Below are 80,954 nucleotides of genomic sequence, written 5' to 3' on the forward strand. Positions count from 1 at the left end.
CACGAGCGTGCCGCCGTAGAGCCAGCCGGCCTGGGTGGCGAGCGCGGTGACCAGCGCCACCAGGCGCCCGCTGAGCCCTCCGGAGCCGTCGACCACGGTCAGCAGTCCGACGGCGAAGGCGATCGGCACGACGATCGGCGCGATCACCAGGTCCCCGCCCCGCACCCACAGTGCGGTCAGCATGCACACCGGCAGGAACAGCACGCCGTAGACCGTGAGGGACGAGTCGAACAGCACCTGGTCCAGGCATCCGATCGTCAGCATCACGGCCGCGCAGAACAGCCCGCCGCCGAGGCCGGTGAGCCGGGGACCGGGCAGCTGCCGTGCGGCCTGGGCGACGGGAGGTGTGTTGCGTCGTGCGGCCGAGGGAGACCGCTGGGGCCCGCCGTTGCCCCGGCCGGCTGGGCCCCGTCTGCCCTGCGGGGGAAGGGGTGCGCTGCGTCGCGGTCCGTGCTGCGGGGGTCGCGTCCTGTGTTGCTCCACTGGACCAACTTAGGTCGGTTTATGTGCGGAATGACCCCTCAGACACGCCGTTGTCACGAGCTTGGCCAAGCGTTCGATACGTCGCCGGGGTGGGGTCCGTCACGCCGTAGACTGGTGGATCGGCCCGCACACGCTCCTGACGGACCCGGGCCCCCACCGCCCAGTCCAGTCCAGTTCCACTCTCACGTACGGGAAGTCGCAACGTGTCGCTCACGATCGGAATCGTCGGTCTGCCCAATGTCGGCAAGTCGACCCTGTTCAACGCCCTGACCAAGAACGACGTGCTGGCGGCCAACTACCCGTTCGCCACGATCGAGCCGAACGTCGGTGTCGTGGGCGTCCCGGACGCCCGTCTCACCAAGCTGGCCGAGATCTTCAAGTCGGAGCGTGTCCTGCCCGCCACCGTGGACTTCGTCGACATCGCGGGCATCGTGCGCGGGGCGAGCGAGGGTGAGGGCCTCGGCAACAAGTTCCTGGCGAACATCCGCGAGTCGGACGCGATCTGCCAGGTCATCCGTGCCTTCAGGGACGAGAACGTCGTGCACGTGGACGGCAAGGTCTCGCCGAAGGACGACATCGAGACGATCAACACCGAGCTGATCCTCGCGGACCTGCAGACCATCGAGAAGGTCCTGCCGCGTCTGCAGAAGGAGTCGCGGATCAAGAAGGACGTCGCCCCGAAGGTGAAGGCCGTCGAGGAGGCGAAGGAGATCCTGGAGAAGGGCGACACGCTCTTCGCGCACGGCATCGTCCAGGGCAGCGAGCGCGCGGAGCTGCTGCACGATCTGCACCTCCTCACCACCAAGCCCTTCCTCTACGTCTTCAACGTCGACGAGGACGAGCTGATGGACGACGCCTTCAAGAACGACCAGCGCGCGCTTGTCGCCCCCGCCGAGGCGATCTTCCTGAACGCCAAGCTGGAGGCGGACCTCGCGGAGCTGGACGAGGAGGAGGCCCTCGAACTCCTCGAGTCGGTCGGCCAGCACGAGCCGGGCCTCGCCACCCTGGCGCGCGTCGGTTTCGACACCCTCGGTCTGCAGACGTACCTGACCGCGGGCCCGAAGGAGTCCCGCGCCTGGACGATCAAGAAGGGCGCCACGGCCCCCGAGGCGGCCGGTGTCATCCACACCGACTTCCAGAAGGGCTTCATCAAGGCGGAGGTCATCTCCTTCGACGACCTGGTCGCCACGGGCTCGGTCACCGACGCCCGCGCCGCGGGCAAGGCCCGCATGGAGGGCAAGGAGTACGTGATGCAGGACGGGGACGTGGTGGAGTTCCGCTTCAACGTTTAGTCGGCGACTGGTCCCCGGCCTCGTCCTCGATGCACCAGTAGGTCTCCATGAGGGCGAGAGTGAGCGTGGTGACGAGGTGGCCGCGCCGCCACCTCTGCGGCGACATCATGAGATCGTCGCGCGGTGCGACCGCCCGGCCGGTGCGCGGGCGTGCCGTACGCGACTTGTGGCGGAGGCGTGCGCCGGGCCGCACAGATGTGCCGACCTCGCGACGATCAGCCGCCGCCCGTGACACTTGATCATCAGGGCGCGCTGAAAGTAGTGACCCCGGGCGGGGTCAGGCCGCCTGCTCTCCGGGGGGAGGTACGCGGGCGGCTCGTACAGGGGCGGGTCCGTTCATTCCCCGTGGCGGGCCTGCCCCTGATCAGTCTTCGCGCCGGGCACTCGGGGACAACGCAACGATCCCCACCCGCATCAGCGAGTGGGGATCGTGTTCGAGCGCCGGGCAGGCCTTGCACCTGCATTTCCCCGCAGGAAGCGGGGCGTCTTTCCTTGGACCACCAACGCGCGGCCGGTTTCCCGGAGTTCCGGTGACCGGCGCAAGATCGACTATAGCGCATGCGTGCGATCGGTGTCACGCCAAGATCGTGGGCCGCGTGCGCTCGTGGGCTCCGGCGCCGCATCCGTCGGCGGTGTGACGTAGGTCACTCAACAAAGACGCGCCGGCTTGGGCAACTCTTGGTCGGATTCGGCAGTCCTCTTTGCGAAAACAACAGCCACTTCTGTCCTCGAGGTTCGCATGAGACTTCGCCGTTCCCTGGCCCTCGCGGCCGCGAGCGCCGCACTCGCCCCGGCCGTCCTGCTCGTGGCCCCCGTCGCCCACGCGTCCGACGGCAGCCCGTCGCCGACGGCCGGGGAGACGGAGACCACCACGACGGACGGGACGACGACGCCCGACCCCACGGACACCACCCCCGCGGCCGCCGACACGACCCCGGCCGGGGTGGACGAGTCCACCCCGGCGGCCGCCGACACGACCCCGGCGGCATCGGCCCCGGCCTCTTCGTCCGCGTCGGCGTCGGCCTCCGCGTCGGCCTCCACCTCCGCCTCCGCGTCGCCGTCGCCCTCGGGGCCGGTGGAGTGCGACGACGAGAACCCCAAGTTCGACGAGAACCTGCAGACCAGCCTCTCCGGCCTGCCGTCGAAGATCGTCGCGGGCAGCGGCTTCCACGGGTTCAAGCTGAATGTGAAGAACTCCGGCAGCCACGCCTACCAGCGCGTCGACCTCGGTGTGTTCGCCGCCCAGGTCGACGAGGACGACTTCTTCGTCGACACCAGCCACCTCACCCTGCAGTACAAGGACCCGGACACCGGCAAGTGGACCGGCATCTCCCTGGACGGCGAGGACGAGGGCGCGGGCTACCTCGGCTACACCGACATCAAGGCCAAGGAGTCCTTCTCCATCGACCTGCGCCTCGCCGTGGACGCGAAGGCCCCGGCCGGTCTCGGGTTCGCCATCAGCATCGGCATGTACGCCGACGACGAGGGCAACTGCGTCGCCTCGGGTGACGACAGCTACTACGAGTTCGAGATCCTGCAGGCCGGTTCCGTCCCCGGCGACGTCGACGACTCCAAGCCGCAGGGCGGCAGCAAGCCGCTGCCTGCCAAGCCGGCCGGCGACAAGCAGATCGACCCCACGGGCCGGCTCGCGTCGACCGGTTCCAGCTCGGCGCTCCCGACCATCGCCCTGGTGGGCGGTGCCGCGGTCGCCGTCGGCGCCGGAGCCGTGTTCGTGGTGCGCCGCCGCCGGACCGCCGGCCCGGATGCCACCGTCTGACTGATCCGGTGATCCCGTCGTAGGGGGTCGCGGCGCCGAGCGCGCCGTGGCCCCCTGCGCGTGTGCGCGGCAGCCCGGGCTCACTGCCCAGGGGGCAGGATCTGCTCGGCCCAGATGGTCTTGCCGGTGGGTGTGTAGCGCGTCCCCCAGCGATGGGTCATCTGGGCGATGATGAACAGGCCCCGGCCCCCTTCGTCGTCGCTGGCGGCGTGGTGCAGGTTGGGGGCGCTGTGCCCGGTGTCGGAGACCTCGCAGATCAGGGCCTGGTCTCGGATCAGCCGTACCTGGATGGGCCCTCCGACGTAGCGGATGGCGTTGGTGACCAGCTCGCTGAGGACCAGCTCGGTCGTGAAGACCAGGTCCTCCAGCCCCCACTCGTCGAGCTGCTTGCCGACGGTGGTGCGGATGGCGCCGACCGCCGCCGGGTCCGCGGGCAGCTCCCACTGGGCCAACTGCTTCGGGTCGAGCATCCGGGTGCGCGCCAGCAGCAGGGTGGCGTCCTCGTCCACCGGACCCGGCAGCAGCGTGGCCACCACCTGGTCGCTCAGCTCGCGCAGGGGCCGCCGGTGGTCGCCGAGGATCCGGGCGAGCTGGGCGAGCCCCGCCTCGGTGCTGTCCGCCGCCTGGAGGAGGCCGCCCGAGAACAGGGCGAGGAGACTGCCCGGCCGCAGCTGGAGTTCGGTGCTCTCGTACGGCGGTCCGGCCACCCCCAGCGGGGGGCCGGGCGGCAGCCGGGGGCAGTCGGCGACCCCGGTGTGCGGTTCGACGACCATCAGCAGCGACTCGCCCGCGTGCGCCAGGCGGCACCGGCCCGAGACCGGGTCGTACACCGCGTACAGACAGGTCACCCCCCTGGCCGCGTCGGTCTGCGCCTTGGTACTGCCCCTCTCGTGGGCCGTCACCGGTTCGTTCGCGGTCTGCTCGACCAGGTCGTCGAGACGTGCGAGCAGCTCGTCCGGGGCCAGGTCCAGCCGGGCCAGGACCTGGACGCCCGTGCGCAGCCGCCCCATCGTGGCGGCGGCCCGCAGACCGCCCCCGAGCACATCCCCGACGACCAGGGCGACCCGGGTCCCGGACAGGGGGATGACGTCGAACCAGTCGCCGCCCACACCGGACCCGCTGTCCGCGGGCAGATAGCGGCTCTGTGCCTCAAGCCCGGTCATCGGGGGCAGGGCGCGCGGGAGCAGGCTGCGCTGGAGTTTCAGGGTCGCGGAGTGGTCCCGGGTGACCACCAGCATCAGCAGGAAGCCGAGCAGCAGGGCCCCGAGACCCACCACCGTGGCCCCGCCCGTGCGTCCGATCAGCGGCAGCTCGATGACGGTCGCGTCGTACCGGGGGCTGGCGTAGACGTCGAAGGCGGCGTAGAGGAACAGGAGGAGCATGATCAGCCCGCCGAGTCCCGGCAGCACGCCCTTGAAGACGAGGTCACGGGCGCTGCGGTCGAGGATCCTGCGGTGGTACCAGACGCAGGCGAAGCCGGTCAGCCCGTAGTAGAACGTGATCGCGAGGCCGACCGCGTCGATCGAGTCGGCCAGGATGTTCCGGCTGAACGAGGTCAGCAGTACCAGGACGGCGATCGAGAGCGCGCCCATGGCGACGGTCGCCCAGCTCGGCGTGAGGAACCTGCGGTGGACCCGGGCCAGCTGGGAGGGGACGGCCTTGTGGGCCGCCATGGAGAAGACGGTACGGGCCAGGGGCAGGATGCTGGTCTGGGTGCAGGCCACCGCCGAGGTCAGCACCATGAGGATCAGCACTCTCGACAGAAACGGTCCCGCGCCGGCGCCGCCGAACACGGCGTTGCCCAGGCCGGACAGCACATCGCCCGCGTTGTCGCGGTTGCCCAGCCCGATGCCCGAGGTCCCGACCCCGGCGAACGCCTGCGCCGAGGTGGACACCAGCCCGTAGGTGACGAGGAGCAGCGTGATGGAGACGATCACGGCGCGCCCGGGAGTGCGCGCGCTGTCGACGGTCTCCTCGTTGACGGAGGCGGCGGTGTCCCAGCCCCAGTAGAGGAAGACCGCGGCGAGGAGGCCCGAGGTCAGTGCCCTCGGCGAGGGCACCTCGAAGGGGTTGAACCAGGAGGCGGAGACGTGCATGGCCGTCGGGGCACCGCTGGTGTAGGCCCTGACCAGCGCGGTGACCGCGAAGAGGATGAGCACCACGACCTCCAGGCACAGCAGCCAGCGCTGCACGGCGGCCGAGAGCTCGATGCCGATGTAGCAGATCGCGGTCATCACGGCGATCCAGACGACGCCCGCCAGGGTCGTCCACATCCGGTCGTGCGCCAGCGACTCGAAGCCGAGCAGCCGGAAGCCGTAGATCCCGGCGATCTCGGCGACGTTGGTCATGAAGAGGATGTCGGCGACGATGATCCCCCAGCCGCCCATCCAGCCGACGCGTGGCCCGAAGGCGCGGGTCGCCCAGGTGAAGGCGGTGCCGCAGTCGGCGTTGCTGGCGTTCAGTTCCCGGTAGGCGTACGCGATCAGCAGCATCGGCACGAACGCCATGATGGTGATGATCGGGGCCTGGAGCCCTACCCCCGCCACGATGAGGCCCAGGGTGGCCGCGAGGCTGTAGGCGGGTCCGGCGGAGGACAGGCCCATCACGACCGAGGAGAACATGCCCAGCGCGCCGCTCTTCAGCCCCTTCCGGCCCACCCCGGAGCCGGGAGCGGGGCGGCTGGCGGACGCGGCACCACCGGGGGGCCTCACGCCCGGTGCCCGCTTCGGAGCCGGGGCGGGCGGCGCGGGCCGGCCGCCGGGAGCAGCCGGAGGACGGGGCCGCCCGCCGTTCGCCCGACGGTCCGGGTGGTACGCACGGTGTCGTACGGGATCCGGCCACCTGTTCGTGCGTGGGGCATGATCCCTCCAGGCGCGACTATCACCTGTGTCGGACAAGGTCGACTGTGCGGCACTGTCACCCACCCTGCCCCTCCTGTTCGGGATTAACAACAGAAGTGGCTTTCGCCCGTCCATGGGGTCCGGGCGGCGATCGCTCTCCCGTGCGAGCCCGGGTGAGACGCACGCCTCCCCGCGAAGTCGCCCTGTCGGTGCCCCGTGGAAGGATGTGCGCGCATCGGGGCGGGAGTGCACACGAGGGGCGACATGGGGGCTGTCGGGACGGCCGGGGGCGGCGGCGCGGTGCCGGTGGGGCGCAGGGCGCGGGAGCTGTCGGCCGAGGCGGCGCGGCTGCACGACGCCGCGCGTTCCCTGCTCGACGACCACGCCCGTGCGGTGGAGGCGGTGCGGACGGCCCTCGCGCCGCTGCGCGCCGAAGTCGTCGCCGGAGAGCTGGAGGGCATCCCGGTCGCCCGGCTGAAGGACGCCACCGAGGGGCGGCTGCGGATCGCGGCGATCGAGGCCGCCGGGTTCGCGACCGTACGCTCCGTGTACGAGGCCCGCCGCCATGAGCTGCGCCGGCTGCCCGGCGTGGGGCAGCAGACCGCCGACCGCGCGCTCGCCGCCGCCGGGCAGATCGCGGCGGCCGTCGAGGAGACGGTCACGGTCCGCCTGGATGTGGACGACCCCGGCCCCCGCACCGTCGCCCTCCTCGGTGCCCTGTACCCGCTGGTCGAGGCCGGGCCCGAGCTGCACCGGGCCGTGGACGCCGCCACGCGGCTCGACCGGCGGCTCGGCACCCTGCTGCCCGCGGCCCGGACCGCCGGCGTACGCCTGCGCCTCGCGCTCCTCGGACGGCGCAGACGTCGGGAGGTGCTCGACGCGGTCGCCGGGATCGGGGACCTGCTGGCCGACGCCGCCGCCCGTGGCGTGCCGCTGCTGCTCGCGCAGGCAGGCGCCGACCTGCTGCGCGGCCCCGTCTCCGATCTGGAGGCCCTGGTCGACTTCGAGGTGCGGTCCGCGGAGTACTACGGGCTGCTCGCCGAGGTCTGCGCCCGGGGACCCGCCACGGCGGCGGGCGAGGGCTCGCTGCCGGCCGAGGTGGCCGAGCGGGTGCGCGCCCAGCCGCTCGACGACACCCACCGCCGGGTCTCCCTGCGCGGCTACCAGTCCTTCGGCGCCCGGTTCGCCCTCGCCCAGCGCCGGGTCGTGCTCGGCGACGAGATGGGGCTCGGCAAGACCGTCCAGGCCATCGCCGCACTCGCCCATCTCGCGGCCGAGGGGCACCGCCACTTCCTCGTGGTCTGCCCGGCGGGCGTACTGATCAACTGGACCCGGGAGATCGGCGCCCGCAGCACCCTGCGCGCGCTGCTGGTGCACGGGCCGGACCGCGTGGAGGCCTACGAGGAGTGGCGCGAGCGCGGCGGAGTCGCCGTCACCACCTACGACACGCTGCACACCCTGCCCGCGCCCGACGGCGCACCTCCCGGGATGCTCGTCGTGGACGAGGCGCACTACGTGAAGAACCCCGGCACCCGGCGTGCCCGGGCCGTCACGGTGTGGACCGAGGCCTGCGACCGTGTCCTGTTCCTGACCGGCACGCCCATGGAGAACCGGGTGCACGAGTTCCGCGCCCTGGTCCGCCGGCTCCGCCCCGATCTGCTGCCCGAGGACCACCAGGGCGGCGGTACCGGCGGGCCGGGGGCCTTCCGCGCGGCGGTCGCCCCCGTCTATCTGCGTCGCAACCAGCAGGACGTGCTCACCGAGCTGCCCGCGCTGGTGCAGGTCGACGCCTGGGAGGAGCCGAGCGCCGGGGACCGGGAGGCCTACCGCAAGGCGGTCTCCGAGGGGAACTTCATGGCGATGCGCCGGGCGGCGTACGCCGACGCCGAGCACTCCGCCAAGCTGCGCCGGCTGCGCGATCTGGTACGGGAGGCCGCGGAGAACGGGCTGAAGGTGGTGGTGTTCTCCTACTTCCGCGAGGTGCTCGCCACGGTGCGCGGCGTTCTCGGGGACGGGGTCGTCGGCTCCGTCTCGGGGGACGTGCCCGCCGCCCGCCGGCAGCGGCTGGTGGACGAATTCGCGGCGGCCGACGGGCACGCGGTGCTGCTCGCTCAGATCGAGGCGGGCGGCACCGGCCTCAACCTCCAGGCGGCCTCCGTGGTGATCCTCTGCGAGCCGCAGCTCAAGCCGACGCTGGAGCACCAGGCCGTGGCCCGTGCCCATCGCATGGGCCAGGTCCGCACGGTCCAGGTGCACCGTCTGCTGGCGACGGGCACGGTGGACGACCGGCTGCTGCGGATTCTGCGGAACAAGGACCGCCTCTTCGACGTCTACGCCCGGCGCAGCGAGGTCGCGGAGGCCACCCCGGACGCCGTCGACGTCTCGGATGCGGCCCTGGCCCGCCGCATCGTCGAGGAGGAGCAGCTCAGGCTGGCCGCCGAACCGGTCTGACCCGCGCCCCGTACCCCGCCGGTCAGGTCCGGGCCGGTCCCGTCTTCAGTCCGGCTCCGCACAGCGGCACCACCACCGGGGCGATCCCCCCGTTCGAGCGCAGCCGGGACGGCGGGATCGACTCGAGCAGTCCCTCCCGTGCCGCCGCCCAGCCGGCCGCCGCCGTCGGCTCGACGTACAGGCCCTGGGACGCCAGATCCAGCTGGGCATGCCGGATCTGATCCTCCGTCACGGTCAGGAAGCGGCCGCCCGAGTCGCGTACCGCGCGCAGGATCTGGCGGGCCCGCGGAGGGCGGGGGATCGCGATGCCCTCGGCGAACGTGGGGGCCACGGGGGTGGGGCCCGTCAGGTCGTCGGCGCCCTCCTCCCAGGCGTGCGCCAGCGGCGCGACCGTCGCCGCCTGCACCGCGTACAGCGCCGGGCGGCGGTCGATCAGGCCCGCCCCGAACAGCTCGGCGACGGCCAGGGCCGCGCCGAGCAGCAGGGTGCCGTTGCCGACGGGCAGTACGAGCACGTCCGGCAGCCGGCCCCCGAAGTCCTCCCAGAGCTCGTGCACACAGGTCTTGGTGCCGTGCAGGAAGTACGGGTTGTAGGCGTGCGAGGCGTAGAACACCCCCGGCTCGTCCGCCGCCTGACGGGCGGCCTGCGCCGCCGCCTCCCGGTCGCCGTCGACGAGGTGCACACGGGCCCCGTGCGCGCGGATGTGCTCCCGCTTCTCGGCGGAGGTGCCCTCCGGCACGTACACCGTGCACGGCAGTCCGGCCCGGGCGCAGTACGCGGCGATCGAGGTGCCCGCGTTGCCGCTGCTGTCGGAGACCACCTGCCGCGGACCCAGCCGCTGCGCCAGTCCGATGAGCAGGACCGCGCCGCGGTCCTTGAAGGACAGGGTCGGCATCAGGAAGTCGAGCTTGGCGCAGATGCCCTCCCTCAGCTCCACGAGCGGCGTACGGCCCTCGCCGAGGCTGATGGAGGGGGCGGCCAGCGGAAGGGTCTCCGCGTACCGCCACAGGGAGTTCACCCGTCCCTTGAGGGACTTCAGCGGTGCGGGGGTCGGCGCGAAGTCCAGGTCGAGCGGCCCTCGGCAGACGGGACAGCACCAGGCGAGCGACTCCGCGGTCACGCGGGTGCCGTCCGCCGGGCAGAAACAGTCCGGCAACAGTGTCATGCGGCCAGGGTAGTTGTCCGGTTTGTAACGGTATGTCATGATCGCCGCCTGGTGCCCGTGTTGGGCGCGCATGCGTCGCGCCCGCACCGTCGCTCGCCTCGCGCACCCGTACCACCGACCGAGGCGTCATCAGCGTTCCACCGATGAGGAGGACTCTCGGATGCCAGTGATGCGGCATGCTCGGCGGCGACTGGCCGGGATCGGCACGGCGGCCCTGCTCGTCGGACTCGTCTCCGCCGCTCCCACGCACGCCACGCCCGCTGTCCAGGGCGCGGTCCGGTACCAGGGCGCGGTGAACACCGTCCCGGGCAGCTACATCGTCCTTCTCAAGGACGGCGTACGGGCCGACTCCGACGACGGCAGGGCCCTTGCCCGGAAGTACGCCTGCACCATCGGGCACACCTACGTCAAGGCGATCAACGGCTACGCGATCCACGCCACCGCGTCGGCGGCGAGGCGGTTCGCCGCCGACCCGGCCGTCGCCTCCGTCGTCCAGAGCCATGTCTTCCACACCGCGTCGACGCAGAACAATCCGCCCTCCTGGGGGCTGGACCGCATCGACCAGAAGACCCTGCCCCTCGACGGCAGATACACCTATCCCGACTCGGCGGGCCAGGGGGTGACGGCGTACATCATCGACACCGGTGTCCGCGTCACCCACAACGACTTCGGCGGGCGCGCCGCCAACGGCTACGACGCCGTCGACAACGACAACGTCGCCCAGGACGGCAACGGCCACGGCACCCATGTCGCGGGCACGGTCGCCGGCGGGGCGTACGGCGTCGCCAAGAAGGCGAAGGTCGTCGCGGTCCGCGTCCTGGACAACTCCGGCTCGGGCACCACCGACGAGGTCGTCGCGGGCCTCGACTGGGTGGCCCAGCACCACAGCGGTCCGTCCGTGGCCAACATGTCCCTCGGCGGCCCCGCCGACAGCGTGCTCGACACCGCCGTCCGCAACACCATCGCCTCGGGCGTCACCTTCGCGGTCGCCGCGGGCAACAGCGACGACGACGCCTCCGGCTACTCGCCCGCCCGGGTGGCCGAGGCGATCACCGTCGGAGCCATCGAGCAGGGCGACGGGCGCGCCGGTTACTCCAACTACGGTTCGATGCTGGACCTGTTCGCGCCGGGCTCCTCGGTCAGGTCCCTCTGGAACTCCAGCGACACGGCCACCAACACGCTGTCCGGTACGTCGATGGCGACGCCGCATGTGACGGGGGCGGCGGCCCTCTATCTGGGGGACCATCCGACGGCCACGCCCGCGCAGGTCGCCGTCGCGCTGACGGCCGCCGCGACCGCCGGTGTCGTCGCCGCCCCGGGAACCGGCTCGCCCAACCGGCTGCTCGACGTCGCCGGCGGCACCGGCACGCCCGTTCCGCCGCCCCCGACCCGGCCACGTTTCGTGAACACCGCAGACTACCCGATCCGCGACTTCTCCACCGTCGACTCGCCGATCACGGTCACCGGAGTCCCCGGGAAGGCCCCCGCGAACCTCGCCGTCGAGGTGCACATCCAGCACACCTACATCGGTGACCTGCAGATCCAGCTGATCGCGCCGGACGGCATCGCGTATCTGCTCAAGCCCCTGGGAGCCGGCGGCAGTACGCACGACATCAACACCACGTACACCGTGAACGCCTCGTCCCGGACGGCGAACGGCACCTGGCGGCTGAGGGTCGGCGACTACGGGATGTTCGACACCGGGAAGATCGACTCCTGGGCGCTGCAGTTCTGATCCCCGGCCCGGGGGATCCCGCTGCCCGCACCTACCATGCGCGTCGTACATCTGTTCTGCGCGTATGTCGGACGAGGAGCGGTACCCGTGGCCATACCCCCGCCCCCTGGGCCCCGGCAGCCCGGGGGTCCGTACCCGCAGGGTCCCTACCGGCAGCCGTACGGACCCGGGCTGCCGTACCGGCCCTGGGGGCAGGGGTACTCCCCGTACAACCGGCCGGCGCCCGTCAACGGGCTCGCGATCGCCGCGCTCGTCCTCGGCATCCTCTGCTTCCTGCCGGCCCTCGGGCTGGTCCTCGGACTCATCGCGCTCGTGCAGATCCGGCGGCGCGGCGAACGCGGCCGGGGGCTCGCGATCGGCGGCATCGTGATGTCCTCGATCGGGCTCGCCCTGTTCGTGGCCGCCTTCACGACCGGTGGCGCGCACGACGTCTGGGAGGGCGTCAGGGACGGGGCGCACGGTGACGGCGCGACGTTCTCCGTACGGAAGGGCGAGTGCTTCGACGCGCCGGGCGGCTCGCTCGAGGGCGAGGTGCCCGACGTGGACAAGGTGCCCTGCTCCGGACGGCACCAGGCCGAGGTCTTCGCGAACTTCGCGCTCCCGGGCGGCGGTTTCCCGGGCGACGACGCGATCACCGAGAAGGCCGGCGACCGGTGCTACGCGCTTCGCGGTACGTACGCCATGGACTCCTGGGCGATCGCCGACGATGTCGACGTCTACTACTTCACCCCCACCCGGGACGGTTGGGGCCACGGCGACCGCCAGGTGACCTGCATGTTCGGCAACACCGACGAGCGGGGCACCCTCACCGGCACGCTGCGCCGCGACGCCACCACCCTCACCGGCGACCAACTCGCCTATCTGCGCGCGGACGCGGTCCTGTACACGGCCCTGGACACCGCTCCCGACGCCGCGTACCTCGAGGACGACCTGCCGGGCCATCGCAGATGGGCGGCGCGGGTCGCCACGGCGCTCGCCGACCAGTCCCGGCGGCTGCGGGCCCACGACTGGCCGGACGGCGCCCGGGAGCCGGTCGCCGGGCGGACGGCGGTCCTGGACCGGGCCCGCGAGGAGTGGGGCAGGGCGGCCGCCGCCACGGACGCCGACACCTTCTACGTCCACTACGGCCGGGGCAGCACGCTTCTGGAGGGCCGGACGGCGGTCACCGCGCGCAAGGCTCTGGGCCTGGCCACGACTCCTCCGGCGCGCGACAGGCAGGGCGGCTCGGGCTCCGGAGGGGCCCCGGGTGACGGAAAGCAGGTGTGACGGCCGCCAGACCGGGCAGAAAATGCCTGCGTAAAGCCATCGGAAGAAGTGGGTCATCACTTCGAGTGATTCTCTGGCCACTACTTGCGCGGCACAACCCACGGTTGCCAGGCTGTTGCTGTCTGTACAAGCTGATGGGAGCGGCCAGTGACTTTCGGTGAGCAGCCGGCGTATCTGCGTGTCGCGGGTGATCTCCGTAAGAAGATCGTGGACGGGCTGCTGCCGCCCCATACACGCCTTCCCTCCCAGGCCCGCATCCGCGAGGAGTACGGAGTCTCGGACACGGTCGCCCTGGAGGCGCGCAAGGTCCTGATGGCCGAGGGGCTCGTCGAGGGCCGCTCCGGGTCCGGCACCTATGTCCGGGAGCGGCCGGTGCCGCGCCGGGTGGCCCGCTCGGGGTTCCGGCCGGAGAGTGGTGCCACCCCCTTCCGCCAGGAGCAGACGGACGCCTCCGTGCGCGGCACATGGGAGTCGCGCAGCGAGCAGCGGGAGGCGAGCGGCGCCATCGCCGAGCGGCTGGGCATCCAGCCGGGCGACCGCGTGATGCGCACGAAGTACGTCTTCCGGGAGGCGGGTGAGGCGATGATGCTCTCCACATCCTGGGAGCCCCTCGCGCTCACCGGCCGCACCCCCGTGATGCTCCCCGAGGAGGGGCCGCTCGGCGGCATGGGGGTCGTCGAGCGCATGGCGGCCATCGACGTGGTCGTGGACAACGTCACGGAGGAGGTCGGCGCCCGTCCCGGCCTCGCGGAGGAACTGCTCGCGCTGGGCGGCGTCCCCGGCCATGTCGTGCTGGTCGTCCAGCGGACCTACTACGCCTCGGGCCGTCCGGTGGAGACGGCGGACGTGGTGGTGCCGGCGGACCGGTACCGGGTGTCGTACCACCTGCCGGTGAAGTAGCGGCGTAGCGCCTGCCGGTGAAGTAGGGGGCGCGCGAGGGTCCGGGTGCGCCCTCCGGCCGGCATGCGAGTCCCCTCCGTTCGGGGCTCGGATCGTTTCCGTCCGGTGCTCGGCCCGCTCTCCCTCGGCGCCGCACGCCCCCGGCCCGCGCCCTCGCCGCTCGCCCGCGGTGCGGGCGGACGGGAGCGTGGTCGTTCAAGTTGCTTGATTTCCCGGGAAGTTGAGCCGCGTCGTCGAAATGACCGCCCCGGCTCCCGGCGCGGTCGCAATCCGGTCGTTTCCTCGCGTCCGCCGCCCCGTGATCCGCCGGTGTTCCGGACTGTTCTGCATGCGCGCGGGGCGCATGTGACGGCGCAAACGACGGCGTGCGCCCCCTGTGACATGGCTGGTTGCGTACCTCTTCGTGAAAAGACGTATTCGCTGCGTAAAGGTTAGGCGTAGGCTCGGGCATATGCGCAGTGCGGTTTCCTTGGTGGGTGGGGCACGGCGGGAGCCGGGGACGGGAAGTGGAGGGGCTCGATGAGCGACGGCACGGTCACTCTTCCCTGGCTCGTCATACGGCAGGACGACAACGGCAATCGCTACAGCGTGGGCAGGTACGCCACCCGCGCCGAGGCCCAGAAGATCGTGGACAGCCTCGACGACCGCGGGCACAAGCAGCTCTACTGGGTCGAGCGCATCGGCCAGGGCGGCGCCCGGCGGGGGGAGCGGTCCGGCATGTGATCCGCCGCGCGCTCCCGTAGGCTCCGGCGCATGACGCAACCGATCGTGGTGGTCGGCGCCGCCCTGCTGGACGGCGATCGCCTGCTGGCCGCGCGCCGTAGTGCGCCCCCGGAGCTCGCAGGTCGCTGGGAGCTGCCCGGCGGCAAGGTCGAACCGGGTGAGACCCCCGAGCACGCCCTGGCGCGCGAGCTGCGGGAGGAGCTCGGGGTGACCGCGGAGCCGGTCGGGCGTGTGCCGGGGGAGTGGCCGCTGAAGCCGGGCTACATCCTGCGGGTGTGGACCGCGCGTCTGCTCGCCGGCCGCCCCGAGCCCCTCCAGGACCACGACGAGCTGCGCTGGTTGACCCCCGATGAGATCTGGGACGTGGACTGGCTCGACCAGGACGTGGCGGCGGTCAAGGCCGTGCTGACCGTGTGGAATCGCTAGTGCCGCGCCCGGGAAGGCTCACCGGCTGGCCGCGGCACTAGAGGGTGCCAGACGTCGCGTGCCCGGCGGGAATTGTCAGACCCCCCTGGGCGTGTTTCGAAAGCCCCGTCTGACAGGAGGCTGCCGAGGCGCATGGTGCGCCAGGGGCCGACGTCCCGTACGCCGTCCGTGCCACAGTGCGCCCGGGCGCGCGGTAAGGCGCTCCTGATACCGGGTATGGGCCAATTAATCCCCCGAAACCGGACATGATGAGTATCTGGCCCGGGAAGTGATCGGCGTGCTCGACACCGAAGGCACCAGCGCCGAGTGGACGTTCCACGCAGACCCCGGTGCGGTTCGGACCGCTCGTGCCGTTGTCCGGGGCCAGCTGCGCGCCTGGGGACTCGACGAGATCAGCGACGTCGCCGCGCTGCTGGTCAGCGAGCTGGTGACCAATGCGCTGCGGCACGCCCCCGGCCCCATCGGGCTCCGTCTCGTGCGCTCCGGCGGCGCCTCCCCCGGCCTGCGCGTCGAGGTCTCCGACACCCTTCCCGACCCGCCTCGCGAGCGCTCCGCCGACGCCGAGTCCGAGGACGGCCGCGGCCTCCAGCTCGTCGCCCACTCCTCGCGGCGCTGGGGGACCCGCCCGGCGGACACCGGAAAGACGGTCTGGTTCGAGCTGGCGGTTCCCGGCCGGCCGTAGGCCGTGCCAGGGGGTTCGACCGGGCTTCACCTGGTTAGAAGACTGGGAGTATGGCCCGGCCGGTCCAAAAAGCATCGGGACCGTGCTGTGATCGTGAACACCGTGTTGTGCGGCACCGTAGTGCTGGATACTGCGGGCAGCCGCCCCCGGTGACCGGTGCCGGATGCGGTGAGCTGGAGGGGACGGTTCGCGTGAGCGAGATACCAGCGAAGGCCACGGAGTCCGAGGACCCGTCGGGCGGCGCGAGGGACGGGGCCGCGGTGGATTCCGCCGTGGCCGTCGAACTGCGCGACGCGACGAGCGGTCTTCTGTGGCAGAGCAACCCGCCCGGCTCCATCTACGACTACATCAAGGTCGCCTCGTTCTCCATCGGCCCCGACGGACACGTCGACCAGTGGAGCCTGCGGGCCGAGCAGCTCTTCGGCATCCCCCGCGAACGGGCCGTCGGCATGGACCCCATCGAGGCGTTCGTCGCCCCCGAGCTGCGCGAGCGCGGCCAGCGCAAGATGGCCGAGATCCTCGACGGCCGGGAGTGGACCGGCGTCATCCCCTTCCGGGCGCCCGACGCGCGCCGGACCGAGGGGCTCGCCGAGGTCTATGTGATGCCCACCGTCACGGAGGACGGCGACCGGGCCGCCGTGTGCATCATCGTCGACGTCCGCACGCTCCGAAGCATCGAGACCGATCTCGCCGCCTCGCAGGCGATTTTCGGCCAATCTCCTTTCGGCTTCCTGCTGATCGACCCGGATCTGCGGGTACGGCGCGCCAACGAGCGGTTCGCCTCGACCTTCGGCGGCACCCCGGACCACCACCGCGGCCACAGCGTCCATGACTATCTGCAGTCCCCGGAGGCGGAGCGCGTCGCGGCCACCCTGCGCCGCGTCCTGGAGACCGGCGACTCGATCACGGACATGCATGTCACGGGATTCATCCCGGGCTCCGAGGAGCGCAAGCACTGGTCCGTGAACCTCTACCGCGTACACAGCGGCAGCGGGCGCCCCATCGGCATCGCCTGGCTCGGCATCGACGTCACCGCCCGCCGCGCCGCCGCCCGCGAGGCCGCCGCCGCCCGCCGCAACCTCGCCCTCCTGAACGAGGCGGGCGCCCGCATAGGCAACTCCCTCGACCTGGAGACCACCGCCCGGGAACTCCTCGACGTGGTCGTGCCCGGCTTCTGCGACCTCGCCACCGTCGACCTCTACCAGGGCCTCCTGGCCGGCGACGAGACCCCGCCGGGCCTGGCCGACGGCAGCGCCGAGATGCGCCGCGTCGCGTTCTCCAGCGCCGTCGCGGACCTGCCCTTCGCCGGCGGGACCGAGCCCGTCGCCGTCGGTGCCGTCCACCACTACGCCTTCAACTCCCCTTACGCGGACGCCCTGCGGGCCGCCCGGCCCCGGCACATCCCCGCCGAGGACGGTGGCCTGATCCAGTCCACGCTCGCCGTTCCGATGGTCGCGCACGACACCGTGGTCGGCCTCGCCAAGTTCTCCCGCACCAAGGGCAGCGAGCCGTTCGGCGAACGCGACCACGCGCTCGCCGTCGAACTGGCCGCGCGCGCCGCGGTCTGTATCGACAACGCGCGCCTGTACCGCCGTGAGCACGAACGCGCGCTGATACTGCAGCGCTCCCTGCTGCCGCCCGGCGACCCGGAGGCCTCCGGCCTGGACATCGCCTGCCGCTATCTGCCCGGCAACGCGGCCACCGGCCGGCCGAGCGAGGTCGGCGGCGACTGGTTCGACGTCATCGAACTGCCCGGCCATCGCACGGCCCTGGTCGTCGGCGACGTCATGGGGCGCGGCCTGCGCGCCGCCGTCGCCATGGGCGAACTGCGCACGGCCGTCCGCACGTTGGCGCAGCTCGACATCGAACCGGCCGAAGTCCTCGCCCAGCTCGACGAGATCGCCCGCAACCTCGGCGCCCCCGGAGGCGTCCAGCAGGCCACCCGCGCCGCCCGCCGGCCGCGCGAGGCCGACCTGTCCGAGGTGTACCTCGCGACCTGTGTCTACGCGGTCTACGACTCGGTCACGCGCCGTTGCACCTTCGCCAACGCGGGCCATCTCCCGCCGGTGGTCGTGGAACCGGGCCAGCCCGCGCTGATGCTGGACGTGCCGCCCGGGATGCCGCTCGGCGTGGGCGGCGAGCCCTTCGAGGAGGTGGAGGTCGAACTGCCCGAGGGCGCCCTGCTCGCGCTCTACACGGACGGCCTCGTCGAGTCCCGGGACCATCCGTTGGACGAGGGCCTCCAGGCGTTCGTGGGCGCGCTCACGGACCCCTCCCAGCCCCTGGAGGACGTCTGCGACCACGTCCTCAACACCCTGGACTCGCATCACGGCGAGGACGACATCGCGTTGCTGATGGCTCGTGTCCAGGGACTGCCGGCCGAGTCCGTCGGGGACTGGACGCTCCCGCGGGAGCCGCGCAGCGTGGGCCGGGCCCGGGAGTACACGCGCGGCCAGCTGCTCGCCTGGGACCTGGAGCCCCTGGTGGACACCACGGAGCTGCTGGTCAGCGAGTTGGTGACGAACGCCCTGCGATACGGCGAGGGCGAGATCAGACTACGGCTGCTGCTCGACCGGACGCTGGTGTGCGAGGTGTGGGACGCGGGCCTGGTCCAGCCCCGCCGCCGGCGCGCCCGGGACACCGACGAGGGAGGCCGCGGTCTGCAACTGGTCGGGCTGCTCTCCGCGGCCTGGGGCTCGCGCCGTACACCGCGCGGCAAGACGGTCTGGTTCGAACTCCCGCTCCCGGACGGCGAGAACGGGATCGTGGACCCGGCGGAGGCCCTGCTGAGCCTTTTCTAGTGCCCCGGCAGGCAACGTTTGCCCGTCAAGGAGCGGCGTCCGGCAAGCCCTCTCGGCCTGTCGGCCGGAAGGTCTCGTACTGGACGTACTTGGGCTTTCGGGTGCGGCGAGAGCACGCGCCGGGCGTCGCGACGCGGCGAACGTTGTTGGGGCACTAGATCCGGTCGTCTGCTTTCCGCCGGCGCCGGAACAGGTCCCCGCCGCCCCTGCGCGCCCGCGTGCCCGGTCCGCCGTAGCTCGCGGGCCCGCCGCCGCCCGGGGCGCCCGGGCGGTGTGGAGCGTCGAGCAGGATCCCGCCGAGCACGGCGCCACCCGTCCACAGACCTTCGCCGTACGGCGTCCCGTACGTCCGTACGTCCCGCTCCGCGAGCTGCCGGGCCCGGCGGCCGAACGCGTCCGCCTCCCGGGCGTCGCTGAGGGCCACGGCGGACACGGGAGTGCCCGCGCGCTCCGCCGCGTGCAGCCGTCGCTCCGCCTCCGCGAGCCAGGTGCGGGCCTCACAGCCGACCGCTCCGCGGTGCGTGGTCACGTAGTCCGACGCGGCACCGACGCTGCCACGGGCGACGAGCAGGGCACGGTCCAGCCGGTCGAGGGCCGACGCCCCCTCCGGCCGCCGCTGTGACGCCCGGTCCAGCCCGGCGGTCACGTCCTCGATCCGCCGCAGCGCCCCGACCGGATCGAGCGCTCCCCGGTCCGCCGTCCCCGGACCCTCCGCCTCCCGCTCCCCGGCCGCCGTCTCGTCACCGGAGGCGTTCTCCGCCTCCCGCTCCCCGGCCGCCGTCTCGTCACCGGAGGAGCTTTCCGCCTCCCGCTCCCCGGCCGCCGTCTCTTCACCGGAGGCGTTCTTGCCGTCGGCGACGCCCTCCCCACCCGGCTCCCGCCGCAGTTCGGCCACCAGCACCCTGCCCTGGGCGGTCCGGGTCCGCAGATCCGCGCGGGCGGGTTCCGCGGCGGCCTGCGCGATGTCGTTCTCCATCGCCGTCAGGGCGCCGGGCAGCGCGTCCGCCGCCGCCGTCAGCGCCGATGCCAGCCGTGCGACGCCCGCCGCCAGCAGGTCCGCCTGGCCGACGGCGGCCTCGGCCGCGCGCAGCAGAACCGTCGCGTCCCCCGTCTCCCCCCGCTCCGCGGCCCGGCGGCCCCGGTGAAGGCAGGACGCGGCGAAGGACAGCCGGTCCTCGGCGACGTCCTGATGGCCCGCCACCGGCAGACACGCGGACAGCGCGTACCGCTCGCGCAACCCGGTGAGCGTGTCGTCCGTCTTCGCGACCCGCGCCACCGACTCCCGGGACCGTGCCTCGGCACGCTCCAGCGCCTCCCGCGCGGTCCGCTCCAGCGCCCGCGCCCCGTCGAACCCGGCCGCCTGGGCGTCCAGCCTCCGCCCGGCCGCTTCGCACCGCGCCACGATCTCCTCCAGCAGCGCCCGCGCCCCGCCCTCCCCCTCGTCGAGCCGCTGCCGCATCCCGAAGGCCGCCGCCAGTTCGGACGCGGCGTCCTCCAGCGCCTGGGCGTACTCCCGTGTCGCCTCGTCCCCGAGCTGCGCGGCGGCCCACCGCAGCTCCTCCCGGCTGGTGCGCACACAGTCGTCGGTCTCGACGAGCAACCGCCGTGCCCGCCGGTCGAGTTCGTCCAGCGGTACGACGGTGGGCACCCGTCCTCCGGGCGTCGTGCGCGTCCTGGTACGCCGTCTGCGCCGCACCGACGTGTAGACCGCCACCGCCACGGCGGCGACCGCGGCGATCAGCGGCAGCGCCAGATCACCGGTCGCGGCCCGGTCGCGTCCGGCCCCGGCCACCGCCCCCAGCGCGACCGCCACCAGCATCGCCCCGAACGCGACAGGGGCCCGTCGCACGGCTCGGAACGCGGCGGCCCGGCACGACCGGCGCCGACGGGTGGGCGGCGTCACATTCCGGAGCGTAGGACCGATGACGCGGCGCCGCGAGCGGAGTGTGCCGGTGCGGGGGGCGGATCTGGGCATCCGCAGGCGGTGGTGCCATGATCAGGCCACCACACACCGGGGGGCCCGATGTTTCACGTCATATCGCTGATCGCCTTTGCGCTGGTCGTCGTTCTCTACGGCGTCGTCGGCGTCACTGCCCTCACCACCGGCCGGGTGATCGTGCCGTCGTGGCAGCGCGGATATGTGCTGCGGCCCCGGCTGTGGGGCTCCGGGGCGCTGCTCTTCGTCGCGGGGATGGCGCTGTTCAGATTCGTCGTCCCCAGCGGCGGCACGACCACCCTCGACATCGTGGCCCCCTGCGGGTTCGTTCTGATGGTGGCCGGCGTGGTGTTGCAGATCCTCGGGCGGCGCCCCGGTCGCGTGCGCGTCTGACGGGCCTCGTACGGCCGCGATCAGGCGCTCACCCGGCCGCCGGACGCTTCCTGATCTTCGACCCGAGCCACACCAGCGGGTCGTACTTGCGGTCGACCGCGCGCTCCTTCATCGGGATCAGCGCATTGTCCGTGATCTTGATGCCCTCGGGGCACACCTCCGTGCAGCACTTGGTGATGTTGCAGTAGCCGAGGCCGTGCTCGTCCTGGGCCGTGCGCCTGCGGTCCAGGCCCGTCTCCGAGGCCGCGTCCAGAGGGTGCATGTCCAGCTCCGCCACCCGCATCAGAAAGCGCGGACCGGCGAACACCTGCTTGTTCTCCTCGTGGTCGCGGACAACATGACAGGTGTCCTGGCACAGGAAGCACTCGATGCACTTGCGGAACTCCTGCGACCGGTCCACGTCCTCCTGCATCATGCGGTACTCGCCGGGGGCGACTCCCGGGGGCGGCACGAAGGACGGGATCTCGCGCGCCTTGCGGTAGTTGAAGCCCACGTCCGTCACGAGGTCGCGGATCACCGGGAAACCGCGCAGCGGGGTCACCGTGATCGTCTCGTCCCGCTCGAACACCGACATCCGCGTCATGCACATCAGCCGGGGCTGCCCGTTGATCTCCGCCGAGCACGAACCGCACTTGCCCGCCTTGCAGTTCCAGCGCACCGCGAGGTCGGGCGCCTGGGTGGCCTGGAGGCGGTGGACGATGTCCAGCACTACTTCGCCCTCGTGGACCTCGACCGTGAAGTCCTTCAGGCCGCCGCCCTCCGTGTCGCCCCGCCACACCTTGAATCGGGCCTCGTAGCCGCTCATTCGTACAGCTCCTCTTCGGCCAGGTACTTGACCAGCTCCTCCTTCTCGAAGAGGGCGAGCAGGTCGGTGCGGATGGGTTCGGTGGTCTCGCGGGCCAGGGTGATCTGGCCGCGGGCCGGGTCCGTCGCCGCCAGACCGCCGGTGGGGTCGGCCAGCCGGCACAGCAGATTGACGCGGCGCCAGGCGCGATCCATCGCCGGGAAGTCCTCCCGGGTGTGCCCGCCGCGCGACTCCGTCCGCTCCAGGGCGGCCCGGGCCACGCACTCGCTGACCAGCAGCATGTTCCGCAGATCCAGGGCGAGGTGCCAGCCCGGGTTGAACTGGCGGTGTCCCTCGACACCCGCCCGGCGCGCCCGCGCCCGCAGCTCTCCCAGCTTCTGCAGCGCCTGCCGCATCTCCGCGTCCCGGCGGATGATCCCGACCAGGTCGTTCATGGTCTGCTGGAGTTCCTGGTGCAGGGTGTACGGGTTCTCCGGCGGGTGTCCGGTCTCCTCGCCGGGTGCCGGCCCCTCCGCCGAGAACGGGCGCAGGGCCTCCGCCGCGGCGGTGTCCACCTGGGCGTCGTCGACCGTGGGGCGTTCGGCGGCCGCGGTCGCGTACTGTGCCGCGTGCAGCCCCGCCCGCCTCCCGAAGACCAGCAGGTCGGAGAGCGAGTTGCCGCCCAGCCGGTTGGAGCCGTGCATCCCGCCGGCCACCTCCCCGGCCGCGTACAGCCCCGGGACCCCGCGGGCCGCCGCCGTGTCCGAGGCGACCGCGATACCGCCCATCACGTAGTGGCAGGTCGGCCCGACCTCCATCGCCTCGGCGGTGATGTCGACGTCCGCCAGCTCCTTGAACTGGTGGTACATGGACGGCAGCCGGCGCCGGATGACCTCGGCGGGCATCCGGGTGGAGACATCGAGGAACACACCGCCGTGCGGGGAGCCGCGGCCCGCCTTCACCTCGGCGTTGATGGCGCGCGCGACCTCGTCACGGGGGAGCAGGTCCGGTGGGCGCCGGTTGTTGTCCGGGTCCTCGTACCAGCGGTCGGCCTCGTCCTCGGTCTGCGCGTACTTCTCCTTGAAGACATCCGGGATGTAGTCGAACATGAACCGTTTGCCGTCGGAGTTCCTGAGCACCCCGCCGTCGCCGCGCACCGACTCGGTGACGAGGATGCCCTTCACCGACGGCGGCCAGACCATGCCCGTCGGGTGGAACTGCACGAACTCCATGTTCAGCAGCGGCGCCCCGGCGAGCAGGGCCAGCGCGTGTCCGTCGCCCGTGTACTCCCACGAGTTCGACGTAACCTTGAAGGACTTGCCGATGCCGCCCGTCGCGATCACCACGGCGGGCGCCTCCAGCACGAAGAACCGGCCGGACTCCCGTTCGTAGGCGAAGACCCCGGACACCCGGTCCCCGGACTTGAGGATCCGGGTGACCGTGCACTCCTGGAAGACCTTCAGCCGGGACTCGTAGTCCCCGGTCTCCTTCTTGTCCGCCTGCTGGAGCGCGACGATCTTCTGCTGCAGCGTGCGGATCAGCTCCAGGCCCGTACGGTCGCCGACATGCGCGAGGCGCGCGTACTCATGACCGCCGAAGTTGCGCTGGGAGATGCGGCCGTCCTTCGTGCGGTCGAACAGGGCGCCCCAGGTCTCCAGTTCCCAGACCCGCTCGGGGGCCTCGCGCGCGTGCAGCTCGGCCATCCGCCACTGGTTGAGGAACTTCCCGCCGCGCAGGGTGTCGCGGAAGTGCACCTGCCAGTTGTCGTGCGGGTTGGCGTTGCCCATCGCCGCCGCGATGCCGCCCTCCGCCATCACGGTGTGCGCCTTGCCGAACAGCGACTTGCAGATCACGGCCGTACGGGCGCCGCGTTCTCGGGCCTCGATGGCGGCCCGGAGGCCGGCCCCGCCGGCCCCGACCACGACGACGTCCCACTCCTGCCGGTCGACCACGGACATCACAAGGCCCCACTCACTAGAAGAAGCGCGGATCGTCGAAGGCGCCGGACGCCACCAGGTACACGTAGAAGTCGGCGAGCGCCACGCTGACCAGCGACGCCCAGGCCAGCAGCATGTGACGGGCGTTCAGCCTGCTGACGAAGCCCCACATCCGGTAGCGCACGGGGTGCCGGGAGAAGTGTTTGAGCCTGCCGCCGACGATGTGCCGGCAGGAGTGGCAGGAGAGGGTGTACGCCCAGATCAGCACGATGTTCACCAGGAACACCACGGTGCCGAGCCCCATGTGTCCCCAGCGGTAGTGGCTGTCGCGGAAGGCGAGCACCGTGTCGTAGGTGAGGACGCCCGCCACCAGCAGGGCCGCGTAGAAGAAATACCGGTGGAGGTTCTGCAGGATCAGCGGGAAGCGGGTCTCGCCCGTGTACGTGCGGTGCGGTTCCGCCACCGCGCAGGCCGGCGGCGACAGCCAGAAGCCGCGGTAGTAGGCCTTGCGGTAGTAGTAGCAGGTCAGACGGAAGCCGAGCGGGAAGATCAGGATGATGATCGCCGGGGAGATCGCCCACCAGCTGCCGAAGAGATCGGCGTTGGGGCCCGCGTGCATGGTCCGGCAGCGCTCGGCGAGACAGGGGGAGTAGAACGGCGAGACGTACGGCGCCGCGTAGTAGTCCGCGTCGGCGAAGGCCCGCCAGGTCGAGTACACGACGAACGCCAGCAGCCCGGCGGCGGTGGCCGCGGGCGCGAGCCACCAGCGGTCGGTGCGCAGGTGCGGGACGGCGATCGCGGCGCGGGTGCCGGTGCGCACTCCGTCGCCGGGCGGCCGGGGTTCGGTGTCGGGGGGTTCCGTGCCAGTGGTCCCAGTGCTCAAGGAAAGCGCACCTCTCTCGTGGGTCGGTCGCCTCCGGGGCGCGCCGGGGGTCAGGGTGCGTGCCGGTTTCGGGCGCCGAGTCCCTCGTCGTCCGAGTCGGTCCACAGAGTGCTGTCGTACGGGGCGTCGGAGATCGTCACCAGCTCGACACGCGGGGCCGCGCGGGAGGCGTCGGCCGCCTCGCGCAGCAGGGCCACGCTCTCGCGCAGATGGTCGGCGTCGGTGCGGACCCGGCGTATCTCGAGCCCACCGCCGCCCAGCTGCTGTTCCAGGCGTCCCACCGACCGGTACAGGTCGTCGAGGCACCGCTGGACCGACGTCAGTTCGTCGTGCACGGACATGACGTGACCTCACTTCCAGGGCACGAGTGGCCCGAGGTGGTGACGTTCATGCGCCTGCGAGTGTTGCGCGTCACACCTGCCGATGTGAAGGGACGTGCAGTGATTGGCCGACGCACAGGGGGGCGTGCGGACCGGATTCGAGCCTCCCGCCCCCTCATCGTCCCAAATGTGGGGCTCCGGCGCCGGGGGGCGGGGGGATCTTTGCGCCGATCGGGTGGGGTTTCCGGCCCGTGTCGCCGTGTCGCCGCGTTCCACTGAACCCTTTGCACTTCAGTGGGCCCATACATCTGATCAGCTCTAAATACCAACAAAGCTGGTCATAACGCCCGCTCATCTGTGAAGTGGCTCCCGGAGGTAGACGTGATGTCCCACGACGGCGTCGGACGGAGCGCGGTGCTGCGCTCGGTCACATTCCTCACTGCGGGAGCCCTCGCGGTGACCGCGCTCGCCGCCTGCAGCTCCGACGAGAAGAAGGCGAGCACACCGGCCGCCGGGCAGGACATCGCCCCGGCCGGCCGCAACCTCGTCAGCGACGGCGGCACCCTGCGCTGGGCGGTCGACGACGTGCCCGGGACCCTGAACGCCTTCCAGGCCGACGCCGACGCCGCGACCAGCCGGATCGCGGGGGCCGTGCTGCCCTCGATGTTCCGGCTCGACGTGAACGGACGGCCGCAGGTGAACTCCGCCTATCTGGAGTCCGCCAAGGTCGTGTCGACCGAGCCCAAGCAGGTCGTCGTCTACCGCCTGAACCAGCAGGCCGTCTGGAGCGACGGCCGGGAGATCGGCGCCGACGACTTCGCCGCCCAGTGGCGCGCCCTGTCCGGCAAGGACCACAAGTACTGGACCGCCCGCAACGCCGGCTACGACCGGATCCAGAAGATCGAGCGCGGCGCGAACAACCTCGAGGTCAAGGTCACCTTCGCCAAGCCGTACGCCGACTGGAGGTCGCTGTTCTCGCCGCTGTACCCGAAGGACGTCATGGGTACTCCGGGGAGCTTCAACGACGGGGCGCGAGGCGGCCTGAAGGTCACCTCCGGCCCGTTCGGCATCCAGTCGGTCGACCGCGACCACGGCACCGTCACCCTCAGCCGTAACCCGCGCTGGTGGGGCCGGCCGGCCAAGCTCTCCGAGATCGACCTCGTGGCCGTCCCACGCGACCAGCGGGCCGCCGCGCTCGCCGACGGGAAGCTCGACATGGCGGAGGTCGACCCGGAGGAGGCCGACCGGATCACGCTCGCCGCGCGCGACAAGGGCGGCACCCCCCGGCAGGGCTCCTCGCCGGGCACGGAGCCGAGCGGGAGCGCCTCGCCGGGCACAGAGTCGAGCGGGAGCGCCTCGCCGGGCACGGAGTCGAGCGGGAGCGCCTCGCCGGGCACGGAGCCGAGCGGGAGCGCCTCGCCGGGCGCGGCGGGCCCCTACAACCAGCAGACGCTGAACGGCTTTGTGCTCCGCAGATCCCTGGAGCCCGCCTACGCCCAGCTCGCCCTGAACGGCGGCCGGGGCCCGCTCTCCGACGAGCGGGTGCGCCGGGCCGTGGCCCGCTCCCTGGACCGCACCCAGCTGGCCGGACTCGTGCTCAAGCCGCTCGGGCTGCCCGCGGTCCCGGTCGGCAGCCATCTCGCGCTCGCGGGGCAGGACGCGTACGCCGACGGCAGCGGTGCCATCGGCAACCAGGACACAAAGGAGGCACAGAAGCTGCTGGCCGAGGCGGGCTGGGTGAACGGCTCGGTCAAGGCGAAGGCGGCCGGCTCCGAGGGCGACAAGAACTCGGGGGACGCGGGCAGGACGCGGGGTGCCGGGAGCACGGCGGGCACGGACCGGCGCGGCGACTCGGGCGAGGACGACAAGCCCCGTCACCTCGTCCGGGAGCCCGCCCAGCAGGGTGGACCCCCGCCGGGGGCCTACGCGCCCAAGGGCACCGCCGCTCCGGCCGGCGCCGCGGCCGGGGTGCTCGCCAAGAACGGCAAGCCGCTGCAGCTGAAGTTCGTGCTGCCGTCCGGGCCCGGCTCGCGGTCCCTGCAGACCGTGGGGGACCGTATTGCCCGCATGCTGGACAAGATCGGGATCCGTACGGAGATCACCAAGGTCCCCGACGACGCCTTCTTCAAGGACCACGTCGCGTCCGGCGACTACGACCTGGCGCTGTACTCCTGGCCGGCGACCGCGTTCCCGGCGACCGACGACCGGCCGATCTACGCCAAGCCGGTGCCGGCGGCGGACGGCTCGCTGAGCGTGGAGCAGAACTACACCCGGGTCGGCACCGACCAGGTCGACCAGCTCTTCGACCAGGCCATCGCCACGCTGGACGAGGGCGAGGAGCGGGACCTGGTGCGCAAGGCCGACGCCCACATCTGGGCCGCCGCGGGCTCGATCCCCCTCTACCAGCGCCCCCAGCTCACGGTGACCCGTGCCGACCTCGCCAACGCGGGCGCCTTCGGCTTCCAGACCCCGGTCTACGAGGACATGGGCTTCCTGAAGAAGGGCGGGAAGCCGTCCGCCAGCCCGTCCCCGTCGCACTAGGGCAGCTCCGACAGGTACCAAACCCGAGGCCCGGCCGCCCCTGGCGGCCGGGCCTCGGGGAGATCCGGCGGGGTGCTTCCGCGATCAGCTGTGCTTGGCGCGGCTCGCGGAGCGGGCCCGCTCACGCTGGTCGAGGACGACCTTGCGGATGCGGACGGCCTCCGGCGTCACCTCGACGCACTCGTCGTCGCGGCAGAACTCCAGGGACTGCTCCAGCGACAGCTTGCGCGGCGGCACGATCGACTCGGCGATGTCCGACGTGGCCGACCGGATGTTGGTGAGCTTCTTCTCCTTGGTGATGTTGACGTCCATGTCGTCGGCGCGGGAGTTCTCGCCGACGATCATGCCCTCGTACACCTCGGTGCCCGGCTCGATGAAGAGCGTGCCGCGCTCCTGGAGGTTCGTCATCGCGAACGCGGTGACGCTGCCGGAGCGGTCGGCGACCAGGGAGCCGTTGTTACGGGTCTGCAGGGGGCCGAACCAGGGCTCGTGGCCCTCGTGGATGGAGTGGGCGATACCCGTGCCGCGGGTGCCGGTCAGGAACTCCGTACGGAAGCCGATCAGACCGCGCGACGGCACGACGAACTCCATGCGGACCCAGCCGGAGCCATGGTTGGACATGTTGTCCATCCGGCCCTTGCGGACACCCATGAGCTGCGTGACGGCGCCCATGTGCTCCTCGGGCACGTCGATCGTCATGCGCTCGACCGGCTCGTGGACCTTGCCGTCGACGTCCTTGGTGACGACCTGCGGCTTGCCGACCGTCAGCTCGTAGCCCTCACGGCGCATGGTCTCCACCAGGATGGCCAGCGCCAGCTCACCGCGGCCCTGCACCTCCCAGGCGTCGGGCCGGTCGGTGTCGAGGACCCGCAGCGAGACGTTGCCGATCAGCTCGCGGTCGAGGCGGTCCTTGACCTGGCGGGCGGTGACCTTGCGGTCCTTGACGGTGGCCTTCGCGTTGGCGCCCTTGCCGGTGCCGCCCCTGCCGACCAGCGGCGAGGTGTTGGTACCGATCACCATGGAGATCGCGGGCTCGTCCACCGTGATCAGCGGCAGCGCGACCGGATTCTCCGTGTCGGCCAGGGTCTCGCCGATCATGATCTCGGGGATACCGGCGACGGCGCAGATGTCACCCGGGCCGGCCTTCTCGGCGGGCTTACGGGTGAGGGCCTCGGTCATCATCAGCTCGCTGATGCGCACGTTGCTGGTCGTGCCGTCGCGCTTGATCCAGGTGACGGTCTGGCCCTTGCGCAGCTCGCCCTGCTCGACGCGGAGCAGCGCGATACGGCCGAGGAAGTTGTCGGCGTCCAGGTTGGTGACGTGCGCCTGGAGCGGGGCGTCCTCGTCGTAGGTCGGGGCCGGGATGTGCTCCAGGATGGTGGAGAAGAACGGCTCCAGGCTGTCGGAGTCGGCCGGGACCGTGCCGTCGTCCGGCTTGGTCAGGGAGGCGATGCCGTCACGGCCGCAGGCGTAGACGATCGGGAACTCGATCTGGTCCTCGTCGGCGTCGACGTCGAGGAAGAGGTCGTACGTCTCGTTGACGACCTCGTCGATGCGGGCGTCCGGGCGGTCCGTCTTGTTGATGCACAGGATGACGGGCAGCTTGGCCTGGAGCGCCTTGCGCAGCACGAACCGGGTCTGCGGCAGCGGGCCCTCGGACGCGTCGACGAGCAGCACGACACCGTCGACCATCGACAGACCGCGCTCGACCTCGCCGCCGAAGTCGGCGTGGCCGGGGGTGTCGATGATGTTGATCGTGATGGGCTCCCCGCCGTCCTTGGGGTGATACTTCACCGCCGTGTTCTTGGCGAGGATCGTGATGCCCTTCTCACGCTCCAGGTCGTTGGAGTCCATGACCCGGTCGTCGACCTGGTCGAGCTGGTGGGCGGCGAAGGCACCGGCCTGCTTCAGCATGCCGTCGACGATGGTCGTCTTCCCGTGGTCGACGTGGGCGACGATGGCGACGTTGCGGATGTCGTGGCGCGTGGCCATATTGCGCAGTACTCCCGAGTGGTGAGGACGGCCTGCGCGTACATCTGTGTTACGCGGGCCCTGCCGGGCTGAACATGCCACGGCCTCACCCCATGGTACGGGTGCCCGGACGGAGGCGCCTCGGCACGTCGCGCGGACGGGACGGACCGCGGTCGGGGACACCGCAGCCGCGCATTCCGTCACGCTCTGTGACCGGCGGAACCACGTCGCCGTATGGCGCCGTGCGACCCGGCGCGGTCACCGAGTACAGGGTTTTCCCTATGGTCCGCATCGAGGGGTCGGTTCGCCCCTGTCTCTGACCCTTCGGCGCTAGGGTCACCGAATTGCGCGGTTGCCGCGCAGCGGTTTGTTGCGGTTCGTCTCACCTTCGGCGTCGAGTGCACTTCCCCTCCGTCGAGCGCAACTGCTTTACCGCACCTTGTCCGCTATACGGACACTCCGCATCGATAGTTGTGTAACAAGTCCGTTTCGCAGGGATCTTTCGGCAAACCGTTTGTCCGGATTTTGGAAGAAGTAGCCGTCAGGTGTGATCGAACCGAGACCTTGGAGGTGTGGTTCAGCCATAGCCGATTGGCAGATAGTTAGGCGCGTAGAGCTCGGGTCAATGGGTCATGCGCCGAAGGAGGCGCCCGACTCACGAGCGTGCGGATGTACCCGATCTTCCCCGTTCTTACTGTCCGTGGGATGTCGTGTGCTCCGTCTTGCGGTGAACAACAGGACTCATGAGGAGGAACCCATGCGTGGTGCCAGCAGCGCCAAGTGGGTCGCCGGGACGGTACTCGTCGCTCTCGCTGCGACCGCCTGCGGTGGCGGCAGCGACAACAGCGGCAAGGGCAGCAACAGTGGCTCCGGCAAGGACGGCGGCACCTTCCGGCTGGGTATCACCGAGCCCGTAGCCATCGACCCGTACAACGCGCAGGAGTCCGAGGGCACCCTTGTCACGGACAACCTCTTCACGGGTCTGTACGACCCGACTCCGGACGGCCAGGTCGTTCCGGCGCTCGCCACCTCGAAGAAGGTCAGCGCCGACGGCAAGACCTGGACCTTCAGCATCAAGAAGGGCACCAAGTTCACCAACGGTGAGCCCGTGGACGCCGCTGCGTTCATCCGTGGCTGGAACCGTGTCGCGGTGAAGGCGGCCGCGTCCGACGTGGCCTACCACATGGCGGGCATCCAGGGCTTCGCCGACGTGCAGGCGGGCAAGGCCCAGACGATGAGCGGCCTGACCGCGCCGGACCCGTACACGCTTCAGGTGAAGCTGTCCGCGGCGGACTTCGAGTTCTACATCAAGACCACGCACACGGTCTTCAGCCCGGTTCCGAAGGTCGCCGGCGACGCCCACAACAAGACGTACAACGAGTCGCCGATCGGCAACGGCCCCTTCAAGATGCAGGGTTCGTGGCAGCACAACAAGTCGATCACGCTGGTCCGCAACGACTCGTACGGCCTGACGAAGGCTCACCTGGACAAGGTCCAGATCGACATCCTGAACCCGAACAACAGCAGCACGCTGGAGCTCCAGGGCTTCCAGTCGGGTCAGTACGACTGGGCGCGTATGCCCACCCCGCAGCTGACGTCGGCCAAGGCCACGTACAGCCCGCAGGGTGAGTGGATCCAGCAGGACACCAACGGCATGAACTACCTGCTGCCGATCATGGACAACGGCCCGCTGAAGGACGTCAAGGCCCGCGAGGCCGTGTCGTACGCCATCGACCGGGACGCCATCATCAAGGGTGTCTTCCAGGGCATGATGACGAAGTCGGCGACGATCCTGCCGCCGGTCTTCAAGGACGTGTACCAGAAGGACCTGTGCACCTCCTGCATCGGCCAGGACAAGGCCAAGGCCAAGGAGCTCGCCAAGGAAGGCGGCCTGAAGCCGGGCGACACCATCGAGCTGGCCTACAACACCGGTGCCGGTCACGAGGAGTGGATCCAGGCCGTCCAGGCGCAGCTGCAGGACGTCCTCGGCCTGAAGGTGAAGACCGTCGGCAAGCCGTTCGCCGAGCTCCTCGCCGACCAGCAGAAGCCGGGCGCCTCGGGCCTGTACCGCTTCGCCTGGGGTGCGGACTACCCGACGCCGGACAACTACCTCTTCCCGCTGCTGGACTCCGCGTCCATCAACAAGGACGCGTCCGGCAAGGTCACCGGTGACAACCGCGAGCGCTACAGCAACAAGGCCTTCGACGACCTGGTCGCCAAGGCCCGTGCCACCGCGGACCAGGCGGGCCGCAACGCGCTGTACAAGCAGGCGGAGAAGAAGGCCCTGGACGACATGGCGCTCATCCCCCTGTGGAACCGCACCCAGGAGCGTCTCGCGAACACCAAGAAGTTCGGGAACATCCAGATGGACTTCCACGAGGACCCGAACCTGCCGGAGATCAGCCTGAAGTAGTCAGGCGCCGCTGACAGCGGTGTCCGGTGAATTGGGGGTCGTGGTGCCGAGCTGTGGCTCGGACACTGCGGCCCCCGACGACCGTCGGGAGGGTGTGACCGCCCTCCCGCCCCCACCCCCACACCCCCCGTCCGGGGCTGGGAAGCCGCTGGGAAGCGGCAGCGAGGCGCAGAGAGGCATGTCATGGGAAGGTACGTGGTCCGCAGGCTGGGCCAGTTGATCGTCGTCACGCTCGGCGCGACGCTGATCCTGTTCGCCTGCTTGTTCGTGTTGCCAGGTGACCCGGTCGGGCAGATCGCGGGCAGCGACAAGGCACGTGACCCGGCGGTGATCGCGGAGCTGCACAAGCAGTACGGGCTCGACAAGCCGCTCGTCGTGCAGTACGGCAACTACGTCGGCAAGCTGGTCACCGGTGATCTCGGCACGGACTACACGCAGGGCCGGCCGGTGACGGAGATCCTCAAGCCGAAGCTGGCCAACACGGCGAAGCTGGCGGTGTTCGCCATCGCGATCGACATCGTGATCGGTCTGGCCGTGGGCATCGTCTCGGCCATTCGCAGATACTCGATCTGGGACGTGTCGGCCACCTTCGTCACCACCTTGGCCATCGGTATCCCCTCCATCGTGCTCGGCATGATCATGCAGCGTGTCTTCGTGGTGGAGCTGGGCTGGTTCCCGCTCATCGCGGACGGCGGCTTCAAGTCGATGGTGCTGCCCGCGGTGACCCTCGCGATCATCGACGCGGCGCTCGTCGCGCAGCTGGCCCGGAGCTCCATGCTCGAAGTCCTGCGCGCCGACTACGTCAAGACCGCGGTGGCGAAGGGGCTGTCGGGTCGGACCGTCCTCTTCCGCCATGTCCTGCGGAACTCGGTCATCCCTGTCATCACGTACCTGGGCATCTCGTTCGGGTCTCTGCTCGGCGGCGCGATCATCACGGAGACGATCTTCAACTGGAACGGCATCGGCCTTGCGCTGGTCCAGGCGATCCAGCAGAACAACAACCCCGTCATCGTGGGTGTGGTGACGATCAGCGTGGCGATCTTCGTCGTGCTCAACCTGGTCGTCGACCTGCTGTACGCCGCCCTCGACCCGCGCATCCGGCTCGCCTGACCGGCTGGGTCGCCCTCATCTAGGAGTCACACCATGACCGAACTCGTCACGGGCACGGGAGGGCCGACGCAGGCCGAACCCGCCGCGGCACAGCCGGGCGCGGAACCCAGCGTCGCCCGGGTCAGCCAGTGGGCCGACATCCGGCACCGCTTCTTCGCCAACAAGCTGGCCGTGGTCGGACTGGCCATCATCGGCGTGCTGGTCCTCGTCGCCGTGCTGGCCCCGGTGATCGCGCCGTACGACCCGCTGAAGCAGGACCTGAACGCGACGCTGCAGTCCCCGGGCGGCAGCCATCTGCTCGGTACCGACGCCCTCGGCCGGGACCAGCTGTCCCGCCTCATCTACGGCAGCCAGATCGCGGTGATCGTCGGCCTCGCCTCGATCCTGCTCGCACTCGTCATCGGTGTCACCCTGGGCGCCCTCGCCGGTTACTACGGCCGCTGGGTGGACACCGTGATCATGCGCATGGCGGACATATTCTTCGCCTTTCCGCTGCTCGTCGGCGCCATCGTGATCATCCTGCTGATGGGCCGCGGTGTGCTGCCCGTCGTGATCTCCCTCGGTGTCTTCACCTGGGCCACGTTCGCCCGCCTGCTGCGCAGCCAGATCCTCTCCGTGCGCGAGATGGACTATGTGCACGCGGCGAAGGCGCTGGGCGCCGGCCAGGGCCGGATCATCCGCAAGCACATCCTGCCCAACTCCATCACCTCGGTGCTGGTGTACGGCACGAGCAACGTCGGCATCTCGATCGTCGCCGAGGCGTCGCTGTCGTACCTGGGTGTGGGTGTGGACCCGCAGGTGGCCGAGTGGGGGAACATGATCTCGGCCGGTCGCAACTTCATGGGTGTCAAGGACTTCATGTGGACCTACCCCAGCCTTGCGATCGTCATCACCGCGCTGGGCTTCATCCTGCTCGGCAACGGCCTGCGCGACGCCCTCGACCCGAAGCTCCGGTGAGGCACCGCCGTGAGTCGACCCCTTTTGAAGCAAGACGAAGGTGATGGCATGACCAGCCTCGACATGGCCCCGGCGAACACCGGGCCGGACGGGACCGCCCCGCTGCTCGAAGTCCGGGACCTGCATGTGGAGTTCAAGGTCCGGGACGCGGTGACCAAGGCGGTCAACGGCGTCAACTACAGCGTCAACGCCGGCGAGACGCTCGCCGTTCTCGGTGAGTCGGGTTCGGGCAAGTCCGTCACCGCCCAGGCGATCATGGGCATCCTGGACAGCCCGCCCGGACGGATCAGCCAGGGACAGATCTTCTTCCAGGGACAGGACATCCTGGCCCTGTCGGAGAACGAGCGGCGCAAGCTGCGCGGCGCCAAGATGGCGATGATCTTCCAGGACGCCCTGTCCTCGCTCAACCCCGTGCTGTCGGTGGGCTTCCAGCTCGGCGAGATGTTCCGGGCGCACAAGGGCATGTCCCGCAAGGACGCCAAGGCCAAGGCCATCGAGCTGATGGACCGGGTGCGTATCCCGGCCGCCGCCCAGCGGGTGGGCGACTACCCGCACCAGTTCTCCGGCGGTATGCGCCAGCGCATCATGATCGCCATGGCCCTGGCCCTGGAGCCGGACCTGATCATCGCCGACGAGCCCACGACGGCCCTCGACGTGACCGTTCAGGCCCAGGTGATGGACCTGCTCGCGGATCTCCAGCGCGAGTACAACATGGGTCTGATCCTGATCACCCACGACCTCGGTGTGGTCGCCGACGTCGCGGACAAGATCGCCGTCATGTACGCGGGCCGGATCGTCGAGACCGCCCCGGTGCACGAGCTGTACAAGCGGCCCGCCCACCCCTACACCCGAGGTCTGCTGGACTCGATCCCGCGCCTCGACCAGAAGGGGCACGAGCTGTTCGCGATCAAGGGTCTGCCTCCGAACCTGCAGCAGATCCCGTCCGGTTGCGCCTTCAACCCCCGCTGCGTCAGGGCGCAGGACATCTGCCGTACCGACGCCCCGGCACTGGTCCAGGTGACCGAGCAGGACGGTACGGAACTGGTGGGCCGCGCCTCCGCGTGCCACTTCTGGAAGGAGACGATCCATGGCTGAGCTCCGTAAGAAGGAGGACGTCACGGACGCCACGCCCAACGTCTCCGACGTCGAGGTGGTGGACGCGCGCACCGAGGACGAGGCGGTCGCGGCCGTCGAGGCACCGGTCGAGCGCGGCGAGCCGATTCTTCAGGTGCGCAACCTGGTCAAGCACTTCCCGCTGACCCAGGGCATCCTGTTCAAGAGGCAGATCGGCGCGGTCAAGGCCGTCGACGGCGTGTCCTTCGACCTGTACCAGGGCGAGACCCTGGGCATCGTGGGCGAGTCCGGCTGCGGCAAGTCGACGGTGGCCAAGCTCCTGATGAACCTGGAGCGGGCCACGGCCGGCGAGATCTTCTACAAGGGCCAGGACATCACCAAGCTGTCCGGACGCGCCCTGAAGGCCGTGCGCCGCAACATCCAGATGGTCTTCCAGGACCCGTACACCTCGCTCAACCCGCGTATGACGGTGGGCGACATCATCGGTGAGCCCTTCGACATCCACCCCGAGGTGGCCCCGAAGGGCGACCGGCGGCGCAAGGTCCAGGAGCTGCTGGACGTCGTCGGCCTCAACCCCGAGTACATCAACCGCTATCCGCACCAGTTCTCGGGCGGTCAGCGCCAGCGCATCGGCATCGCCCGCGGTCTCGCGCTCAACCCCGAGATCATCATCTGCGACGAGCCGGTCTCCGCGCTGGACGTGTCCGTCCAGGCGCAGGTCATCAACCTGATGGAGCGACTGCAGGACGAGTTCAACCTCTCCTACCTCTTCATCGCGCACGACCTGTCGATCGTCCGGCACATCTCGGACCGCGTGGGCGTGATGTACCTCGGCCGTGTCGTCGAGGTCGGCTCGGACGAGCAGATCTACGAGCACCCGACGCACCCCTACACCCAGGCGCTGCTGTCGGCGGTCCCCGTTCCGGACCCGGACGCCCGCGAGCACCGCGAGCGGATCATCCTCTCCGGCGACGTGCCCTCCCCGGCCAACCCGCCCTCGGGCTGCCGGTTCCGCACCCGCTGCTGGAAGGCCCAGGAGAAGTGCTCGGTGGAGACGCCGATCCTGGCGATCCCCGAGCGATTCAAGGACGTGGACTCCCCGGTGGCCCACGAGTCGGCCTGCCACTTCGCCGAGGAGAAGGACGTCGTGAACGCGGCCTGACGGCTTCCCGGCTCCGCACGGTTCCCGGTACCTCGCGCGAGGTACCGGGAACCGGCATTTCCGGGCCTGTACGACCCCGTGCACCGAGGAAGGGCGAGATGCTCCATCACATCGAGCTGTGGGTACCGGACCTGCCGCGCGCGGTCGGGGAATGGGGCTGGCTGCTCGGCCGGCTCGGTTATCTGCCCTACCAGGAGTGGCAGCACGGCCGTAGCTGGCGCCAGGGGCCGTCGTATCTCGTCGTGGAGCAGTCGCCCGCGATGAACGGCACCGGTCACGACCGGATGCGTCCGGGGCTGAACCACCTCGCGTTCCACGCCGGAAGCCGCGAGGACGTCGACGCCCTGGCCGGCGAGGCGCCCCGGCACGGCTGGCAGCCGCTCTTCGCGGAGCGGTATCCCCATGCCGGGGGACCGGAGCACTACGCGGCCTATCTCGTGAACACCGACGGATTCGAGGCCGAGCTGGTCGCCGACGACCGGCCCGCGCCACAGGTCAGCTGACCACCTGAGCCCCGGCCCAGTGGCACGCCACCTGTTCCCCGCTGCCGCCGGCGAGTATCTCCAGGTCCTGGCCCCGGCACGCCCCCGCGACACCCGCCTGCTCCGCCTCGCCGCTCGCCAGGACCTGGCAGCGGACGTGGAAGCGGCAGCCGGCGGGGATGCGTGAGGGGTCCGGGGGCTCCCCGGTCAGCACCACGGGTTCGCCCGGCGTCTCCGGCAGGACGGAGAGCAGGGCCCGGGTGTACGGATGCCGGGGCGCGGTCAGCACCTGCTCGACCGGGCCCGTCTCCACGATCCGGCCCAGGTACATCACCGCGACCCGGTCGGCGATGTTCCACGCCAGGCCCAGATCATGGGTCACCACCAGGGCGGCGAGGCCGAACTCGGTCCGCAGCCGCAGGAGCAGCGCGAGGATCTCGCCGCGCACGGACGCGTCGAGCGAGGCCACCGGCTCGTCGGCGACGATGAGTTCGGGTTCCAGGACGAGAGCTCCCGCGATCACCACGCGCTGCCGCTGGCCTCCCGACAACTCGTGCGGATAGCGCAGGAAGAACCGTTCGGGCGGCCGGAGTCCCGCCTTGGCCAGGGCCTCGGCGACCGCCGCCCGTTCGTCCCCCGCGTACCCGTGGATCCGCAGTCCTTCGGCCACCGCGTCGTAGACCGTGTGCCGCGGGTTGAGCGATCCGCTCGGGTCCTGGAGCACCAGTTGGACGCGTCTGCGGTAGGCCTTCAGGAAGCGCGAGGTGTACTCCAGCGGTTTCCCGCCGAAGCCGATGTGCCCCGCGGTCGGCCGCACCAGGCCGAGCAGCGTCCGGGCCAGGGTCGTCTTGCCGCAGCCCGACTCGCCGACGAGCGCCACGATCTCCCCGGCCCGGATGTCGAGTTCGACGCCGTCCACGGCGCGGCTCGGCGCACCGCCGTGCCGCCCGGGAAAGGCCACGTGCAGTCCCTGTGCGCTGAGCAGGGGCGGTGGTGTCGTCATGCCGTGCTCCTCGTGTCCTCGGCCGCGGCTGCCGTGCCGGAGTCCGCGTCCGCCACGTGCACACAGGCCGCGCGCCGCCCCTGTCCCAGGTCCCGCAGCGCCTGGGCCTCGGTGGAGCACAGCTCCAGTGCCACCGGACAGCGCGGGTGGAAGGCGCAGCCGGAGGGCAGGGCGGACGGGTCCGGGGGGTCCCCGGCCAGTCCACGCGGGGCGAACCGGGAGGCCGGGTCGCCGATGCGCGGGAACGCGGCCGACAGTGCCTTGGCGTAGGGGTGGCGGGCGTTCTCGTAGACCGCCCTGGCGGCCCCCTCCTCCACCACGCGGCCCGCGTACATCACCGCGAGCCGGTCGCAGATGTCGGCGAGCACGGCCAGATCGTGACTGATCATGATCAGTCCCAGGTCCTGCTCGGTGACGAGGTCACCGATCAGCCGCAGGATCTGTGCCTGGACCATCACGTCCAGGGCGGTGGTGGGTTCATCGGCGATGACCAGGCGGGGATCACAGGCCAACGCCATGGCGATCATGACCCGTTGGCGCTGTCCGCCCGACAGTTCGTGTGGATACGCCGCTGCCCGCGCGGCCGGCAGGCCCACCTGCTCCAGCAGTTCCCCGGCCCGCCTTCTGGCCGCGGCCGCGGTGGTCTTTCGGTGCAGCAGGATCGGCTCGGCGATCTGGTCGCCGATCCGGTGCACGGCGTTGAGGGAGTGCATCGCGCCCTGGAAGACGATCGAGGCGCCCGCCCAGCGGACCGCCCGCACCCGTCCCCAGCGCATGGTGAGCACGTCCTCGCCGTCCAGCAGGACTTCCCCGGTGATCCGGGTGCCGGCCGGTAGCAGCCGGAGCAGTGCGAGCGCCAGCGAGGACTTGCCGCAGCCCGACTCGCCCGCGATGCCGAGCTTCCGGCCCGCGTCCAGCGACAGGTCCACGCCCCGCACCGCGGCCGCGCCGCCCGGGTAGGTCACTTCGAGGTTCCGTACCTCCAGCAGGGTCAACGTGCCACCCCCAGCCTGGGGTTGAGAACGGACTCCACAGCGCGGCCGCACAGTGTGAAGGCCAGGGCGACCACGGCGATGGCGATGCCGGGCGGCACCAGGTACCACCAGTCCCCGGAGCTGACCGCGCCCGCCTCGCGGGCGTCCTGGAGCAGTCCGCCCCAGGACACGACCGTGGGGTCGCCGAGACCGAGGAAGGCGAGCGTGGCCTCGGCGAGGATCGACGAGGAGATCATCAGGGTCGTCTGGGCCAGCACCAGCGGCATGACGTTGGGCAGCACATGGCGGACCATGATGTGCCCGTGCCCGCCACCGAGCGCCCGGGCCCGTTCGATGTACGGCCGGGACTCCACCGCCAGTGTCTGCGCCCGCACCAGCCGGGCCGTGGTCGGCCAGGTGGTCACCCCGATCGCCAGGATCACGGTGCCGAGGGAGCGGGACATGACGGTGGCGAGCGCGATGGCGAGGACCAGGGTCGGCATCACCAGGAACCAGTCCGTGACGCGCATCATCACGGTGGCGTAGGCGCCGCGGAAGTGCCCGGCCGTGACCCCGACCAGGGTGCCGATGGCCACGGACAGCACCGCCGCCAGCAGCCCGACCAGCAGCGACACCCGCGCCCCCCACACCAGCAGGCCCAGCAGATCGCGTCCGAACCGGTCGGCGCCGAGAAGGAGATGGCCGCTCGGTCCCTCCAGGGGCCGGCCCGGCGCGGCGGTCACGCTCGACACGTCCGAGCCGACCGTCAGCGGCGCGGTCACCGCGACCAGGGCGAAGAGGACGAGGGTGGCCAGGCCGAGGACACCGGCGCGATGGGTGCGGTACTGCTGCCAGAACCGGACGGCGGAGTGCCGGCGACGCTGCCGGGCGAGCGCCCGGGGGCCGGGCCGAGCCGTCGGGGGAGTGGTCTCGGTCGTCATCGGCCCACCCGGGGGTCGAGCAGGGGATAGAGGAGGTCGGCCATTGTGTTCATCACGATCACCGCCGCGGCGAAGACGAAGAACAGCCCCTGCACCAGGGGCAGATCGGGCACGCTCAGGGCCTGGTAGAAGAGTCCGCCGAGGCCGGGCCAGGAGAACACGGTCTCGACGAGGATCACCCCGGCGACGGTCCGGCCGAGGTTGACGAAGATCAGCGTCACGGTCGGCAGCAGCGCGTTGGGTACGGCGTGCCTGCGTCGGACCAGGTCGTCCCGGAGTCCCTTGGCGCGCGCGGTGGTGAGGTAGTCGCTGCCCATCTCGTCGAGCAGCGCCGAGCGGGTGACGAGCAGTGTCTCCCCGTACTGCACCGCGATCAGTGTGAGTACCGGCAGTACGAGGTGGTGCGCGACGTCGGCGGCGTGGGCGAGTCCCTCCTCGCCGCCCGATTCCATGCCTCCCGTGGGGAAGAGGCCGGGGACCGGCCCCGCGCCCACCGCGAACACGATGATGAGCAGCAGACCCAGCCAGAACGACGGGACGGAGTAGAGGGTGAGCGCCAGTCCGGTGTTCAGCCGGTCGCCGATGCTCCCGTGGCGCCATGCCGACCGGGTGCCGAGGACGATGCCCAGGGCGCTGTACAGGACGAACGCGGTGCCGGTGAGCAGCAGGGTGTTCGGGAGCGCTTCGGTGATCTTGTCGATGACGGGTTCCCGGAACTGGTACGAGGTGCCGAGGTCCCCGGTGAGCGCCTTGCCGCAGTAGTCCGTGAACTGCTCCCACATCGGCAGATCGAGGCCGAACTCCCTGCGAAAGGCAGCCAGTTGCCCGGCGGATACCGGCCGGCCGCCGGTCATGAACTTGACCGGGTCGCCGGGGATCAGCCGGAACAGGAAGAAGCCGGTGACGAGGACGGCCAGCAGGGAGACGACGGCGCCGGCCGCCTTCCCCGCCGCGTAGCGCAGATAGGCGGTTCCGCCGTGCGCCCGCGGGCCGCGGTCCGGCGGCGCGCCCGGGGGCGGGGCGTCCGGCCCGGTGGTGGGCGCGGACGCCGCTTCGGCGGTCATGAGGTTCCTGCCGGGCGGGGGGCCGGTGCGACGGTTCTGTTCATGGGTTACTCGCGGTCGTCCACGGAGGCTCGGCGGCGCGTCGTGAGGAGGACCCCGCCGCCGCCGAGGAGCACGACACCCGCACAGATCCAGAGCACCATGCCGGTCGAGCTGTTGTCGGGTGTGCCACCGTGGCCGGCCGGAACCGCCGACCACCAACTCCAGTAGCCGTCCTGGCCGTAGATGTTGCCGCTCTTCTCCGGCATGGTGGTGATCGACTCGATCTGGTCCGTGCGGTAGGCCTCCATCGCGTTCGGATACGCCATGACGTTCATGTACCCGAGGTCGTACAGCCTCGACTCCATCTGCTTGACGAGGGCCGTTCGTTTGACGGGCTCGTACTCCGCGAGCTGCTGTGCGTACAGCTCGTCGTACTTCTTGTCGCAGATGAAGTTGTCGGTCGCGCCGGTGTCCTTGGGGGTCGCGGGGAGTGCGGCGCAGGTGTGGATGGAGAGGACGAAGTCCGGGTCGGGGTTGACGGACCAGCCGTCGATGGCGAGGTCGTACTTGCCCGCGAGCCAGGGGTCGGTCACGTTGTCCAGGCAGTCGAGCGTCATCCCGATGCCCAGCTTGCCCCACCACTCCTTGAGGTACTGGCCGACCGCCTTGTCGTTCGGGTCGGTGGCGTGGCACAGCACGCGGTAGGTGAGCGGTTTACCGTTCTTGCCCGTGCGCTTGCCGTCACCGTTCGTCCGGTAGCCCGCCTCGTCGAGGAGCTGGGCGGCCTTGGCCGGGTCGTAGGAGAGCTCCTGGGCCGCCGACGGCTTCCAGAAGTACGTGGAGAAGCGAGGCGGTATGTACCCCTCGCCCTCGACCGCGTGGCCCTGGAAGACCTTGTCGAGGAGGGTGCTGCGGTCGACCGCCATGAACAGGGCGTGCCGTACGCGCTCGTCCAGCAGGGAGGGGTCTCCGTCGCCGAACTTCTGGCCGTTCCTGGCCTGCGCGCCGGGGTTGGTGGCCAGGGCGTAGAAGCGGCGGCCCGGCGCCTCGTTCACCTTGATGTCCGACTGCCCGCGGAGCGCGGTGGTCTGCGCGGGCGTCAGACCGCTGACGAAGGACACCTCGCCCTTCTGCAGGGCCGCGACCGCCGCGTCACCGTCCTTGTAGTACTTGAAGACCAGCTCGTCGAACTTCGGAGCCCCGCGCCAGAAGGTCTTGTCGGGTTCGAGGCGCACATAGCTGTCGGGCTTGTAGCCGGTGAGCACGAACGGCCCGTCGCCGACGACGGGAAAGGTCTTGTCGTCGGTGAACTTCGAGATGTCCTTGACCTTCTCCCAGATGTGCTTGGGGACGATCGGCACATCCAGCGCGGTCATCGTGGCCTGGGGCTTCTTCAGTTCGATGACCAGCTTGGTGGGGCTCGGCGCGGTGACCTTCGAGAAGTTCCCGACGAAGCTGCCGTTGGCGGTGGCGGCACCCTCGTCGGTCATCATCTTCTGGAACGTCCAGGCCGCGTCCTCGGCGGTGACCTGCCGGCCGTCCGACCACTTGGCATTGGAGCGGATGGTGTACGTCCAGGTCAGCTTGTCCGGCGACGGCTTCCACGCGGTGGCCAGACCCGGGACGGCATGGGCGTCCCCGGGGTCGTAGTCGGTCAGGTACTCGTACATCAGCCGGTGGATGCTCGTACTGACCAGACGTGTCGCGAGGAACGGGTTCAGCGAGTCGACGCTCTGGGCGACCGCCACGGTGAGGACCCTCTTCTCCTGCGCCTCGGCCCGCTGGGGTGCGGGAGCGAGGGAGGTCGCGAGGGCCGTCGCGAGTGTCAGGCCGACGGCCAGGACCCGGGGGACGCGAAGCCGTGGTCCGGCCGGCCGAGGGTGTTTGCTGTCGTGCAGTTCTTGCGTGCTCATGGATCGGCCTCGCCTCATCGCTCGGACAGGACGGCTTGCTGTACCGCTTGATCGGAATCGGTCGGCCTGGCGGGTGAAGGTGTGTCTATCAGCGGCCGTCTGCGTGCGTCAACGGCGCCTGCACCCCTTCTGGCCTGCGAAAAAGCTGAGTTGACGCACGCATGTGCGGTCATTGGTCCATACCGGTGAAGTCTCGCTGGTGGAGGCGTGGCGCCGGACGTCTCCCCGAGTCGTCGGCCCCCGGGCAGCACAACGCCCCGCCGGCGAAGCCCGGCGGGGCGGAGCGGGAACCGATGTCCTCCGTGCACAGCGGTTCCCTCATGGGAAGGATCCGGCGGACGTCATGCCCGTCGGGTCACCTGTCATCCGTACTGGATGCCCCACAGGTTGTTGTTGCGCTTGGCCGGCGCGATGATGCCCGTCTTCTTCCAGATCTTGTGCTTGACGCACTGCTGGCGGCCGTTGGGCTCCAGGTGGTACTTGGTGACGCTGAAGCCCTTGGCCTCGTGGTACATCATGAGGCGGCCCTTGGTCTTGCCCCTCTTGTTCTCGACCTTGGCCGAGTAGGTCCAGGTGTCGGACTTGGACCAGGTCTTGCCGACCGAGACGCTGAACGAGGTGGAGGCCTTGGCGAAGATGACGCCGGCCTCGGTGCCGAGCTGCACGGTGCCCGTGGCCGACCAGCTGCCCGTCTTGTTCTTGGCGTAGCTGATGGTCACGCCGGGTCTGGCCCAGTCGCTGTGGACGTTGGTCGGCTCCCACACCGTCTTCTTGTCACCGATGGTGTAGATGGGGTTGTCGTCGCACCTGACGCCCGCGGACGCCGTCGGAGCGGACATCGCCACGGCACCGGCACTGAGCAGCGCGGTCGACAGGACCGCACTCATGGCACGCTTCATGATCACCTTTCGGTGGAGGGAGGGGTGACGCGGCGTTCCGCCCGGCCCCTTGTTCGATACACGACAGATCTTTCCAGCCAACTCGACCATTTTGAAAGCTATTTGAGTGACGTTTGAGCTTCGTGCCGTGATCGGCGGGTGGGTGAGGGTGCCCTCCGGACCGGGCGCCGGAGGCGGCGCCGCGCACGGGTGCCGCCAGACGGGGGACGGTCGCTCCGGACGGGTCGGGTGGCTGCGTGCCTCGTCCGTTATGGGCAGGTAGTGGCCGATAGTGGATCAGTGCTCCGACGTCAGCGGCACGGCGCCGGTCGGAAGCGGTCACGAGGAGGCACCCCATGCGTGGAGCCCGGCACGCCGGATGGGCGGTGGCGGCGGCCCTCTCGGCGGCGGCTTGCGGCGGGGGCGAGGTGGAGGGCGGCCCCGGGGTGCTCAGCGCTTCCTGGAGCGACCCGCCGAACCCGCTGGAACCGGCCAACACCAACGAGGTGCAGGGCGGCAAGGTCCTCGACATGCTCTTCCGCGGGCTCAAGCGCTACAACCCGAGAACCGGCGCGGCCGAGAACATGCTCGCCGAGAAGATCGAGACCTCCGACTCGCAGAACTTCGCCGTCACCGTCAGGAACGGCTGGACGTTCAGCGACGGCGAGCCCGTCACCGCCAGGTCCTTCGTCGACGCCTGGAACTACGGCGCCGGCCTGAAGAACAACCAGAAGAACGCGTACTTCTTCGGATACATCGACGGCTACGACAAGGTGCACCCCGAGAACGGCACCCAGAGCGCAGACACCCTCTCCGGACTCAGGGTGACCGGCCCCCGCACCTTCACCATCAGGCTCAGCCAGAAGTTCTCGACGTTCCCGGACACCCTCGGCTATTCGGCCTTCGCCCCGCTGCCCCGGGCGTTCTTCGACCACCACGCGGACTGGCTGAAGAAGCCCGTCGGCAACGGCCCGTACCTGGTCAAGTCCTACGCCAGGGGCTTCATGATGTCCCTGCGGAAGTGGGACCGCTATCCCGGCCCGGATCCGGCGCGGAACAACGGGGTGGACCTGAAGGTCTACACGGACGGCAACACCGCCTACACCGATCTGCTGTCCGGCAACCTCGACCTCGTCGACGACGTGCCCGCCGCCCAGCTCAAGAACGTCAGGGCGGACCTTCAGGGCCGGTACATCAACACCCCGGCCGGCATCATCCAGACCCTGGCCTTCCCTTACTACGACCCGCAGTGGAACAAGCCCGGCACGGAGAAGGTCCGCGCGGGCCTGTCCATGGCCATCAACCGCGACCAGATCACCCGCACGATCTTCCACGACACCCGCACCCCGGCCTCCGACTGGACCTCCCCGGTGCTCGGCGTCGAGGGCGGCTTCCAGGCGGGGTTGTGCGGCAGCGCCTGCACCTACGACCCCGCCCGGGCCAAGAAGCTGGTCCAGGAGGGCGGCGGGCTGCCCGGCGGCCAGGTCAGGATCGCGTACAACGCGGACGCCGGCTCCCACGGGGAGTGGGTGGACGCCGTGTGCCACTCCATCGACAACGCCCTCGGCGACGACAAGGCGTGCGTCGGCAACCCGATCGGCACCTTCGCCGACTTCCGCAACCAGATCGGGCAGCACAAGATGCCGGGCCCGTTCCGGGCCGGCTGGCAGATGGACTACCCGCTCATCCAGAACTTCCTTCAGCCGCTCTACTACACGGGCGCTTCCTCCAACGACGGCAAGTGGTCCGACAAGCGCTTCGACAAGCTCGTCGACCAGGCGAACGCGGAGGCGGACCGGGCCCGGGCCGTGAAGCTGTTCCAGTCGGCCGAGGGGGTCGTACGGGACAACATGGCCGCCATCCCGCTCTGGTACCAGAACGGCAGCGCCGGCTATGCGCAGCGGCTGTCCCATGTGGCGCTCAACCCGTTCAGCGTCCCCGTCTACAACGAGATCAAGGTCGGCTGAGCCCCACGGCCACGCCCTACCCCGGAGGCCCCATGGGACGGTATGTCATCCGGCGTCTGCTGCAGATGATCCCGGTCTTCCTCGGCGCCACCCTGCTGATCTTCCTGATGGTGAACGTGATGGGCGACCCCGTCGCGGGCCTGTGCGGCGAGCGGCAGTGCGACCCCGCCACAGCGGCCCAGCTGCGCCGGGAGTTCGGCCTCGACAAGCCCGTGTGGCAGCAATACGCGACCTACATGGGCAATGTCTTCACCGGCGACTTCGGCACCGCCTTCAACGGACAGCCCGTCACCGAGCTGATGGGGACGGCCTTCCCGGTCACCATCCGGCTGACCGTGGTCGCGATCGTCCTCGAGGTCCTGATCGGGATCGCGCTCGGCGTGGTCACCGGTATGCGCCGCGGGCGGCCCGCCGACACCTCGGTGCTGCTGCTCACGCTCGTCGTGATCTCGGTGCCGACCTTCGTCACCGGTCTGCTGCTCCAACTGCTGCTCGGGGTCAAGTGGGGCTGGGTCAGACCGTCGGTGTCCCCCCTGGCACCCGTCGACGAGCTGATCGTGCCCGGCCTCGTCCTGGCCTCCGTCTCGCTCGCCTACGTCACCCGGCTGACCCGGACCTCCATCGCCGAGAACCGGCGGTCCGACTACGTCCGTACGGCCGTCGCCAAGGGACTGCCGCGCCGGCGGGTGATCACCCGGCATCTGTTGCGCAACTCGCTCATCCCCGTGGTCACCTTCATCGGCACCGACATCGGCGCCCTGATGGGCGGCGCCATCGTCACCGAGCGGATCTTCAACATCCACGGCGTCGGCTACCAGCTCTACCAGGGGATCCTTCGGCACAACACCCAGACCGTCGTGGGCTTCGTGACCGTGCTGGTGCTGGTCTTCCTGGCCGCCAACCTGCTCGTCGACCTCCTGTACGCCGTACTCGACCCGAGGATCCGCTATGCCTGAGCAGCAGCCCTACGAGCCCGAGGGCGCCATCGCGGGAACCGGGATGGGCGGCGCCATGGACCTCGCCGCGAGCGAGGCGACCACGCTGGAGCGGCCCCCCGGCGCCCCGAAGGGCGCGGGCCCGGCCGGCAGGCCGCGCAGCCTGTGGTCCGACGCCTGGCGCGATCTGCGCCGCAATCCCGTCTTCCTGGCCTCCGCGCTGGTGATCCTCTTTCTCGTACTGATCTCGCTCTGGCCGTCCCTGATCGCCCCCGGCAACCCCCTCCAGTGCGATCTGTCCAAGGCCCAGGAGGGCTCCCAGTCCGGGCACCCGTTCGGGTTCGACGGGCAGGGCTGCGACGTGTACACCCGGACCGTCCACGGCGCCCGTACGTCGGTCACGGTCGGTGTCTGCGCCACTCTCGGCGTCGCGCTCCTCGGCTCGGTCCTCGGCGGGCTCGCCGGGTTCTTCGGCGGGGGCTGGGACGCGATCCTCTCCCGCACCACCGACATCTTCTTCGCGATCCCGGTCGTGCTCGGCGGCCTGGTCCTGCTCTCGGTCGTGACCAGCAACACCGTCTGGCCGGTCGTCGGGTTCATGGTGCTGCTCGGCTGGCCACAGATCTCCCGTATCGCCCGCGGCTCGGTCATCACCGCCCGGCAGAACGACTACGTTCAGGCCGCCCGCGCGCTCGGCGCCTCCCCCGCCCGGATCCTGCTGCGGCACATCGCGCCCAACGCCGTCGCCCCGGTGATCGTCGTCGCGACCATCGCGCTCGGCACCTACATCGCGCTGGAGGCGACCCTGTCGTACCTCGGGGTGGGGCTGAGGCCGCCCAGTGTGTCCTGGGGGATCGACATCTCCGCCGCCTCCCCCTACGTCCGCAACGCCCCGCACGCGCTGCTGTGGCCCTCCGGTGCCCTCGCGATCACCGTGCTCGCGTTCATCATGCTCGGCGACGCGGTGCGCGACGCCCTCGACCCCAAGCTGAGGTGAGCGTCGTCATGCTGCTCGAAGTGCGGGATCTGCACGTGGAGTTCCGGACCCGGGACGGCATCGCCCGGGCCGTGAACGGCGTCAGCTACCACGTCGACGCGGGGGAGACCCTCGCGGTGCTCGGCGAGTCCGGCTCCGGGAAGTCCGTCACCGCGCAGGCCGTGATGGGGATCCTCGACGTGCCGCCCGGCCGGATCACCGGCGGCCAGGTCCTCTTCCGGGGACAGGACCTGCTCACCCTGAGGGAGGAGGAGCGCAGAAGGATCCGCGGCGCGGCCATGGCCATGATCTTCCAGGACGCGCTGTCCGCGCTCAATCCCGTGCTCACCGTCGGCGACCAGCTCGGCGAGATGTTCGTGGTGCACCGCGGGATGTCGCGGAGGGACGCCCGGGCCCGGGCCGTCGAACTGATGGAGAGGGTACGGATCCCGGCCGCCGCCCAGCGGGTGCGCGACTATCCGCACCAGTTCTCCGGCGGGATGCGCCAGCGCATCATGATCGCCATGGCGCTGGCGCTCGAACCGGCCCTGATCATCGCCGACGAGCCCACCACCGCCCTGGACGTCACCGTCCAGGCCCAGGTCATGGATCTGCTCGCGGAGCTGCGACGCGAGTACCGCATGGGCCTCGTCCTCATCACCCACGACCTCGGCGTGGTCGCGGACGTCGCCGACCGTATCGCCGTCATGTACGCGGGCCGGATCGTCGAGACCGCGCCCGTCCACGACCTCTACAAGGCGCCCGCCCATCCCTACACCCGGGGCCTGATCGACTCCATCCCGCGGCTGGACCGCAAGGGCCGGGAGCTGTACGCGATCAAGGGGCTGCCGCCGAACCTGATGGACATCCCGCCGGGCTGCGCCTTCCACCCCCGTTGCCCGCTGGCCCGGGACGTTTGTCTCACCGACGTGCCGCCGCTCCACGAGGTCTCCGCGGACCGCAGAAGCGCCTGCCACTTCTGGAGGGAGTGCCTGGATGGCCGGTCCTGAACCCATCCTGGAGGTGGCCGGGCTCGTCAAGCACTATCCGCTCACCCGGGGGATCCTCTTCAAGAAGCAGATCGGCGCGGTCCGCGCGGTCGACGGCGTCGACTTCACCCTGGGCCCCGGCGAGACCCTCGGCATCGTCGGAGAGTCGGGCTGCGGCAAGTCGACGCTCGCCAGGATGCTGGTCACCCTGGAGCGGCCGACCTCCGGCGCGATCCGCTACCGGGGCGAGGACATCACCCGGCTGTCCGGGCGCGCCCTGAAGGCGGTGCGGCGCAACATCCAGATGGTCTTCCAGGACCCGTACACCTCCCTCAACCCCCGGATGACCGTGGGCGACATCATCGGGGAGCCGTACGAGATCCATCCCGAGGCCGCGCCCGGAGGGGACCGGCGCCGGCGGGTGCAGGAGCTGCTGGACGTGGTGGGGCTCAACCCCGAGTACATCAACCGCTATCCCCACCAGTTCTCCGGCGGCCAGCGCCAGCGCATCGGCATCGCTCGGGCGCTGGCGCTGCGCCCGGAGATCGTCGTCGCCGACGAGCCGGTCTCCGCGCTCGACGTGTCCGTCCAGGCACAGGTCATCAACCTGCTGGAGCGGCTCCAGGGCGAGTTCGGGCTGTCGTACGTGTTCATCGCCCATGATCTGTCGGTGGTCCGGCACATCTCCGACCGGGTCGCGGTGATGTACCTCGGACGGATCGTGGAGACCGGGCGGGACACGGAGATCTACGAGCATCCCACGCACCCCTACACCCAGGCCCTGCTGTCCGCCGTGCCGGTGCCCGACCCGGAGGCACGGGAGCGCCGGGAGCGGATCATCCTCAGCGGCGATGTGCCCTCCCCTGCGGACATCCCCTCCGGCTGCCGCTTCCGCACCCGCTGCTGGAAGGCCCAGGAGCGGTGCGCCCTGGAGGTGCCGCCGCTCGCGGTCCCCGACCGGTTCCGGGCGGCGGGCGGACCGGCCGCGCACGACTCGGCCTGCCATTTCGCGGAGGAGAAGCGGGTGGTGCCGCCCGAGGAGACGGCCCGAAACCGGCCGCCCGCACGGCCCCCGGCACCGGGGGACCAGCCGCACGAGGAATCCGCATAAGCATATGAATGCGGAGGAAGTTCGTTAACACGCAGGCAACTTGACCGAAGCGGTTCCGATATACGGACGCAGGAGAGTGAACAGCGTACGGCCGTGCGGGTGCCGTAGACGGGCCGGGATCCGCCATGTGATCCCGGCCCGTCGCCGTTCCCGGCTCAGCCCAGGCCGAGGGCCTTGCGGAGGAAGTCCCGCTGGAGCAGCAGCAGGTTCTCCGCGACCGCCTCCTGCGGGGTCATGTGCGTCACCCCGGACAGCGGCAGCACCTCGTGCGGGCGGCCCGCGGCCAGCAGGGCGGAGGACAGCCGCAGGGAGTGGGCGACCACCACGTTGTCGTCCGCCAGACCGTGGATGATCATCATCGGGCGGGCCGGGTCGGCGGCGTCGACCAGACCCGCGTCGTCGATCAGGGAGTTGCGGCGGTAGACCTCGGGCTGCTCGTCCGGGTGTCCCAGATAGCGTTCCTGGTAGTGGGTGTCGTACAGCCGCAGATCGGTCACCGGGGCGCCGACCACCGCCGCGTGGAACACATCCGGGCGGCGCAGCACCCCGAGGGCCGCCAGATAGCCGCCGAAGGACCAGCCGCGGATGGCGACCCGGGAGAGGTCGAGCGGGAAGTCGGCGGCCAGGGCGTGGAGCGCGTCGACCTGGTCCTGGAGCACGACGTCCGCGAGATCGTCCCGGACCGCCTTCTCCCAGCCGGGGGAGCGGCCCGGGGTGCCCCGGCCGTCCGCGACGATCACCGCGAAGCCCTGGTCGGCGAACCACTGTGAGGTCAGATGCGGGTTGTGCGCGGCCACCACCCGCTGTCCGTGCGGGCCGCCGTAGGGGTCCAGTAGGACGGGCAGGGAGGTGTCACCGGAGTAGTCCCTAGGCATAAGCACGGCGCACGGAATCCGCCGTGCGCCCCCCTGAACGAGTGTCACACGCGGGGACATACCGGGAGGTTCGGCATGAGAGGCCACGGTCGCGACGCGCTTGCCGTCGCGCAGCACCTGCACCTGGGCGCCCGGCTGCCCCGGAACCGAGGAGACGAGCACGGTCACGCCCCCGGCGCGTACCGCCGAGTGCACACCGGGCTCCTGCGACACACGCTCCACACCGAGTTCATTCACCCGGTACACATGAATCTCGCCGATCTCCGGATCGTCGGCCTCCTCGCCGGCCGAGGCCGACACGAGTACATCGTCGTCCGACACATCCAGCACGGCCCGTAGCTGCAACTGCGCCCCGGTCAGGGGTCGTTCGCCCACCGCGAGCACCCGCGCGCCGCCCTCGTCGGCGATCCTCACCAGTCGGCCGGAGGGGCTCCAGCACGGCACCCCAGCGAAAAGTTCCAGCCAAAATGGATCTTCCTCTGCGTGCACCATCCGCGTTGCCCCGGAGTCCGGGTCGACGGCCAGATACAGCTGGCCGCGCTGGTCGCGGGACTGTACGAGGATCAGCGGCGCACCCGCCGCTGACCAGTGCACTCGCGCCAGATACGGGTAGTTCGCCCGGTCCCAGGAGACCTCGGTGCGCACCCCGTCGAGGCCGATGACGAACAGCCGGACGTCCGCGTTGTCGGTGCCCGCCGCCGGGTACGCCACCCGCTGCGGCTCCCGCTCGGGGTGCGCCGGATCGGAGATCCACCAGCGGCGCACCGGCGTGTCGTCCACGCGCGCCACCAGCAGCCGATCGGACTCCGGCGCCCACCAGAAGCCCCGTGTACGGCTCATCTCCTCGGCCGCGACGAACTCGGCGAGCCCGTAGGACACCCCCTCCGACTCAGGCTCGGCGAGCGCCCGGTCGTGCTCGCCCTCGGCCCCGACGACGCGCAGGGCGCCCTGGGCCACATAGGCGATGTGCCGTCCGTCGGGGGCCGGGCGGGGGTCGATCACCGGCCCCGGCACGGGGAGTTCGCGTGCCGTGCCCGCCCGCAGCTCCGCCGCGAAAAGCCGCCCTGACAAGGCGAAAGATGCCAGCTCCAGGGCCGAGTCGGCGGCGTAGCCGACGATGCCGGCACCGCCCTCGCGACTGCGTTCCCGGCGGGCGCGCTCCTCGGGCGGCAACTGCTCGGCGGCGCCCCCGAGCAGTGCGCCCGGGTCGGCCGCCACGCGCTCGGTGCCGTCCGCCAGGTCGAGGACCCACAACTGGTGTGCGCGGTCCGTGCCCGACGTGGACCGCAGAAACGCGACACGGGATCCGTCGGGCGCGACGGTGAAGGCGCGCGGCGCGCCGAGCGTGAACCGCTGGGTCCGCGCGTGCCGTCGGGGGAAGGAAGCTGGCTCGGTCGTCATGCCCCGACCATATTGGCCATGCGCCCCCTTGTGCGGCCGTGCGCCGACCGATGCGCACGTACGGATAGTTATGATCACTAGCGCATAGTGGGTATGAACCCGCTGGCATCCATGTGGATTTATCTGCCCCTGATGGGTCGGCATGGATACATTGCCCCCATAGTCCGACCCCCCGCGTCCCTGTGGATCTTTGGAGGTGAACCGCCGTGGCACTCTCGATTTCGGCGGTGGTGCTGCTGGCGATCATCGTCGTCCTGTTGGTCAGGAAGTCGGGTTTGAAGGCCGGGCACGCCATCGTGTGCATGCTTCTGGGGTTCTACCTCGCCTCGTCGACGGTCGCCCCGACGATCCACGATCTGACGACGAACATCGCTGGGATGATCGGGAGCATCAAGTTCTGACGCGTGGTCGGCGGCGGGCCCGGGGACGAGTGGGCCCCTGGGCCCGCCGTCGGCTGCCGGTTACGCACCTGCGTACGGTACGAAGGCGGACCAGGCGGCGGGGGAGAAGGCCAGGCGCGGGCCGGTGATGTCCTTGGAGTCGCGGACGTGGACGGTGTCGGGTTCGGTGGCTATTTCGACGCAGGATTCGCCATCGGTGCCGCCGCTATAGCTGCTTTTGAACCACGCCAGGTCGGGGGTGTCCCCGGCGGAAGTCTTGCGGATCATACTTCTCCCAGCAGTTTCTCGATGAAGGCCAGGGACTCCCGCGGAGGGAGGGCCTGGGCTCGGATGGTGCCATACCGCAGCTCAAGGACGCGTAGATGCCTCGGGTCGGTGATGGGACGGCCGTTGAACGCTCCGTCGGAACGCCCTGCGGCCGTGCCGTCCGGGAACTTCAACAGTTCGATTCTGCCGTCTAGCCCCGGGTGGGGGTCGGTGTTGGTCGGCATAACCTGAAGCGTGACGTTGCGCAATTGCCCGGCGTCGAGGAGTCGTTCGAGCTGCTCTCGCCACACCGCGACGCCGCCGACTTGCCGGCGCAGCGGTGCCTCTTCCAGGACGAAGTGGATCGACGGGGCCGGGTCCCGTTCAAAGACCGACTTGCGGGCCAGCCGGGCACCCACCATGCGTTCCACGTCGTCCGACGAGTACGGCGGTTGCGCCGCCTGGATCAAGGCTCGGGCGTGCTCAGGCGTCTGCAGCAGACCGGGGACGATGGTGCACTCGTACACGCCGATCTCGACCGCCTGGGCTTCCATCTGAGCCAGAGCCCGCACCCGCTTGGGATAGCGGACCTTCGCCACGTCCTCCTTCATCGCGGCGAGTAACCCGCCCGCCCCCAGTACCTGGTCCGCCCTGTCCAAGTACTCGGGGCGAGGGATGCGCTTGCCGCTCTCGATCTTGTAGACCATGTCCTCGCCATACCCGACCGCCACCCCGAACTCGGCGGCCCGCATCCCCACGGCCTCCCGCCTCAGCCTCAGCTGCCGTCCCACGGTCGCCACGACCGCCACTCCCCAGTCGTCGTCCGGATCCACCTCCCAACCCGGTTCGTCCGCCTCGCTCTTGAGCCGGACCGCGTCACCGTCCGCGTGCATCGCCGCACCCCTCCGTCGTACCGTCGTCCCTCCATGCCCTCAACGCGTACGACCGCTCCGGACCGACTGGACACGCCCGGACAACGTCCGGACAGTCACCGTACGCATGGGCATCGTCACTGTTCACGGTAGGCGGACGTCGCCACGCTGAGTGACGTGAATCAAGGAACTGCCTCCCCGGAAGCCCAACTCGGCCCGGCCGTCCGTAACTTCGCCGTCCAGCTGTCGCCGACCCCCCGCGGTGCCCGCCTCGCCCGGCTGCTCGCCACCGAACAGCTGCGGAGCTGGGGTCTGCCCACGGACCGGGCGGAGCACGTCGTCGCCGAGCTGGCCGCCAACGCCGCGACGCACGGGCGCGTTGCCGGGCGCGACTTCCGGCTCCTGCTCTACGTCGTCGGCGGCACCCTCCGGATCGAGGTCGCCGACACGCGCGGTGACTGTCTTCCGAACGCCCGGCGACCGGCCCCCGACGTCGAGTCGGGCCGGGGTCTCGTTCTGGTCGAGGCGCTCGCCGACCGTTGGGGTGTGGCCCCCGGGCCGCGCCCCCGCAAGACGGTGTGGGCGGAACTCGACTTCCCACCGGAACCCGGCCGGGCGGGCTCCGGTGTCAGGGGCGCTCTCTCCCAAGGAACGGAGGGATGAAAGAACCCGGCCAAGCCCCACCCCTCCCGCCCGCGGGCCGTGATCACTCGCGTGGGTGAACATCGCCGACTCGGCTGGATCCGGGGGCCGTTGGCTGTCCTACGCTCAGCGCGACACGACCGCAGACATGCGACGGCCCCCGCCGGGACGGCAATCCCAGTGCGAGGGCCTGACCACCGAGGAAGAAGGCCCTTCCCGATGGGTACCCAGCACCCTAGCGCGCCCCCGCATGCCCAGTCCCGCGTTGCGGCCAACAAGCACCCGAACCGGCGCCCCCACTCCGGTGGACTCGTCCACGACAACACCCGCCACACCAGCCGCTTCACGGTGATCGGCAACCACCTCGCCCAGCACGCCCAGTTGTCGCTGCTCGCGATCGGACTGGGCGTCCACCTCCAGTCGCTGCCGAAGGGCGCCCGCGTCGACATCAAGAGCCTCGCCGGGCGCTTCCCGGAGGGAGCGGCCCGGATCGCCGCCGCCCTGCGCGAACTGGAGGCGCACGGTTACCTCCGTCGCGTCCGTGAACGCGTCCCGGGCGGCCGTATCGTCACTCGCACGATCTCCTGCAACCAGCCGTCGGCCGCCCGGCATCACGCGGACGAGCCCGTGTGCGCCGCCCCGGCCCGACCGGTGGCGGCCCCGAAGGAGCGCTGCTCCCGCAAGCCGATCCCCGCCGTGCCGGGCCCCGCCCACCCCGCTCCCGCACTGCTCCAGGCCGCGACCGACCTCCTCGCGGACCTCCGCCGCCATGACCCCCGCCTGCTGCTGTCCGCGTGCGACACGGCCCATCTGGCCCCTGGTGTCGCCGCCTGGCTGGAGCGGGACGTCAGCCCCGATGCCGTACGGCACGGGCTGACCGACGACCTGCCACCCGAAGGACTGCGGCGCCCGGCCGCCCTCCTGGCCCACCGCCTCACCGCCCGGCTGCCGGCCCCGCCCCCCTTCCAGCCGTCTGCACGACACCCGTTCCAGACCTGCGACGCCTGCGACCGCGCCTTCCGCGCGCCAGTGCCGGGCCGCTGCCGCGACTGCCGAACCGATCTCCTGGAGGCCACCTAGCATGAAAGCGACGATCCTTGCCCCTGGGCACAGACGACGAGGAGCGAGCGCCATGACCATCGCACCGGAGAACGCGCGGCAGGGCGCCTCCCGGCTGTACCGGGTCATGCGGGACTTTGTTCAGTCCGCGGACGACACCCTCCGCGGCAAGTTCGAGATCACCAAGGAAGGGATCGTCCTCGACAGGATGTCGCCCATGAAGCCGCACGAACTCACCGTGCTGCGCGTCCGGAAGCGCCTGGAAAAGGTGATGCCGGACGAGATCGTGGCTCACACGGGTGAGCCCGACGTGGAGGACGAACCCGAGGGCATCATGCGCCGCCCCGATGTGATGGTCATCGCCGAGGCGGACATGGAAGGAGAGGGTTCCTTCGACCCCCGGTCGATCGTGGCTGCCGTGGAGGTCATCTCCCGCTCCAACCCCGACAACGACTGGGTGGGCAAGACGCGCGACTACCCGCTGATGGGCATCCCGGTCTACGCGGTCTTCGACCCTCGCACCGGCACCGGTGCCGTCTTCACGGACATCCACCCCCACCCCGGGCGGCCCCCGCTACGCCACCCGCAAGGCCTTCGTCTACGGGGAGGGCGTGACCATCGGCGACTGGACGATCCCGACGGACGGCCTGCCGCGCTACCGGGACGAGCCCGGGGGCTGAAGCCGGGCGGGCGGGAGGTGCCGGGGTGTCGGGCCTGGGCTCTCGTAGGGTGGTGGCATGACGGATCTGCCGGACCGGCGTCTGCTCCTGGTGCACGCGCACCCCGACGACGAGTCCATCAACAACGGCGCGACCATGGCCCGGTACGCGGCCGAGGGTGCCCGGGTGACGCTGGTGACCTGCACCCTCGGTGAGGAGGGCGAGGTCATCCCGCCCGAGCTGGCGTACCTCGCGCCGGACCGCGACGACGCCCTGGGGCCGTACCGGGCCGGTGAACTGGCCGCCGCCATGAAGGAGCTGGGCGTCACCGACCACCGCTTCCTCGGCGGCCCGGGCCGCTACCGCGACTCCGGGATGATGGGCGCCCCGCAGAACCAGCGCCCGGGCGCCTTCTGGTCCGCCGACCTCGACGAGGCGGCCGGCCATCTGGTGGCGGTCGTCCGGGAGGTCCGTCCCCAGGTCCTCGTCACCTACGACCCGAACGGCGGCTACGGCCACCCGGACCACATTCAGGCCCACCGCGTGGCCGTACGCGCCGCCGAACTGGCCGGCGACCCCGGCTTCCGGCCGGACCTCGGCGCGCCCTGGGACATCCCCAAGGTCTACTGGAACCGGACGCCGCGCTCGGTCGCCGCCTCCGCCTTCGCCCGGCTCGGCGAGGCGCTCGGCACCACGCCCTTCGCCCGTGCGGCGGTCCTCGACGACGTCCCGGGCGTGGTCGACGACTCCGTGGTCACCACGGAGATCGACGGCACCGGCTTCGCTGCCGCGAAGGCCGCGGCGATGCGGGCGCACGCCACCCAGATCGAGGTCGCGCAGCCCTGGTTCGCCCTCTCCAACGCACTGGCGCAGCCGCTGTTCACCACGGAGTACTACGAGTTGGCGCGCGGCGAGCGGGGCGGCGAGCGTGAGACGGATCTGTTCGAAGGAGTGACCCCATGACACCCACGGGCAAGCAGCAGAGTGCGCTCGCACAGCCCCTCACTCTGCCCTCCCCCAAGCGGGTCGCCGCCTACCTCGGCCTGCTTGTGCTCGGCGCGGCCACCGGAGCGGCGGGCGGGCTGGTCCAAGGCGGCCTGTTCCCCGGTGGACTGCTGCTCGCGCTCGCCGGAGCGGCCGGGCTGTTCATCGGGGGCGGGCTCGCGACGGGCACCCGGGCGGGGGCCCTCGCGCCCGCCGCCGGCTGGATGATCGTCGTGGTTCTGCTCACCGCCAGCCGTCCGGAAGGGGACTTCGTCTTCGGGGCGGGCATCGGCTCGTATCTGTTCCTGATCGGCGGGATGGCCCTCGCTGTGATCTGTGCCACTCTCGCCCCGGGGCGACAAACGGACGGATCCGGCGCCCGACTTGGCAGTTGACGTACCACTTCGCCACCCGGTTTACGGGATGTCCCCCGTAAAAACACGGCGTGTCCGTAAGGGTCCCGTGGGGGTTTCCCTCATGGGCGCGGTTTACGGGCCCCGAGCGGCCAGTATGGTGGTGCGCGCCGCCGAGCCCCCGCGCGCTGTCGACTTCGTTCGAACAGGGGGGCCCACCTGTTGAGGTCGAAAACAGGCGGTGGAGCCAACCGGGAGAACCTGCCTTGAGTCGTGAAACTGACAGTTCGTCCGCCGGACCCAACGGACGCGGTGGATCCGCGTACCCGTCGGGGACGCCGCCGTACGGGACCCCCATGGCTTCCTCGGACGGCGCGGACGCGAGCCGTCCGGCCACGCAGCCGGAGGAACGCAAGACCGAGACCACACTGACGACCCGTATCCGGATCAACATCCCCGGATCGCGGCCCATTCCGCCGGTCGTCGTGCGCAAGCCCGTCGCCGACGCCGAGAACGCCGACACCGCGCGCGACGCGGGTGCGGACCCCGAGACGACGACCACGACCACCGTGCGTGCGCTCAGCGCCCTCGACGGCCCGGCGGAGGCCTCCGCCCCGGCCGAGGAGAAGCCGGCGAGCGACTGGTTCGCGCCCCGTAAGTCCTCGGCGGGCCCGGGCCCGCAGGGCGGCGGCGCCACCAATGGCGCGGGTCTGCCCGGAGTCTCCGGCATACAGGGCCCGCCCAGCGCGTCCGGTACCGGCGCGCAGGGCATGAACGGCGCCTCGGGTGCGCCGACCGCCCCCGGCGCGGGCGGTGCACGGCCGGGTGCTCCCGGCGCGAACGGCATCAGTGGTCCGCGCCCTGACGCTTCCGGTGCACCGAGCGCCCCCGGCGCACGCCCCGGAGCGGCCACGGGCGGGGCGGGCATGTTCGGTGCACGCCCCGGCGCCACGAACGGCAAGGGGCTTCCGAGCGCCACCGGTGCCGGCCCTGTCGCGCCGGGCCACGGCGGCGGCACCGGCTCCTTCGACGTGTCGGACGCGGTCGCGGCCAGCACGGCCTCGTTCCCGGTCATCGATCCCGACGCGGCCCGCGAACCCCGCCGCGACGACCTGCCGTACTTCACCGAGCCGGGCAGTGCCGGCCCCTCCGGACCCACCGGCGGCCCCGTCACGGGCACCGGACCGGTCATCCCTCCGGCCCCCTCCGGCCCGAATCCCGGCGGCCCCGGCATTCCGGGCCTGCTGGCACCCGGTATGCCGGGCACGCCCGGCGGACCGCTCGGTCCCGGTGTGCCCGGAGCCGCCGGTCAGGGCCGTCCCGGCGGCGGGCTGAGCGACGACACCGCGATCCTCACCCCGCAGAAGCAGGTCCCGGAACCGGGCTTCCCCGGCTTCAGCGGCCCCGGCGACAACGTCTCCGGACACACCCTCACCAGCGGCATCCCGGTCATTCCGCCCGGCGGGGCCCGGATCGGCGCGTTCGACGACGGCACCCCCTCCGACGGATCGGTGTCGCACACGCCCCCGAAGCTGCCCGACCCGCCCAAGACGCAGAACACCGCCGCGGCGAAGCCGGCCAAGAAGAAGGGCCGCAGCAAGCTGGTGCTGCTGGTCGGCGGTCTGGTCGTCGTCGCCGGTGTCGCTTATGGCGCCGGGCTGTTGATGAACCACTCCGACGTGCCCAAGGGCACCACCGTGCTCGGCGTCGACATCGGCGGCGGCACCCGTGACGAGGCGACCCAGAAGCTGGACTCCGCGCTGGGCAGCCGTATGAACAAGCCGCTGCAACTGTCGGTCGACGGCAAGACGGTCGCCCTGCGGCCCGACCAGGCGGGCCTTCAGCTCGACAGCAAGGCCACCGTCGCCGCCGCCGCGGGGAGCGACTACAACCCGGTGTCGGTGATCGGCTCCCTCTTCGGGCAGCAGCGTGTCATCGAACCCGTGATGCCCGTCGACGAGGAGAAGCTCCAGGCCGCGCTGGAGAACGCCGCGGGCGGCGCCGGCTCGATGACCGAGGGCTCGATCAAGTTCGAGTCCGGCAAGGCCGTCGCCGTGTACGGCAAGGCGGGCAAGGGCATCGACGTCGCCGGTTCGACCCAGGCCGTCGTGCAGGCCTACCGCACCCAGGTGGAGACGAACACCAGTACGCCGGTGCGGGTGCCCACGACCAACCGGCAGCCCACGGTCCCCAACGCCGAGGTCGACCGAATGATGAAGGCGTTCGCCGAGCCCGCGATGTCCGCCAACGTGTTGGTGCGCGCTGACGCGACCCACGCCATCGCGTTCAGCCCGCAGAAGTCGCTGTGGAAGTTCCTCGGGGTGAAGGCCATCAACGGCAAGCTCGTCGAGGCCTACGACAAGACGGCCCTGCAGGACCTGTACGGCCACGCCTTCGACGGCGTCCTCATCTCCCGCGGCACCGGCAAGAAGACGCCGGTCACCGTGGAGGACGTGATCGGCGCCCTGCGGCCGGCGCTGCTCGGCAAGACCACCGCGGCGCGCGTCGCGACGATCGATACCAACCCCAGCTAGCCGACGGCCACCAGGCGGCCGTGGCAGCCGTGTACGAGGGGGCGCCCGGTTCTGACCGGGCGCCCCCTCGTGTCGTCCCGCCGGCATGACATCTGTCATGCGGTACCGGCGACACCTGGCACTGCCCGGGGCCAACCCCGCACAGCCACGATGAATGCATGACGACGACAGTGGCGGCCACCGAATCGGTGGTCGGGTTCGACCAGGTGACCAAGGCCTACGGGCAGGTCCGGGCCGTGGACGGGCTGACGCTCCGGCTGCACCCGGGGGAGACGGTGGCCCTCCTCGGGCCGAACGGCGCGGGCAAGTCCACCGCCCTTGACCTGCTCCTCGGGCTCAAGCACCCGGACAGCGGCTCGGTGCGGGTGTTCGGGACCAGCCCCCGCGAGGCCATCGTGGCCGGACGGGTGGGCGCCATGCTGCAGAGCGGCGGGCTGATGGACGAGGTCACGGTCGCCGAGACGGTCAAGCTCGCCTGCGCGCTGCACCCGAAGCCGTACAAGGTCACCGACGTGCTGGCCCGCGCGGGCATCGACCAGATCGCCGACCGCAAGGTCAACAAGCTCTCCGGCGGCCAGGCCCAGCGCGTCCGCTTCGCCCTCGCCACCGCCGGGGCCAACGACCTGATCGTGCTCGACGAGCCCACCACCGGCATGGACGTCTCCGCCCGTCAGGCCTTCTGGGCCACCATGCGCGAGCAGGCCGACCAGGGCCGTGCGGTCCTGTTCGCCACGCACTACCTGGAAGAGGCCGACGCGATAGCGGACCGGGTGCTCGTGCTGCACCGCGGACGGCTGCTCGCCGACGGCACCGCCGCCGAGATCAAGGCGAAGGCCGGTGCCCGCCGGGTCTCCTTCGACCTCCAGGCACCGGTCGAGGAGGCGTCGCTGCGCGCGCTGCCGTGCCTGACCTCGCTCACCCTGTCCTCCAGCGGCTCCGGGCAGACCGTCCGGATCCAGTCCACGGACGCCGACGCCACCGTCCACGCCCTGTACGGCCTCGGTGTCTTCCCCCGCAACCTCGAAGTCGCCGGGCTCGGACTCGAGCAGGCGTTCGTCGCCATCACCGAGGCCGAGGAGGCCAAGCAGTCGTGAACTCCCTGATCAAGCTGGAACTGACCCGCGCGCTGCGCAACCGCAAGTTCCTCTTCTTCTCGGTGCTCTACCCCGCGGCCCTGTTCCTGCTCATCTCCAGCACCTCCGGCGGCCCCGACACCAAGATCCCCGGCAGCGGGCTGACCGTGCCGACGTACATGATGGTCTCCATGGCCTCCTTCGGGGCCCTGACCGCCGTGCTCATGGGCAACAGCGAGCGCATCGCCAAGGAGCGCGAGAACGGCTGGGTGCGGCAGCTGCGGCTGACCAGCCTGCCAGGACGCGGATACGTCCTGGCCAAGACGGCCAGCGCCGCCGTCGTCAGCCTGCCGTCCATCGTCGTCGTCTTCGCGGTCGCCGCCGCTCTGAAGCACGTCCGCCTCGACGCCTGGCAGTGGGTCGCCCTCACCGGTGCGATCTGGGCCGGCAGCCTGGTCTTCGCCGCGCTCGGCGTCGCCATCGGCTACCTCGCCAGCGGGGACGCGGTCCGCCCGATCACCATGATCACCTACTTCGGCCTGTCGATCCTGGGCGGCCTGTGGTGGCCGTCGGCGGTCTTCCCCACCTGGTTGCAGGACATCGCCAAGTGGCTGCCCACCCACGCGTACGCTGCACTGGGGCAGGCCATCGAACAGAGTCACGCCCCGCACACCAAGGACATCGCCATCCTCGTCGCCTTCTTCCTCCTGTTCGCGGGCGGCGCGGCCTGGCTGTACCGGAAGGACACGCTGAAGGCGTGAGCACGATGACCGAGGAACCGCGGGCGGAGAGCGTTCGTGCGGAGCGGATGATCCCCCTGGGACAGCCGCCCCGCACCGGACGTGATGTGCTCCTGCGCAAGCTGCTGTGGATCGGCGTCTGGCTCGTCTTCCTCAGCGCGCCGATCCACGACCTGGCCTCCGGGAGCCACAGCGTCGCGGGCACCGTGGGCGGCTGGCTGGGCCTGGCGGTCTTCGTCGGGGCCTATCTGACACTGGTCTTCCGGAACATGGGCACACCGCTGCCCCGGCGGCTCGTGGTCGTTCTGGTCGTCTTCCTCGGCCTGCTCGCGACCCTGCAGTGCCTCACACTCGGCTCCGCCTGGCTCGGCCTCTACTGCTATGTCTCCGTGGCCTGCGGGGCGACCCTCCCGCTGCGGGCGGCCTACTGGGCGATCCCGGGGACGGCCGCGCTGATGCTCCTCGTCGGACTGCGCGTCGGCGAGCAGGAGGCCCAGAACCTGGTGATCCTGGTCCTGCTCATCGGCTTCGCGATGACCGGAGTCGTCCAACTGGTCCGTACGACCATCGAGTTGCGCAAGGCCCGGGCCACCGTCGCCCAGCTCGCGGCCAATGAGGAGCGGCTGCGGCTGGCCCGCGACCTGCACGACCTGCTCGGCCACTCCCTCTCCTTGATCACGCTGAAGAGCGAGCTGGCGGGCCGAATGCTCCCCGACCATCCGGACAAGGCCGCCCAGCAGGTCGCCGACATCGAGCAGGTCAGCCGACAGGCCCTCGTCGACGTGCGCGAGGCGGTCACCGGCTACCGCCGCCCGCGCCTGGCCGCCGAACTCGCCGGTGCGCAGGTCGCCCTCATGGCGGCCACGGTCGTCGCGGACGTCCCCGCGGAGACCGACCTCACCGGCGTCCCCGAGGAGAGCGAGTCCGCCCTGGCCTGGGCGCTGCGCGAGGCGGTCACCAATGTCGTCCGGCACAGCGGCGCCTCCCGCTGCACGGTGGAGGTGCTCCGCCGGCAGACCCTGGACGGGCCGATGCTGGAGCTGTCCGTCGAGGACGACGGCTCGGGCGGCTCCGGAAACGGTCCGGGCAACGGTCTGACGGGCCTGACCGAGCGCCTGGAGAAGATCGGCGGCACCCTCCGGGCAGGCCGCGAGAAGCACGGGTTCCGGCTGGTCGCACGGGTCCCCGCCCCCGCCGCGGGGAACGTAGGATCCGGGGCATGAGCCGCACGATCAAGGTCCTGCTCGCCGAGGACCAGTCGATGGTCCGCGAGGCGCTGGCCGCCCTGCTCGGCCTGGAAGAGGACATGGAGGTCGTCGTCCAGGTCGCCCGCGGCGACGAGGTGGCCGCGGCGGCCCACGCCCACGGGGTGGACGTCGCGCTGCTGGACATCGAGATGCCGGGCGCCACCGGGATCGAGGCGGCGGCGGTCCTGCGGCGGGAGCTGCCGGACCTCAAGGTGGTCGTCCTGACGACCTTCGGGCGCCCCGGCTATCTGCGGTCCGCGATGGAGGCGGGCGCCGACGCCTTCCTGGTGAAGGACGCCCCCGCGGCCCAACTGGCCGAGGCGGTGCGCAAGGTGCTGGCCGGGGAGCGTGTCATCGACCCCACGCTGGCGGCGGCCGCCCTGGCCGACGGCGCCAACCCGCTGACCGACCGCGAGCGCGAGGTCCTGCGCGCGGCGGCCGACGGCTCGACCAACGCGGAGCTGGCCGCGGCCCTGCATCTGTCCCAGGGCACGGTCCGCAACTACCTCTCCACGGCGATACAGAAACTGGCGGTCCGCAACAGGGCGGAGGCCGTCCGGATCGCCCGGGAGAAGGGCTGGCTGTAGCGGGCGCTCAGCTCAGTTGAGCAGGGCCCGGGCCGCCCGCGCCTGCCCCCGTACCCGCTCGGCGGCCGTCTTGTCCACGTCCGCCACGACATCGGCGTACCCCTCCAGCTCCGCGGCCCCCTGGAGAAAGTCCCCGCGCTGGACGAGGAGCTGGGCCCGCTCGTAGCGCAGCCGCGCCGGATGCGACGGCAGCAGCAGGGACAGCTCGACCGCCCACAGGGCGACATCGGTCCGCTCCGGCCGGGAGGCGGCCCAGGCGCGGATGTTGTTCAGCACCCGCAGCACGACGTCGAGCGGATCCGCGGGCGTCAGCATGGAGGGATCCAGCGAGGCCCCGGTCGCGCCGACCACCAGCAGGTCGGCGTCGGTCTCGCTCAGCAGCCGGCCCCCGTCGAAGGGATCGGCCAGCACCTGCTGCTCCTGCGGCCCGAACCCCACGACGAAGTGCCCCGGCAGCGCGACCCCGTACACCGGCGCCCCGGCCCTGCGGGCCACCTCCATCCACACCACCGACAGCAGGATGGGCAGCCCCCGCCGTCGGCGCAGCACCTCGTGCAGCAGCGAGGACTCCAGCCGCTCGTAGTCACCGGCCGAGCCGTGGAACCCGTAGCGCCCGCCGAGCAGGTCCGCCAGCGCCAGCGCCCAGGCCCGGGGCCCGCCCGGTGCGAACGGCAGCTGCCCGGCGAGCCGGTCCAGCTCCATCTGCGCCGCGTCGAGCCCGGCCTCGTCCAGGCCCCCGTCGGCGGCAGCGCCCACGAGCAGGCACAGGGCCACGAGATCCGGCCGCGCGGCGCGCGCCTCCTCGCCGAACCGCCGGCGTACCTCGGCGGCCCGCTCCGGGTCCGGGGGACAGGGACCTTGCATGGCAGCCTCGAAACCTCTCATGCCACCGGCCCGGTCCCGGCGCCCGACGGGCCGCCCGCGCCCGGACCGCGGGAGTCCTCCGGCTCCCGGTAGTGGTGATACGCATGATGCGCCGCGAAGCCCAGTCGTGCGTACAGGGCCCGCGCCTGCGCGTTGTCGGTCTCCACCTGGAGCCAGGCCGCCGAGGCGCCCTCGTCCAGGGCCTGCCGGGCCAGCGCGGCCATCACGGCCGTGGCGAGCCCCCGGCGGCGCTGCTCCGGATCGACCTCGACCGCCGCGAAACCGGCCCAACGGCCGTCCACCACACAGCGCCCGATGGCCGCCGGGGGAGCGCCCCGCTCGCCCGGCACCGTCGCGAACCACACCGAGGGGCCGCCGCCGAGCACCTTCAGGGCCACCTCGCTCGTCCCCTTGCGCCGGTAGCGGGCCAGCCACGCCTCGTCGGGCGCCCGGGACAGCTCGACTCCGGACGTCTCACGGTCCGCGACCGGCGCCAGCGCGGCCGTCCACAGCTCGGCGGTCACCTCCCGCGTCCAGCCGCGTGCCGCCAGCTCCGCGCAGAGCAGTTCCTGGGCGTCCTCGGCCCCGGTCGCGAGCTGTGCGTAGGCGGGCAGTCCACGGGCCGCGTACCAGCGCCGTACGGCCGCCAGCGCCTCGTCCAGCGGCAGCCCGGGGTCGCCCAGCGGCAGCACCGAGTTGGCGCGGCGCGTGAACCCGGCCGCGGCGCGCAGCTCCCACTCGCCGAGCCGCTCCCGCTCCACCGGCTGCCAGCCCCGGGCGGAGATCCGCGCCAGCTCCTGCCAGGACGCGGCGGGACCCCGCCGACGGGCGGGTGCCGCGGGCACCACCTTGCCTGCGACCAGCGCGGATTCCTCGATTCGGACCTGCTCGCCGTCACGGCGGGTGATCCTTAGCACACCGTTGTCCCATGATGTGAGAACCCCGACCGTGTCGGTGAACCTCTCACCCTCGGCGGCATGTTCGCTCCACCGCCGTACTGAGACGCGTTTTCCCACGTCAGCAGTGGTGATTCGGACCTCCAGACGTCCGCCCGCAGAGATTTCCACAGGTCAGTTCACCCCTCCTGTTCGGATCATGCCCAGGAACGGAGATACTAGGGGCGGGCATCGACGACGCCGCGCTCCCGCGCGCCAGGCGGCGGAGCCTGCGGAGGCCCGCCAGCGCCCTACCGAGGAGGAACGACAGCGTGACCTACGTCATCGCAGAGCCTTGTGTCGACGTCAAGGACAAGGCGTGCATCGAGGAGTGCCCGGTCGACTGCATCTACGAGGGCCAGCGGTCCTTGTACATCCACCCGGACGAATGCGTCGACTGCGGAGCCTGCGAGCCGGTCTGCCCGGTCGAGGCCATCTTCTACGAGGATGACACTCCCGAGGAGTGGAAGGACTACTACAAGGCGAACGTCGAGTTCTTCGACGAGCTCGGCTCGCCCGGTGGCGCCAGCAAGCTGGGGCTGATCGAGCGCGACCACCCCTTCATCGCGGCGCTGCCCCCGATGAACCAGTAAGCGACAGCACGACCGTGCCGTCTCGGTCCCGTACGGCGCTCACCGGCGCCGCACGGGACCGAGGCGTTTGGTGCCCCTACGCTCGTAGTGGGCGCCCGTCGTCCAGAAAGTGAGCCGATCCCGTTGTCCGCAGTCACCGACCGCCTTCCGACCTTCCCCTGGGACAAGCTCGAGCCGTACAAGAAGACGGCCGCCGCGCACCCGGGAGGGATCGTCGACCTGTCTGTCGGCACCCCCGTCGACCCGGTCCCCGAGCTGATCCAGAAAGCGCTCGTCGCGGCGGCGGACTCCCCGGGATATCCGACCGTGTGGGGCACGCCCGAGCTGCGCGACGCGATCACGGGCTGGGTGGAGCGCCGGCTCGGCGCCCGCGGGGTGACCCACCGGCACGTCCTGCCCGTCGTCGGTTCCAAGGAACTGGTCGCCTGGCTCCCGACCCAGCTGGGCCTCGGCCCCGGCGACACGGTCGCCCACCCCCGCCTGGCCTACCCGACCTACGAGGTCGGCGCCCGCCTGGCCCGCGCGGAGCACGTGGTCTACGACGACCCGACCGAGCTGGACCCGGCGAACCTGAAGCTCCTGTGGCTGAACTCCCCGTCCAACCCCACGGGCAAGGTGCTGGGCAAGGAGGAGCTGACCCGGATCGTCGCCTGGGCGCGGGAACACGGCGTCCTGCTCTTCTCCGACGAGTGCTATCTGGAGCTGGGCTGGGAGGCCGACCCCGTCTCGGTGCTCCACCCGGACGTGTGCGGCGGCTCGTACGAGGGCATCGTCGCCGTCCACTCGCTGTCGAAGCGGTCGAACCTGGCGGGCTACCGGGCGGCCTTCCTCGCGGGCGACCCGGCGGTCCTCGGCCCGCTCCTGGAGATCCGCAAGCACGGCGGCATGATGACCTCCGCGCCGACGCAGGCGGCGGTGGTGGCGGCGCTGGGCGACGACACCCACGTCCACGAGCAGCGCGAGCGCTACGCGGCCCGGCGCACGGCGCTGCGCGAGGCCCTGCTCGGGCACGGGTTCCGGATCGAGCACAGCGAGGCGAGCCTGTATCTGTGGGCGACCCGGGACGAGTCCTGCTGGGAGACGGTCTCGCACCTGGCCGGTCTGGGCATCCTGGTCGCGCCGGGCGACTTCTACGGCCCGGCGGGCGAGAAGTTCGTGCGGGTCGCCCTGACGGCGACGGACGAACGGATCGAGGCGGCGGTGCGGCGGCTGGCGTGAGCGCCGGGCTTGCGTGACCACATGCGCGGAGGGGTCCAGGGAGCTGCTCCCTGGACCCCTCCGGCGTACTGGGCCGAGGCTCAGCCGTGCAGCGGCAGCCCCTGCATCGGAAGCGGCTGCCCCGGCAGCCCGCTCCGGGCGGTCTCGCCGAGCAGCCCGCCGGCCTGACCGGCCGCGTCCCCGGCGACCTTCTGCGCGACCGGCGCGGCCTTCTTCCCGGCCGCACCCACGGTCCCGGCCGCCGTCGGCACCGCCTTCTTGACCGCCTGGCCGCCGGTCGTGACCACCTGGCCGCCGGCGTCGCCCGCGAGCCCGGTCACCTTCTGGGCCGCTCCGTCGACCTTCTGGGTCGCACCGTCGAGGGTGGGACCGACCTGCGCGTGGTCCAGGGCGGTCAGCCCACCGAGGTCGGGGGTGGCCGGCAGGCCGGCCGTCGCCGCGCTGGCGGAGCCGGCCGCACCGACCACGGGCGCCGCTCCCGCTGCGATGAGCAGCGCGGCACGGGCGATCCTGCGGGTCAGGGGGAGGGACATGATGCTCCTTAGACGGAAGAGAACGGTGAAGTGTCCGACCGCACCCGGAAGTTGATCGTTCCGGGCTCGGACGCAGTGACTACCGCTCGAAACCGCCGAAGGTTGCGGTGCGCAGGCGCAAAGAGTTGGTAATGCGTCGCATTATCGGGTGGGGAGGAAATCGGGCAAACGGCAATCGGGTTGACGGCCTGCTGAATCCTTACTGCCCTGTGTTTCCAAGGAGTTCGGCACTATGGGCGGTGCCGGGACGAGAAGCGGCGCGCCCCGTCGACGAGGCGCGCCGCGTATGACCCGGAGGGGTGAGGACTCGTACGGTCGGCCGGTCTACTCCCCGGTGACGATGCGGACTTGGCCGACCGAGGCATGGGCGGCCGAGCCGCCGGTGGTCGTCCGCCACTCGCTCGCGAAGCCGCCGCGCGACCACTCCCGGCCCTCGAAGGAGACGCGCGCGATGTGCAGCGCCGACGAGTTGGCCACGGCCCAGTGGGCCAGTTCCCAGCCGCGCTGCCGGGCGGTGCCCGAGGCGGTGGACTTCCGTGGCACCGGGATCGTCAGGGCGTCGGACTCGGTGGACGGCGCCGCCGTGGACGGGTCGGTGGACGTGGCCGTCGAGGTGTCCGCGGCCGGGCCGGTGTCCGTGGGGGACGAGGACGAGCTCCCGGTGACCACCTCCGCGCCGGCCGTCTGGAGCACATCACGCCCGAAGTCCCGCACCAGTGCGGCCCGTACCGCGTCGGCGCCGCCGGTGGTCGCCGGGGCCGGGCGCCCCTGACAGGTCAGGGTGGCCGCCGACCGACCGGTCAGCGCGGCGGCGAGCAGCGTGGCGTCCGGCTCGTGCTTCGCGTACGCCTCGGGATAGCCGCTGCGCTGCACGCGCTGCGCGGCGACGGTCAGCGGCAGCCGGGTGTAGTCCGGCACCTTGGCCAGGTGGTCGTAGAACATGGTCGCCGCGTACGTCGGGTCCATGATCTGCTTCTGGGTGCCCCAGCCCTGCGACGGGCGCTGCTGGAACAGACCGAGCGAATCCCGGTCGCCGTGCTGGATGTTGCGCAGGCCCGACTCCTGGAGTGCGGTCGCGATCGCGATGGTCACCGCGCGCTCGGGCAGGCCGCGCGTGGTGCCCACGGCGGAGATCGTCGCCGCGTTGACCGCCTGCTCGGGGGTGAACGAGTACGACGCCCCGTCGGCCTTGCCGGAGATCACCTTGCAGCTGGGTGCTGCCGGGCCCGTGAGGTACTGGACGGCGAGGTAGCCCGCGACGGAGAACAGGACCACGAGGGCCGCCCCGAGACGGAGAAGGCGGCCACGACGCTTGGGTTTGGGGGACGGCTCTGACACGCGTACAAGGTACTGGAGGTGTTCATGAGCCCTGCCCGGGGTTGTGGACAACCGGGGGCGCCGGTGCGCGCTATAGGGTCGGTCACATGGCCGATACCCCGCTTGACCTCACGTTGGACGCCGCTCAGCTCACCGCGCGGCTCGTCGACTTCCGCTCCGAGAGCGGAACCGAGAAGTCCCTCGCGGACGCCATCGAGGCGGCACTGCGCTCGTTGCCGCATCTGACGGTCGACCGGTACGGCAACAACGTGGTGGCCCGGACCCGGCTGGGGCGCCCGGAGCGGGTCGTCCTGGCGGGCCACATCGACACGGTCCCCATCGCCGACAACGTCCCCTCCCGCCTGGACGAGAACGGCGTGCTGTGGGGCTGCGGCACCTGCGACATGAAGTCGGGCGTCGCGGTCCAGCTGCGCATCGCGGCGACCGTCCCCGAGCCCAACCGGGACCTCACGTTCGTCTTCTACGACAACGAAGAGGTCGAGGCACACCTGAACGGTCTGAAGCATGTGTCCGAGACCCATCCGGAATGGCTGGAGGGTGACTTCGCCGTGCTGCTGGAGCCCTCCGACGGGCAGGTCGAGGGCGGCTGCCAGGGCACGCTGCGGGTCCAGCTGAGGACCAAGGGCGAGCGCGCGCACTCGGCACGCGGCTGGATGGGCTCCAACGCGATCCACTCGGCGGCCCCGATCCTGGCCCGGCTGGCCGCGTACGAGCCGCGCTACCCGGTGATCGACGGCCTGGAGTACCGCGAGGGCCTGAACGCGGTGGGCATCTCGGGCGGCGTGGCCGGGAACGTGATCCCGGACGAGTGCGTGGTCACGGTCAACTTCCGCTATGCGCCGGACCGCAGCGAGGAGGAGGCGATCGCGCACGTCCGCGAGGTGTTCGCGGACTGCGGGGTGGCCGAGTTCGTCGTGACCGACCACAGCGGCGGCGCGCTCCCGGGCCTCTCCCACCCGGCCGCCGCGGCGTTCATCGAGGCGGTCGGCGGCACCCCTCAGCCCAAGTACGGCTGGACGGACGTGTCCCGTTTCAGTGCGCTCGGCATCCCGGCGGTCAACTACGGCCCGGGCAATCCGCACCTTGCGCACAAGCGGGACGAACGCGTCGAAATCAGCAAGATCCTCGCCGGGGAGGAGCGGCTGCGGGCCTGGCTGACCTCCTGACCGGGCCCGTGCGGCGCCGCGGCCCATGGCGGACATGCACACGTCCCCCTTCCGTAACCTGCGTGGATCTACGCTGGGGTGGAACGACCTTCCCCGACCTCCCGGTCTCCCCCGGCTCCGGGCCCGTCCGAGCCGCGGGGAGACCGGGACGGGAAAGGCCCCGATGCGGAGGGAGCGCAGATGCCCACTGGCAACCCCCAGGGCAAGAAGGTGCCGCCGGACGAGCAGCGGCTCGGTCCCGTGCTGCGCAGGCGGGAGCAGGTCACGAAGAGCACCACGGACCAGCGGCTGCTGGACGCGGGCGGCCCTTCGGACTGGGTCCACACGGACCCGTGGCGTGTGCTGCGCATCCAGTCGGAGTTCATCGAGGGTTTCGGCACCCTGGCCGAACTCCCTCCCGCCATCAGTGTGTTCGGCTCCGCGCGGACGCCGGTGGACTCGCCGGAGTACGAGGCGGGCGTGCGGCTCGGGCGCGGCCTGGTGGAGGCCGGCTGGGCGGTGATCACGGGCGGCGGCCCGGGCGCGATGGAGGCGGCGAACAAGGGCGCGTGCGAGGCGAAGGGGATCTCGGTCGGCCTCGGCATCGAGCTGCCGTTCGAGCAGGGGCTGAACCCGTACGTCGACATCGGCCTGAACTTCCGCTACTTCTTCGTCCGGAAGATGATGTTCGTGAAGTACGCGCAGGGCTTCGTGGTCCTGCCCGGCGGCCTCGGCACCCTGGACGAGTTCTTCGAGGCCCTCACCCTGGTCCAGACCCAGAAGGTGACCCGCTTCCCGATCGTCCTCTACGGCACGTCGTACTGGGGCGGCCTGGTGGACTGGCTGAAGCACACCCTGGTCGCCCAGGGCAAGGCCACCGAGAAGGACCTTCTGCTGTTCCATCTGACGGACGACGTGGAGGAGGCCGTCGCGCTGGTCTCCAAGGAGGCGGCCCGCTAGACACCGGTCCTGCGGGGTGCGGCGCTCGGTGACCGGGCGCCGCACCGTCCCGTCGGGCCGGGGCGGCTAGGCCAGTCCGCGGCGTGCCACCGCGGGCGGGCGGTGTCCGGCGATCGACGCCACCATGTCCAGCACCTGCCGGGTCTCCGCCACCTCGTGCACCCGGTACACCTGCGCACCCAGCCACGCCGAAACCGCCGTGGTCGCCAGGGTGCCGAGGACCCGTTCCTTCACCGGCCGGTCCAGGGTCTCGCCCACGAAGTCCTTGTTGGACAGCGACACCAGCACCGGCCAGCCCGTGGCGACCATCTCGTCCAGCCGGCGCGTCGCCTCCAGGCTGTGCCGGGTGCTCTTGCCGAAGTCGTGCCCCGGATCGATCAGCACCGACTCACGGGGCACCCCCAGGGCCACCGCCCGCTCGGCGAGCTCCAGCGTCACCTTCAGGATGTCCGCCATGACGTCCTCGTACGTCACCCGGTGCGGACGGGTCCGCGGCTGCGCACCGCCCGCGTGCGTGCACACCAGTCCCACCCGGTGGCGGGCGGCGACCTCCGCGAGCCGGGGATCCACCCCGCCCCAGGCGTCGTTCAGCAGATCCGCGCCCGCCTCGCACACCGCCTCGCCGACCTCGTGCCGCCAGGTGTCCACGCTGATCACCACATCGGGGAAGCGGCGCCGCACCTCGGCGACGAAGCCGACCGTGCGCCGGGCCTCCTCCTCGGCCGTGACCTCTGCGCCCGGCCCGGCCTTGACCCCGCCGACGTCGATGATCGCGGCACCTTCCGCCACGGCCTGTTCCACGCGCGCGAGGGCGGGCTCGTCGCGGAACGTGGCCCCCTGGTCGTAGAAGGAGTCCGGGGTCCGGTTCACGATCGCCATGATCACCGGCTCGTGTGCGCCGAATTCCCGCCTGCCCAGCCTGAGCATCCGCTGTGACCTCTCCCGGTACGTCCTGTTCATCGGCCGCCTGCGACCCTAATTGTCAGCGTCGCATGGCACGATCGGACCCGGAGACATTCGACAGCTGCACTTCCGTTCCGGCGCACTCGGCGCCGGCACCGAGCGTGGGGACCTCAGTGATGCTCATGTTCTTGTTCCTGGTCGTCGCGCTCGCCGTGGTGGTCGCCGCGGTGACGCTCGCCGTGGTGGGCGGCGGCGAGAGCACTCCGCTGCCCGAGGCGGCGCCCGACCGGTTCGACGACCCTCTGCCGCCGGACCGCCCGGTGAGCCGCACGGACGTGGACGCCCTGCGCTTCCCGCTCGCCGTCCGCGGGTACCGCATGGCGGAGGTGGACGACGCGCTCGGCCGGCTCGGCGCCGAGATCGCCGAGCGGGACGCCCGCATCGCCGACCTGGAGTCCGCGCTCGCCGGGGCCCGCGCGGCCGGCCACGGACTCGACCGGCCTGCCGAGGGAGACCAGCAGTGAGCCGCGCGGCCGTGGCGGGGCCCGACGGCGTGCTGCGCTGCCCCTGGGCCCTGTCCACCGAGGACTATGTGGCCTACCACGACGAGGAGTGGGGCCGCCCGGTCCACGGCGACGACGCGCTGTACGAGCGGTTGAGCCTCGAAGCCTTCCAGTCGGGCCTGTCGTGGATCACGATCCTGCGGCGCCGGGAGGGCTTCCGGGCCGCCTTCGCCGACTTCAGGATCATCAAGGTGGCGGCCTTCACCGAGACCGACCAGGAGCGCCTGCTCGCCGACGCCGGCATCATCCGTAATCGCGCCAAGATCGAGGCGACGCTCGCCAACGCGCGCCTGCTCGCCGAGTGGGCCCCCGGCGAGCTGGACGAGCTGATCTGGTCGTACGCCCCCGACTCCCGCCCGGCCCCCAGGACCCTCGACGACGTCCCGGCGGTCACCGCCGAGTCGACGGCCCTGTCCAAGGCGCTGCGCAAGCGCGGCATCCGCTTCGTCGGCCCGACGACGGCGTACGCGCTGATGCAGGCGTGCGGCCTGGTCGACGACCATCTGACGGACTGCGCGGCCCGGGGCGACTGACCGGGGCGCCGTGCGGGGTGCCTGCCGACGGGGGAGAACGCGCGGGCGCCCGTCGGTCGCGGGTGGCCCGCGCGTGTCCTCGGTCAGGGGCCGGACGGCCTCAGCGGCCCAGGTAGACGGGCTTCTCCTTGTTCACGAACGCCTGCACCGCGATCCTGTGGTCCTGCGAGGCTCCCGCGCGCGCCTGGAGCTCGTCCTCCTTCTCCAGGGCCTCGTCCAGGGAGTGGGAGAGCCCGTAGGCGAGGGACTCCTTCAGCGCGGCGTACGCCAGCGTCGGCCCCTCGGCCAGCTCACGCGCGGTCTTCTCCGCCTCGGCGCGCAGCTCGGACTGCGGGACCAGCCGGTTCGCGATGCCCCACTCGAACGCCTGCTGGGCGCTGATGCTGCGCGGGAAGAGCAGCAGGTCGGAGGCGCGCGAGGTGCCGACGGCCCGCTGCAGGGTCCAGGACGTCCCGGAGTCCGCGGTGAGCGCGACACCCGCGAAGGAGGTGTTGAAGGCCGCCGTGTCCGCGACGATGCGGTAGTCCGCGGCGAGCGCGAAGCCGAAGCCCGCCCCGGCCGCGACCCCGTTCACGGCCGCGACCACCGGCTTCGCCGCTCCCGTGAGCGCGCGCACGATGGGGTTGTAGTGCTCGTGCACGGTGCTCATCACCCCGGCGTCCGAGCCCGCGTCCTGCTTCTGGAGCAGACCGATGTGCTCCTTGAGATCCTGGCCCACGCAGAACGCCCGCTCCCCGGCCGCGGTGAGCAGGATCGCCCGTACGGCCCCGTCGGCCGCCGCCTCTTGCGCCGCGTCCCGCAGGGCGACCTTGGCTTCGATGTTCATCGCGTTCATCGCCTCGGGACGGTTCAGCGTGATCGTCGCGAGTCCGTCGCTCACCTCGTAGAGCACGGTGTCGGCCATGGTGGTCCTCCGGTGTCACGGTCCGTCGTACCGGTCGGTACGTCCTGTGTCCGAGGGACAGCATGGCGGAGATCACCGGTCGCGGCCCGGACCGGACGTGTGACCTGCGTCAAATAATGCCCGCCCGCCTCCGGGCGGCGAATCTCCGTGCGGTGGTGCAGTATCACAGCCGCATCGCCGAATTGAGTGGTTTTGGTCGGGCGTGTTGCTCAAGCGATGCCGACTGATGTTGGTCATCGGGTCCTGAGATGCGGGATAATGGCTTGGAAGCAATGTGTTCGATGCCGGTGCCGCGTGTCCCCCGAGGGGTCGCGTGCCCTTCAAGGGCTGTCGGCTGACGATGAGCTGGTTTCAGGAAGGGGAACGAGCATGGCGGCCATGAAGCCGCGGACGGGCGACGGCCCGCTCGAGGTGACCAAGGAGGGGCGGGGCATCGTCATGCGCGTTCCGCTCGAAGGCGGCGGTCGGCTCGTCGTCGAGCTGACCCCTGACGAGGCCGACGCGCTCGGCGACGCCCTCAAGAAGGTCGTCGGCTGACGCGCAAGCGGCCCCGAACTCTCGGCTTCCCCGGCATCGTACGCGGTGCCGGGGTCTGCTTTTCGGCCCGGCTCGCCCTCGGCGCGCCCTTCGGTCCGTCCGGCCCGCTCAGCGCTTGACCGCGCACAGCAGTCCGTCACCCACCGGGAGCAGTGAGGGCACCAGCTCCGGGGTCTCGCGGACCGTGCGCAGCAGTTCCCGCAGGCGCACGACCTCGGTGGGCTGCGGCCCCGAGTCCACCGTGCGGCCGTGGGCGAAGGCGCCCTCGAAGACGACGAGACCGCCGGGCCGCAGCAGGCGCAACGATTCAGCGAGGTAGTCGAGCACCTCCAGCCGGTCGCCGTCGCAGAAGACGAGGTCATAGCCGGCGTCCGCGAGCCGGGGCAGCACGTCCAGGGCGCGGCCCGGGATGAACCGGGCGCGGTTGCTGGCGAAGCCGCAGGCGCGGAACGCCTGGCGGGCGAACTGCTGGTGCTCCGGCTCCGGGTCCACCGTGGTCAGTACGCCGTCCGGCCGCATGCCGTGCAGCAGATGGATCCCTGAGACACCGCACCCGGTACCGATCTCCGCCACCGCCTTCGCGTCCACGGTGGCGGCGAGCAACCGCAACGCGGCGCCCGTGCCGGGCGACACCGAGCGCAGCCCTGCGTCGCGGGCCCGGTCGCGGGCCCAGCGCAGCGCTTCGTCCTCGGCGACATAGGCGTCGGCGAACGCCCAGCTCGTCTGCCGGTTGCCGGTAATGGCCCTCTCCTGTCCCCGTGATTGCCTGGGCGTGACTGTATCCGTTGGCCCCGGGAACCCGCAGATGGGACCAGACGTTTGGAAGGGTGGGAAAGGCAGCGGGGGAGGGACGGGGGACGGCCGGTGGATCTGGACGTCGAGCAAGTGCTGACGCAGGCGCATCAGCTCACATCAAATTCTCGTAAAACCGCTTATCCGGAGCTAACGGGCGAGGTGGCTATGGTAGGGGCTCCACTGGACACCACCAGAGCCGACAGGGGAGGTGCGGCTGCGCCTGTGGATCGGAGAGGAGTGCTTCGGCGCCTTCTCAGGTCGTCGGGTGAGCCGAAATCCGTGACCGACATCGCTGACACGCACCACGCTGCAGACACCGCGCAGACCGCGACCTTCGCCACCGACGCGGACTCGCAGGCGTGGACTCCGCCCACCTGGGAGGAGATCGTCAGCATGCACAGCGGCCGGGTCTACCGGCTGGCCTACCGGCTGACCGGAAACCAGCACGACGCCGAGGACCTGACCCAGGAAGTCTTCGTCCGGGTCTTCCGTTCCCTGTCGACCTACACGCCCGGCACGTTCGAGGGCTGGCTGCACCGCATCACGACGAACCTCTTCCTGGACATGGTCCGCCGCAAGCAGCGCATCCGCTTCGACGCGCTCGGCGAGGACGCGGCCGAGCGGCTGGCCAGCCGGGAGCCCACCCCGCAGCAGGTCTTCAACGACGCGCACTTCGACGCGGACGTCCAGCAGGCGCTGGACACCCTCGCGCCCGAGTTCCGCGCCGCCGTCGTCCTGTGCGACATCGAGGGACTGTCCTACGAGGAGATCGCCGCGACCCTGGGCGTCAAGCTCGGCACGGTCCGGTCCCGTATCCACCGCGGTCGCTCGCAGCTGCGCAAGGCCCTGGCGCACCGTTCGCCCGAGGCCCGCGCCGAACGGCGCAACTTCGTGGCCCGGGTGCCCGCGCTGGGGGGAGGGGGCGCGACCGCGTGAGTGGATCCCGTCGCCCCACACCGGCAGAGCAGCACCTTGGGGACCGCCTCTCCGCCCTCGTGGACGGAGAACTAGGTCATGACACGCGCGAGCGCGTACTGGCCCATCTGGCCACGTGCGCGAAGTGCAAGGCCGAGGCCGACGCCCAGCGCCGGCTGAAGAACGTCTTCGCGGAGGCCGCCCCGCCGCCGCCCTCCGAGAGCTTCCTGGCCCGTCTGCAGGGCCTGTCCGCGGGAGGTGACGTCGACGGCGGTGGCACGCCGCTCGGCGGGGGTGATTTCGGCAGAAGACCATCGTCGGCCGCCGGACTGCCCCCGGCGACCGGCGTCTTCGGAGTGAGGGGTGAGCCCTTCGGCTATGTGCCGGCGGGGCCCCATGCGGCGCTGGCCCCTTCCGGTGACCGGACGTTCCCCGGGGACCGGGGCTTCCGGATCCATCACGTCGGACGCCCGGACACCGAGCGTGCGTCCTCGCGCGGGCGGCGGTTCGCATTCGCCGCCGCGGGCGCCGTGTCGCTGGCCGCGATCGCGCTCGGCGGGGTGTCGATGGGCGTCCCGGCTGACACAACCCCGGAGGCACGCGGTTCCGGCACCGGAAGCAATGTGACCCCCATGCGTTCACCGGGCACCGGCAGCGGTGGCGGCACGACGCCCGACGCGGGCCGACGCCGGGCCGTCGGGCCGCTGATCGGACAGCGGACGCAGAGCCAGGGACTCGTCGCCTCCATGAGCGCGTCGGCCCCGCTGCTGCCCGGGGCCTCGTCCCCGGATGCACAGGACGCCTCGGAGATCGGCGCCCTGACGGCTCCCGTGGTGGCCGGAGCCGCCGCGATGTCGCCGCTGATACGCCCGCTCACCGAGACCACGCCGCTCACGCTGACCTCCTGGTCGGCGGCCCCCGGGATCATGACTCCTGGGCTGCTCAGGGCTCCGGTGCCGGCCACGTCCGCCGGCCCGTCCCCCTCGGCCTCCTCGCCGCTCGCCCACTGACCCGAGCGACTGCGCGTCGGCCCGCGGACCTGGTTGAATCCGTGGTGGACCGCGCCGCGGAAGTGTTCCGGGCGCGGCATCGACGTCTCAACGGCGACCGCCGGCGCCGTCGTGGCGGGGGCCGGGTGTGGGGAGAGCATGAGCGAGGGGAAGCCGGGCCCGGCGGGCGACGCCGAGAAGCGGACGCCTGAGGTACCGGACGGCGCGGGGGCCCAGGGGCTCCCGCACACGCCGGGAAACGGGCCGTCGGACGGGGACTTCGAGCTGGTGCGCCCGGCGGCGGTGGCGTCCGGAGGAGCCCGGGACGAAGGCGACTTCGAGCTGGAGCGTCCCGCGACACTCCTGTCCGTGGGAGCCGAGGGGGACTTCGAGCTTGAGCGTCCCCGGGCGGTGTCCGCCGGGACGGCCGAGCATGAAGGTCCCTTCGAAGGCGAAGGCTCGGTGCCCCGGGCGGACGGCGACCGCGGCGTCCCTGACGGCCACTCCGAAGGCGAAGGCTCGGTGCCCCGGGCGGACGGCGACGCGCACGGCGTCCCTGACGGCCGCTCGCGGCCCTTCCCCGACTCCGACCCCTACGACACCCCGCCCTACGGCATACCGGGCCCCTGGGCCCCCGCCCCGCCGGTTCAGCACCCGGCAGCGGCACCCCCCAGCCTCACGAAGGGAACGCCCCCGCCCCAGAGCGCCCCACCGGCGCCGGGCGCCCCGCTCCCGGCCGCGCCCGGAAGCGACACCTCCGCACCCCCCGCCTCAGGCCCGTCCGGATACACCCCCTGGCAGAACTACGACCCCTGGGCGCCCCAGCCCTTCGGGCAGGACGGGGCCGTCGCCACCGCCCCCGAGCCACGGCGCAGGCGGCTGCGCAGAGCCCTCGTCCTCGGGGCCGTAGCCATCGCGCTGGTCTCCGGAGGAGTCGGCGGTGTCGTCGGCGTCGCCCTGGAGCGCGACGGCGACCTGGCGGGCGACGTCCGGTTGCCGCAGGCCGGGAAGGAACCCGCCGTCCGCGCCCCGGACAGCGTCGCCGGGATCGCCGCCCGTGCGCTGCCCAGCGTCGTCACCCTGCACGTCAAGGGCGACGGCAGCGAGGACACCGGCACCGGGTTCGTCCTCGACGCGCGCGGACACATCCTCACCAACAACCACGTCGTCCAGCCCGCGGGAGCGAACGGCGAGATATCGGTGACCTTCAACGGGGGCGAGACCGCCAGGGGCACCGTCGTCGGCCGTGACACCGGCTACGACCTCGCCGTCGTCCAGGTCGGCGGGGTCCGGGGCCTGACGCCTCTTCCCCTCGGCAACTCCGACAACGTCGAGGTCGGCGATCCGGTCGTGGCCATCGGCGCCCCCTTCGACCTCGCCGGCACGGTCACCTCCGGGATCATCAGCGCCAAGGAACGGCCCATCACGGCCGGAGGCGAGAAGGGCGACGGGAGCGATGTGTCCTACGTCGACGCCCTGCAGACCGACGCCCCCATCAACCCCGGCAACTCCGGCGGCCCCCTCCTCGACTCCCGGGGCCGGGTCGTCGGCATCAACTCCGCGATCCGTTCGGCCGACGACAGCACCGACCAGAGCGACCAGGCGGGATCCATCGGGCTTGGTTTCGCGATCCCCGTGAACCAGGCCCGGCGCGTCGCGGAGGAGCTGATCAACACCGGCCGGGCCACCCACCCCGTGATCGGCGTGACGCTCGACATGAACTTCGCCGGAGACGGCGCCCGTGTCGCCGCCAAGGGCACCGACGGCGGTCCCGCGGTCACCCAGGGAGGGCCCGGCGATCGGGCCGGTGTCAGGCCCGGCGACGTGATCACCCAGGTCGACGGGGCGCGCGTCCACTCCGGGGAGGAACTGATCGTCAGGACCCGCGCGCACCGCCCCGGCGACCGTCTGGCGCTGACCGTGGTCCGCGACGGCGGACAGCGCAGCATCACGCTCGTCCTCGGTTCCGCGGGCGGCAGCTGACATCAGCCGCGCCGGAACAGGGACGAAAACGGCTGCACAAGGCAAACATCCCGGAAAACCCGGCGTGTACACGCGGTCGAGAAGGCCGGGGCGGTACCGATCCGGCGTGCACGCCGGGTACCGTGGATCCGGCCCGGACCACGGAAGACCCGCCCCACCACCGAGGGCCGCGGACCGAGGACCTCGCGAGGAGCTTCAGGTGTTCAATGACATAGGACCACTCGAGCTGCTGACGCTCGTCGTCCTCGCAGTGCTCGTGTTCGGTCCGGACAAGCTCCCGAAGGTGATCCAGGACGTCACGCGCACCATTCGGAAGATCCGGGAGTTCTCGGAGAGCGCCAAGCAGGACATCCGCAACGAGCTGGGCCCCGAGTTCAAGGACTTCGAGTTCGAGGACCTCAACCCCAAGACGTTCATCCGCAAGCAGCTGGACAACGACGATCTGGGGCTCAAGGAGATCCGCAACGGCTTCGACCTGAAGCAGGAGATGGCCGAGGTCACGGACGCGGTGCAGGGCCGTGAGTCCGAGTCGTCGTCCGGCACGTCCTCCCCGGCCGCCGGCGGTGCCGTCGACATGACGAAGAAGCCCGAGAAGCCGGGCCCGGACGAGCGCCCGCCGTTCGACGCGGACGCCACCTGAGCCGTCCACGACATCCGCGGGCGGTCGGCCGACCGCCCGCGCAGATGTGCTCACACATGGCCGGAACGTGACCCAGGCCATACGCCCTTCGGCGCGCGTGCGGCCGTATTGCGACGTCCAAGAGGCCGTATGCGCCGGGCGTTTCGCTGTGCTTCGGACCGCGGTGGCTATGCTGCCCAGTTGTTGTGCGGACCGTTTTTGGGAGCAAGGACGCCCGTGGGGGGCGGGCCGCTCGGGTCCGACGAGAGCGAGGAGGCGTCCGGGCAGATGGAGACGACGAGTCGGGTGGGCGCGCAGGCGCCCGCCGCGGAGGGCGGAGTGCGGCTCCCCTACGCCCGGGGCACGGTCGACGGCTACCAGCAGGCGTCGTTCCCGTGGTACGGCCTCGACGAGGCCTTCACGGGCCCGCGCTGGCTGATGCAGGTGGCCACCGCCGCCGACGGGTCCGTGGAACACGGGTCGGTCGGGCACGGCGACGAGCCCTCGGTACGGCACGAGGCCACCGACGACAAGGAACGGTTCGCGGTCGTGGTGACCGTCGCCGCCAACCCCGTACGGCGCAGCGCGGACGGCACCGGGCTGCTGGAGGCCACCTCGGTCTCGTCCGCGGCCTGGCTGGCCGGTGTGGGCCTGCTGTCGTTCACCTGGCCCGGCCAGCTGGACCACACCCTGCGGGACGACTGGCTGGAGCAGCAGACCGAGACGGCGTGGGTGCTCGCCGACGACCTGACCGGCCCTGTCTGGTCCACCCTGTCCCTGCCCGTGGACGGCGTGCCGACGTCGTTCCACTACCGGGAGTCCGAGTTCGGCTGGGTCCTCGCCGGGACCACGGAGGCCGGGGTGCACGTGGGGGCGTACGGCCGGGGCATGAGCGCCTACGGACTGGGCTTCGCGATGATCAAGGACATCCACGCCTACGTCGTCTGACGGGACGTACGAGGAAGGGGGCGCCGTCGTGGTGACGGCGCCCCCTCCCGCGTAGCCGAGAGCCGGCCGAGCCGGTGCTCGTGGCGTCCTTGGGGCGTGTTTTCGAAAGTCCCGTCTGGCCCGCGACTCCCCCGGCCTGGCGGCTGGGAGGTGCCCCCGGGTACGGCACCTCGCCGCGTCGTCGGATCGTCCGCGTACGCCCGGTACGCGGACGACCCTCCGCCTTGCGCTGCGCCGCACCGGACGCCGCGGGCCCCGTCCTTCGGGCGGGGCCCGCTACTTTCGGAACTCGCCCTAGAAGGCTCATGAAGATCTTGGGGTTCTGGCCCCGTCGTGGGAGCGGCGGGGCCAGACTCGTTTTCGTGGTGATGGGGGAATGGGCCGGGGAGACGGTCGGGCCGGATGTGTGGGAGATGTGCCGGGAGTTGATCCCGGCGGGGAGTGTGTTCGCGTTTCTGGCCGAGCACCGTGGTGCGCTGTTCCCGGCGGAGATGTTCGCGGACATGTACCCGTCGGCGAACGGGCGGCCGAGCATGCCGCCGCAGATCCTGGCCGCGGCGATCACGCTGCAGGCCCTGCACGGGTTGTCGGACTTCGAGACGGTGCAGGAACTGCGGTGTGACCTGCGGTGGAAGGCCGCGTGCGGGCTGGGTCTGCACGACATGGCGTTCGACCCGTCACTGCTGGCCTACTTCCGGCGCCGCCTGGCGCGCTCTGTGCGACCCAACCGTGTCTTCGAGGCCGTGCGCGAGGTGGTGAAGGCCACCGG

At 71.2% G+C, this 80,954-nt stretch carries 71 protein-coding genes and 1 pseudogene; 47 read left to right on the top strand and 25 right to left on the bottom strand.

The annotated features are described in order from the left end of the window. Window positions 1-264 (bottom strand): DUF6542 domain-containing protein (locus ACFY2Z_RS07215; RefSeq protein WP_390743163.1); only part of this gene is annotated, 264 nt, incomplete at its 3' end. A 422-nt stretch (window positions 265-686) separates the two neighbouring features. Between ACFY2Z_RS07215 and ychF the strand changes: the two genes are divergently transcribed. Together ychF and ACFY2Z_RS07225 are read left to right on the top strand one after the other, a co-directional pair. Further along, window positions 687-1,775 carry a redox-regulated ATPase YchF gene (gene ychF, locus ACFY2Z_RS07220; protein ID WP_390743164.1) on the top strand — a complete coding sequence of 363 codons (1,089 nt, stop codon included), beginning with the start codon at window positions 687-689 and terminating at the stop codon, window positions 1,773-1,775. Window positions 1,776-2,514: 739 nt separating this feature from the next. Further along, window positions 2,515-3,552, top strand: a complete 1,038-nt coding sequence (locus ACFY2Z_RS07225) for an LPXTG cell wall anchor domain-containing protein (RefSeq protein WP_390743165.1) — start codon at window positions 2,515-2,517, stop codon at window positions 3,550-3,552. A gap of 80 nt (window positions 3,553-3,632) precedes the next feature. On the opposite strand, the gene ACFY2Z_RS07230 is transcribed toward ACFY2Z_RS07225, so the two are convergent. Then, entirely contained in the window at window positions 3,633-6,209 is a 2,577-nt protein-coding gene (locus ACFY2Z_RS07230) for an amino acid permease (protein WP_390743166.1), read from the bottom strand. Between the two features lie 447 nt (window positions 6,210-6,656). Here ACFY2Z_RS07230 and ACFY2Z_RS07235 point away from each other — a divergent pair, with 447 nt between their 5' ends. After that, window positions 6,657-8,843, top strand: a complete 2,187-nt coding sequence (locus tag ACFY2Z_RS07235; RefSeq protein ID WP_390743167.1) for a DEAD/DEAH box helicase — start codon at window positions 6,657-6,659, stop codon at window positions 8,841-8,843. A gap of 22 nt (window positions 8,844-8,865) precedes the next feature. On the opposite strand, the gene ACFY2Z_RS07240 is transcribed toward ACFY2Z_RS07235, so the two are convergent. Further along, window positions 8,866-10,008, bottom strand: coding sequence for a threonine synthase (locus ACFY2Z_RS07240; protein WP_390743168.1), 1,143 nt, complete (start codon window positions 10,006-10,008; stop codon window positions 8,866-8,868). Between the two features lie 160 nt (window positions 10,009-10,168). Here ACFY2Z_RS07240 and ACFY2Z_RS07245 point away from each other — a divergent pair, with 160 nt between their 5' ends. The 7 genes from ACFY2Z_RS07245 to ACFY2Z_RS07275 all read left to right on the top strand — a co-directional run bounded on the left by ACFY2Z_RS07245 (window position 10,169) and on the right by ACFY2Z_RS07275 (window position 18,541). Continuing rightward, window positions 10,169-11,743: a S8 family serine peptidase gene (locus tag ACFY2Z_RS07245; RefSeq protein ID WP_390743169.1), complete on the top strand. Its 1,575-nt coding sequence runs from the start codon at window positions 10,169-10,171 to the stop codon at window positions 11,741-11,743. 87 nt (window positions 11,744-11,830) lie between these two features. Continuing rightward, window positions 11,831-13,009: a DUF4190 domain-containing protein gene (locus ACFY2Z_RS07250; RefSeq protein ID WP_390743170.1), complete on the top strand. Its 1,179-nt coding sequence runs from the start codon at window positions 11,831-11,833 to the stop codon at window positions 13,007-13,009. Window positions 13,010-13,156: 147 nt separating this feature from the next. Beyond that, window positions 13,157-13,909, top strand: a complete 753-nt coding sequence (locus tag ACFY2Z_RS07255; RefSeq protein ID WP_355909712.1) for a GntR family transcriptional regulator — start codon at window positions 13,157-13,159, stop codon at window positions 13,907-13,909. Window positions 13,910-14,428: 519 nt separating this feature from the next. Beyond that, window positions 14,429-14,632 carry an SPOR domain-containing protein gene (locus ACFY2Z_RS07260; protein ID WP_355909715.1) on the top strand — a complete coding sequence of 68 codons (204 nt, stop codon included), beginning with the start codon at window positions 14,429-14,431 and terminating at the stop codon, window positions 14,630-14,632. Between the two features lie 30 nt (window positions 14,633-14,662). Then, window positions 14,663-15,058, top strand: coding sequence for a (deoxy)nucleoside triphosphate pyrophosphohydrolase (locus ACFY2Z_RS07265; RefSeq protein WP_390743171.1), 396 nt, complete (start codon window positions 14,663-14,665; stop codon window positions 15,056-15,058). A gap of 268 nt (window positions 15,059-15,326) precedes the next feature. Beyond that, complete coding sequence (locus ACFY2Z_RS07270; RefSeq protein ID WP_390743172.1) at window positions 15,327-15,740, top strand: ATP-binding protein; 414 nt, start codon at window positions 15,327-15,329, stop codon at window positions 15,738-15,740. 191 nt (window positions 15,741-15,931) lie between these two features. After that, the gene (locus ACFY2Z_RS07275; RefSeq protein WP_390743173.1) at window positions 15,932-18,541 is read left to right on the top strand and encodes a SpoIIE family protein phosphatase; all 2,610 of its coding nucleotides are present in this window, start codon (window positions 15,932-15,934) and stop codon (window positions 18,539-18,541) included. A gap of 154 nt (window positions 18,542-18,695) precedes the next feature. Here the strand turns inward: ACFY2Z_RS07275 and ACFY2Z_RS07280 are convergent, their stop codons facing one another. Then, the gene (locus ACFY2Z_RS07280) at window positions 18,696-20,444 is read right to left on the bottom strand and encodes a TPM domain-containing protein (RefSeq protein ID WP_390743174.1); all 1,749 of its coding nucleotides are present in this window, start codon (window positions 20,442-20,444) and stop codon (window positions 18,696-18,698) included. 120 nt (window positions 20,445-20,564) lie between these two features. On the opposite strand from ACFY2Z_RS07280, the gene ACFY2Z_RS07285 reads away from it, so the two are divergent. Then, complete coding sequence (locus ACFY2Z_RS07285; RefSeq protein ID WP_390743175.1) at window positions 20,565-20,870, top strand: hypothetical protein; 306 nt, start codon at window positions 20,565-20,567, stop codon at window positions 20,868-20,870. Between the two features lie 28 nt (window positions 20,871-20,898). Here the strand turns inward: ACFY2Z_RS07285 and ACFY2Z_RS07290 are convergent, their stop codons facing one another. Genes ACFY2Z_RS07290 through ACFY2Z_RS07305 form a run of 4 tightly spaced genes read right to left on the bottom strand, consistent with a single transcriptional unit; the run spans window position 20,899 to window position 24,815 of the window. Then, a complete protein-coding gene (locus tag ACFY2Z_RS07290; protein WP_390743176.1) occupies window positions 20,899-21,675 on the bottom strand; it encodes a succinate dehydrogenase/fumarate reductase iron-sulfur subunit in 777 nt (258 codons plus the stop codon). After that, window positions 21,672-23,612: a fumarate reductase/succinate dehydrogenase flavoprotein subunit gene (locus ACFY2Z_RS07295; protein WP_390743177.1), complete on the bottom strand. Its 1,941-nt coding sequence runs from the start codon at window positions 23,610-23,612 to the stop codon at window positions 21,672-21,674. The genes ACFY2Z_RS07290 and ACFY2Z_RS07295 overlap by 4 nt, the downstream gene beginning before the upstream one ends. Before the next feature lie 16 nt (window positions 23,613-23,628). After that, on the bottom strand, window positions 23,629-24,474 hold the full coding sequence (locus tag ACFY2Z_RS07300) for a hypothetical protein (RefSeq protein WP_390743178.1): 846 nt from the start codon (window positions 24,472-24,474) through the stop codon (window positions 23,629-23,631). Window positions 24,475-24,524: 50 nt separating this feature from the next. Then, the gene (locus ACFY2Z_RS07305) at window positions 24,525-24,815 is read right to left on the bottom strand and encodes a hypothetical protein (protein WP_390743179.1); all 291 of its coding nucleotides are present in this window, start codon (window positions 24,813-24,815) and stop codon (window positions 24,525-24,527) included. Between the two features lie 363 nt (window positions 24,816-25,178). Between ACFY2Z_RS07305 and ACFY2Z_RS07310 the strand changes: the two genes are divergently transcribed. Beyond that, window positions 25,179-27,335 (top strand): ABC transporter family substrate-binding protein, encoded by a 2,157-nt coding sequence (locus tag ACFY2Z_RS07310; protein WP_390743180.1) that lies wholly within the window; start codon window positions 25,179-25,181, stop codon window positions 27,333-27,335. Between the two features lie 84 nt (window positions 27,336-27,419). On the opposite strand, the gene typA is transcribed toward ACFY2Z_RS07310, so the two are convergent. Further along, window positions 27,420-29,327 carry a translational GTPase TypA gene (gene typA, locus ACFY2Z_RS07315; RefSeq protein ID WP_390743181.1) on the bottom strand — a complete coding sequence of 636 codons (1,908 nt, stop codon included), beginning with the start codon at window positions 29,325-29,327 and terminating at the stop codon, window positions 27,420-27,422. A gap of 736 nt (window positions 29,328-30,063) precedes the next feature. On the opposite strand from typA, the gene ACFY2Z_RS07320 reads away from it, so the two are divergent. The 6 genes from ACFY2Z_RS07320 to ACFY2Z_RS07345 all read left to right on the top strand — a co-directional run bounded on the left by ACFY2Z_RS07320 (window position 30,064) and on the right by ACFY2Z_RS07345 (window position 36,525). After that, window positions 30,064-31,719: an ABC transporter substrate-binding protein gene (locus ACFY2Z_RS07320; RefSeq protein WP_390743182.1), complete on the top strand. Its 1,656-nt coding sequence runs from the start codon at window positions 30,064-30,066 to the stop codon at window positions 31,717-31,719. A gap of 183 nt (window positions 31,720-31,902) precedes the next feature. Next, the gene (locus ACFY2Z_RS07325) at window positions 31,903-32,829 is read left to right on the top strand and encodes an ABC transporter permease (RefSeq protein WP_390743183.1); all 927 of its coding nucleotides are present in this window, start codon (window positions 31,903-31,905) and stop codon (window positions 32,827-32,829) included. 33 nt (window positions 32,830-32,862) lie between these two features. Beyond that, complete coding sequence (locus ACFY2Z_RS07330; protein ID WP_365163212.1) at window positions 32,863-33,786, top strand: ABC transporter permease; 924 nt, start codon at window positions 32,863-32,865, stop codon at window positions 33,784-33,786. A 48-nt stretch (window positions 33,787-33,834) separates the two neighbouring features. Next, window positions 33,835-34,881, top strand: a complete 1,047-nt coding sequence (locus ACFY2Z_RS07335) for an ABC transporter ATP-binding protein (RefSeq protein WP_390743184.1) — start codon at window positions 33,835-33,837, stop codon at window positions 34,879-34,881. Next, window positions 34,874-36,022: an ABC transporter ATP-binding protein gene (locus ACFY2Z_RS07340; RefSeq protein ID WP_390743185.1), complete on the top strand. Its 1,149-nt coding sequence runs from the start codon at window positions 34,874-34,876 to the stop codon at window positions 36,020-36,022. Before ACFY2Z_RS07335 ends, ACFY2Z_RS07340 begins: the two co-directional genes overlap by 8 nt. Window positions 36,023-36,120: 98 nt before the next feature. Next, on the top strand, window positions 36,121-36,525 hold the full coding sequence (locus ACFY2Z_RS07345; RefSeq protein WP_390743186.1) for a VOC family protein: 405 nt from the start codon (window positions 36,121-36,123) through the stop codon (window positions 36,523-36,525). Here the strand turns inward: ACFY2Z_RS07345 and ACFY2Z_RS07350 are convergent. The 6 genes from ACFY2Z_RS07350 to ACFY2Z_RS07375 all read right to left on the bottom strand — a co-directional run bounded on the left by ACFY2Z_RS07350 (window position 36,518) and on the right by ACFY2Z_RS07375 (window position 43,280). Next, complete coding sequence (locus ACFY2Z_RS07350) at window positions 36,518-37,507, bottom strand: oligopeptide/dipeptide ABC transporter ATP-binding protein (RefSeq protein WP_390743187.1); 990 nt, start codon at window positions 37,505-37,507, stop codon at window positions 36,518-36,520. The genes ACFY2Z_RS07345 and ACFY2Z_RS07350 overlap by 8 nt on opposite strands. Further along, on the bottom strand, window positions 37,504-38,502 hold the full coding sequence (locus ACFY2Z_RS07355; RefSeq protein WP_390743188.1) for an ABC transporter ATP-binding protein: 999 nt from the start codon (window positions 38,500-38,502) through the stop codon (window positions 37,504-37,506). The genes ACFY2Z_RS07350 and ACFY2Z_RS07355 overlap by 4 nt, the downstream gene beginning before the upstream one ends. Beyond that, complete coding sequence (locus tag ACFY2Z_RS07360) at window positions 38,499-39,422, bottom strand: ABC transporter permease (protein WP_390743189.1); 924 nt, start codon at window positions 39,420-39,422, stop codon at window positions 38,499-38,501. The genes ACFY2Z_RS07355 and ACFY2Z_RS07360 overlap by 4 nt, the downstream gene beginning before the upstream one ends. Further along, window positions 39,419-40,486, bottom strand: a complete 1,068-nt coding sequence (locus ACFY2Z_RS07365) for an ABC transporter permease (protein WP_390743190.1) — start codon at window positions 40,484-40,486, stop codon at window positions 39,419-39,421. The genes ACFY2Z_RS07360 and ACFY2Z_RS07365 overlap by 4 nt, the downstream gene beginning before the upstream one ends. A 47-nt stretch (window positions 40,487-40,533) precedes the next feature. Next, a complete protein-coding gene (locus ACFY2Z_RS07370; RefSeq protein ID WP_390743191.1) occupies window positions 40,534-42,381 on the bottom strand; it encodes an ABC transporter substrate-binding protein in 1,848 nt (615 codons plus the stop codon). Between the two features lie 362 nt (window positions 42,382-42,743). Continuing rightward, window positions 42,744-43,280 carry a hypothetical protein gene (locus ACFY2Z_RS07375; protein ID WP_355909775.1) on the bottom strand — a complete coding sequence of 179 codons (537 nt, stop codon included), beginning with the start codon at window positions 43,278-43,280 and terminating at the stop codon, window positions 42,744-42,746. 335 nt (window positions 43,281-43,615) lie between these two features. Here ACFY2Z_RS07375 and ACFY2Z_RS07380 point away from each other — a divergent pair, with 335 nt between their 5' ends. Genes ACFY2Z_RS07380 through ACFY2Z_RS07400 form a run of 5 tightly spaced genes read left to right on the top strand, consistent with a single transcriptional unit; the run spans window position 43,616 to window position 49,237 of the window. Next, a complete protein-coding gene (locus tag ACFY2Z_RS07380; protein ID WP_390743192.1) occupies window positions 43,616-45,226 on the top strand; it encodes an ABC transporter substrate-binding protein in 1,611 nt (536 codons plus the stop codon). Between the two features lie 32 nt (window positions 45,227-45,258). Continuing rightward, window positions 45,259-46,182: an ABC transporter permease gene (locus ACFY2Z_RS07385; RefSeq protein ID WP_390743193.1), complete on the top strand. Its 924-nt coding sequence runs from the start codon at window positions 45,259-45,261 to the stop codon at window positions 46,180-46,182. After that, the gene (locus ACFY2Z_RS07390) at window positions 46,175-47,158 is read left to right on the top strand and encodes an ABC transporter permease (RefSeq protein WP_390743194.1); all 984 of its coding nucleotides are present in this window, start codon (window positions 46,175-46,177) and stop codon (window positions 47,156-47,158) included. The genes ACFY2Z_RS07385 and ACFY2Z_RS07390 overlap by 8 nt, the downstream gene beginning before the upstream one ends. Window positions 47,159-47,166: 8 nt before the next feature. Then, a complete protein-coding gene (locus ACFY2Z_RS07395; RefSeq protein WP_390743195.1) occupies window positions 47,167-48,147 on the top strand; it encodes an ABC transporter ATP-binding protein in 981 nt (326 codons plus the stop codon). Next, a complete protein-coding gene (locus ACFY2Z_RS07400) occupies window positions 48,134-49,237 on the top strand; it encodes an ABC transporter ATP-binding protein (RefSeq protein ID WP_390743196.1) in 1,104 nt (367 codons plus the stop codon). Before ACFY2Z_RS07395 ends, ACFY2Z_RS07400 begins: the two co-directional genes overlap by 14 nt. Before the next feature lie 155 nt (window positions 49,238-49,392). Here ACFY2Z_RS07400 and ACFY2Z_RS07405 read toward each other — a convergent pair whose 3' ends face one another. Further along, a complete protein-coding gene (locus tag ACFY2Z_RS07405) occupies window positions 49,393-51,513 on the bottom strand; it encodes a prolyl oligopeptidase family serine peptidase (protein WP_390743197.1) in 2,121 nt (706 codons plus the stop codon). 206 nt (window positions 51,514-51,719) lie between these two features. Here ACFY2Z_RS07405 and ACFY2Z_RS07410 point away from each other — a divergent pair, with 206 nt between their 5' ends. Next, entirely contained in the window at window positions 51,720-51,914 is a 195-nt protein-coding gene (locus ACFY2Z_RS07410) for a hypothetical protein (protein ID WP_390743198.1), read from the top strand. Between the two features lie 60 nt (window positions 51,915-51,974). On the opposite strand, the gene ACFY2Z_RS07415 is transcribed toward ACFY2Z_RS07410, so the two are convergent. Together ACFY2Z_RS07415 and ACFY2Z_RS07420 are read right to left on the bottom strand one after the other, a co-directional pair. Continuing rightward, on the bottom strand, window positions 51,975-52,181 hold the full coding sequence (locus ACFY2Z_RS07415) for a DUF397 domain-containing protein (RefSeq protein WP_390743199.1): 207 nt from the start codon (window positions 52,179-52,181) through the stop codon (window positions 51,975-51,977). Then, complete coding sequence (locus ACFY2Z_RS07420; RefSeq protein WP_390743200.1) at window positions 52,178-53,053, bottom strand: helix-turn-helix domain-containing protein; 876 nt, start codon at window positions 53,051-53,053, stop codon at window positions 52,178-52,180. The genes ACFY2Z_RS07415 and ACFY2Z_RS07420 overlap by 4 nt, the downstream gene beginning before the upstream one ends. A 156-nt stretch (window positions 53,054-53,209) precedes the next feature. On the opposite strand from ACFY2Z_RS07420, the gene ACFY2Z_RS07425 reads away from it, so the two are divergent. From ACFY2Z_RS07425 to ACFY2Z_RS07470, 10 genes and pseudogenes are all read left to right on the top strand, one after another. Then, window positions 53,210-53,695 carry an ATP-binding protein gene (locus tag ACFY2Z_RS07425; RefSeq protein ID WP_390743201.1) on the top strand — a complete coding sequence of 162 codons (486 nt, stop codon included), beginning with the start codon at window positions 53,210-53,212 and terminating at the stop codon, window positions 53,693-53,695. Between the two features lie 198 nt (window positions 53,696-53,893). Beyond that, a complete protein-coding gene (locus tag ACFY2Z_RS07430; RefSeq protein WP_390743202.1) occupies window positions 53,894-54,754 on the top strand; it encodes a helix-turn-helix domain-containing protein in 861 nt (286 codons plus the stop codon). 52 nt (window positions 54,755-54,806) lie between these two features. Continuing rightward, a pseudogene (locus ACFY2Z_RS07435) lies at window positions 54,807-55,413 on the top strand (Uma2 family endonuclease). Window positions 55,414-55,470: 57 nt separating this feature from the next. Then, entirely contained in the window at window positions 55,471-56,355 is an 885-nt protein-coding gene (gene mshB / locus ACFY2Z_RS07440; protein WP_390743203.1) for an N-acetyl-1-D-myo-inositol-2-amino-2-deoxy-alpha-D-glucopyranoside deacetylase, read from the top strand. Continuing rightward, window positions 56,352-56,771, top strand: coding sequence for a DUF6113 family protein (locus ACFY2Z_RS07445; protein ID WP_390743204.1), 420 nt, complete (start codon window positions 56,352-56,354; stop codon window positions 56,769-56,771). Before mshB ends, ACFY2Z_RS07445 begins: the two co-directional genes overlap by 4 nt. A 224-nt stretch (window positions 56,772-56,995) precedes the next feature. Beyond that, a complete protein-coding gene (locus ACFY2Z_RS07450) occupies window positions 56,996-59,263 on the top strand; it encodes a hypothetical protein (protein WP_390743205.1) in 2,268 nt (755 codons plus the stop codon). 158 nt (window positions 59,264-59,421) lie between these two features. Beyond that, a complete protein-coding gene (locus ACFY2Z_RS07455; protein WP_390743206.1) occupies window positions 59,422-60,357 on the top strand; it encodes an ABC transporter ATP-binding protein in 936 nt (311 codons plus the stop codon). Further along, window positions 60,354-61,097 carry an ABC transporter permease gene (locus ACFY2Z_RS07460; RefSeq protein ID WP_390743207.1) on the top strand — a complete coding sequence of 248 codons (744 nt, stop codon included), beginning with the start codon at window positions 60,354-60,356 and terminating at the stop codon, window positions 61,095-61,097. The genes ACFY2Z_RS07455 and ACFY2Z_RS07460 overlap by 4 nt, the downstream gene beginning before the upstream one ends. A 5-nt stretch (window positions 61,098-61,102) precedes the next feature. Beyond that, window positions 61,103-62,299, top strand: a complete 1,197-nt coding sequence (locus tag ACFY2Z_RS07465) for a sensor histidine kinase (protein ID WP_390743236.1) — start codon at window positions 61,103-61,105, stop codon at window positions 62,297-62,299. Beyond that, on the top strand, window positions 62,296-62,910 hold the full coding sequence (locus ACFY2Z_RS07470; protein ID WP_355909824.1) for a response regulator transcription factor: 615 nt from the start codon (window positions 62,296-62,298) through the stop codon (window positions 62,908-62,910). The genes ACFY2Z_RS07465 and ACFY2Z_RS07470 overlap by 4 nt, the downstream gene beginning before the upstream one ends. A 12-nt stretch (window positions 62,911-62,922) precedes the next feature. On the opposite strand, the gene ACFY2Z_RS07475 is transcribed toward ACFY2Z_RS07470, so the two are convergent. Then, window positions 62,923-63,795 carry a tetratricopeptide repeat protein gene (locus tag ACFY2Z_RS07475; RefSeq protein WP_390743208.1) on the bottom strand — a complete coding sequence of 291 codons (873 nt, stop codon included), beginning with the start codon at window positions 63,793-63,795 and terminating at the stop codon, window positions 62,923-62,925. After that, entirely contained in the window at window positions 63,792-64,841 is a 1,050-nt protein-coding gene (locus ACFY2Z_RS07480; protein ID WP_390743209.1) for a GNAT family N-acetyltransferase, read from the bottom strand. The genes ACFY2Z_RS07475 and ACFY2Z_RS07480 overlap by 4 nt, the downstream gene beginning before the upstream one ends. A gap of 140 nt (window positions 64,842-64,981) precedes the next feature. Between ACFY2Z_RS07480 and fdxA the strand changes: the two genes are divergently transcribed. Further along, on the top strand, window positions 64,982-65,302 hold the full coding sequence (gene fdxA, locus ACFY2Z_RS07485; RefSeq protein ID WP_043443616.1) for a ferredoxin: 321 nt from the start codon (window positions 64,982-64,984) through the stop codon (window positions 65,300-65,302). 123 nt (window positions 65,303-65,425) lie between these two features. Beyond that, complete coding sequence (locus tag ACFY2Z_RS07490) at window positions 65,426-66,520, top strand: bifunctional succinyldiaminopimelate transaminase/glutamate-prephenate aminotransferase (RefSeq protein ID WP_390743210.1); 1,095 nt, start codon at window positions 65,426-65,428, stop codon at window positions 66,518-66,520. Window positions 66,521-66,600: 80 nt separating this feature from the next. Here ACFY2Z_RS07490 and ACFY2Z_RS07495 read toward each other — a convergent pair whose 3' ends face one another. Then, a complete protein-coding gene (locus ACFY2Z_RS07495) occupies window positions 66,601-67,053 on the bottom strand; it encodes an ATP-binding protein (RefSeq protein WP_390743211.1) in 453 nt (150 codons plus the stop codon). A gap of 324 nt (window positions 67,054-67,377) precedes the next feature. Beyond that, window positions 67,378-68,391 carry a heavy metal transporter gene (locus ACFY2Z_RS07500; RefSeq protein WP_390743212.1) on the bottom strand — a complete coding sequence of 338 codons (1,014 nt, stop codon included), beginning with the start codon at window positions 68,389-68,391 and terminating at the stop codon, window positions 67,378-67,380. A gap of 86 nt (window positions 68,392-68,477) precedes the next feature. Between ACFY2Z_RS07500 and dapE the strand changes: the two genes are divergently transcribed. Next, window positions 68,478-69,557, top strand: a complete 1,080-nt coding sequence (dapE, locus tag ACFY2Z_RS07505) for a succinyl-diaminopimelate desuccinylase (protein ID WP_390743213.1) — start codon at window positions 68,478-68,480, stop codon at window positions 69,555-69,557. Window positions 69,558-69,737: 180 nt separating this feature from the next. Further along, window positions 69,738-70,496: a TIGR00730 family Rossman fold protein gene (locus ACFY2Z_RS07510; RefSeq protein WP_390743214.1), complete on the top strand. Its 759-nt coding sequence runs from the start codon at window positions 69,738-69,740 to the stop codon at window positions 70,494-70,496. A gap of 66 nt (window positions 70,497-70,562) precedes the next feature. Here the strand turns inward: ACFY2Z_RS07510 and folP are convergent, their stop codons facing one another. Beyond that, window positions 70,563-71,423, bottom strand: a complete 861-nt coding sequence (folP, locus tag ACFY2Z_RS07515; protein ID WP_390743237.1) for a dihydropteroate synthase — start codon at window positions 71,421-71,423, stop codon at window positions 70,563-70,565. Between the two features lie 152 nt (window positions 71,424-71,575). Between folP and ACFY2Z_RS07520 the strand changes: the two genes are divergently transcribed. Beyond that, window positions 71,576-71,923, top strand: a complete 348-nt coding sequence (locus tag ACFY2Z_RS07520; RefSeq protein ID WP_390743215.1) for a DivIVA domain-containing protein — start codon at window positions 71,576-71,578, stop codon at window positions 71,921-71,923. Beyond that, entirely contained in the window at window positions 71,920-72,495 is a 576-nt protein-coding gene (locus tag ACFY2Z_RS07525; RefSeq protein ID WP_390743216.1) for a DNA-3-methyladenine glycosylase I, read from the top strand. Before ACFY2Z_RS07520 ends, ACFY2Z_RS07525 begins: the two co-directional genes overlap by 4 nt. A gap of 100 nt (window positions 72,496-72,595) precedes the next feature. On the opposite strand, the gene ACFY2Z_RS07530 is transcribed toward ACFY2Z_RS07525, so the two are convergent. Further along, a complete protein-coding gene (locus ACFY2Z_RS07530) occupies window positions 72,596-73,399 on the bottom strand; it encodes an enoyl-CoA hydratase/isomerase family protein (protein ID WP_390743217.1) in 804 nt (267 codons plus the stop codon). A gap of 369 nt (window positions 73,400-73,768) precedes the next feature. Between ACFY2Z_RS07530 and ACFY2Z_RS07535 the strand changes: the two genes are divergently transcribed. After that, complete coding sequence (locus ACFY2Z_RS07535) at window positions 73,769-73,936, top strand: DUF3117 domain-containing protein (RefSeq protein ID WP_003966491.1); 168 nt, start codon at window positions 73,769-73,771, stop codon at window positions 73,934-73,936. Window positions 73,937-74,044: 108 nt separating this feature from the next. Here the strand turns inward: ACFY2Z_RS07535 and ACFY2Z_RS07540 are convergent, their stop codons facing one another. After that, entirely contained in the window at window positions 74,045-74,743 is a 699-nt protein-coding gene (locus ACFY2Z_RS07540) for an O-methyltransferase (protein ID WP_390743238.1), read from the bottom strand. Window positions 74,744-74,896: 153 nt separating this feature from the next. Between ACFY2Z_RS07540 and sigE the strand changes: the two genes are divergently transcribed. The 6 genes from sigE to ACFY2Z_RS07570 all read left to right on the top strand — a co-directional run. Beyond that, on the top strand, window positions 74,897-75,667 hold the full coding sequence (sigE, locus tag ACFY2Z_RS07545) for an RNA polymerase sigma factor SigE (protein WP_390743239.1): 771 nt from the start codon (window positions 74,897-74,899) through the stop codon (window positions 75,665-75,667). Next, entirely contained in the window at window positions 75,664-76,656 is a 993-nt protein-coding gene (locus ACFY2Z_RS07550; protein ID WP_390743218.1) for an anti-sigma factor family protein, read from the top strand. The genes sigE and ACFY2Z_RS07550 overlap by 4 nt, the downstream gene beginning before the upstream one ends. Before the next feature lie 138 nt (window positions 76,657-76,794). Next, window positions 76,795-78,618 (top strand): S1C family serine protease, encoded by a 1,824-nt coding sequence (locus tag ACFY2Z_RS07555; RefSeq protein ID WP_390743219.1) that lies wholly within the window; start codon window positions 76,795-76,797, stop codon window positions 78,616-78,618. Window positions 78,619-78,817: 199 nt separating this feature from the next. Then, window positions 78,818-79,258, top strand: a complete 441-nt coding sequence (locus ACFY2Z_RS07560; RefSeq protein ID WP_390743220.1) for a sec-independent translocase — start codon at window positions 78,818-78,820, stop codon at window positions 79,256-79,258. A 267-nt stretch (window positions 79,259-79,525) separates the two neighbouring features. Further along, on the top strand, window positions 79,526-80,185 hold the full coding sequence (locus tag ACFY2Z_RS07565; RefSeq protein WP_390743221.1) for a hypothetical protein: 660 nt from the start codon (window positions 79,526-79,528) through the stop codon (window positions 80,183-80,185). A gap of 368 nt (window positions 80,186-80,553) precedes the next feature. Then, window positions 80,554-80,954 (top strand): transposase (locus tag ACFY2Z_RS07570; protein ID WP_390743240.1); only part of this gene is annotated, 401 nt, incomplete at its 3' end.

This window comes from Streptomyces sp. NPDC001222 (genome assembly GCF_042896945.1).
In the GTDB taxonomy this organism is placed as follows: domain Bacteria; phylum Actinomycetota; class Actinomycetes; order Streptomycetales; family Streptomycetaceae; genus Streptomyces; species Streptomyces gibsoniae.

Bases quoted from the DNA above. Each gene is read 5' to 3' on its own strand.
- ACFY2Z_RS07290 (WP_390743176.1), bottom strand. From the start codon at position 21,675: ATGAGCGGCTACGAGGCCCGATTCAAGGTGTGGCGGGGCGACACGGAG.
- ACFY2Z_RS07360 (WP_390743189.1), bottom strand. From the start codon at position 39,422: ATGACGACCGAGACCACTCCCCCGACGGCTCGGCCCGGCCCCCGGGCG.
- folP (WP_390743237.1), bottom strand. From the start codon at position 71,423: ATGCTCAGGCTGGGCAGGCGGGAATTCGGCGCACACGAGCCGGTGATC.
- ACFY2Z_RS07495 (WP_390743211.1), bottom strand. From the start codon at position 67,053: ATGTCCCTCCCCCTGACCCGCAGGATCGCCCGTGCCGCGCTGCTCATC.
- ACFY2Z_RS07510 (WP_390743214.1), top strand. From the start codon at position 69,738: ATGCCCACTGGCAACCCCCAGGGCAAGAAGGTGCCGCCGGACGAGCAG.
- ACFY2Z_RS07530 (WP_390743217.1), bottom strand. From the start codon at position 73,399: ATGGCCGACACCGTGCTCTACGAGGTGAGCGACGGACTCGCGACGATC.
- ACFY2Z_RS07245 (WP_390743169.1), top strand. From the start codon at position 10,169: ATGCCAGTGATGCGGCATGCTCGGCGGCGACTGGCCGGGATCGGCACG.
- ACFY2Z_RS07555 (WP_390743219.1), top strand. From the start codon at position 76,795: ATGAGCGAGGGGAAGCCGGGCCCGGCGGGCGACGCCGAGAAGCGGACG.
- ACFY2Z_RS07340 (WP_390743185.1), top strand. From the start codon at position 34,874: ATGGCTGAGCTCCGTAAGAAGGAGGACGTCACGGACGCCACGCCCAAC.
- ACFY2Z_RS07310 (WP_390743180.1), top strand. From the start codon at position 25,179: ATGTCCCACGACGGCGTCGGACGGAGCGCGGTGCTGCGCTCGGTCACA.
- ACFY2Z_RS07470 (WP_355909824.1), top strand. From the start codon at position 62,296: ATGAGCCGCACGATCAAGGTCCTGCTCGCCGAGGACCAGTCGATGGTC.
- ACFY2Z_RS07465 (WP_390743236.1), top strand. From the start codon at position 61,103: ATGACCGAGGAACCGCGGGCGGAGAGCGTTCGTGCGGAGCGGATGATC.
- ACFY2Z_RS07415 (WP_390743199.1), bottom strand. From the start codon at position 52,181: ATGATCCGCAAGACTTCCGCCGGGGACACCCCCGACCTGGCGTGGTTC.
- ACFY2Z_RS07455 (WP_390743206.1), top strand. From the start codon at position 59,422: ATGACGACGACAGTGGCGGCCACCGAATCGGTGGTCGGGTTCGACCAG.
- ACFY2Z_RS07535 (WP_003966491.1), top strand. From the start codon at position 73,769: ATGGCGGCCATGAAGCCGCGGACGGGCGACGGCCCGCTCGAGGTGACC.
- ACFY2Z_RS07405 (WP_390743197.1), bottom strand. From the start codon at position 51,513: ATGACGACCGAGCCAGCTTCCTTCCCCCGACGGCACGCGCGGACCCAG.
- ACFY2Z_RS07400 (WP_390743196.1), top strand. From the start codon at position 48,134: ATGGCCGGTCCTGAACCCATCCTGGAGGTGGCCGGGCTCGTCAAGCAC.
- sigE (WP_390743239.1), top strand. From the start codon at position 74,897: ATGGTAGGGGCTCCACTGGACACCACCAGAGCCGACAGGGGAGGTGCG.
- ACFY2Z_RS07345 (WP_390743186.1), top strand. From the start codon at position 36,121: ATGCTCCATCACATCGAGCTGTGGGTACCGGACCTGCCGCGCGCGGTC.
- ACFY2Z_RS07295 (WP_390743177.1), bottom strand. From the start codon at position 23,612: ATGTCCGTGGTCGACCGGCAGGAGTGGGACGTCGTCGTGGTCGGGGCC.
- ACFY2Z_RS07475 (WP_390743208.1), bottom strand. From the start codon at position 63,795: ATGAGAGGTTTCGAGGCTGCCATGCAAGGTCCCTGTCCCCCGGACCCG.
- ACFY2Z_RS07235 (WP_390743167.1), top strand. From the start codon at position 6,657: ATGGGGGCTGTCGGGACGGCCGGGGGCGGCGGCGCGGTGCCGGTGGGG.
- ACFY2Z_RS07380 (WP_390743192.1), top strand. From the start codon at position 43,616: ATGCGTGGAGCCCGGCACGCCGGATGGGCGGTGGCGGCGGCCCTCTCG.
- ACFY2Z_RS07350 (WP_390743187.1), bottom strand. From the start codon at position 37,507: ATGACGACACCACCGCCCCTGCTCAGCGCACAGGGACTGCACGTGGCC.
- mshB (WP_390743203.1), top strand. From the start codon at position 55,471: ATGACGGATCTGCCGGACCGGCGTCTGCTCCTGGTGCACGCGCACCCC.
- ACFY2Z_RS07430 (WP_390743202.1), top strand. From the start codon at position 53,894: ATGGGTACCCAGCACCCTAGCGCGCCCCCGCATGCCCAGTCCCGCGTT.
- ACFY2Z_RS07240 (WP_390743168.1), bottom strand. From the start codon at position 10,008: ATGACACTGTTGCCGGACTGTTTCTGCCCGGCGGACGGCACCCGCGTG.
- ACFY2Z_RS07265 (WP_390743171.1), top strand. From the start codon at position 14,663: ATGACGCAACCGATCGTGGTGGTCGGCGCCGCCCTGCTGGACGGCGAT.
- ACFY2Z_RS07385 (WP_390743193.1), top strand. From the start codon at position 45,259: ATGGGACGGTATGTCATCCGGCGTCTGCTGCAGATGATCCCGGTCTTC.
- ACFY2Z_RS07445 (WP_390743204.1), top strand. From the start codon at position 56,352: ATGACACCCACGGGCAAGCAGCAGAGTGCGCTCGCACAGCCCCTCACT.
- ACFY2Z_RS07520 (WP_390743215.1), top strand. From the start codon at position 71,576: ATGCTCATGTTCTTGTTCCTGGTCGTCGCGCTCGCCGTGGTGGTCGCC.
- typA (WP_390743181.1), bottom strand. From the start codon at position 29,327: ATGGCCACGCGCCACGACATCCGCAACGTCGCCATCGTCGCCCACGTC.
- ACFY2Z_RS07420 (WP_390743200.1), bottom strand. From the start codon at position 53,053: ATGCACGCGGACGGTGACGCGGTCCGGCTCAAGAGCGAGGCGGACGAA.
- ACFY2Z_RS07390 (WP_390743194.1), top strand. From the start codon at position 46,175: ATGCCTGAGCAGCAGCCCTACGAGCCCGAGGGCGCCATCGCGGGAACC.
- ACFY2Z_RS07370 (WP_390743191.1), bottom strand. From the start codon at position 42,381: ATGAGCACGCAAGAACTGCACGACAGCAAACACCCTCGGCCGGCCGGA.
- ACFY2Z_RS07375 (WP_355909775.1), bottom strand. From the start codon at position 43,280: ATGAAGCGTGCCATGAGTGCGGTCCTGTCGACCGCGCTGCTCAGTGCC.
- ACFY2Z_RS07305 (WP_390743179.1), bottom strand. From the start codon at position 24,815: ATGTCCGTGCACGACGAACTGACGTCGGTCCAGCGGTGCCTCGACGAC.
- dapE (WP_390743213.1), top strand. From the start codon at position 68,478: ATGGCCGATACCCCGCTTGACCTCACGTTGGACGCCGCTCAGCTCACC.
- ACFY2Z_RS07260 (WP_355909715.1), top strand. From the start codon at position 14,429: ATGAGCGACGGCACGGTCACTCTTCCCTGGCTCGTCATACGGCAGGAC.
- ACFY2Z_RS07320 (WP_390743182.1), top strand. From the start codon at position 30,064: ATGCGTGGTGCCAGCAGCGCCAAGTGGGTCGCCGGGACGGTACTCGTC.
- ACFY2Z_RS07285 (WP_390743175.1), top strand. From the start codon at position 20,565: ATGTTTCACGTCATATCGCTGATCGCCTTTGCGCTGGTCGTCGTTCTC.
- ACFY2Z_RS07365 (WP_390743190.1), bottom strand. From the start codon at position 40,486: ATGACCGCCGAAGCGGCGTCCGCGCCCACCACCGGGCCGGACGCCCCG.
- ACFY2Z_RS07565 (WP_390743221.1), top strand. From the start codon at position 79,526: ATGGAGACGACGAGTCGGGTGGGCGCGCAGGCGCCCGCCGCGGAGGGC.
- ACFY2Z_RS07225 (WP_390743165.1), top strand. From the start codon at position 2,515: ATGAGACTTCGCCGTTCCCTGGCCCTCGCGGCCGCGAGCGCCGCACTC.
- ACFY2Z_RS07395 (WP_390743195.1), top strand. From the start codon at position 47,167: ATGCTGCTCGAAGTGCGGGATCTGCACGTGGAGTTCCGGACCCGGGAC.
- ACFY2Z_RS07330 (WP_365163212.1), top strand. From the start codon at position 32,863: ATGACCGAACTCGTCACGGGCACGGGAGGGCCGACGCAGGCCGAACCC.
- ACFY2Z_RS07325 (WP_390743183.1), top strand. From the start codon at position 31,903: ATGGGAAGGTACGTGGTCCGCAGGCTGGGCCAGTTGATCGTCGTCACG.
- ACFY2Z_RS07335 (WP_390743184.1), top strand. From the start codon at position 33,835: ATGACCAGCCTCGACATGGCCCCGGCGAACACCGGGCCGGACGGGACC.